The organism is Mycolicibacterium sp. Y3 (genome assembly GCF_051188035.1).
In the GTDB taxonomy this organism is placed as follows: domain Bacteria; phylum Actinomycetota; class Actinomycetes; order Mycobacteriales; family Mycobacteriaceae; genus Mycobacterium; species Mycobacterium fluoranthenivorans.
This window is the reverse complement of the sequence record NZ_JAVQLT010000001.1, coordinates 4,470,536-4,583,719: the sequence shown is the minus strand read 5'-3', so window position 1 is coordinate 4,583,719 and position 113,184 is coordinate 4,470,536. Positions and strand designations below refer to the sequence as shown.

Here is a 113,184-nt window from a genome sequence, read left to right as displayed (position 1 = left end):
CGACGAAGATCACGTCTCGCGAGCCGGTCGTCGGTGGCGACCGTCCGGAGCTCACCGAGGCCAGTGTCGTGGTCGCCGGTGGCCGCGGTGTCGGTAGCGAGGAGAACTTCAAGGTCGTCGAGGATCTCGCCGATTCGCTCGGCGCCGCCGTCGGTGCCTCGCGCGCCGCGGTGGACTCGGGCTACTACCCGGGCCAGTTCCAGGTCGGTCAGACCGGTAAGACCGTGTCGCCGCAGCTCTACATCGCGCTCGGCATCTCCGGTGCCATCCAGCACCGGGCCGGTATGCAGACGTCCAAGACGATCATCGCGGTCAACAAGGACGAAGAGGCGCCGATCTTCGAGATCACCGATCTCGGCATCGTCGGCGACCTGTTCAAGGTGACCCCGCAGCTCACCGAGGCCGTCAAGGCTCGCAAGGGCTAGTTCGTCGGCTACTTCGTCGGCACTGCCGAAACTGCCCCGAAACCTCGGTTTCGGGGCAGTTTTGCTGGGGGCACCTCCCTTTGGGGGATTGCGAACGGTGTTCACGTGGCGTGCACAGACACGTCACGCCTGCGATGCCACCTCGAGACCCGGCTGGGCGACGGTGCTGACTATGAGCACCGCATCTGTACTCATACCGGCCGATGACACCGATCAGATGACCGCTGGGGGTTCTCGGGCCGCCGCGGCCCACGGACCGCGCTACACCCTGTTGCTGTCCACCGACGCCGACGATATCGACGCCGCGCAGCGTCTCCGCCATGAGGTGTTCACCTCCGAACCCGGCTTCACCCTCACCTCGGCGAGCCCCGGCTTCGAGGAGGGCCGCGACGCCGACCGCTTCGACCAGTTCTGCGATCACCTGCTGGTGCGCGAGGACGGTTCCGGCGACCTGGTCGGCTGCTACCGGATGCTGCCGCCACCCGGCGCCATCGCGGCGGGCAGCCTCTACACCGCCACCGAATTCGACGTCCGGGCGCTGGACCCGCTGCGTCCGTCGCTGGTGGAGATGGGGCGTGCGGTGGTGCGCGCCGATCACCGCAACGGTGGTGTGGTGCTGCTGATGTGGGCCGGCATCCTGGCCTACCTGGACCGCTGCGGCTACGACTACGTCACCGGCTGCGTGTCGGTGCCCACCCATGTGGACGGCGAGGTGCCGGGCAGCCAGCTGCGCGGCGTCCGGGACTTCGTCCTGCGCCGCCACGGCGCGCCGGAGGAGTTCACCGTGCGTCCGTACCGCCCGGTGGTCATCGAAGGCCGTAGCCTCGACGAGATCGAGCCGCCCGCCCGGGTCGGTGTGCCCGCCCTCATGCGCGGCTACCTGCGCCTGGGCGCCGAGGTATGCGGTGAACCCGCGCACGACCCCGACTTCGGCGTCGGTGACTTCCCGGCGCTGCTGGACAAGCGCAAAGCCGACGTGCGGTACCTGAAGCGTCTGCGATCTGTGTCGCAGGCCACTGGGTCGGGAGAAGCGATGGGTGACGCACAATGAGCCACTCGTGGCTCCCGCAGGCCTCCTGCGACGCCAGTTGTATGCACGCCGGGTCCGCGCCGGTGGGCCCCCGGCCGATGGTCTGGCTGCGGACCACGTTCCGGGTGACCGCGGCCCTGCTGCTGATCCTGGCGGTGCCCTTGCTGGCGGTGCCCCTACCCGGCCGTTCCCACGTCCAGCGGGCCTACTGCCGGCTGATGCTGCGCTGTATCGGGGTGCGAATCACCGTGTCCGGTGGGCCGATCCGTAACCTGCGCGGTGTTCTGGTGGTCAGTGGGCACGTGTCCTGGGTGGATATCTTCGCGATCGGCGCGGTGATGCCGGGCTCGTTCGTGGCGCGGGCCGATCTCATCGACTGGCCCGCACTCGGTGTGCTGGCCCGGATCATGAAGGTCATCCCCATCGAGCGGGAGAGCCTGCGCCGGCTACCGGCCGTGGTCAGCGCGGTCGCCGCCCGGTTGCGCAACGGGCAGACCGTCGTCGCGTTCCCGGAGGGCACCACCTGGTGCGGCCTGGGTTACGGCGAGTTCCGGCCGGCCATGTTCCAAGCGGCGGTGGACGCCGCGCGACCCGTGCAGCCGCTTCGGCTGACCTACCACCACCGCGACGGCAGCCCGTCCACGGTGCCGGCCTATATCGGCGACGACACGCTGCTGGCGTCGATCCGGCGCCTGGTCACCGCCCGGCGCACGGTGGTGCACGTGCGGGTGGAATCGCTGCAGCTGCCGGGCGAGAGCCGGCGCGACCTTGCGGCACGCTGTGAGGCCGCGGTGCGCGGTGACATGGGCCGCCGTGCGCATGGGCACGCCTTGGTGGCCTGACCTGCGGAGGCAGGGGCCACTGCGGGGGCGGTTATCCTGGACAGGCTATGACCGCCGTCTACCTCGATCACGCCGCCACCACCCCGATGTACCCCGCTGCCATCGAGGCGATGACCGCCGTGCTCGCGACGGTCGGTAACGCCTCCTCGCTGCACACGGCGGGGCGTGCGGCACGGCGCCGGATGGAGGAGGCGCGCGAAGCGCTGGCCGGTGTGCTCGGCGCCCGGCCGTCGGAGGTCATCTTCACCGCAGGCGGCACCGAGAGCGACAACCTCGCGATCAAGGGCATCTACTGGGCCCGCCGCGCGGCCGAGCCGCAGCGGCGCCGGATCGTCACGACGCCGGTGGAGCACCACGCCGTGCTCGACGCCGTCGAATGGCTGGTGGAACACGAAGGTGCCGAGGTGACGTGGCTACCGGTCACCGCCGACGGTTCGGTGTCACCCGAGGCGTTGCGCGCCGTGCTCGCCGAGCACGACGATATCGCGCTGATCACGGCGATGTGGGCCAACAACGAGGTGGGCACCATCCTCCCGGTCGCCGAATTGGCCGCTATCGCAGCGGAATTCGATATACCGATGCACAGTGACGCGATTCAGGCCGTCGGGCACGTTCCGGTCGATTTCGCGGCCAGTGGACTGTCGGCGCTGTCGATCGCCGCGCACAAGTTCGGGGGACCGACCGGGGTGGGGGCGCTGCTGTTGCGCCGCGATACCGCGTGCGTGCCCTTGCTGCACGGCGGCGGACAGGAGCGCGATGTCCGTTCGGGCACACCGGATGTGGCCGGTGTGGTCGCGATGGCGACCGCGGCGAAGGTGGCGGTCGACGGTCTCGAGGTCAGCAGCGCCCGCGTTCGGGCGCTGCGTGACCGGCTGATCGACGGGGTGCGCACCACCATCGAGGATGTGGATGTCAACGGTGCGCTCGGGGACGGCCGGCTGCCCGGTAACGCGCACTTCACGTTTCGCGGTTGTGAGGGTGATTCGCTGCTGATGTTGTTGGATGCCAAGGGAATCGAGTGCTCGACCGGCTCGGCGTGCACGGCCGGGGTGGCCCAGCCTTCGCATGTGCTGCTGGCGATGGGCGCCGATCCGGCCACCGCTCGCGGGTCACTGCGACTGTCGCTGGGACACACCAGCACCGACGCCGATGTCGACGCCGCCCTGGACGCGCTGCCCGCCGCGGTACAGCGGGCGCGGGCGGCGGCGCTGGCCAGTGCGGGGGTGCTGTGATGCGCGTCCTGGTCGCGATGAGCGGCGGAGTGGACTCCTCGGTGGCGGCGGCCCGGATGGTCGACGCCGGTCATGACGTCGTCGGGGTCCATCTGGCGCTGTCCAGCACGCCGGGCACCCTGCGCACGGGATCGCGCGGGTGCTGTTCGAAGGAGGACGCCGGGGATGCGCGTCGCGTCGCCGACATCCTCGACATTCCGTTCTATGTCTGGGATTTCGCCGACCGTTTCAAAGAGGACGTGATCGACGATTTCGTCGACTCCTACGCACGCGGTGAGACCCCGAACCCGTGCGTGCGATGCAACGAGAAGATCAAGTTCTCCGCGCTGTCGGCCCGGGCACTGGCGCTGGGCTTCGACGCGGTGGCCAGCGGGCACTACGCCCGGCTGTCCGACGGCCGGCTCCGGCGCGCGGTGGACGCCGACAAGGATCAGTCCTACGTACTGGCTGTGCTGACGGCCGATCAGCTGCGTCACGCGCTGTTTCCGATCGGGGACACCCCCAAGCCGCAGATCCGCGAGGAGGCCGCCCGGCGCGGGCTGGCGGTGGCCGACAAGCCGGACAGCCACGACATCTGTTTCATCCCGTCCGGTGACACCCAGGCGTTTCTCGGAGCCAAGATCGGCATCCGGCCCGGCGCCGTCGTCGACGCCGGCGGCGCGGTGCTCGCCGAGCATGACGGTGTGCACGGTTTCACCATCGGTCAGCGCAAGGGCCTGGGTATCGCCGGGCCGGGTCCCGACGGGGCACCCCGCTACGTCACCGGGATCGACGCCGCGAGCGGCACCGTGCGGGTGGGTCCGGCCACCGACCTCGACATCTCCACACTGCGCGGCGAGAAGCCGGTGTTCACCTCCGGCACGGCGTTCGTCGGGCCGGTCGAATGCGTGCTGCAGGTGCGTGCCCATGGCGGTCTGGTCGACGCCGTCGTCGAGGTGCGCGACGGTGCGCTGCACGCCGACCTGCGGACCCCGTTGCGCGGTGTGGCCGCCGGTCAGACGATGGTGCTCTACCGGCCCGATCCGGCCGGGGACGAGGTCCTCGGCAGCGCGACCATCGCGCGCTGACGCTCAGCGAGGCCCGCATTCCCGCAGGTTAAGCCATCGAATACTGTTGGCCGCGTGAGTATTTTCGGCACTGCGACCGGCATCGGATCCTGGCCCGGCACGTCCGCGCGCGAGGCGGCCGAGGTGATCGTCGGCGAACTGCACGCGCTGCCGCACCTCGCCGAACTCCCCGGCCGCGGAATCGGTGCCGATCTGATCGGTCGGGCGGGCGCCCTGCTGGTCGATATCGGTATCGACACCGCCCCCCGCGCCTACCGCATCGCCCCTGGTCGCAGTGCCGTGCAGCGCCGCGCGGCGAGCCTGCTCGACGAGGATGTCGACGCGCTGGAAGAGGCCTGGGAGAAGGCCGGACTACGCGGCGTCCAGGGACGCACGGTCAAGGTGCAGGTGCCCGGGCCGATCACCCTGGCTGCTCAGTTGGAGCTGTCGAACGGGCACCGCGCGATCACTGACGCCGGTGCAGTGCGCGATCTGGCCGCATCCCTGGCCGAGGGGGTCGCCGTGCACCGTGCCACCGTGGCCCGGCGCATCGGGGCCGAGGTGGTGGTCCAGTTCGACGAGCCGACGCTGCCCGCGGCGTTGGCCGGCCGGCTCACCGGGGTGACGAGCCTGTCCTCGGTGCATCCCGTCGACGCGCCGGTGGCGGGCGGGTTGCTCGACGAATGTGCCCGACGCGTCGGGGGTGCCGTCGTCGTGCATTGCTGTGCTCCCGACCTGCCGTGGAAGCTCTTGCGGGACAGTGCCATCGATGCCGTGTCCGTCGATGTCGCGGTGCTGGGCGCGGCCGATCTGGATGGGGTCGGGGAGTTCGTGGAATCCGACCGCACGGTACTGCTTGGCGTCGTCTCGTCCACCGCGCCGACCACGCGGCCCACAGCCGATCAGGTGGCGGCCGCCGCGGCGAAGGTCACCGACCGGTTGGGGTTTCCGCGCGCGGTATTGCGCGACCGGATCGGCATCACACCGGCGTGCGGCCTGGCCGGCGCCACCGTGGACTGGGCGCGGACCGCGATCTCGCTGGCGCAGAAGGCCGCGGACGGACTGCATCAGGATCCCGACGCGATCTAGCCCGCAAACATCGGTTCGCAGTATGGTGAGGTTCGAACGCGGGGGAGACTGTGGATCGAGCGAAGCGGGCCGTAGCAGCGAGCGCTACCGCGCTCGCCGCCTTGGTGCTGGTCGGCGGGCCGACAGCGACCGTCGCGGCGGCCGCGCCGGGCGATTCCAGTCATTCGCACGGCGGCCAGCACGGCAACCGTGGCGGCGATCATCGCGGTGAGCGTGGGCCCCGCAGCGATTCCGGTGACGGTCGGGCCGGTGCCGACAACCGCAAGAGCAGTGTCGCCTACACGACCGGCGACAGCGAGACCGCCCGTCGCACCGATACCGCCACCGTGAGCCGCGCGCCGCAGACCGCGGCGAGTACCGGCGATTCGGAGTCGTCGACTGCGACACCGACCCTGTCCATCGCCGGGGCGCGGACCTCCTCCGGTTCGGATATGCCCCCCGCGGCCCCGGTTTTCGTCGCCCCGAAGGTGACCTTCGGGGATGGCCGTACCCCCGTGGACGGCGCGCGCCAACCGGTCGTGTCGGTGCCGCAGCCCGGGGTCGCGATCGCCCTGCCGCCGGTGGTGGTGGCGGTACCCGCGTCGCTCGGCATTGCGCCCGCGTCGGCGCCGCCGAGTGCGCCGCTGGACCTGTCCGCGTTGCACGGCTGGGACTCCGCCCGGCCCGGGCAGCCGATGACGTCGTGGTTCGGCCTCGCCGGGCTGCTGTTGATCCCGCTCGCCGGTGCGGCACTCGGTTACCGGCAGGCCCGCGCCGCCAAAGCGGCGTCCACCCTGGCCATTCGCTGACGGGTTCGGGCAAAACCCGCATGAGTCGATACCACCGGTACTGGATACCGTAGGTTGTACCCATGGAGAACCCGCCCGATCTGCCCGGCGTGCAGCACCGCTACCTCGATCTCGGCGACGGCGTGACGATTCACGTCGCCGAAGCCGGTCCCGAAGACGGACCGCCGGTGATGCTGGTGCACGGATTCCCGCAGAACTGGTGGGAATGGCGACGCCATATCGCGCCGCTCGCCGCCGACGGCTACCGGGTGTTGTGCCCCGATCTGCGGGGGGCCGGGTGGAGCTCGACTCCGCCGGGGGATCACTACTTCAAGAACGACCTCGCCGATGACCTGGCCGGTGTCGTCGATCGCCTCGGTGTCGGTCCGGTCCGCCTGGTCGCCCACGACTGGGGCGGTCCGGTCGCGACCATCTTCATGCTGCGCCATCCGGAGAAGGTGGCGTCATTTATGGGCATCAACACCGCGGTGCCCTGGCTCAAACGAGACCTCACGGCCTTGGTCAACATCTGGCGGATGTGGTACCAGGTTCCGATGATGCTGCCGGTCGTCGGCCCGCGCGTGATCGCCGACCCGAAGATGCGGTTCTTCCGGCTGCTGGGTTCGTGGGTGGGCGGCGACTTCGAAACCCCGCAGGAGGACATGGATTTCTACCGGGCGTGCCTGTCGCGGCCGGCGTACGCCCTGGCCGGCTCGAAGTGGTACCGCACCTTCCAGACCCGGGAGGCGGCGCGGTGGATGCGCGGCGAATTCGACCGATACCACGTGACGGTGCCGGTGCGCTGGCTGCACGGCACCGAGGATTCGGTGCTTACCCCGGAACTGCTGCGGGTGCTGCCCGAACACTGCTCGAACTTCGACCTCGAATTGGTGCCCGGCGCGGGACACTGGATCATCGAGGAACGCCCGGAACTTGTACTCGACCGGTTGCGCACCTTCCTGACCCTGGGCGCCGACGCGGGTAAATCTGCCTGAATGAGGTTGCCGCTCAAGCCTTTTCGTCGAGCTGCCGGATCAACTTCTTGGATGCCACGAGCCTAAAAGAGGCATCGACGAGTTCGCGGACCTCGCCCCAGTCCACCGTGCCCGCCGTCAGATCCAGGCCCAGCCAGCCGAACGGGCCCATATAGGCCGGGAAGAAGAACCGGCTGTCCGCCTCCAGTGCCCGGCGATCGGAATCGTCGACCTTGACCAGGAGTGAATAGGGATAGGCGACCATCCCGTCGGTGCTCTTGAGGTTGCCGCCGAACATCGTGAACATCTTCGGCGCGCAGAACACGGGCCGGCCCCACGAGACCTTCTCGAACGCGGTGGGAAAGCCCAGCGCGATCTCGCGGATCTCGGCCAGTCCGAAGTCGTCATCTCTGAACATCACGGGGTGCGGCACGGGAAGCAGTCTATTCCGCGGGCAATTGAGTTAGGCTTACCTAACTTATGCAGATGAGGAGGGTGATATGCCCACATCGTGGCTCGACACCGTGGTGCGCCAGACTCGGCGCGTCAGCGATATGCCCTATCCGCACTGGGTCTCGATCTTCCTGAACAACCCGGTCCGGCGTGTCATCGGTCGGCCCGGCGCCGTCATCGACGGGCTGATGCTCGGCGGTGACGAGCGGGTGCTGGAGATCGGGCCCGGCCCGGGCTACTACAGCACCGAGATCGCCAAGCGGGTGCCGCACGGGCACCTGCATCTGTTCGATGTGCAACCGCAGATGCTGGACAAGGCACGCCGCGCGATCGAGGGCGCGGGCTGCCGCAACGTCGAATCCCACTCCGGCGATGCCGGCGCCGGGTTGCCGTTCCCGGAGGACACCTTCGATGTGGCGTTCCTGGCGGCGGTGCTCGGTGAGGTGCCCGACAAGGAGATCTGCGTCCGTGGGTTGGCGCGGGTGCTGCGCCCGGGTGGGCTGCTGGTGTTCGTCGAAGGATTCGGGGACCCGGACCGCCAGAGCGTGCAGAGTCTGCGTGAACTGGTCGAGCCGCACGGTTTCGTGCTGCAGGGATGGGAAGGCACCACCTGGCGCGATGTGGTGCGGTTCCGGCTCTGGCCGCCCCTCTGAGCCTGCCAAGACCTGTCGGCGGGCTCGACTAGCCTCTTGGGCGTGAGCTCATCCGACTCTGAGGTACGCGGCCGTTGGCAGGAACTGGCCGAGGAGGTGCGGGGGCATCAGTTCCGGTACTACGTCAAAGACGCGCCCATCGTCTCCGACGCCGAGTTCGACACGCTGCTGCGCGAACTGGAGGCCCTGGAGGAGGCGCATCCGGAGTTGCGTACCCCCGACTCGCCGACCCAGCTGGTCGGCGGTGCCGGCTTCGCCACCGACTTCGCCTCCGCCGACCATCTGGAACGGATGTTGTCGCTGGACAACGTGTTCGACAGCGACGAACTGTCGGCATGGGCGGCCCGGATCAGCGCCGAGACCGGTGAGACCACCGAGTATCTCTGCGAACTGAAGATCGACGGTGTCGCGCTCGCGCTGGTCTACCGCGACGGCAGGCTGGTGCGTGCGGCCACCCGGGGTGACGGCCGCACCGGTGAAGACGTCACCCTCAACGCACGCACCATCGAGGACATCCCCGAACGGCTCATCGACTCCGCGGAGTTCCCGCTGCCCGCCGTCCTCGAGGTGCGTGGTGAGGTGTTCTTCCGGCTCACCGATTTCGAGGACCTCAATGCCGGTCTGGTGGCCGAGGGCAAGCCGCCGTTCGCCAACCCGCGAAACAGCGCAGCCGGGTCGCTGCGCCAGAAGAACCCGGCCGTCACCGCCCGGCGCCGGCTGCGGATGATCTGCCACGGGCTGGGCCTCGTGGACGGCACGACGTTCGCCTCATTGCACGACGCCTACCGCGCGCTCGGTCAGTGGGGGCTGCCCGTCTCGACGCACACCACCCGCGTGCAGGGCATCGCCGCGGTCGCCGAGCGGATCTCCTACTGGGGTGAGCACCGGCATGACGTCGAACACGAAATCGACGGCGTGGTGGTCAAAGTCGACCAGGTGGCGTTGCAACGCCGGCTCGGTGCGACATCGCGCGCACCCCGCTGGGCGGTGGCCTACAAGTATCCGCCCGAAGAGGTCACCACCAAACTGCTCGACATCAGGGTCAATGTCGGCCGCACCGGCCGGGTCACCCCGTTCGCCTACATGGAGCCGGTCAAGGTCGCCGGATCCACCGTCGGACTGGCCACCCTGCACAACGCCTCCGAGGTGAAGCGCAAGGGCGTGCTGATCGGCGACACCGTGGTGATCCGCAAGGCCGGTGACGTCATCCCCGAGGTGCTGGCGCCGGTGGTCGATCTGCGCGACGGTACCGAACGCGAATTCGTCATGCCCACAACATGTCCCGAGTGCGGCACCCCCCTGGCGCCGGCCAAGGAGGGCGACGCCGACATCCGGTGCCCCAACACGCGCAGTTGCCCGGCCCAGTTGCGCGAGCGCGTGTTCCACGTCGCGGGCCGCGGTGCCTTCGATATCGAAGGGCTCGGGTACGAAGCGGCGGTGGCGCTGTTGGCTGCCGGCGTGATCGATGACGAGGGCGACCTGTTCACCCTGACGGCCGACGATCTGTTGCGCACCGATCTGTTCACCACCAAGGCCGGCGAACTGTCCGCTAACGGCAAACGGCTGCTGGCCAATCTGGGTAAGGCCAAATCCCAGCCGCTGTGGCGTGTCCTGGTGGCGCTGTCCATCCGCCATGTGGGGCCGACGGCGGCGCGCGCGTTGGCCGGTGAGTTCGGCAGCCTCGACGCGGTGATGGCGGCGTCCGAGGAGCAGCTCGCCGCGGTCGAGGGTGTCGGTCCGACCATCGCCGCCGCCGTGATCGAGTGGTTCACCGTGGACTGGCACCGGGCCATCGTCGACAAGTGGCGTGCCGCAGGGGTGCGGATGGCCGATGAACGCGACGCGGGCATCGAACGGACCCTGGAAGGCCTGTCCATCGTCGTCACCGGGTCGCTGACCGGGTTCTCGCGCGACGAGGCCAAGGAGGCCATCCTGGTGCGTGGCGGCAAGGCGGCCGGCTCGGTGTCGAAGAAGACGGCTTATGTGGTGGCCGGGGACGCCCCGGGGTCCAAGTACGACAAGGCCATCGAACTCGGGGTGCCGGTCCTCGACGAGGACGGCTTTCGCGCACTGCTGGAGAACGGCCCGGCGCCGGCGGACTAACGCAGGATGGTGGCCACGATGCCGGCCAGGTAGCCCAGCCGCGCGACCTCCGACGGCCGGAAGGCGGGCCCGCCCGGGCGGCCCAACAGGACCGCGGTGCCGTGATCGCCCAGTGGGGCGGCGGCCAGGGTGGTGTCGATATCGCGCCAGACCTGAGGCACCCACGGCGCGCTGCCGTCGAGGACCGCGGCATGCTCGATCGGCAGCCAGGGCGCGGTCTGCGCAAGCGTTTCGGGTGCCCCCGGGCTGCCGACGATGGTCTCCAGCCCGTCTTCGGTCAGCCGCACGACGCTGCACCAGCCCACGCGCAACACCTTCGGGGCCTCGTCGGCGAGCATCTGCAGCTTGTCGCCCGCCGCGGCGATGTGGTCGATCAGCTCGAGTTCGCGGTGCGCCTCCAGCAGCCCGGTATGCGGCCGGATGCTGTCGACGTAGACACCCTGGATGTGTTCGGCGGCCGTGATCAGCGAATCGGGCATCGCACCGACCGGCAGGTCGACGACCAGATCGTCGATGGCGTAGCCCGCTCCGCGCTCGACCACGTCGAGGGACAGGATGTCGGCGCCCACCGAACCGAGCGCGACGGCCAGCGAGCCGAGGCTGCCCGGTCGGTCCTCCAGCTGGACCCGCAGCAGATATGACGGCACGCGTGACACCTTGTCACAGCGGCAGGTGCGCGGCGAACCGGCGGGCTGGCAGCGCAAGCGACCGGGGGATGACCCGGCGGGCAGGAGCGCAGCGACCGGGGGATTAAAAGGGGTGGAGCGCAGCGACTAGGCTTTCCAGTCGTGTCACAGATCTCCCGGGACGAGGTAGCCCACCTTGCGCGGCTGGCCCGGCTCGCCCTCACCGATGGCGAGTTGGACAGTTTCGCCGGTCAGCTCGACGCCATCCTGGCCCACGTCGGCCAGATCCAGTCCGTCGACGTCACGGGCGTCGAAGCCACGGACAATCCGCTTTCGCGGCGGCCCGGACAGGCGGAGTCGGGTGGCTACGCCAATGTGACGAGGCCGGATGAGGTCGTGCCGAGCCTCACCCAGGACCAGGCCCTTGCCGCCGCCCCGCGCGCCGAGGACGGTCGCTTCGCGGTGCCCCGCATCCTGGAAGAAGAAGAATGACCGAGTTGATCCGCGAGAACGCCGCCACGCTGGGCGCCAAGATCGCCGCGGGGGAGGTCACCTCGACCGAGGTCACCACCGCGCACCTGGACCAGATCGCCGCGACCGATGAGCGCTATCACGCGTTCCTGCACGTCGGCGCCGAGCAGGCACTGGCCGCGGCCGCCGAGGTCGACCGCCAGGTCGCCGCCGGTGAAGCGCTGCCGTCGCCGCTGGCCGGGGTGCCCCTGGCCCTCAAAGACGTCTTCACCACGATCGATGCGCCGACCACCGCCGGATCCAAGATCCTGGAGGGCTGGCGGTCCCCGTTCGACGCGACGGTCACCGCGAAGCTGCGGGCGGCCGGTATCCCGATTCTGGGCAAGACCAACATGGACGAGTTCGCGATGGGCAGCTCGACCGAGAACTCCGCGTACGGCCCCACCCGCAACCCATGGGATGTCGAGCGGGTGCCCGGCGGCTCCGGCGGCGGTAGCGCCGCCGCGCTCGCGGCGTTCCAGGCCCCGCTGGCCATCGGCACCGACACCGGTGGCTCGATCCGCCAGCCGGCCGCTCTCACCTCGACCGTCGGCGTCAAGCCGACGTACGGGACCGTCAGCCGGTACGGACTGATCGCCTGCGCGTCATCGCTGGACCAGGGCGGGCCGTGCGCCCGCACGGTGCTCGACACCGCGCTGCTGCACCAGGTGATCGCCGGCCACGACCCGCGCGACTCCACGTCGATCGACGTCCCGGTGCCCGATGTGGTGGGCGCCGCCAAGGCCGGCGCTCAAGGCGATCTGAAGGGTGTGCGGGTCGGCGTCGTCAAGCAGCTGCGTGGCGAGGGCTATCAGGCCGGCGTGCTGGCGTCGTTCCACGCCGCCGTCGAGCAGCTCACCGCCCTCGGCGCGGAGGTCATCGAGGTCGACTGCCCGAACTTCGACCACGCGATGGCGGCCTACTACCTGATCCTGCCCTCGGAGGTGTCGAGCAACCTGGCGCGCTTCGATGCCATGCGCTACGGCCTGCGGGTCGGCGACGACGGCACCCACAGCGCCGAAGAGGTCATGGCGCTGACTCGGGCCGCAGGGTTCGGGCCGGAGGTCAAGCGCCGCATCATGATCGGCACCTACGCACTGTCGGCGGGCTATTACGACGCCTATTACAACCAGGCCCAGAAGGTCCGCACGCTGATCGCCCGCGATCTGGACCGGGCCTACGAAAAGGTCGACGTCCTGGCCACCCCGGCCACTCCCTCGACGGCATTCCGCCTCGGGGAGAAGGTCGACGACCCGCTGGCCATGTACCTGTTCGACCTGTGCACCCTGCCGCTCAACCTGGCCGGGCACTGTGGCATGTCGGTGCCGTCGGGATTGTCGGCCGACGACGGGCTCCCGGTCGGACTGCAGATCATGGCCCCCGCCATGGCCGATGACCGGCTCTACCGGGTGGGTGCGGCCTATGAGGCGGCCCGGGGATCGCTGCCGACCGCGCTGTAAACGGGTTAGATAGGCGGCATGCGTATTGGCGTGCTGACTGGTGGTGGTGACTGTCCGGGGCTGAACGCCGTGATCAGGGCGGTGGTGCGGACCTGCGACCAGCGTTACGGATCCACGGTGGTCGGCTTCCTGGACGGATGGCGCGGCCTGCTGGAGGACCGACGGATCCAGCTGGCCAACGATGACCGCAACGACCGGCTGCTGGGCAAGGGCGGCACCATGCTGGGCACCGCACGGGTCAATCCCGACAAACTGCGGGCCGGTCTGGACCAGATCAAGCAGACGCTGGAGGACAACGGCATCGACGTGCTCATCCCGATCGGCGGGGAGGGCACACTGACCGCGGCGCACTGGCTGTCCGAGGAGAACGTGCCCGTGGTCGGGGTCCCGAAGACCATCGACAACGACATCGACTGCACCGACGTCACGTTCGGGCACGACACCGCGCTGCAGGTGGCCACGGACGCCATCGATCGGCTGCACAGCACGGCGGAGTCGCACCAGCGGGTCATGCTCGTCGAGGTGATGGGCCGGCACGCCGGCTGGATCGCGGTGAACGCGGGCTTGGCCACCGGTGCACACATGACTCTGATCCCCGAGCAACCCTTCGATGTCGAGGAAGTATGCCGGCTGGTCAAGAAGCGGTTCCAGCACGGCTCCTCGCACTTCATCTGCGTCGTCGCCGAGGGCGCCAAACCCGCCGAGGGCACCATGCAGCTCCGGCAGGGCGGCCTCGACGAGTTCGGCCACGAGCGATTCACCGGTGTGGCCCAGCAGCTGGCTCTTGAGGTGGAGAAGCGCATCAAGAAGGAGGTGCGCGTCACGGTGCTCGGCCACGTGCAGCGCGGCGGCACCCCGACGGCCTATGACCGGGTGCTGGCCACCCGGTTCGGCGTCAACGCCGCCGACGCCGCCCATGCCGGCGAGTTCGGCATGATGGTGTCGCTGCGCGGGCAGGACATCGGGCGGGTGCCCCTGGCGGACGCGGTGCAACAGCTCAAGCTGGTGCCGCAGAGCCGCTATGACGACGCTGCGGAATTCTTCGGCTGAGCTGCCCCCATTAGGATCGACGGCATGTCTGTCGATACCGCCGAACTCCTGGACTACGACGAGGTCATCGCCGCTTTCGATCCCGTCATGGGGATGGAGGTGCACGTCGAGCTGTCGACCGCGACGAAGATGTTCTGCGGTTGTGCCAACCAGTTCGGCGGCGAGCCCAACACGCAGGTGTGCCCGGTGTGCCTGGGTCTGCCCGGCGCACTGCCGGTGCTCAACGGATCGGCGGTGGAGTCGGCGATCCGGATCGGGCTGGCGCTGAACTGCGAGATCGCGCCGTGGGGCCGGTTCGCGCGGAAGAACTACTTCTACCCGGATCAGCCGAAGAACTACCAGATCTCGCAGTACGACGAACCGATCGCCGTCGACGGGTACCTGGACGTCCCGCTGGACGACGGCACCACCTTCCGGGTCCAGATCGAGCGTGCGCACATGGAGGAGGACACCGGCAAGCTGACCCACCTGGGCAGCGACACCGGCCGGATCTCCGGGGCGACCACCTCGCTGGCCGATTTCAACCGCGCCGGGGTGCCGCTGATCGAGATCGTCACCCGGCCGATCGAGGGCACCGGAGAACGCGCACCGGAGATCGCCCGCGCGTATGTCACGGCGTTGCGCGATCTGCTGCGCGCACTGGACGTCTCCGATGTGCGGATGGACCAGGGTTCGCTGCGCTGCGATGCCAACCTGTCGCTGAAACCGAAGGGCGCCAGTGAATTCGGTACCCGCACCGAGACCAAGAACGTGAACTCGCTCAAGAGTGTCGAGGTGGCGGTGCGCTACGAGATGCGCCGCCAGGCCGCGGTGCTGAGTGCCGGGGGCACCGTCACCCAGGAGACCCGGCACTTCCACGAATCCGGCCACACCACACCCGGGCGCAGCAAGGAGACCGCGCAGGACTACCGCTATTTCCCGGAGCCGGACCTGGAGCCGATCGCGCCCACTGCTGAATTGGTGGAGCGGCTGCGCACCACCATCCCGGAGCTTCCGTGGTTGGCGCGCAAGCGGATTCAGCAGGAGTGGGGCGTCTCCGACGAGGTGATGCGCGACCTGGTGAACAACGGTGCCATCGATATGGTGGCCGCCACCGTCGCGCACGGCGCCTCCAGCGAGGCCGCACGTGCGTGGTGGGGCAACTTCCTGGTGCAGAAGGCCAACGAGATCGGGGTGGCCGTATCCGATTTGGCCATCACGCCCAAGCAGGTGGCCGCGGTGGTCGAACTGGTCGACGGCGGCAAGTTGTCGAACAAGCTGGCCCGCCAGGTGGTTGAGGGTGTACTCGCCGGCGAGGGCGAACCCGAGCAGGTCATGAATGATCGCGGACTTGTTGTGGTGCGCGATGATTCACTGATCCAGGCCGCGGTCGACGAGGCCCTGGCCGCCAATCCCGATGTCGCCGACAAGATTCGGGCCGGCAAAGTGGCTGCGGCAGGCGCAATAGTCGGCGCGGTGATGAAGGCCACCAAGGGCCAGGCCGACGCCGCGCGGGTGCGCGAACTGGTGATCGCCGCGTGTAGTTAGGTCAGCCCGCCGCCATCACGTCTTGTCGGCGTTGCTGCGCGGGAAGCCGCCACCCGACGGGAACAGCGGGAACACCACGTCGTCGAGCTTCTCGGCGTCACCTGAGGTCTTGTTGATCGTGCCGCCCCAGACGTTGCCGTCCGGGGACACCGCGAGCCCCCAGGCGTGGCCGTGCTGATCCTGGCGCACCACCTCGGGCTCACCGGTCACCGCTCCGGTGTCGGGGGCCATCCGCACGGCGACGGTCTGTTTGGTGTTCACCAGATTCACCAGGACGGCGCCGTCGAGGGCGGCGCAGCCGGCCACCCCGGGCTTGTCCGGCCAGGACCACACCGTGGACACCTTGGAGTCCTTGGTGATCTTCTGCAGGCGGTCGCCGGTCGGGGTGCGATCGGTGATGTAGAGCGACCCGTCGGCCGGATCGGTGCACATCGAACCGGCCGCGCCAATCCCGGACAGGGCGGTCGTCGGCGGGGCCTGGTCGACGGTGGTGGGTTGCTCGATGCGCAGGATCTTGCCCGCCAGCGAGGCCGGGTCGTTGGCCAGCGCCGGGTTCCCGGCGTCGCCGGTCTGAACCACCAGCGTCGTCGGGCTGGTGAAGATCAGTGATCCCGCGTTGCCGGTGGTGCCCTTGGGGATTCCGGTCAGCAGCGGCTTGGGCACATCGCCGTCGGCGATGCGGATGACCCGGTTGTCGGTCGGGGTGCTGACGTAGGCGTACATCAGCCGGTCCTGTGAATAGGTGGGCGACAGCACGATGTCGAGCAGGCCGCCGTCGCCGGACGGGTCGACGGGGATGACGACCTTGACCTTCGGTTCGGCCTTGGTCGACACGGTCTTGACCGCGCCCGTCGTGCGTTCGGCCACCAGCGCGGACTGGCTGTCGGGAAGCATGATGAGGCCGCTGGTGCTCTCCAGGCAGCCCTGCATCACACCGGGGGCGGGGCACTCTTTGGGAAACGGTGCACCCGGCAGCGGCGGGGGAGGCGGCGGCGACGACGAGGGCGGGGCCTCCATCTGTGGCTCGGTGGTGAACGGCTGCGACTGCGCATCGTCGAACCGGGCGCATCCGACCGCTGCCACCATCACCGTGCACAGCACCGCAGCGCCTCGAAGCGCCGTCAGCGTAGGCCCGCCCTGTCTCATGCAGGCCAGACTACGGATGGATGCGCCGAACGCGCCAAGAAGGTGTCGGTCGCAACCCTGTGTCACGAGTGTGTATCGGTGTGGATACGTGCGCGTTTGTGTCGCGCCAATACCGAGTTACGGCGTGTCTTGCATTTACCCTGGCAACCGTGACCGCTGAACCTCATGGCATGACCGACTGGCAACGGCCGGCGTCGGCCCGGCTGGTCGACCCTGAAGACGACTTGCCCTCGTCGACGTACGGGGGCGATTTCGAGACTACGGCCATCCCGCGGTACGACACCGAGGGTTCCGCCAAACCGGAGCAGTCCGGTTATTCGCTGCTCGGCGAACCCGAACCCCTGCCCTATGTGTCCCCGGCGGCGCCGAACCCCTACGCGGCCGCACCGGCGGTGCCGACCGAGATCGGGCCGCACGACGCTGACCAGCGCATCCGCGCGGCGGGTCGGCGCGGTACCACCGACCTGGGCCTGTTCCTGCTGCGTGCCGGGCTGGGCGTGCTGCTCGTCATACACGGACTGCAGAAGGCGTTCGGTTGGTGGGGCGGCGCGGGCCTGAGCGGTTTCGAAGGTTCGCTCAACGAGCTGGGCTATCAGCACGCCGGCCTGATCACCTATGTCGCCGCGGGCGCGCAGGTCGGCGCGGGCGTGCTGCTGGTGCTCGGGCTGTTCACCCCGCTGGCCGCCGCGGCCGCGCTGGCGTACCTGATCAACGCGCTCCTGGCCGCCATCGCCGCGGCACCCGACCACAGTTTCGTCAGCTTCGTCGTACCGTCGGGCCATGAGCACCAGGTCACTCTCGTGCTGGTGGCGGCGGCGCTGACGCTGACCGGTCCGGGACGCTACGGGCTGGATGCCGGTAGGGGCTGGGCCCGTCGGCCGTTCGTCGGCTCGTTCCTGGCGCTGCTGCTGGGGATCGGTGTGGGCGTCGGCTTCTGGGTCCTGCTCAACGGCGCCAATCCGATCGCGTAGTTACTCGTAGGGGTTGGGCACCCGGCCACCGCTGGCCGCGGTGAGCAACGGCAACGTCGAGAAGGTCACCGCGGGCAGGACGAGCTCACTGCCGTCGGTGAGACGTGCGCGCGCCCAGGAACTCCTGGTGAACCGCAGGCCGTCGATCTCTTCCCAGCGCACCGTGCGGCTGCCCAGTAGCGTGCGCACCCGCACGTGGTCCCGGTCGGCCACCGTGCGGTATCGGAAGACGGCCGCCGCCAACAGGATCGGCAGGATCAACAGCACGGCGGCATAGCCCGGCCACGCGAAGATCAGGGCGAGCAGACCCAGGGTGAAGAAGCCCACCCCGAAATAGGCCATCGGGGAGATGCGGATGACGACGTCGGTCTGCGCACGAGCGGAACTCACCACGCCATCTTTGCACCGTGCCCGCATCGCGAATCCGGGCGTCGGGGACCGGTCAGGGCAATTTGACCTTTGACCAGTGCGCGGGCTACCGTCACTTGTTATGCAGAAGTCCGAGATTTCCGTAGTACTTGGTTGGCGCGTTGATGCCGCGCTGGCCCTCACTCGGGCATAGCACACAGCATCGACGCGCCAACCCTCGTACAGCGGACTCCGCTGACGGGGGTTTTTTCTTGCCCAAGTACCAGAACCGACAGATAACCAACCCGACGAAGAGGACATCGTGAGCGCTCCCACCACGCGGCCCCCCGAGCCCGCCCAGCGCGCAAACTCACCCGTGGCTGCGGCCAATCCCGTGACGCAGCCGAAACATGTTGCGCCCGTTGAACTCACCGGCGCGCAGTCGGTGGTGCGTTCGCTGGAAGAGATCGGCGTCGAGGTGATATTCGGTATCCCCGGCGGAGCGGTGCTGCCGGTCTACGACCCGCTGTACGACTCGATGAAGCTGCGCCATGTCCTGGTGCGGCACGAGCAGGGCGCCGGGCATGCCGCCAGCGGCTACGCCCACGCCACCGGCAAGGTCGGTGTGATGATGGCCACCTCGGGTCCCGGTGCCACCAACCTGGTCACCCCGCTGGCCGACGCCCAGATGGACTCCATCCCGGTGGTCGCGATCACCGGACAGGTCGGCCGCGCCCTGATCGGCACCGACGCCTTCCAGGAAGCCGATATCACCGGCATGACCATGCCGATCACCAAGCACAACTTCCTGGTGCGCGACGGCGACGACATCCCGCGGGTGATCGCCGAGGCCTTCCACATCGCCCAGTCGGGGCGACCCGGCGCGGTGCTCGTCGACATCCCCAAGGACATCCTGCAGGGCCAGTGCACCTTCTCCTGGCCGCCGGTGATGGACCTGCCCGGCTACAAGCCGAACACCAAGCCGCACAGCCGCCAGGTGCGCGAGGCCGCCAAGCTGATCGCCGAGGCCCGCAAACCGGTGCTCTACGTCGGTGGCGGCGTCATCCGCGGTGAGGCGACCGCCGAACTGATGGATCTGGCGGAACTGACCGGCATCCCGGTGGTCACCACCCTGATGGCCCGCGGTGCGTTCCCGGACAGCCACCCGCAGCACATGGGTATGCCGGGCATGCACGGCTCCGTCTCCGCGGTCGCCGCGCTGCAGAAGAGCGATCTGCTGATCGCACTGGGCACCCGCTTCGACGACCGGGTCACCGGCAAGCTGGACTCGTTCGCCCCGGATGCCCTGGTCATCCACGCCGATATCGACCCCGCCGAGATCGGCAAGAACCGGCACGCCGACGTGCCGATCGTGGGCGATGTCCGCAACGTCATCACCGATCTGCTGGAGGTGCTGCGCCGCGACGGCACCAACGCGGCGTCGCTGAAGCTGGACAACTGGTGGGAATACCTGTCCAGCATCAAGTCGACCTACCCGCTGAGCTACGGCCCGCAGAGCGACGGCAGCCTGAGCCCCGAGTTCGTCATCGAGAAGCTGGGTCAGATCGCCGGACCCGACGCGCTCTACGTCGCCGGCGTCGGCCAGCACCAGATGTGGGCCGCCCAGTTCGTCAAGTACGAGAACCCCAAGACGTGGCTGAACTCCGGCGGTCTGGGCACCATGGGCTTCGCGGTCCCGGCGGCCATGGGCGCCAAGTTCGGCCGGCCCGAGGCCGAGGTGTGGGCCATCGACGGCGACGGCTGCTTCCAGATGACCAATCAGGAACTGGCCACCTGTGCCATCGAGGGTGCGCCGATCAAGGTCGCGCTGATCAACAACGGCAACCTGGGCATGGTGCGGCAGTGGCAGACGCTGTTCTACGAGAAGCGGTACAGCCAGACGGATCTGTCGACGCACAGCCGCCGGATCCCGGATTTCCTGAAGCTGGCCGAGGCGCTGGGTTGCGTCGGATTGCGTTGCGAGCGTGAAGAAGACGTCGAAGATGTGATCAACCAGGCCCGTGCCATCAACGACCGGCCGGTGGTCATCGACTTCGTCGTCGGCAAGGACGCCCAGGTGTGGCCGATGGTCGCCGCCGGGACGAGCAACGACGAGATCCAGGCCGCCCGCGGAATCCGGCCGCTGTTCGACTCCGAAGAAGGGCACGCGTGATGAGCGCTTGCGCGAAGAACCGAGGAATCTGATGACCATCTCCACCCACACCCTGTCGGTGCTCGTCGAGGACAAACCCGGCGTCCTGGCGCGCGTCGCCTCGCTGTTCTCCCGGCGCGGATTCAACATCCAGTCCCTGGCGGTCGGCGCCACCGAGCAGAAGCACCTGTCCCGGATGACCATCGTCGTCCAGGTCGAGGACTTCCCGCTCGAACAGGTCACCAAGCAGCTCAACAAGCTGATCAACGTGATCAAGATCGTCGAACAGGACGAGGCTCAGTCGGTCTCGCGCGAGCTCGCGCTGATCAAGGTGCGCACCGATGCGACCACCCGCAGCCAGGTGATTGAAGCGGTCAACCTGTTCCGTGCCAAGGTGGTGGATGTGTCCACCGAGTCGCTGACCATCGAGGCCACCGGGACGCCGGAGAAGCTCGAGGCGTTTCTGCGGGTGCTCGAGCCGTACGGTATTCGGGAAATCGTGCAGTCCGGCATCGTCTCGCTGTCGCGCGGACCGCGCGGGATCGGCACCGCCAAATAGCTTCCATCGACACAGCTTCAACACGACCGAAAACAAGAGAAGGAAAAGTAAGTGGCAATCGAACTGTTCTACGACGACGACGCGGATCTGTCGATCATCCAGGGCCGCAAGGTCGCGGTGATCGGCTACGGCAGCCAGGGCCACGCCCATTCACTGTCACTGCGTGACTCGGGTGTGCAGGTCAAGGTCGGCCTGAAAGAGGGCTCGAAGTCCCGCGTCAAGGTCGAGGAGCAGGGCCTGGAGGTCGACACGCCGGCCGAGGTCGCCAAGTGGGCCGACGTGATCATGCTGCTGGCGCCCGACACGGCGCAGGCCGAGATCTTCAAGAACGACATCGAGCCGAACCTGGAGGACGGCAACGCGCTGTTCTTCGGCCACGGCCTGAACATCCACTTCGGTCTGATCAAGCCGCCGGCCAACGTCACCGTCGGCATGGTCGCCCCCAAGGGCCCCGGCCACCTGGTGCGCCGGCAGTTTGTCGACGGCAAGGGCGTGCCCGCCCTGATCGCCGTCGACCAGGACCCCAAGGGTGAGGGCCAGGCGCTGGCGCTGTCCTACGCGTCGGCCATCGGTGGCGGGCGTGCCGGTGTCATCAAGACCACCTTCAAGGAAGAGACCGAGACCGACCTGTTCGGTGAGCAGGCCGTGCTGTGCGGTGGCACCGAGGAGCTCATCAAGACCGGGTTCGAGGTCATGGTGGAGGCCGGTTACGCCCCCGAGATGGCGTACTTCGAGGTGCTGCACGAGCTCAAGCTCATCGTCGACCTGATCTACGAAGGCGGCATCGCCCGGATGAACTACTCGGTGAGCGACACCGCCGAGTTCGGTGGCTACCTGTCGGGCCCGCGGGTCATCGACGCCGACACCAAGAAGCGTATGCAGGACATCCTCAAGGACATCCAGGACGGCACCTTCGTCAAGCGTCTGGTCGCCAACGTCGAGAACGGCAACACCGAGCTCGAGGCCCTGCGCAAGGCCAACGCCGAGCACCCGATCGAGGTCACCGGCAAGAAGCTGCGCGACCTGATGAGCTGGGTCGACCGGCCGATCACCGAGACCGCGTAGGCTCTCCCAGCCCAACGGCCAGTTATTGCACGACGAACTCGAAAGAGCGTGCAATAACTGGCCTTTCGGCGTTCATGGGGTGGCTTCGTGGCCGTCGCGGCCCTTGGTGCGACGGTCCTCTTTCATCTCCGCCTCGTACACGTGACGCTTGCCGTCCATAAGGTCGTCACGGACCCTCTTCTCGTGTGCACGCAGGCGCGACCAGTAGTCGTCATCGAATTCCTCGACCACCTGGAATGTCCAGCGGCCCCGGATGACGTTGCGGCCGACCATATCCTGCGACAATCGGTCGGCGACCGCGCCGTGCCCGGCTTCGCGCAGGTCGTCGCACGCCTGCCCGAGCAGCAGGTCGGCGTGACCCATCAGCTGGTGAAACGAGTACAGGTGACCCCGCGCCCGTTCCACGTACTCGAGGGCCTCGGACACCTTGCCGACGGCCGCCACCGTCGCATCATCCACACCCGGTGGCCGGGCGTGCGCATCGTCGAGAGTGCTCACCGCAGGGGTATACCCACAACCTCCGGGCGGCTCACGGGGCCAGGGCCGGCAATTCCGCGATGCCGAACTCACGTCTGAGCACCGTGGCGGCCGCGTAGTACCCGGCCATCCCGTGCACACCGCCGCCGGGCGGGGTGGCCGAGGAACACAGATACGCCTTCGGGATGGGCGTGCTCCACGGATTCAGCCGCGGCGTCGGGCCGGCCAGTGCGCTGATCATGTTGTTGCCGCCCACCCCGATATCGCCGCCGACCAGATTCGCGTTGTGGTGGGCCAAGCGGGACGCCGGCACGCTGCGCGTCGCGACGACGATATCGCGGAAACCCGGGGCGAACCGCTCGAAGATCCCGGTCACCGCCTCGGCCATATCGCGCGACGAGCCATGCGGCACATGTGCATACGTCCACAGTGGACGCCGGCCCGCGGGGTCGATGCGACCCGGGTCGGCCACATGCGGCAGCGCGGCCAGCACCATCGGCCACTCGGCATGCCGGCCCGCCGCGATCTCCGCCTCGGCCAACGCCATCCGTTCCCGGCTGCCGCCGAGGTGAAGTGTCGGCGCCTGCGCCAGACGCTCGTCGCGCCAAGGGATTTCACCGGAGAGCACGAAATCGACCTTGGCCACTCCCGGCCCGTACCGGTAGCGCTGCAGGGCCCGGGTGTAACCGGAGGGCAGGGTGTCACCGTAGAGGGACAGCAATGCGGTGGGGGCGGTGTCGTAGAGCACCACACCGGCAGGCGGCGTGGTCACCTCCTCGCCGAGCACGAGTTCACCGCCGTGGGCGTGCAGGTCGGCCAGCAGCGCATCGACGATGGCCTGTGAGCCGCCGACCGGAATCGGCCAGCCCACCGCATGTCCGAGGGTGCCCAGCATCAGGCCTGCGCCGCTGGACACCAGCGACGGCATCGGGGCGATGGTATGGGCGGCGACACCGCTGAACAGGGCCCGGGCGTCGTCGCCGCGCAGCGTGCTCCACAACCGGCTGCCCTGGGCAAGCAGGCGAGGAGCCACCTTCGCCGCGGCGGAAAGCGGTGGCACCGAACGTTTGTTGCCGAGGATCAGCCGCACCACGGCATCGCTGTCGTCGACCAGCGGTCCCAGCAGCCGCCGCCACGACGGCCCGTGCTCGAGTTCGGCGCAGGTGCGGCCGATATCGCGATACCCGATCGCCGCGGGGCGGTCGGGCAGCGGGCTGGCGTAGGAGATCTCGGGCACCGCCAGCCGCACACCGCGTGCGGTGAGGTCGTAGTCGGCGAAGAACGGTGACGCCAGCGCCAGCGGATGCACCGCCGAACAGATGTCGTGGGTGATGCCGGGGAACTCGGCGTCGGGCAGGGTGCGCGCGCCGCCGCCGGCGGTCGGCTGGGCTTCGATCACTCGCACCGCGAGCCCGGCCCGGGCCAGGATCACGGCGGCGGACAGGCCGTTGGGTCCGGAGCCGACGACGGTGACGTCCATGGCACCAGAATGCCCGGTGTTTCGTCGATATTGCAGCCCACTATCCTTACCGCGTGAGTCTTCCCGTTGTACTGATCGCCGACAAGCTCGCCGAATCGACCGTTGCCGCCCTGGGTGACCAGGTAGAGGTCCGTTGGGTGGACGGCCCGGACCGCCCGAAGCTGCTGGCCGCGGTCACGGATGCCGACGCGCTGCTGGTGCGTTCGGCCACCACCGTCGACGCCGAGGTGCTGGCCGCCGCACCCAAGCTCAAGATCGTCGCCCGTGCCGGTGTCGGCCTGGACAACGTCGACGTCGACGCCGCCACCGCGCGCGGGGTGCTGGTCGTCAACGCGCCCACCTCCAACATCCACAGCGCCGCCGAGCATGCGCTGGCCCTGCTGCTCTCGGCCGCGCGCCAGATCCCGGCCGCCGATGCCACGCTGCGTGAGCACACCTGGAAGCGGTCGAAGTTCTCCGGCACCGAGATCTTCGGTAAGACTGTCGGCGTGGTGGGGCTGGGCCGTATCGGTCAGCTCGTCGCGCAGCGGCTGGCCGCCTTCGGCGCCCACATCACCGCGTACGACCCCTATGTCTCCCAGGCCCGTGCCGCGCAGCTGGGCATCGAACTGCTGCCGCTCGACGATCTGCTGGCGCGCGCCGATTTCATCTCGGTGCACCTGCCCAAGACCAAGGAAACCGCCGGCCTGCTCGGCAAGGAGAATCTGGCCAAGACCAAGCCCGGGGTCATCATCGTCAACGCCGCCCGTGGTGGCCTGATCGACGAGCAGGCCCTGGCCGACGCGATCACCAGTGGTCACGTGCGCGCCGCCGGGCTCGACGTGTTCGCCACCGAACCGTGCACCGACAGTCCGCTGTTCGAACTGCCCCAGGTGGTCGTCACCCCACACCTCGGCGCCTCGACCGAAGAGGCCCAGGACCGGGCCGGCACCGATGTGGCGGCCAGCGTGAAACTGGCCCTGGCCGGCGAGTTCGTGCCCGATGCCGTCAACGTCGGCGGTGGTGTGGTCGGCGAAGAGGTGGCGCCGTGGCTGGACCTGGTGCGCAAGCTCGGGTTGCTGGTCGGCTCGCTGTCCGATGGCGCGCCGGTATCGCTGGCCGTCCAGGTGCAAGGCGAGCTGGCCTCCGAGGATGTCGAGATCCTTCGCCTCTCGGCACTGCGCGGCCTGTTCTCGGCCGTCGTCGACGAGCAGGTGACGTTCGTCAACGCCCCCGCGCTGGCCGCCGAGCGCGGTGTGACCGCCGAGATCTCCACCGCGACCGAGAGCCCCAACCACCGCAGCGTCGTGGACGTGCGTGCGGTCTACGCCGACGGCAGCGCACTCAACGTGGCCGGCACTCTGTCGGGCCCGCAGCAGGTACAGAAACTCGTCCAGATCAACGGCCGCAACTTCGACCTGCGTGCCGAGGGTTTCAACCTGGTCGTCAACTACAGCGATCAGCCCGGTGCGCTCGGCAAGATCGGCACCGAACTCGGCGGGGCGGATGTCAACATCCTGGCCGCCCAGCTGAGCCAGGACGCCGGCGGTGAGAGCGCGACCATCATCCTGCGCCTGGATACCGATGTCCCCGAAAACGTGCGCGCCGCAATCGCCAAGGCGGTCGGCGCCACCACACTGGAAGTGGTTGACCTGTCGTGAAACTAGCTGTCATCGCCGGCGACGGTATCGGTCCCGAGGTCATCGCCGAGGCGCTCCAGGTGCTCGACACGGTGTTGCCGGGGGTGGAGCGCACCGAGTACGACCTGGGCGCACGGCGCTACCACGCGACCGGTGAGCTGCTCACCGAAGAGACGATCGAGGAACTGCGCGGCTACGACGCGATCCTGCTCGGTGCGATCGGTGATCCGTCGGTGCCCAGCGGCGTGCTGGAGCGCGGGCTGCTGCTCAAACTGCGTTTCGCGCTGGATCATCACGTCAACCTGCGTCCGGGCCGGTTGTACCCGGGTGTCACCAGCCCGCTGTCCGGTGTGACGGGTATCGACTTCGTCGTCGTGCGCGAAGGTACCGAGGGGCCCTACACCGGTAACGGCGGCGCGCTGCGTGTCGGTACCCCGCACGAGGTGGCCACCGAGGTGAGTGTGAACACCGCGTTCGGCGTCGAGCGTGTGGTGCGGGATGCGTTCGCGCGGGCCCAGTCCCGGCGCAAGCACCTGACGCTGGTGCACAAGACCAATGTGCTGACCTTCGCGGGCAGCCTGTGGTCGCGGGTGGTCGCCGAGGTCGGTGCGGAGTTCCCGGATGTCGAGGTCGCCTATCAGCACATCGACGCGGCCACCATCCACATGGTCACCGACCCGGGCCGGTTCGACGTGATCGTCACGGACAACCTGTTCGGCGACATCATCACCGACCTGTCGGCCGCGGTATGCGGCGGCATCGGACTGGCCGCCAGCGGCAACATCGACGCCACCCGCACCAACCCGTCGATGTTCGAACCGGTGCACGGCAGCGCACCCGATATCGCGGGCCAGGGCATCGCCGATCCGACTGCGGCCGTCATGAGTGTCGCCCTGCTGCTGGCCCATGTCGGCGAGGACGCCGCCGCCGCGCGGGTCGACAAGGCCGTCGCCGAGCATCTGGCCACCCGTGGGGACGAGAAGCTGTCCACCGCAGCAGTCGGCGAGCGGATCCGCGCGCTGCTCTAGCGGGTTTTGTAAGGTCCCCGTCATGGAGCAGGCCGGCTGATGGCCGACGTCGCAACGCTGCGCCGGCAGTGCTGGTTGTTCGCGGTCGGTTCCAGCTTATTCGCGGTCGGCACGGCACCCGGATTCACGGCGGTCGCCGGCGCCGGTGCGACGAATGTCCTGTGCTTCGCCGGATCGTGGTTCTTCACCACGGCCGCGTGGATGCAGCTGCGGCTTTCCGAACGCGGGACCGCGTGGTGGTCCTCGGCCATCCAGTTCGCCGGCACCATTCTGTTCAACGTCAGCACCGGCGCCTCGGTGTGGGCGCACACGGTGCACGGCGAGCGGCGCTATGTGTGGGCCCCGGATGCCACCGGGTCGCTGGCCTTCCTGATCTCGGGTGTGCTCGGGGTGATCGTGGTCGGCCTATGGGCGCCCAGATCGGTTGACTGGCAAGCCGAATGGATCAACCTGGTGGGCTGCGTCGCGTTCGGTGTGTCCGCAGTGGCGGCTTTCGTCACCAAGGCCGGGACGACCGAGGACATCGGGCTGGCCAACCTCGGCACTTTCGCCGGGGCACTCTGCTTCCTGGCTGCGGCGCTGCTGATCCTGCCGGGCCGGCGCGGGCTCAGACCGCCGCCAGCGCATCCGCCGTCGACAGCGCCTGGGCCACACCGGAGATGATGGACGCCAGCCGGATCGCCTCGAAGATGACGGTGCGGTCGACGCCGGCATCACGCAGCACGGTTTCATGCGCGGCCAGGCAGTGCCCACATCCGTTGATCGCCGAGACGGCCAGCGACCACAGCTCGAAATCCTCTTTGGCGACGCCCGGATTGGCGATGATGTTCATCCGCAGCCCGGCCCGCAGGTCGTCGTAACGCCCGTCGAGTTGGCCCTTCGTGCGGTAGAACACGTTGTTCATCCCCATGATCGCCGCGGCACCCAGCGCGGCGTGGTAGGCCTCGCCGGACAGGATGTCCAAGGCGTCCTCGGAGACCTCCCGAAGCAGGCGCTGCGATTTCGAGGCTGCGGCCGTCGCCACCAGTGCGCCCCACAGCTGCTGCTCGGACAGTTCGGTGCTGCGCGCGATACTGCCGAGGTTGAGCTTGAGGTCCTTGGCGTATTCGGGCAGCGCCTCTTTGATGTTGTCGAGCGACATGATCAGACCGCCTCTGCCAGCAGTTCGCCGGCATCGATGGTGGGATCGCCCTTGCGCCAGTTGCAGGCGCACAGTTCATCGGACTGCAGAGCATCGAGAACCCGCAGGACCTCGTCGACATTGCGCCCGACCGAACCCGCTGTCACAGAGACGAACTGGACCTCGTTGTTCGGGTCGACGATGAAGGTGGCGCGGTCGGCGACACCCTCGGAGTTGAGTACACCGGTGGCGGTGGCCAGTTCGCGCTTGAGGTCCGACACCATCGGGAAGGGCAGGGTCTTGAGGTCCTCGTGCTGGGCGCGCCACTGGAAGTGCACGAACTCGTTGTCCACCGAGACGCCGAGCACCTGGGCGTCTCGGTCTTCGAACTCGTCGTTGAGCTTGCCGAACGCCGCGATCTCGGTCGGGCAGACGAAGGTGAAATCCTTGGGCCAGAAGAACACGATTCGCCACTTGCCGGCATGGTCGGCGCTGGTGACCTTGGTGAAATAATCGTCGGGCTTCTTGGCGTCGACCTTGGAGAGGTCACCTCCGATGACGGCGGTGAGGTCATAAGCCGGGAACTGATCACCGATCGTGAGCAACGTCATCTGAACGTCCATCCCTTCCAAACTGGAATAATTCCAATATCTGCTGGACTCGATTCTGCGCGATCCGCCGCGGCTCGACAACATCTACCCTCGTGATTGTCGACACATGCGCGGCTTGAAAAGCAATGTGTGAATGCCTGTTTCGGTACCCCGATGACTTTCTCCGACGCGCCGGGTCTGACCATCATGGGACTGATTCAGATCGAACTCTTCGCCAGCCTCGACCTCGTCGGCCAGGCGCCGGGCGGCCCCGACGAGGATCCGGTGGGATTCGCCTTCGGTGGCTGGCAGGCCCCGCTGCTCGATGACGTCACCGGCGCACAGGTGGCTGCCGCATACGAAGGCACCGACGCCTTGTTGCTCGGAAGGCGGACCTATGACATCTTCGCGGCCTACTGGCCGCACCAGGACGGCGACTTCGCCGATCTGTTCAATCGCATCCCGAAGTACGTAGCCTCCCGCGGCAAGCCGAACCTCGCCTGGCCCGGGTCGACACAGCTCGGCCCGGATCTCGCCGGCGCGGTGCGCGAGATCCGGGACCGGCACGAGCACATCAGCGTCGTCGGCAGCCTGAATCTGGTGCAGACGCTGCTGCGCGAGAAGCTCTTCGACCGGCTCGATCTCTGGGTGCACCCGATCCTGCTCGGCTCCGGCAAGAAGATCTTCGACGGCGGTGCGGTGCCCTCGAACGTCACGCTGCTCGAACCGCCGGTGGCCGGTGCCAAGGGCACGGTGTATCTGCGCTACGGCCTGGCCGACGGCATACCCGCGACCGGGGATATGAGCGGTTAGTTCGGCGGGGGATCGGCGGGCACGAGCGGGATCGCGGCGACCGGGAACAGCGCGCAGACGGCGAAGGCCGCCGGATAGCCGAACACACCGATCAGTGCGCCGAACAACGGTGCGGCGGCGGCGGACGCCAGGTGCTGGCTGGTGTTCTGGGTGCCCAGTGCGCGGCCACTCCAGAACGGGCCGGCGATCTCCGCGATGGCCGTGAAGGCCAACCCGTTGTCGGACACCGTGATCACCGAGGCGATCACCACCAGTGCGACGCTGATGGGGGAGTGCAGCCAGTCGGTGACCGCGAGCAGTGCCATGGACGCCGCGGCGCCGGCGGCGATGGTGCGGATGGGTTTCAGCCGTGACCCGGCCACATCCGACCACCGGCCGGCGGCGATCCGGCCCGCGGCCCCCAGCACCTGAGCCGATGTCACCAGCAGACCGGCCGAGGCCGCCGACCAGCCGCGCGTGGTCATCAGCCACACCAAGGTGAACGTCCAGACCACCGACTGCGGCACCACCAGGAGTACGGACACGGCGTGGATACGCCAGAGCATCGACGATCCGCGATAGGGATTGGCCAGATGCTCGTCGAGGGCCTCGGCGCGCGGCGGCCGGGGCGGGTCGATGACCCCCACCAGACACATGCCGGCCGCCAACGCGCACACCACGGCTGGGAACAGCAATGCCGTTGCCACGCCTTGTGATTCGGCCAGTCGCGGGATCACCAGTGCCCCCAGTCCGACGCCGAGCGGGGTGGCGGTCTGCCGGATGCCCATCACCAGGCCGCGTTGTTCGGGCGGAAACCAGCCGACCACCAGCCGGCCACTGGCCGAATTGCTACTGGCCGCGGCCATTCCGCCGATCAACAGAAACGCGCCGACGGCGACAAGTGACTGCACCGAGGCCGCGGCGAAGGCCGCCCCTGCGGTCAGGGCCGAGCCCAGGCTCAACACCAGTCGTTCGCCGAACCGGTCGACGACATAGCCCCACAGGATCAACGTCGTCACCATGCCCAGGCTGGGCATCGCCGACAGCGTGCCCGCCCGCGCGAGATCGAGACCGCGTTCGGCGTGCAGTGTCGGGATGAGGAACGCGGCACCGTTGATGAAGACGTTGGCGCATGTGGTTGCGGTGAGCGCGATCACCAGCATGGACCAACGACGGACGGTGCCTATCGTCGTGGAGGGCATGCGGCCATGGTGCCACGCGCTTCCCAAAATATTGAATAATTTTCTCATTATATGGAACACGCGACACGTGTCCTAGCCTGGCGTGGTGAACCTGTGCAGTGTGACCGCCGTATTGCTGGCATTCGGGATCGTCGCCGCCACCCCGGCGGCCGCGGCGACCGACTCAGACTGGTCCGGGCTGGACGCGCGCCACTACGACGCCCCGATTCCGGCGCCCGGCAACCTGATCACGTCGGTGCCGCTGAATCCCGCGCTGAGCGTCCCGGGGGCGGCGCACGCATATCGGATTCTGTATTCCACAGTGAACCAACATGATTCGCCCGCCGTCAGTACAGCCGCGGTGTTCGTGCCGCGCGGCGAGGCGCCCGACGGTGGCTGGCCCGTGATTGCGTGGGCGCACGGCACGGTCGGGTTGGGCGATGACTGCGCGCCGTCCGTGCAACCCCGCAGCGAGCGTGACGACGAATACCTTTCGCACTGGCTCGAGCAGGGTTACGTGGTGGTCGGGTCGGACTACGCCGGGCTCGGCACGCCCGGCCTGATGAGCTATCTCAACAGCGTGGCCACCGCACACGGCGTCGTCGACTCGGTGATCGCCAGCCACCAGCTGGATCTGCCGCTGTCGCCGAAATGGGCCATCGTCGGCCAGTCCCAGGGTGGCGGGGCGGCGGTCAACAGTGCCCGCTGGGCCACCCAGTTCACCCGTGGCACCGGCCTGGACTACCGCGGCGTGGTCGCCACCGGGACACCGTTCAACGTCGAGAGCATCGTCGCCCAGGCGGGACCGCAGATGGCACTGCCACCGAACCTGGGGCCGGCCGCCAACAGCTACACCGCCTACATCCTGGCGGGCCTGCGTGACGCCCGGCCGGACCTGGACATCGACAGCGTGCTGACCCCGGCCGGGCGCGATGCGGTGCACAAGGCGCAATCTCTCTGCAAGGGTCAGCTGGATCAGGCCTTGGCGGGTATGACGCCGCCCGCCTTCTTCGATGCGCCGCTGGCGACCCTGCCCGGTGTCGCCGACGCGCTGGACGCCTATATGGGAACGCCCACCAGCGGCTATGACCGGCCGATCTTCCTCGGAGTGGGCCTGCAGGACAAGGACGTACCGCCCGCGCTGTCCATCCAGCTCGATGACCGGCTGCGGGCGCAGGGCCAGGACGTCACGCTCAAGATCTACCCGGACGCCGACCATTCGGGCACCGTGCTGGCATCGATGGCGGACTCCACCCCGTTTCTGCAGGCCCAGCTCGCTCACTAGGCTGGACCAATGCGTCTTGGTCGAATCGCCAGTCCCGATGGTGTCGCCTTCGTTGTGATCGAAGGCGACCCCAACTCCGATGCGGTGTGCCGCGAAATAGCCGAGCAGTACCTGTCCCGCAACCCCACCTTCACCGGCCGCAGCTGGCCGTTGGCCGATGTCCGGCTGCTGGCGCCGATCCTGGCCAGCAAGGTGGTCTGCATGGGCAAGAACTACGCCGCCCATGCCCGCGAGATGGGGGGCGAACCGCCGGAGGATCCGGTCATCTTCCTCAAGCCGAACACCGCCATCATCGGGCCGAACGTGCCCATCCAGCTGCCCGCCGACGCCCATCCGGTGCACCACGAGGGTGAGCTCGTGGCGGTCATCGAACGGCCGTGCAAGGACGTACCCGCCGCCAAGGCCGCCGAGTACATCCTCGGCTACACCATCGCCAACGACGTCTCCGCGCGCGATCAGCAGGCCAAGGACGGCCAGTGGATGCGGGCCAAGGGGCACGACACCTTCTGTCCGGTGGGACCGTGGATCGAGACGGCGGTCGACCCGTCGGGGCTGGACCTGCGCACCGAGGTCAACGGAAAGGTGCGCCAGGACAGCAATACCGCGCTGCTGCTGCACGATGTCGGGGAGATCATCGAGTGGGTGTCGGCGGTGATGACACTGCTGCCAGGCGATCTGATCCTGACCGGGACACCGGAGGGTGTCGGCCCCATCGAGGATGGGGACACCGTCAGCATCACCGTCGAGGGTATCGGTACCCTCACCAATCCCGTTGTGCGCAAGCAGAAGTAGAGGCCCATGTCGATTCCGTCCGTACGCGTCCGCTTCTGCCCCTCGCCCACCGGCACCCCACACGTCGGGCTGGTACGCACCGCGCTGTTCAACTGGGCCTACGCCCGGCACACCGGGGGCACCTTCGTATTCCGCATCGAAGACACCGATGCCGCCCGTGACAGCCAGGAGAGTTACGAGGCGATCCTGGATGCGTTGCGCTGGCTGGGCCTGGACTGGGACGAGGGCCCCGAGGTGGGCGGCCCGCACGAGCCCTACCGTCAGTCCCAGCGCGCCGAGATCTATCGCGACGTGATCGCCAAACTCCAGGCTGCCGGCGAGGTGTACGAGGCGTACTCCACTCCCGAGGAGGTGGAGGCGCGCCACCTCGCGGCGGGCCGCAATCCCAAGCTGGGCTATGACAACTTCGACCGCGACCTGACCGATGAGCAGCGTGCCGCGTTCGCGGCGCAGGGCCGTAACCCCGTGCTGCGGTTGCGGATGCCCGACGAAGACCTCACCTGGAACGACCTGGTGCGCGGTCCGGTCAGTTTTCCGGCCGGCTCGGTGCCCGATTTCGCGATCACCCGGGCCACCGGAGATCCGCTGTACACCTTGGTCAATCCGGTCGACGACGCCTTGATGAAGATCACCCACGTGCTGCGCGGCGAGGACATCATGCCCTCGACGCCCCGTCAGATCGCGCTGTACCAGGCGCTGATCCGAATCGGCATCGCCGAGCGGGTTCCCGAGTTCGCGCACTTGCCAAGCGTTCTCGGCGACGGCAACAAGAAGCTGTCCAAGCGCGACCCGCAGTCGAACCTGTTCCTGCACCGGGACCGCGGGTTCCTGCCGGAGGGGTTGCTCAACTACCTGGCGTTGCTGGGCTGGGGCATCGCCGACGATCACGATGTGTTCAGCCTGGCGGAGATGGTGGCCGCGTTCGACGTCGCCAACGTCAACTCCAACCCGGCCCGGTTCGACCAGAAGAAGGCCGACAGCATCAACGCCGAGCACATCCGGCTGCTCACGCCGGAGGATTTCACCGCGCGGCTGAGCGCCTACCTGGCCGCGCACGGTCACTCCACCGGCCTCGACGAGGCGGGTTTCGCGGAAGCGGCGGCGCTGGTGCAGACGCGGATCGTGGTGCTCGGCGATGCCTGGGACCTGTTGAAGTTCTTCGACGATGACTCCTACGCCCTGGACGAGAAGGCGGCCGCCAAGGAACTCGGGCCGGATGCCGCGCCGGTGCTGGACGCGGCTCTGACGGCCCTGACGGCCGTGGGGGAGTGGACCACGCCGAACATCGAGGCGGCACTGAAGACGGCGCTTCTGGAGGGTCTTGAGCTCAAGCCGAGGAAGGCCTTCGGCCCGATCCGGGTGGCGATCACCGGTGCGACGGTCAGCCCGCCGCTGTTCGAGTCGATGGAACTACTCGGTGCCGAGCGCAGTCTGGCCAGGTTGCGGGCGGTACGGGGTGGGGTGTGAAAACCGGCCCGGAATCTTTGGTAGTCTGCTCGTCGGCCCGGAAAGTGAAAGCGGGATGACCCCCGCCGAGTGATCCGGTCCAATATGCCCGTGACCAGCGGTGATGGGCATATATTGGGGTATGGTGTAATTGGCAACACTAGGGATTCTGATTCCCTCATTCTAGGTTCGAGTCCTGGTACCCCAGCCAATCCGGCGATTAGGTCAGCACAAGCTCCTCGGCTATGCTTTCTCACCGGATTAAGTTCTAGCCCCCGTCGTCTAGCGGCCTAGGACGCCGCCCTCTCACGGCGGTAGCGTGGGTTCGAATCCCATCGGGGGTACCACCAGAGGTCCCGGGACTCATACGAGAGTCCCGGGACCTTTTTCGTCAGAGGAACCCGATGCTCTTGCGCCCGGGGCCCACCGACGGTTCCGGATCACTCGCGAGCGTCTTGCTGAGCAACTCGTGATAGATGTCACGGAAATCGGTCGTGGTCTTCAGGTCCCCGTCGGCCAGATCGGTCAGGCTGGGCTCGTCGCCGTAGAAGCCGCCCTTGACCCGGGGGCCGGCGATGAACACCGGGCCGGAAGTGCCGTGGTCGGTGCCCTGGGACGCGTTGGCCTCGACGCGCCTGCCGAACTCCGAATACACCATCACCACCACATTGCGGCCGCGCTCGCTGCGCCGCATCTGCTTCAGGAAGGGCGCCAGCGCCGAGTCGAGGGCCGTCAGCAGGTGCTGATGGTCATCGCGCTCGTTGGCATGGGTGTCGAAACCCCCGAGCGTCACCATGTACACCTGGGTCGGCACGCCGGAGTGCACACACGTGGCCACCAGATCGAGATCCTCGGCCAACTGCTTGCCGGCATCATCGATGGCGTCCGGGGACGGGCTGTCGGTGAAGCTGCTGAACGTCGAATCCGTTGTGGCGCAGTCCCGATAGTTCGCCCGCACCGCCGCCATCGAGGGGGTGTCGTGGGAGTCCGCGGAGCTCAAGGCGCTCAGGGTGCCGGCGACATCGGTGGGGATTCGCGGAATTTTCACCGAAAGTCCTGTGGCGACGTGCTTCTCGCCGATGGCCAGCGGCGGCAGCACCGATCCGACGTTGACCGCCCGCAGCGGGTCGTCGCCCCCTGCGTCGAGCCAGCGCCCGATCCAGCCCGTCGACACGGGTGCGTCCGGCGAGGCGGTCTGCCAGATGTCCATGGAGCGGAAGTGGCTGCGGTCCTGTTTCGGATACCCGGCCCCGCGCACGATCGCGAGCTCCTTGCTGTCCCAGATGTCCTTGAGGCCGGATAACGCCGGGTTCAGGTGCAGGTGCCCGTCCAGGTCGAGTGTCTCGTGCGGTGCGAAGGAGAGGTCGCGGCGGGCGTCGTGATAGGCGTTGTCGTTGACGGGAATCACGGTGTTGATCCCGTCGTTGCCGCCGTAGAGCGTGACGATCACCAGGATGCCGCTGTCCTTGGCGAGTGGGCGCTGCTGTCCCTGATCGAGCAGGTGCGGCAGCGTGACGGCGGTCCCGGCGAGCAGGCCGGCGGCGCCCACACTGGCGATCAGGAAGTTGCGGCGATTGAGCTCGGGCATCGGTATCTCGCTAGGACGTCAGGTATTCGGGCGTGTTGACGGCAGCGGCGACCAGCCGGACCGGGTTGTCGTGCAGCGGTTTCAGGGCGGCGGCGGTGCTGTCGGACCAGGCGCCGATGCCCAGCAGATAGCCGGCTGCGTCGACGCGGTCGGTCGGAGCGGCCTCTTGGACCACCGAGATGTCACCCATCGGGACGAACTTGTCGGCGGCCCACACCCGGGCGGCGGTACTGGTGCTCGACAGCCACACCTGGCCCCGTGGCCAGCCGCCGACATCGTAAGGAAAGAACGGTCGCTGGCCCATGACGGTGAGGACGACGTTGGTGCCCGCGACGGCGTCGGGACTGCCCAACGGCACGGCCAGCGAGCGCAGCATTCCGACGAGCCACTCGATCGGTTGGGTGACCATACTTCCGGCGCTCGCCGTGAACGCGGGGTCGAGGAAGACGGCTTTGGTGAGCGCCTTCAGATCCCGGTTCGGTCCGTAGGCCCCCACCAGGCGGTCCAGCACGTCGGGCGGAGCGGGAGTATCGGAGGCCAGCAGACGCCAGAGCTTTCCCGCCACGAAGCCGGGTGAGCCCGGCTGGCTGAGCACGATGTCGCAGAAAGCGGTGTCGTCGTGGTTTCCGGTGACGCCGAACACCGTTTTCGCGGCGGTGTCGTGGTTTTCCGGTGCGATGACGGTCTGTGCACCCGGGATGACATAGCGGCCGGTGAGGGCGCGGGCACCCTCCTTCACATCCGCCTCGGTATAGCCGTTGTTGTGGCCGAGCGTGAACAGCTCCATGAACTCCCGCGACAAGTTCTCGTTCGGCGCGGCCTTGGTGTTGCGCACGGCGTCGAGCCACAGCGCCATCGCCGCGTCGATGAGCATCGCGTAGGCCAGCTCACGGAAGTCGCCGAGTTTGAGGGTGCGCAGCTTCTGGTTCTGCGCCGCCATGAGTTCGGCGGCGAGCACCTTCTCGGCCGAGGTGGCGAAGTGGTTGTGCCAGACCAGGGTCAACTTCTCGTGGATGGGCTCCTGCACGGCGGCCATCCGCCGGGTCCACCAGGCGCCCAGATCCAGCATCTGGCCGGACAGCACCTTGATGAACTCGGTGCGCACCGGTAGGGGTGCGCTGTCGGGCGGGATCGGTGGTGTGACCGGCGCCGGTATGGGGGTGGCCAGTGCACCCGGATCGGAGTCCGGGTCCATGTTCAGGGCCTTGTCCAGATAGACCGACCAGTCCTGTCCGACGACGGCGTCGATCTGGGGACCGGACGCGCCGAAACCGGCCCGGCGCAGCATGCGTGCCGTGGCGAGCCATTGGGGTGACTGCGAAGCCGTGGTACCTCCTCGGGCCGAACTCGGCGGCCGTCTCTCAAGGAAGGATAGAGCCAATCACGCGTTTGCTAAAGTCGCGGCCCAACTGTGCAGGTTCACAGCTTTTTTGGAGCGAACGGTGTTTGCCCGATTCGGCAGTGCCCGGTGGTTCACAGCCGCCGGGTCAGCGCCTCGGAGGCGGCCAACAGATCGGCAGCCCAACGGGCTCCCGGGCGGCGACCCATCCGATCGATCGGCCCCGACACCGACACCGCGGCGATCACCGCGCCGCGGCCGTCGCGCACCGGTGCCGAGACACTGGCGACCCCGGGTTCGCGTTCGGCCGCACTCTGCGCCCAGCCGCGCTTGCGGACTTCGGCAAGGGTGCGCTCGGTGAATATCGCCGACGGCAGCACCGCCTGCTGGGTCGCCGTATCGCTGAAGGCGAGCAGCACTTTGGCGCCGGATCCGGCGGTCATCGGCAACCGGGTGCCGATCGGCACGGTGTCCCGCAGCCCGGCCGGCGGCTCCAGCGCGGCCACGCACACCCGTGCGGTGCCCTCGCGTCGATACAGTTGCACGCTCTCGCCGGTGATCTCGCGCAGGCGAGGCAGCACCGCGGCGCCCGCGGCCACCAAGGGGTCGTTGACATGTCCGGCGAGTTCGGTCAGGGCCGGGCCGAGTCGCCACCGGCCTTCCGGGTCGCGGGCCAGCAGACGATGTACTTCGAGGCCGGCGGCCAGACGGTGTGCGGTGGCTCGCGGCAACCCGGTCCGCTCGCACAGTTCGGCAAGGCCGCAGGGTGATTCGGCCACCGTGTGCAGCACGCCCACCGCTTTGTCGAGGACGCCGATGCCGCTATCCTGTCTCATAGGGAGATACTAGCGTTCCGTATCGTGAGATAGCCAGCCCGTCACGGCAGGACGCCCCAACACGAATCGAGACTGTCATGGAGCAGACCACGAAGCCGAAGACCCTGGCCGAAAAGGTGTGGGACGACCACGTTGTGGTGCCCGGCCCCGGCGAGGGAGCGGCCAAGGAACCCGACCTCATCTACATCGATCTGCATCTGGTGCACGAAGTCACCAGCCCGCAGGCGTTCGACGGTCTGCGGCTCGCGGGGCGCCCGGTGCGCCGGCCGGATCTGACGATCGCCACCGAGGACCACAACGTACCGACCATCGACATCGACAAGCCGATCGCCGATCCGGTGTCACGCACCCAGGTGGAGACGCTGCGGCGCAACTGCGAGGAGTTCGGTATCCGGTTGCACCCGATGGGCGATGTCGAACAGGGCATCGTGCACATCATCGGTCCGCAGCTGGGTCTGACACAGCCCGGTATGACGGTGGTGTGCGGTGACAGTCATACCTCCACCCACGGTGCGTTCGGTGCGATCGCCATGGGCATCGGCACATCGGAGGTCGAGCATGTGCTGGCCACCCAGACGCTTCCGCTCAAACCTTTCAAGACCATGGCGGTCAACGTCGACGGTGTGTTGCCCCCCGGCGTGAGCGCGAAAGACATCATCCTGGCGGTCATCGCGAAGATCGGTACCGGTGGCGGACAGGGGCATGTCATCGAATACCGGGGTAGCGCCATCGAATCGCTGTCGATGGAGGGCCGGATGACGATCTGCAACATGAGTATCGAAGCCGGTGCGCGGGCGGGCATGGTCGCACCCGACGAGACCACCTACGAGTTCCTCAAGGGTCGTCCGCACGCCCCGACCGGTGCCGACTGGGATGCCGCGGTGGCGGCCTGGAGTCGGTTACACACCGACGAGGGCGCCGAATTCGACACCGAGGTGTACCTGGATGCCTCGACGCTCAGCCCGTTCGTCACCTGGGGTACCAACCCCGGGCAGGGCGTTCCGCTGTCGGCCACCGTGCCGGACCCCGAGCTGATGTCGGGTGACGATGAGCGTCAGGCCGCGGAAAAGGCATTGGAATACATGGGCCTTCGGGCGGGTACCCCGATGCGCGAGGTGGCCGTGGACACCGTGTTCGTCGGATCGTGCACCAACGGGCGCATCGAGGATCTGCGGGTGGTGGCCGAGATCCTGGACGGCCGCCGGGTCGCCGACGGGGTGCGCATGCTCGTCGTCCCGGGATCCATGCGGGTGCGCGCACAAGCCGAATCCGAAGGCCTGGGGGCGATCTTCACCGCCGCCGGCGCCGAGTGGCGGCAGGCGGGCTGTTCGATGTGTCTGGGCATGAATCCCGATCAGCTCGCGCCGGGGGAGCGTTGCGCATCCACCTCCAACCGAAATTTCGAAGGCCGTCAAGGTAAGGGCGGGCGCACCCATCTGGTGTCGCCGGCCGTCGCCGCCGCCACCGCCGTTCGCGGCACCCTGTCCTCACCCGCCGATCTGCCTGCCGCGCAGAGCCGCTAGAAGGAGATTTCGTCATGCACGCTTTCACCACTCATACGGGAATCGGCGTTCCGCTGCGGCGGTCCAATGTGGACACCGATCAGATCATTCCGGCGGTATATCTGAAGCGGGTCACCCGAACGGGTTTCGAGGACGGTTTGTTCGCCGCCTGGCGCAATGATCCGTCCTTCATCCTGAACCTGGCGCCCTTCGACAAGGGTTCGGTATTGGTGGCCGGCCCCGATTTCGGCACCGGCTCGTCACGGGAACACGCGGTCTGGGCGCTGATGGATTACGGGTTCCGGGTCGTGATCTCGCCCCGATTCGCCGATATCTTCCGCGGCAATGCGGGCAAGGCGGGTCTGTTGGCGGCCGAAGTCACACACGATGACGTCGAACTCCTGTGGAAACTGATCGAGCAGAATCCCGGGCTGGAAATCACTGTGAATCTTCAAGATCGGAATATCACCGCCGGAACGGTCCTGCTGCCGTTCAAGATTGACGACTACACGGCCTGGCGGCTACTCGAGGGACTCGACGATATAGGCCTTACGCTGCGGAAACAGGCTGAAATCTCGGCCTTCGAGCAGGGCCGTCCGAGTTTCAAACCGACCACTCTGCCGGTCTGAAATCGGGCCTCCCGGGGGCCCAAATCCCGCCCGGCAACCACATTCTCGGACGCCCGTACCACCGCTCAAGTGGGGCAACCGAATCCAGAAATTTTTCACAGCTATGCCTGAAACTGCGCGTGGCTCTTGGAAATCTGCAGCATGTGGGTTTACCGTGTCCTCTAGTCGGTCCAGAGTGGACCACTGACTTCGGAGGGTTTGCATGAACAAAGCAGAGCTCATCGACGCACTCACAGCCAAGTTGGACACCGATCGTCGACAGGCTACTGCGGCGGTTGAGAACATCGTCGACACGATTGTGCGGGCTGTGCACAAGGGTGAGAGCGTCACCATCACAGGCTTCGGCGTTTTCGAACAGCGTCGGCGCGCCGCACGCGTGGCGCGTAACCCGCGCACCGGCGAGACCGTCAAGGTGAAGCCGACCTCGGTTCCGGCCTTCCGTCCGGGTGCGCAGTTCAAGGCGGTTGTCGCTGGCGCGCAGAAGCTCCCGGCCGACGGCCCGGCCGTGAAGCGCGGTGTGGCTGCGGCTCCCGCCAAGCGGACTGCGGCCAAGAAGGCTGCTCCGGCTGCCAAGAAGGCTCCGGCCAAGAAGGCCGCTCCGGTCAAGAAGGCCGTGGCGACCAAGGCTGCTCCGGCTGCCAAGAAGGCTCCGGCCAAGAAGGCTGCCCCGGTCAAGAAGGCCGTGGCGACCAAGGCTGCTCCGGCTGCCAAGAAGGCTCCGGCCAAGAAGGCCGCTCCGGTGAAGAAGGCCGTCGCGGTGAAGAAGGCTGCTCCGGTGAAGAAGGCCGCTCCGGTCAAGAAGGCCGCTCCGGTCAAGAAGGTCGTCGCCAAGGCTCCGGCCAAGAAGGCTCCGGCCAAGAAGGCTGCTCCGGTCAAGCGCGGCCGCAAGTAGCGAGAACTTCTCTCAACACGACAACGCCGTGGATCCTCGCGATCCACGGCGTTTTCGCGTCCGTGTGTCTAGTCTGAGACCTCAGTCATCGCTGGCGAGCGGGCTGCTGATATGGTCGGCGGCCACCAAGCGTTCGTCGGCCAGGGACAGGACCCAGGTGCTGCCTTTGCGATTCCGTGATTTGTCCGGTTTGACGCCATCGCGCTCGCACCACCATGCGATCAGGTCCGGGATCACCTTGCCCTGGGTGCAGATCACCGGAATGCCGCCGGCAGCGGAGGACTCGTTGGCGATCTCCAGCACGCGGGAGCGGCCGGGGCCGCGGCGGTCGCTGTAGGCCTCCTCGGTGAGTGTCGGCTCGTCGTCGACCGGCACACCGAGTTCCTCGGCCAGGGGAGTGAGTGTCTGATGACAACGGGTCCGCGGCGCGGCGAAAAGGCGATCGCCGCCGAAGGCAAGCAACTGTCCCACCAGGGATTCGGCCTGTGCGCGACCGTGCTTGTCCAGCGGGCGCTCCCGGTCGTCGCCCTTGTACCGGGACCGCCGGCCCGCCCGCCCGTGCCGGACGATCAGCACCGTGCTGGTGTGCGCCGGCACTTTGGTGAAGCGTCGCAGCACCTTCCGGTCATGGGGGTAGTGCAGGCGTTCCAGTGCCTCGGCGGCCGGAAGCCAGAGCAGTTGATCGACCTCATCATTGGGGATGAATTCCCCGTCGAGGGTGCGCGCCGCCCAGTACTGCACCTTCTTGGTGTCCTCGACCACCGGGTAGGTCACCGCGGCGAGCCGCCGGCCGAGTTGACAGGCGTACCCGGTCTCTTCGAGGATCTCCCGCACGGCGGTCACCGGTTCCGTCTCACCCGGGTCGACCTTGCCCTTGGGCAGTGACCAGTCGTCGTAGCGGGGCCGGTGCACGACGGCGACCTCGACCGAGGGCACACCGTCGGTGCGCACACCGCTTTCCCGCCACAGCACCGCGCCCGCCGCGTAGATCGTCGTCGGGCGGGTCACCGTGTTCTGCACATCAACTCCTGTGGTTCGTGCGGCGACCGGCGCGAGAGGAATCCGTCAGGGATGTCGATGACGTTCCATCATCGACACCTGATGGTCGCGCACGGTCTGACCTTCGAGTGGCATTGCCGTCCAGTGACCGTCGGCACGCAGTTCCCAGCATCGGGTGGCCGGATCCATTGCGGACTCGAAGATGTCATCGAGCTGCGCGGTGAGCCGGGGATCCTTCACCTGGGCCATGACCTCGACACGGCGGTCGAGATTACGATGCATCATGTCGGCGCTGCCGATCCAGAACTCGTTGATGGCATTGAAGTGAATAATTCGCGAGTGCTCCAGGAACCGCCCCAGGATCGACCGGACGACGATGTTCTCGGAGAAGCCGGGAACGCCCGGCTTGAGCGCGCAGATTCCACGCACCACGACCTCCACGTGCACACCGGCCTGCGAGGCGCGGTACAGCGCATCGATCACCTGCTCGTCGACGAGTGCGTTGGCCTTCATGCGAATTCGGCCCCGGGCGCCGTCCCGGGTCGCGGCGATCTCTCGCTCGATCCGCTCGATGATGCCTCTGCGCACGCCGAACGGCGCGACCAACAGGTTGCGGTAGGACTCCTTGCGTGAGTACCCGGTCAGCGAGTTGAACAGATCCGTCAGATCGGCGCCGACCTCGGGGGAGGCGGTGAGCAGGCCGACATCCTCGTACAGCCGCGCGGTTTTCGGGTTGTAGTTGCCGGTACCGATATGGCAATACCGCCTTATTGCCGAGCCCTCGCGCCGTACCACCAGCGCCGTCTTGCAATGGGTCTTGAGCCCGATCAGGCCGTACACCACGTGCACACCGGCCTGTTCCAGCTTCCTGGCCCACTTGATGTTGGCCTGCTCGTCGAAGCGCGCCTTGATCTCGACGAGCGCCACCACCTGCTTGCCGGCCTCGGCGGCATCGATGAGCGCGTTGACGATCGGCGAATCGCCGGAGGTGCGGTACAGCGTCTGCTTGATGGCGAGCACATTGGGATCAGCGGCCGCCTGTTCGATGAACCGCTGCACAGTGGTGGAGAACGAATCGTAAGGATGATGCACCAGGACGTCGCCGTCGCGCAGCGTGGAGAAGATGCTCTTGGGCGTCTCCCGCTCGCCGAAAGCCGGTGGTGTGGCGGGCACGAACGGGCGGTCCTTCAGGTCGGGCCGGTCCACGCCGTAGATCTGCCACAGCGAGGACAGATCCAGCAGACCGGACACCTGGATCACATCGCCGGGATGGACGTCGAGTTCGCGTAGCAGCAGTTCGAGCATGTTCTCGGTCATGTCGTCGGCCACCTCGAGGCGCACCGGTGAGCCGAATCGACGCCGGGCCAGTTCCCGCTCGAGGGCTTGCAGCAGATCCTCGTCGCGGTCCTCGGCCACCTCGAAGTCGGCATTGCGGGTGATCCGGAAGGCGTGGTGCTCGACGATGTCCAGCCCGGGGAACAGCACCGGGAGGAACGCCGCGATGAGTGATTCCAGCGGCAGGAAGCGGACCGGCCCGGCCGTGCCGTCGTCCAATTCCCGGGCGGGCAGTTCGACGAAGCGGTCGACGTTGTCGGGCACCTTGATTCGCGCGAAGTGCTGGGTGCCGTCATCGGGCTGGCGCACCGTGATCGCGAGATTGAGACTCAGACCGCTCACGAACGGGAAGGGATGTGCGGGGTCGACGGCCAGTGGAGTGAGGACCGGGAAGACCTGTTCGTGGAAGTAGGTCGACAACCGGTCGCGCTCGTGCTCGTCGAGATCGTTCCAGGTGACGATGATGATGCCCTGCTCGGCGAGTCCGCGCCGCACCGACTCGAGGAAGACGTGGGCGTGTCTGCTGGCGAGCTGCTGGGTACGTTCCCCGATTCGGCGCAACTGCTCACGAGGGGACAGGCCGTCGGCGGAGCGCACCGACAATCCCATCTCGTCGCGGCGCTTGAGGCCCGCGACCCGAACCATATAGAACTCATCGAGATTCGAAGAGAAGATGGCGAGGAACTTGGCGCGCTCCAACAGCGGTAGCGAGCTGTCGGCGGCCAGCGCCAGCACCCGGGCGTTGAAATCCAGCCAGCTCAGTTCGCGGTTGAGGTAGCGATCCTCGGGCAGGGCGTCCGCGGGCGAATCCGCGGTCGCCGCGGGCGGCGCGTCGGGGGTGTTCTCGGGTGACGTCCACTCGGCGTCGGCGGGTCGCGTGTCGGCTTCGGTCATGTACCGATCATTGCGCATCGCCACGGCGCATTCCAGTGCGGCGCGACTAACAGTCGGTGCCCGTACACGCCAGCTTGCCGATCACCCGGCTGGTGGCCGGGCCGACGCCGAGGCGCAACGCCGCGGCGAGATCATCGGGGGTGTCGATATCGCAGCGTAGGCCCGGCCAATCGCCGGTGAGTTCGACCGCACCCGAATCTGCGTGGCGGCGTGCGGAATCCGTGCCGAACCGCGGGTCGAGCGGTGCGCCGAAGGCGAACAGTGCGGAGGTGCCGGTGCCGTGGCGATCGCCGACGAAGCTGCGCCGGTGCGCTGCCGCCGCGGTGATGGCATCGCTCAGCTCGTCGGTGCGCAGTGCCGGCAGGTCACCCTGAAGGATCATCATCGCCTTTGTCGCACTGGACCTTTCGGCGGCTGCCAGGGCATTGTTGAGCGGGTCGAGATGGCCGTCGGGGGTGGGATCGGCGAGTGCCTGGGCGCCGAGTTCGACGGCGGCGGCGGCCGCCGCCGGGTCCGGTGTCACCACCGTGATCGAACTCACCGCGGGCACCGCTGCCGCCGACGAGATGGTGTCGGCCAGCATGGCGAGCACCAGACGCTCACGCGCCGCCGCCGACAGCACCGGCGCCAGCCGGGTCTTGGCGGCGTTGAGCCGCTTGACCGCGATCACCAGGCCCACCTGTGTCCCCACCCCCGCCATCCTGCCAGCCGGCCGGCGCACGGGGGTGATCGCGCTAGGGTGAAGCGTGGTCGAAGCCGCGGTGATGGGTGCCGGTGCATGGGGAACAGCGCTGGCGAAGGTGCTTGCCGATGCCGGTAACGGCGTGACGTTGTGGACGCGCCGTCCCGAGCTCGCCGAGGAGATCAACGCGACCCACCGCAATCCGTTCTACCTCGGGGACACGTTGCTGCCGGAGAGCATCCGGGCCACCTGCGATCCGGCCGAGGCGCTCGACGGTGCCTGCACGGTGCTGCTGGGGGTGCCGTCGCAGACGCTGCGGGCCAATCTCGAGCACTGGAAGCACCTGATCGGTGCCGACGCCACGCTGGTGAGCCTGGCCAAGGGCATCGAGTTGGACACGCTCATGCGGATGAGTCAGGTGGTGGTGCAGGTCACCGGTGCCGACCCGGCGCGGGTCGCGGTGGTGTCCGGGCCCAACTTGGCCAAAGAGGTCGCCGACGGGCAACCGGCGGCCACGGTGGTCGCCTGCAGCGACTCCGGCCGGGCGGTGGCCCTGCAACGTGCCCTGTCCACGCCGTACTTCCGGCCGTATACCAATGCCGATGTGGTGGGCGCCGAGATCGGCGGCGCCTGTAAGAACGTCATCGCGCTGGCCTGCGGCATGGCCGCGGGTGTCGGGCTGGGGGAGAACACCTCGGCCGCGATCATCACCCGGGGTCTGGCCGAGATCATGCGGCTGGGAATCGCGTTGGGCGCCAAAGGCGCCACCCTGGCCGGGCTGGCCGGTGTCGGTGACCTGGTCGCCACGTGCACATCGCCGCGGTCGCGCAATCGCACCTTCGGGGAGCGTCTCGGGCTGGGCGGTTCGATGGAATCCGCGCTGGCGGCCGCCGAAGGGCACGTCGCCGAGGGGGTGACCTCGTGCCGGTCGGTGCTCGCACTCGCGTCCAGCTATGACGTGGAGATGCCGCTCACCGATGCCGTCCACCAGGTCTGCCACCGCGGGTTGTCCGTCACCGACGCCGTCATGCTGCTGCTCGGGCGCAGCACCAAACCGGAGTAGGCCGGCATGGGCGGGACATACGGGGATTCCACCCGAACGGTCAAAGTCGTTGGCGGCCATGCGAGTCCGGGTGCTCCGATCGCACCCGCGCCGGTTCCGGCCTCGGCCTACCACCTGGCGGCCGACGAATCCGGGGATCTGGACACCTATGGTCGGGTGTCGAATCCGACCTGGCGTCAACTGGAATCGGCGTTGGCGGAGTTGGAAGGCGCGTCCGCCGCGCTGACCTACGGCTCCGGGATGGGTGCCATCACCTCGGTGCTGCGGGTGCTGACCGGGCCGCAGACCACGCTCGTGGTGCCGGCCGACGGCTACTATCAGGTCCGCCGGTACGCGGCCGAATACCTTGCCCGGCAAGGGGTCAACGTTGTCGAAGCGACCGCGGCGCAGATGTGCGATGCGGCCGAAGGGGCCGATGTGGTGCTGGCCGAGACACCGGTGAACCCCACGCTGGATGTGGTCGATCTGCACCGCCTGGCCACCATCTGCCGGGGCCGCCGGAGCACTCTGGTGGTGGACAACACCGCCGCGACACCGTTGGGTCTGCAACCGCTGTCGCTGGGCGCGGACCTCGTGGTCGCCAGCGCCACCAAGGCGCTGTCGGGGCACAGCGACCTCTTGGCGGGGTACGTGGCCGGATGCAACGACGAGCTGATGGCCCGGATCGAGCGGGATCGGCTGCTGTCCGGGCCGGTGCTCGGGCCGTTCGAGGCGTGGTTGGTGTTGCGCAGTCTGGGCACCGCGGGTCTGCGGATCGAACGGCAGTGCCGCAACGCCGCGGCGGTGGCCCTGATGCTGCGCGATCACCCCGCCGTCCGGTCGGTGCGCTATCCCGGCCTGCCCGGTGACCCCTCGCATCGGGTCGCGGCCGAACAGATGAAGCGCTTCGGCGGTCTGGTGGCCGTCGAACTCGAGGACGCGGCGGCCGTCCACGCCCTGGTCGAGCGCAGCTCGCTGTTGGTGGCGGCGACGAGCTTCGGCGGCATCCACACCTGCGTGGACCGCCGGGCCCGCTGGGGTGACCCGGTCGGCGAGGGCTTCGCGCGGCTGTCGCTGGGTATCGAGGACACCGACGACATCGTCGCCGATATCGAGAGCGCGCTGGGCTGAAACTCCCCGCCGCGGCGCCAGCCGGTAACGTCTCCTGATTGTGAGTGCCCGTATCCGCGTCGCCGTCGTTTACGGCGGACGCAGCTCTGAGCACGCGATCTCGTGTGTGTCGGCCGGCAGTATCCTGCGCAACCTCGACCCGGAACGGTTCGAGGTGGTCGCCGTCGGGATCACGCCCGAGGGATCCTGGGTGCTCACCGACGGCCGCCCGGAGACCCTGGCCATCACCGACGGCACGCTGCCCGAGGTGACCGGAGCCTCCGGAACCGCCCTGGCGCTGCCCGCCGATCCGCTCCGCCGGGGTGAGCTGCTGTCCCTGGACGAGTCCGCCGGTGACCTGCTGGCCGCCGTCGACGTCGTCTTCCCGGTGCTGCACGGTCCCTACGGCGAGGACGGCACCATCCAGGGGCTGCTGGAACTGGCGGGGGTGCCCTATGTCGGCGCCGGGGTCCTGGCGAGTGCGGCCGGTATGGACAAGGAGTTCACCAAGAAGCTGCTGGCCGCCGAAGGCCTGCCGATCGGTGACCAGGTGGTGCTGCGCGCACACCACGCCACGCTGGAGCTGGAGGACCGGGAACGACTGGGCCTGCCGGTGTTCGTGAAGCCGGCGCGCGGCGGGTCGTCCATCGGCGTCAGCCGCGTGACGGCGTGGGACCAGCTTCCCGCGGCCATCGCCCACGCACGCACGCATGACCCCAAGGTGATCGTCGAGGCCGCGGTGCCCGGCCGCGAGCTCGAATGCGGGGTGCTGGAGTTCCCCGACGGCCACCTGGAGGCCAGCACGGTGGGCGAGATCCGGGTGGCCGGTGTGCGTGGCCGTGAGGACGGCTTCTACGACTTCGCCACGAAGTACCTGGAGGACGCCGCGGAACTCGACGTGCCGGCCAAGGTCGACGACACCGTCGCCGAAGAGATCCGGCAGCTGTCGATGCGGGCCTTCCGCGCCATCGACTGCCAGGGCCTGGCCCGGGTCGACTTCTTCCTCACCGAGCAGGGGCCCGTGATCAACGAGATCAACACGATGCCCGGGTTCACCACCATCTCGATGTACCCGCGGATGTGGGCGGCCAGCGGCGTGGACTATCCCACCCTGTTGGCGACGATGGTCGAGACGGCCGTCGCCCGCGGTACCGGCCTGCGCTAGCGCGGCGGGGCGCTGTTGAGCCTCAGGCCGGCGGGCCACTGTTGAGCCTCAGGCCGGCGGGCCGGGATTCAGCGGCTGCGCCGGCATCACCTGCGCGATCGTGCGTGACATCAGCTGGATCGGCGTGGGTCCCGACCCCTGCGGCAGCGTCAGCGCCACGTAGGTCCCGCGGTCGACCGCGAACCAGGTGCTCGAGCCGTCACCTTTGACCTCGAACCAACTCACCTCGTCGACCACCTGCAGCGGCGCCCCCACCACGAAATCGGCGGGCCGGTCCAGTCCGCAGCGCAGGATCACCGGTTCGGTGTTCGCGGACTCCTGCTGCCAGGCGGCGGCACCCGCGGGCACCGGCTCGACGGCCACGGCGCGGTGGTAGTCACCGAGTTGGTCGGGCAGGCTCGCGAGCAGCGCCGCGCACTGCGGTCCGTCGGCGGCCGGGGCCGGGGCGGCGGCGATCGCCACCGGACGGGGAGCCGGATCGGTCTGGCGGATGGCGGCGAGGCTGAGCAGCACGACCACTGCGGCCAGCGCGACACCGGCCGCCGCGATGATCAGGCCCCGGGGCGGACCGTCCTGGATATCGGGATCGGGCACCCCGCAACTCTATGGGGCGGCCCCGTCGGCGATCGGGCAGGTCAGGGTGCGGGTGATACCGGTCACCTGCTGCACCTGTGCGGCAACACCGTCATGCAGTTCGGCCATGGTGGCGGCGCCGATCCTGGCGACCACGTCGTACGGCCCGGTGACGTACTCGGCGGAGAGCACCCCGGGCAATCCGGCAAGTTGTTTGGCGACGACCTCGGCACGGCCCACCTCGGTTTGAATCAGCATGAAAGCCTCCACCACCGGGTGTCCCCTCCATTCCAGTACATAGACTCGGCGTCGCAGGGACCAAACGTACCGCAGGTCGCGTGACTGTTCAGGGTGGAGACAGGTGAGATGACGGACAGGGAGCCCACCCTGGCGCAGGTCGGGGAGTTCACCGTCATCGACCGGATCGTGGCGGGACGTGCGCAACCGCCGTCGGTGGCCCTGGGCCCCGGCGACGACGCGGCGATCGTGCTGGCCGGCGACGGCCGCACCGTGGTGTCGACCGACATGCTGGTGCAGGACCGGCACTTTCGGCTGGACTGGTCCACGCCGTACGACATCGGCCGCAAGGCGATCGCCCAGAATGCCGCCGATGCCGAGGCGATGGGCGCCACCCCGACGGCGTTCGTGGTGGCATTGGGGGCCCCCAAGGAGACGCCGGCCGCGGCGGCGGTCGCCATGAGCGACGGGATGTGGGCCGAGGCCGCGAAGTTCGGCGCCGGGATCGTCGGCGGCGATCTGGTGAGTGCACCGCTGTGGGTCGTCTCGGTGACCGTCCTGGGTGACCTCGGTGGTCGCGAACCCGTACGCCGGGATACCGCACGGCCCGGTGACATCGTGGCGGTCATCGGCGAGCTCGGCCGCTCGGCGGCCGGGTATGCGTTGTGGCTCAAGGGAATCTGCGAGCCGGCCGAATTGCGCCGGCGGCATCTGGTGCCGGAGCCGCCGTACGGGCAGGGTGCGGCTGCCGCGCGGGCCGGCGCCAGCGCGATGACCGACGTGTCCGACGGGCTGGCCGCTGATCTGGGGCATATCGCGGCGGCCTCCGGGGTGCGCATCGACCTGTCCGGGCAGGCGCTGCGAGCCGACCACGACGCGCTGGCCCCGGTGGCCGCCGGCACCGGCGACGACGCGTGGGACTGGGTGCTCGGCGGCGGTGAGGACCATGCGCTGGTGGCCACCTTCGCCGGGGCGCCGCCACCTGGCTGGCGCACGATCGGGCGTGTGCTCGACGGCGCCGCCGGCGTGGACCTCGACGGTGAGCCGTGGCGTGGAAGCGCGGGCTGGCAGTCGTTCTGAACGCGAGACACGCTAGTTTGGGCGTTCGTGACACCACGCCCTCTGACCGAACTCGTCGAACCGGGATGGGCGCGCGCGCTCGAGCCGGTGGCCCCGCAGATCACGGCACTCGGGGAATTCCTGCGTGAGGAACTGGCCGCCGGACACCGTTATCTGCCGGCCGGCGAGAACGTCTTGCGGGCGTTCACCTTTCCCTTCGAGGCCGTGCGGGTGCTCATCGTCGGCCAGGATCCTTACCCGACGCCGGGGCATGCCGTGGGTCTGAGCTTCTCGGTGGCACCCGATGTCCGCCCGGTACCGCGCAGTCTGGGCAACATCTTCAACGAGTACAGCACCGACCTGGGGCACCCGGTACCCGCGACCGGTGATCTCACCCCGTGGGCGCAGCGGGGCGTGATGCTGCTCAACAGGGTGCTCACGGTGCGGCCGGGCAGTCCGGCCTCACACCGCGGAAAGGGCTGGGAGGCGGTCACCGAACGGGCGATCCGGGCCCTGGTGGCCCGGCCGCAGCCGCTCGTCGCGGTGTTGTGGGGACGCGATGCCGCCACCCTCAAGCCGATGCTGGCCGAGGGTGACTGTGCGGTGATCGAGTCGGTGCACCCGTCGCCGCTGTCGGCGTCCCGCGGATTCTTCGGCTCCCGGCCGTTCAGCAGGACCAACGAGCTGCTGACCGGGCTGGGTGCCGATCCCATCGATTGGCGTCTGCCGTGAGGCCAGGGCGAGCGAAGCGACGGGGTATTTTGCCAGGGCGAGCGAAGCGACGGGGTATGAGGCAGGCACGCAAATAGGCCGGCGGACCGAAGTCCACCGGCCTATCGACGCGGAGTGCGGCCTAGATCAGCCGCGGGCGACCTTGCCCGCCTTGAGGCAGGAGGTGCACACGTTCAGGCGCTGCTTGTTGCCACCCGGACGGGCGACGGCACGCACGGTCTGGATGTTCGGATCCCAGCGACGGTTGGTCCGACGATGCGAGTGCGACACCGACTTGCCGAAGCCGGGGCCCTTCGCGCAGATATCGCACACGGCAGCCATATCGAGAACTCCTTGTATCAGTACTTGGGGGGTCTGGATGCTGCGCCGCCAAAGCGTCGCGAGTCGACCCGACAACCTGACCAGGATACCGGCCGGGGTGACGGATCGCCAAAACGTTCCACAACCTGTGCAGCAGCGCGCCGGATTGTCGGGTGCGGTGGCTAGGCTGGCGCGGTCTGAACGTGCGTCAGTGGAGGTGAGGTGGCCGAGATTTCGGGAGTTCGGCTCGACGCGGCCGGCCTGCGGGATTGGGCGCACCACGCCGTCGGGCACCTGATCACCCATACCGACGAGATCAACGGCCTCAACGTCTTCCCGGTGGCGGATTCCGACACCGGGACGAACATGCTGTTCACCATGCGGGCCGCGGTGGTCTGGGCCGACGACCGGATCGGCCAGGACATAGTCACCGGGGCCACCGGAGTCGCCGGTGTGGCCGCAGCACTGTCCGACGGCGCCCTGCACGGGGCCCGCGGCAACTCCGGGGTGATCCTCTCGCAGATTCTGCGAGGCCTCGCCGAGGTCACCGCCGGGCTCGGCCTCGCCGAGATCGACGGACCGGGGTTGGCCGAGGCGCTGCGCCGCGCCGAGGGGTTGGTCGTCGCCTCGATGGGCCAGGAGGTGCCCGGCACCATCGTGTCGGTGTTGCAGGCCGCCGCGGGCGCCGCCGAGGACGCGGCCGCGTCGGGCGCCGAGGTGGGCGTGGTCGTGGCATCGGCCGCCGACGCGGCGGCGATCGCACTGGAGAAGACCCCCGACCAACTCGACGTGCTGGCCGAGGCGGGCGTCGTGGATGCCGGCGGCCGGGGTCTGCTGGTGCTGCTGGATGCCATGACCATGACCCTCACCGGCACCGCGCCACGGCGGCAGCGGTACGAACCGGCGACCCCGCCCGTCGAGGTCTCCGCCGGGTCGGCCACTCCCCGGTTCGAGGTGATGTATCTGCTCAGCGGATGCGGCCAGGGCGATGTCGACAGACTGCGCGGTGCACTGGACGAGCTGGGGGATTCGGTGGCCATCGCCGCGGCCGCCTCCAGCGGGGCCGCCGGCAGCCATTCGGTGCACGTGCACACCGACGATGCCGGGGCGGCCGTGGAGGCGGGGCTGGCGGCCGGCGTGCTCAGCCGGATCCAGATCGCCGCGCTGACCGGGGCCCACCCGAATGCGCACCGGAGCCGGGACCGCGCGGTGCTCGCGGTGGTCGACGGTGACGGCGCCGACGAACTGTTCGCCGGTGAGGGCGCCCGGGTGTTACGGCCCGACGACGGCGCGCCGATCAGCGCCCAGCGGTTGCTCCGGGCGCTCGTCGAGGCCGATGCCGAACAGGTGATGTTGTTGCCCAACGGCTTTGTCGCCGCTGAGGAACTCGTCGCCGGCTGCACCGCGGCCACCGGCTGGGGTATCGACGTGGTGCCGGTGCCGGCCGCATCGATGGTGCAGGGTCTGGCCGCGTTGGCGGTGCACGACGCGGGCCGCCAGACCGTCGATGACGGATACGCCATGGCGCGGGCCGCGGCGGGCGCCAGGCACGGTGCGGTGCGGGTGGCCACGGAGTCGGCGCTGACGTGGGCGGGTGCGTGCAAACCCGGCGACGGTCTCGGCATCACCGGTGACGAGGTGCTCATCGTCGCCCACGATATCGGCTCGGCTGCAACGGGTTTGGTTGATCTGCTGCTGGCGTCCGGCGGCGAACTGGTGACCGTCCTGATCGGTGCGGGGATCGACGACGCGGTGGGTGAGCAGTTGCGCAGGCATGTGCACGAGCGACATCTCGGTGCCGAGGTGATCAGTTACCGCACCGACCACCATGGGGACGCACTGCTGATCGGGGTGGAGTAACGGTGGTCGCACTGGGCGAACGGCTGGTCAACGTGCTGGGGGCCAAGGCCGCCGACAAGCTGGAGGAGGCGTTCGGACTCCGCACCGTCAACGACCTGTTACGTCATTTCCCGCGTAAGTACAGCGACGGCATGTCGGTCAGCGGGGAGGGTGAGGAACTCGAGCTTACCGAGGGCGACCATGTCACCCTCGTCGACGTCATCACCGACGCGGTGGCCAAACCGATGCGGCGCCAGCCGGGTAAGCGGCAGCGGATGTACCTGCGGGTGACACTGGGCAACCGCCGTCCCGAGGTGACCGCGACCTTCTTCAATGCCGATTACCTGATCAAGGATCTGGTGCCGGGCACCCGGCTGATGATGTCGGGGGAGGTCAAATTCTTCCGCCAGACAGTGCAGTTGGACCATCCGGCCTTCCTGGTCCTCGACTCGCCGAGCGGGCGCACCATCGGCACCAAGTCGCTGAAGTCGATCGCCGACGCCTCCGCGGGGGATGACCTGCTGGCGGCCTTCGAGCGTGACTTCTTCCCGATCTATCCCGCAACGGCGAAAGTGCAGAGCTGGGATGTCTACGGGTGCGTGCGCCAGGTGCTCGACGTGCTCGATCCGGTCCCCGAAGTCCTCCCGGAAGCGATTGTGCGGCAATGGGATCTGATCTCCGAGGACCAGGCGTTGCGGGCGATTCACCTGGCGGAGAACGCGGTCGAACGCACGCGGGCCCAGGAACGGCTGGCGATCGACGAGGCCGTCGGCCTGCAATGGGCGCTGGTGTCCCGGCGCTACAGCGAGCTCGGTGAGACCGGTCCGGCCGCCCCGAAGCGAGATGACGGGTTGGCCGGGGCGCTCTTGCGGCAGTTGCCGTTCGAGCTGACCGGCGGCCAGCGTGAGGTGCTCGAGGTCATCTCCGCCGACCTCGCCGAGGCCCGCCCGATGAACCGGATGCTCCAAGGTGAGGTCGGCTCCGGTAAGACCATCGTGTCGGTGCTGGCGATGTTGCAGGTGGTCGACGCGGGTTACCAGTGCGCGCTGCTGGCCCCCACCGAAGTCCTTGCGGTGCAGCACGCCCGCTCGGTGCGGTCGGTGCTCGGACCGCTGGCGACGGCCGGCGAACTCGGCGCCCCCGAGGGTGCCACCCGGGTCGCGCTGCTGACCGGGTCGATGTCGCCGCAGCAGAAGCGTCAGGTCCGCGATGAGATCGCCACCGGCGCGGCGGGCATCGTGATCGGCACCCACGCCCTCATCCAGGAGTCGGTGGAGTTCCATCAGCTCGGCATGGTGGTCGTCGACGAACAGCACAGGTTTGGTGTCGAACAGCGAGACCGACTGCGGGCCAAGGCAACCGGTGGGATCACTCCGCATCTGCTGGTCATGACGGCCACGCCGATCCCGCGCACCATCGCACTGACCGTGTTCGGCGACCTGGAAACCTCGGTGTTGCGTGAGCTGCCCCGCGGCCGTCAGCCGATCACCACCAACGCGGTGTTCACCACCGACAAACCCGCCTGGCTGGATCGGGTGTGGGCGCGCATCGTGGAGGAGGTGGCCGCCGGCCGGCAGGCCTACGTGGTGGCCTCCCGCATCGACGAGTCCGACAAATCGGAGAACGAGCAGGGGCCGCCGCCCATCACCGTGCTGCAACTGCTGGAGTTCCTGCGCAACGGCCCGCTGTCTGCACTGCGGCTGGGGCTGATGCACGGCCGGCTGCCCGCCGACGAGAAGGACGCGGTGATGAGTGCGTTCCGGGCGGGCCAGATCGACGTGCTGGTCTGCACCACCGTCATCGAGGTCGGGGTGGATGTGCCCAATGCCACCGTCATGGTGGTGATGGACGCCGAGCGATTCGGGATCAGCCAATTGCACCAGCTGCGCGGACGGATCGGCCGCGGCGAGCATCCGAGCCTGTGCCTGTTGGTGTCCAGGACGAAGGAATCGACCAAGGCCGCCGACCGGCTGCGTGCGGTGGCCGGCACGCTCGACGGTTTCGCCCTTGCCGATCTGGATCTGCAGGAGCGCCGTGAGGGAGATGTGCTGGGCTACAGCCAGTCCGGCAGGCGAATGACCCTGCGGTTTCTGTCCCTGGCCGACCACCAGCACATCATCGAGGCGGCCCGGGAGTTCTGTCAGGCTGCCTACCAGGACAATCCGCGCCAACCCGGGCTCGACGTCCTGGCCGCGCAGTTCACCGACACCGAACGAGTGCAGTACCTGGACATGTCGTGAGACGGCTGTGGCCGCTGGCGGCCGGGGTGGTGCTCGCGGTCATCGTCGCGGTGCAGGTGCTCACCCAGACCGACGCGGGCAGGCTCGCGCATGCCGATATCCCCACCGTCGCAGCGGGTGTGGACATCCTGTCGGGGATCCCCGAGATCCCGGCGCGGGTCCGGGGTAACGACTATCGCCGCGCGGCGTTCGGCGATGCCTGGGATGACCTCAACGACGCTCCGGGTGGGCACAACGGGTGCGATACCCGCAATGACATCCTCAACCGCGACCTGGTCGACAAGACCTACGTGGCGATCAAGCGCTGCCCCCAGGCGGTGGCCACCGGCACGCTGCACGACCCGTACACCGACAACGCGATCGCGTTCGTGCGCGGCAATCAGGTCGGTGCGGCGGTGCAGATCGACCACATCGTGCCGTTGGCGCTGGCCTGGGATCTGGGTGCGCGGAACTGGACGGATGCGCTGCGGCTGCGCTTCGCCAACGACCCGGCCAATCTGATCGCCGTTGAGGGGCAGGCCAATCAGGACAAGAGCGATGCCGAACCCGCGCGCTGGATGCCGGCCAATCATGCGTTCTGGTGTCAGTACGCGGTGCAGTTCGCCGCCGTGCTGCGCGGCTATGGACTACCGGTCGACATGCCCTCGGCTGCGGTGCTGCGGGATGCGGCTGCCACCTGCCCGAAGATCTGAGCCAGTGCGCCAGTCGCGCCCACTCCCGTGTTCTGCTGTCAGTACGTGGTTCAGTTCAACGCCATGCCGCGTGGCACTACATGCGTAACGCGCCGGCGATCACGGCGGCCTGCTCGATCACCGCGCTCTGCCACGGCTGCAACAGGTGCGCGGGTGAGGAGTCGAAGCTCTGTGCAAACGGATCCGGTACCCCGCTCTCGTGCCCGGTGAGCGCTTCGAGCACCGCCAGTCCGCAGAACGGCACGTGCACCGGCGAGTAACCGCCCTCGTGCGAGAAGACGATCTTGCCGCCGCACACGGTGCCGGCCAACTCGACCAGCAGCGCGGCGATGTTCTTGAAGCCACCGGAGGTGACCGTCATGCAGCCCAGCGGATCGACGGGGCTGGGGTCGAATCCGCTCGATACGAAGATGATCTCGGGTTCGAACGCCGTGATGGCTGGGATGGCGACACGCTCGATTGCGCCGATGTACGCCCCGTTGCCGGAGCCGGCCGGCAGCGGCACGTTGATGTTGGTGCCGTTGCCGGTATCGGTGACCGATCCGGTGTCCTGCGGGAAGAGCCGATCCTGGTGCAGCGAGATCGTGAGGACGGCGTCGTCGTCCCAGTAGATGGATTCGGCACCGTTGCCGTGGTGCACGTCATAGTCGACGATGGCCGCTCGCCGCACACCGAGGTGGTGGCGTACGTATTCGATTGCGACGCAGACATTGGAGAACAAGCAGTAGCCCATACCCATGTCCCGGCGGGCATGGTGTCCGGGGGGACGGACCAGCGCGTAGGCGTTGTCCACCGCCCCGGTGAGCACAGCTTCGGCGGCGGCGATGGTGCCGCCGGCGGCCAGCCGGGCGATGTCGTAGGACCCCGGTCCGAATGGGGTGTACCCGTCCCCGCCGTCACCACCGCGGTCGGCACTGTCGCGTTCGACGCGGTCCACGTAGCCGGAGTCGTGCACCCTCAGCAGGTCCGCGCGCGATGCCAGCCGCGGCTTGATCCGGACCAATTCGTCGATCATTCCCGAGACTTCCACCAGTCCAGCCATTCTGGACTTAGATTCGGCGCTCTCGAACGTCATGTGCGGCTGGTTGAAGCCACCGGCGGGCGCGATCCCGACATGGGTGCCGGTGTCGTGCCAGGCGTAGCGCTCGTGCCAGATGTAGCCGGTCCTGCGTTGTGCGGTCATTGTTCCTGAACCATTTCCGGGGCGTGGAGTGAGTCGAAAAGCCGGTCGACCCTGAGCTTTTCGTCAGGTGAGGAGGGCAGTAGGTAGGACACGCCGACATAGACGGCGAAGTTGACGGCCAGCGCGGCGATACCCGAGGTCAGGCCGCCGAGAGGCGGGATGGCGATCGGATACATCAGTTGCAGTGCGCAGGCGGTCGCGAAGCCCAGCACCATGGCCGAGCAGGCCGCCACCGCGTTGCCGCGCCGCCAGAAGATGCCGAGCAGCACCGTCGGCGCCAACTGCACGATGCCTTGATAGGAGATCTGGGCCAGGACCACCATGCCGGAGGACAGCGCGTCGGTGGTGGCCGCCGCCACCGCACCGGCCACCAACGTCAGGATGCCGACGGCGATCTTGCCGGTGCGGGCATCCTCGACACGAGCGCCGCGGGTGACGCCCACGATGTCGTTGGCCACCTGGGCGCCGAGCGCCTGCAGGTTCGCCCCGACATTGCCCATGGTCGCAGCCAGCACGCACAGCCCAGCCAAGGTGAGAATCACCGGTCCACCCACTGCAGCGGCGAGAAACCACACCTCGTCACGCGCATCGGAGACCCCGGGCAGCGTGGAGGCAGCCATGGCCAGCAGGCACAGCGAGGAGCCGAAGATCAGCAGCAGCGGTGAGGCCAGCACGGCAGCTCGCTTGATGGTGCGGGTGCTGTTGGAGGCGAATAGCCGCACGAAGATGTCCGGCCAGCACCAGCCTCCGAGGGTGCCCGTGGCGATCAGGGCGAACAGGTACAGCGGTCCGTCGTCGCTGCCCGGGCCCGGCAGCGTGAAGAACGCGGGTGGCACCTCAGCGAAACCGTGGCCGTTGGTCACCAGCCAGGTGAGCAGGCCGACGATGAGCGCCGTGCCGACCAGGTAGGCGAGGATGCCCTGCACCAGGTCGCCGGTGACCAGGCCGCGCGCGCCGAGCCGCACCGTCCACCATTGCCGCAGCATCAGTACGGCGATGCCGATCAGGGTGGCCGCGGCCGCGGGCACCGCACCGAAGGACAGGTAGCTGAACACCAGCGTCAGCGACTGCATGCCGAGCACGATCCATGGGAACGACGCGATGACACCGATGACCGCGGCGACGACCCGCACCGTGGTGGATCCATAGCGAAGCCCCAGCAAGTCGGCCTGGGTGCGTAGGTCGAACTGCTTGCCCCACCGGTGAACCGGCTTGGCCAACAGGAACATCAGCACCACGGCCAGGATCGAGTAGGAGACGAAATAGAAGCCGATGGCACCCGCGCTGGCCGCATAGCCCGCGAAGGCGATGAAGATGGTGCCGGGCAGCCAGGTGTTGACGAACGCCATGGCCGAGAAGACCGGGCCGAAAGATCTTCCCGCGGTGGCATATTCGCTGAAGCTGGTGCTGCCTTTGGTCCGTTCGAGCACCACGAACAGAATCCCGAGGAAGGCGATGACGCCGCCGTACCCGATGAGGATGTTCATGTCAGTCCTCGCCGGCGGAGCTGTCCAGGACGTACATGATCGGCAGGGAGATCACCGCGATGAGGGAGGTGATCAGGAAGTACCACACCGCGCCGTGCCCGAGGACCCAAGTCAGGGGTGGGAACTGCAGCAGCACGAAATCGAGGGTGGCGATCGCGATGATGATCTTCGCTCGCCGGGTCTTCGGGGGGCGCACGGCGCCGTGGGACATCATGTCTGCCTCCTTGTGCCGGAACGTTCCGGCATTCGTTGAGACTGGTGGCCCGAGGCGCCGGTGTCAAGTGCAGCGCTCGAAATCGTCGCCTGGCTACCATGAGGTCATGACTGCACGGCGGGTGACGATCATCGAGGTCGCCCGCCACGTCGGCCTCTCGAAGACAACGGTGTCCGACGCGCTGCACGGCGGCGGACGGGTTTCCGCCGCCACCGCGGCACGCGTCGCCGCGGCCGCCCGCGAGCTCGGCTACGTCACCAATCGCGCCGCCCGGCAATTGCGCGGCAGCAGGCTCGGCGCGTTCGGTATCTACATTCCGCCGATCGCGCGGAACTTCCACTTCTACATGGAGTTCGCGTTCGGGGCCGCCCACGGTTCGGCCGAACACGACGCCGATCTGACGTTGTTCGCCCGCGAGGCCGAGGTCGGGCCACGGCATTTCCAGGTAGACGGGGTGCTGGCCGTCGACCCGTTGCCCGGTGATCCCATGCTCGAGCGCTTGGCCGATGCCGGCATCCCCATGGTGACGGCGGGGCGGCCACCCACATCCCTGGCCGATGCGGTCGTGGCGGTCATCGAAGCCCCACACGGCGAACTCACCCGTATCGTGCTCGACCATTTGCACGAAAGTGGCTTCCAGCGGCCGGCTTTCGTGGGTTCGAATCGGCAGTTCTATTCCTCGTGGGCCGACGATGTGCGGCAAAGCTACCTGGACTGGTGCGTGGCCCGCGCGGTGGAACCGTCGGCGTTCGATTGCTCGCTCGACGCCAACGCGGAAGAGTTGAGCGCCGCCGTGCGCTCGGCCGTCACCCCCGCCGGCGTGGACGCGCTGGTATGCGCTCCGCAGGGCTTCGCGGGGCGGGCGATCGGCATCCTCGAGTCAGGCGGCACGCCGGTCGGTCCGGGATTCGGGTTGGCGTCGTTGAGCGCCGATCCGGCAACGGAATTGGGGAATCCGCGGATCACAGCGGTGGACCTCGCGCCGTGGACTTTCGGCCGCGACGCGGTCAATCTGCTGGCCGCCGTGGTCGCCGGAGAACCTCGGCCCTACCTCAACCGGTTCGAGGACGTCGCTGTCCGCAAAGCCGGTGAAGCGGTCGGGCGGTCCCGGGAGCCATCGGGGGAAGCGTTGTAGGGGTGGGGGCAGAACCGGCCGTTTGTGGGTACCGCGCGGCGACTACCCGCTACCTGAAGTGGGGCGAATGACGTTGAATCGCAACGTCACCGACTACCACGCCGAGATCGAGCAGGCGGCCTTCGAGCCGAACAACCTTGTGCCCGGCACCGGGTTTGAGTCCGGACAAGATGCTGCTGGCCCGTGGTTTGTCCTACGGCCATGCGCACCGATACCGACCCGGTGTATGCGCCGAACTCGACGGGTGGGCCCGGGGTAGATCCCACCCGCACCGCCCTAGGCCTTAAGCGCGGAGGACGACGACAGGGGCCAGGCCGGCACGACGGTGTGCGACGTTCTCGGCGATGATGCTCGGGAGCGATTGGCGCAACGTCGACCCCGATCTGGGCAAGAAGGTCGAGGAGGGCTGTCGACGGACGCGTTAACGCCCCACCTTGGACGTCGGCGATGGACTGGGCGTCGGCGGCTCCTCGCCCAGGCCGAGGCACTCGTACGAGTTCTGTCCGGTGCACGGGATACCGTCCACCTCGGGCAGCGGATCGGGTCCCGAGCCGAAGGTGATCTGCGGTGAGTTCGGCACCACATGCGGCATGCACACCCCGGTGTACAAATCCTCGACCTCACCGCCCGGACACATTGCCGACGGTGCCGCGGCGGCCACCGGCAACGCCACCGCCACGATCGCCAGGGCGAGGCTCGCGGCCCCTGCGCGCACCGAAAAACCCACCGGCGCAGGTAACTCCACCGAGATGTCCGCGCGATGAACGCTAGGTGCCGGTGTAGGTGGCCGGATCCGGGCGATACCGGGTGCCGTCGTCGAGCGAGCTCAGCGTCGCCATGTGCGTCGTGGTCAACTCGAAGTCGAACACGTCGACGTTCTCCGCGATGCGCTCGGGTGAGGACGACCGGGGAATCACCACGTTGCCCAGTTGCAGGCTCCACCGGATCAGCACCTGTGCCGGGGTCTTGCCGTACTCTGCGGCGATCGCGGTGATGGTCGGGTTGCTCAGCAGCTTGCCCACCCCGAGCGGACTGTAGGCCTCGGTGACGATATTGCGTTCGGCGTTGACCGCACGCAGCGCCGCCTGATTGAGCAGCGGGTGCAGCTCGATCTGGTTGACCACCGGGCTGTTGTAGGTGAGATCGATGATCGTGGCGAGTTCCTCTGCACCGAAATTGCACACACCGATCGACTTGACCAGCTTGTCGGCGCCCTGCAGGCGCATCAGCGCACCCCAGCTGTCGACGTACTTGCTGGTGTCCCCGGCCGGCCAGTGGATCAGGTACAGATCGAGGTAATCCAGACCGAGACGCTCCAGGCTGGCCTTGGCGGCATCCTGCCCGGACTGGAACCCTTGGTCGGCCGTCGCCAGTTTGGTGGTGACGAAGATCTCGGCACGCGGGATGCCGGATGCGGCGATGGCGCGCCCGACTCCCGCTTCGTTGCCATAGGCGGCAGCGGTATCGATAAGGCGCACACCGATTTCCAGTGCCGCCGCGACGGCGCGCTCGGCTTCGGTGTCGGAGAGCTCACCGACACCGATACCCAGCGCCGGAATGGTGTTGTCATCGCTGAGCCCAACATTGGGCACAGCAGCTACCGAGGTCATGTCTACCTACCCTGTGAAATTGAACGTGCGTGGATCGGGACCCAGCCGTGTGCCGTCGTCGAGCGTGGCGATGGATGCGATGTCGTGGCTGCTCAGTTCGAAATCGAACACGTCGAAATTACTCGCAATCCGGTCAGGGTTCACCGACTTCGGGATCACGATATTACCCAGCTGGATGTGCCATCTGATGAGCACCTGGGCAGGTGTTTTGCCGTGCGTGTCCGCCACGGTGGTCACCACCGGGTCGCTGAGTAGTCCGCCCTGGCCCAGCGGGCTCCAGGCCTCGGTGGCGATGCCCAGCTCCACGTGCACCTGCCGCAGTTCCTGCTGCGGCAGACGCGGGTGCAATTCGATCTGATTGACGGCGGGGACGATCCCGGTATCGGCGATCAGCGTGCGCAGATGCTCGGGGGCGAAGTTGCTCACCCCGATGGACCGAACCCGGCCCTGCTCGCGCAGGTGTGCCAGCGCCTTGAAGGAATCCACGAACAGGTTGGCCGCCGGAACGGGCCAGTGGATGAGGTACAGGTCCACGTAGTCGACGCCGAGACGCTCGGCACTGACGTCGAAAGCCTTCAGACCCTTGTCGTAACCCTGGTCGGCGTTCCACAGTTTGGTGACCAGGAACACCTCCTCGCGCGGCACCCCGGAGGCCTTGATCGCGTGACCGACCTCGGACTCGTTGCCGTACACGGCCGCGGTGTCGATGTGCCGGTAGCCCGTCGACAGGGCCGCTTCGACGGCGCGTTGCGTCTCTTCCGGCGGCGTCTGCCAGACTCCCAACCCGACGGTTGGTATGGCATTGCCGTCGTTCAGCACGATCGTGGGTTGCGTAGGAGGAGTCATGACGCAAAGTCTGCCAGCATGGCGGAATCCTGGGCGGTTACGTCTGCGGGCCGCCAGCACGGCCGGCCGGATCGGCGTACCGGTGATGGCCAGAATCCCCGACCCGGTGAAACGGCTGCTGCTGGGGCGGCGGGCGATCACCATCGACGGCAACACCCTGGACACGTCGCTGCAGCTGATGCTCGCGGCGCAGCACCTGACCGGGGTGCGTGGGTTGAGCGCCAGTGACGACATTCCCGTTTCGCGCCGGCAGCTGAGCAGGGCGGCCGCGGCGTTCCGGACGCCGGTCGTGGTCCCGGTCCGCGACTTCACGGTTCCCGGGCCGGCTGGTCTGATCCCGGTGCGTCATTACCGGTCCGGTGACGGTGCCGCGCTGCTGGTCTTCTACCACGGCGGCGGCTTCGTCGAGGGTGGCATCGACACGCACGACGCGCTGTGCCGACGCCTCTGTCACGACGCCGGCGTGCACGTGTTGTCCGTGGACTACCGGCTTGCGCCCGAGCACAAGGCGCCCGCCGCGGCCGACGACGCGGACGCCGCCTACCGCTGGTCGCTGGAGCATGCCGGTGAACTCGGTGCCGACCCCGGTCGGGTGGCCGTCGGCGGTGACAGCGCGGGCGGGAATCTCGCCGCGGTTGTCACGCAGTCGGCCCGGGCCGCCGGCGTGCGATTGCCGGTTCTGCAGGTGCTGCTCTATCCGGTCACCGATTTCCAGGGCTCGACGGTGTCCAAGACCCTGTTCGCGGACGGGTTCTTCCTGGCCAAGACGAATATGGACTGGTTCCGGCACCACTACCTGGCCGGGTCGGCGACCGACCCCGGTGATCCGCGGGTGTCGCCGCTGCTGGCCTCCGATCTGTCGGGCCTGTCACCGGCGCTCGTGGCCACCGGCGGGTTCGACCCGCTCCGTGACGAGGGCCGGTCTTACGCGCGGGCGCTGGCCGCCGCCGGGGTCGCGGTCGACTGGCGGGAGTACGGCTCGCTGGTGCACGCCTTCGCCAATTTCTTCCCGCTCGGGGGTGGGAGCGAGGCCGCCGTGGCCGACCTGACATCGGCGCTGCGGGCCCATCTGAGCCGGACCTGAGAACGTCCGCGCGGGGCGCCGGTAGGCTGCACCCCGTGGCGAACAAACCCAAACGTCCGGCCAGCTATGACCTCAAGGCCGCCGACCGCAAGCGCAATCTGCTCATCCAGATCGGATTGACCTCCGTGGTCGTCGTGTTCGCCGTGGCGCTGGTCCTCTACATCGTGATGTCCGGTGACAAGAAGGCCCCCGCCGGTGAGGCCAAATCCGTCCGGGTGACCTCGAGCAAGCTCATCACCAAGGACGGCACCTCCGAACCGAAGGCGGTGCTGTCGCTCTACGAGGACTTCCTGTGCCCGCACTGCGGCGCGTTCGAGAAGCAGTTCGGTCCGACGGTGAGCAAGCTCATCGACACCGGCGCGGTGGCCGCCGACTACTACATGGTCGCGATCCTCGACGCCCCGAGTAACCAGAACTATCCGTCCCGGGCCGGCGGCGCCGCCTACTGCGTGGCCGACGAGTCCATCGACGCGTTCCGCCGCTTCCACGCCGCGATGTACGCGCAGCAGCCGAACGAGACCGCGCAGACGTTCCCGACCAATGCCCAGATCATCGAGACGGCGCGCCAGGCCGGTGCGGCCGGCAAGGTCCCGGACTGCGTCAACAAGAACAAGTACGTCGACATGGTGCAGGGTCTGGCTCAGGCCACCAAGATCAATTCCACGCCGACGGTCCGGATCAACGGCGAGGACTACCAGTTCAGCACTCCCGAAGCGCTGGTCGCCAAGGTCAAGGAGATCGTCGGCAATGTGCCGGGGCTCTGATGACCGCCGCAGCCGCCACTGACGAGCCCGACGTCGAGGTACCCGACGACGGGGTGCGCCCCGCGAGTGCCTGGTGGGTGCTCATCGCCGGCGTCGTCGGATTGGCGGCGGCGCTCACGCTGACGATCGAGAAGATCGAGCTCCTGATCAACCCGGCCTACGTGCCGTCGTGCAGCATCAACCCGGTGCTGTCCTGCGGGTCGGTCATGATCACCCATCAGGCGTCGGTGTTCGGTTTCCCCAATCCGCTGATCGGCATCGGTTCCTTCAGCGTCGTGGTGGTCACCGGTGTGCTCGCGGTGGCGAAAGTGCGGCTCCCGCGCTGGTACTGGATCGGGCTGACGATCGGCAGCGCCTTGGGCGTGGTGTTCGTCCACTGGCTGATCTTCCAGAGCCTGTACCGCATCGGTGCACTGTGCCCGTACTGCATGGTGGTCTGGTCCGTCACCATCCCGCTGTTCGTCGTCGCCGCGTCCATCGCCCTGCGTGGGGAGGCCGCGACCAGCACTGTCGGCCGTCTGCTCTACCAATGGCGCTGGTCGCTGGTGGCGCTCTGGTTCACCTCACTGCTGCTGATGATCCTGGTGAGGTTCTGGAATTACTGGTCAACGCTTCTGTAACACCGGGGTTACGGCGGGAAAGTTAGGGTTCACCTCGTGATTTCCAAACTCTTGGTAGCCAACCGCGGTGAGATCGCCATCCGCGCATTTCGTGCGGCATACGAACTCGGTATCGCCACCGTCGCGGTGTACGCGTACGAGGACCGCAATTCGCCACACCGCCTGAAGGCCGACGAGTCGTATCAGATCGGTGAGGTCGGGCATCCGGTGCGGGCCTACCTGACCGTCGACGAGATCATCCGGGTCGCCAAACACGCCGGGGCGGATGCGGTGTATCCCGGCTACGGCTTCCTCTCGGAGAACCCGGAACTGGCGGCGGCGTGCGCGCGGGCGGGCATCACGTTCGTCGGTCCTGGTGCGCACGTCCTGGAGCTGACCGGTAACAAAGCCCGTGCCATCGACGCCGCGCGCGAGGCCGGGCTGCCTGTGCTGGCCTCCTCGGCGCCGTCGGCGTCGGTCGAGGAGCTGGTCGCGGCGGCCGCCGAGATGGAATTCCCGTTGTTCGTCAAGGCGGTGTCCGGCGGCGGTGGCCGCGGTATGCGGCGCGTGGTGGATCTCGGCGGGCTGGCCGAGGCGATCGAGGCGGCCTCGCGAGAGGCCGAATCCGCGTTCGGTGATCCCAACGTGTACCTGGAACAGGCAGTGCTCAACCCGCGCCATATCGAGGTGCAGATCCTGGCCGACGCCACGGGCGAGGTCATCCACCTGTTCGAACGGGACTGCAGTGTGCAGCGCCGTCACCAGAAGGTCATCGAGCTCGCCCCCGCGCCGAACTTCAGCCAGGAACTGCGGGACCGGATCTGTTCGGACGCAGTCGCTTTCGCCCGCGGCATCGGGTATTTCTGTGCGGGCACGGTGGAGTTCCTGCTCGACGAGCGTGGCCATCACGTGTTCATCGAGTGCAATCCGCGGATCCAGGTGGAGCACACGGTGACCGAGGAGATCACCGATGTGGACCTGGTGTCCTCCCAGTTGCGCATCGCCGCGGGGGAGACGCTGGCGCAGCTGGGCCTGGCGCAGGACACCCTGACCATCCGCGGGGCGGCCATGCAGTGCCGTATCACCACCGAGGACCCCGCCAACGGGTTCCGCCCGGACACCGGCCGGATCACCGGGTACCGCTCCCCGGGCGGTGCGGGCATCCGACTCGATGGCGGCACGAACCTGGGTGCCGAGATCGGCGCGCACTTCGATTCCATGCTGGTGAAGCTCACCTGCCGCGGCCGGGATTTCGGCGTGGCGGCGGCCCGCGCCAAACGTGCGTTGGCGGAGTTCCGGATTCGCGGGGTGTCGACCAATATCCCGTTCCTGCAGGCCGTGGTCGACGATCCCGATTTCCGCGAGGGACGGGTGACGACCTCGTTCATCGACGACCGGCCGCAGTTGCTGACGGCCCACATTCCCGCCGATCGCGGTACCAAGATGCTCAACTACCTGGCCGAGGTGACGGTCAACTCACCCAATCGGGACCGTGAGCGGGTCTACCCGCAGGACAAGCTGCCCGATGTCGACGTCACGTCGGGCCAGCCGCCGGCAGGGAGCAAGCAGCGGTTGGTGGAGCTGGGTCCGCAGGGGTTCGCCGACTGGCTGCGTGATTCGCCGGCTGTCGGCGTCACCGACACGACGTTCCGCGATGCGCATCAGTCGCTGTTGGCCACCCGCGTGCGTACCACCGGATTGTTGGCCGTCGCGCCGTACATGGCGCATATGACGCCGGAGTTGTTGTCCGTCGAATGCTGGGGTGGGGCGACTTACGATGTCGCGCTGCGGTTCTTGAAGGAGGACCCGTGGGAGCGGCTGGCCGCCCTGCGGGAGGCGATCCCGAACATCTGTCTGCAGATGCTGCTGCGGGGCCGCAACACGGTGGGCTACACGCCGTACCCGGAGATCGTGACCAACGCGTTCGTCCAGGAGGCCACCGACACCGGGGTCGACATCTTCCGCATCTTCGATGCGCTGAACAACGTCGAATCGATGCGGCCCGCCATCGACGCGGTACGCGAAACCGGTTCGGCGATAGCCGAAGTCGCCATGTCCTACACCGGCGACCTGTCCAATCCGGCCGAGCAGCTCTACACCCTGGACTACTGGCTGCGCCTGGCCGAAGAGATCGTCGACGCCGGGGCGCATGTGCTGGCCATCAAGGACATGGCCGGCCTGCTGCGCCCGCCCGCGGCGGCGACATTGGTTGCCGCACTGCGGTCGCGGTTCGATCTGCCGGTGCACGTGCACACCCATGACACGCCCGGCGGGCAGCTGGCCACCTACACGGCGGCCTGGCAGGCCGGCGCGTCGGCGGTCGACGGTGCGGCTGCACCGCTGGCGGGCACCACCAGCCAGCCGGCGCTGTCGTCGATCGTGGCGGCCGCGGCGCACACCTCGTTCGACACAGGATTGTCCCTGGACGCCGTCTGCGCCCTGGAGCCGTACTGGGAAGCACTGCGAAAGGTCTACGCGCCTTTTGATGTTGCGGCGTCTGGTCTTGTTTCCCCGACCGGCCGGGTCTACACCCACGAGATCCCCGGCGGCCAGCTGAGCAACCTGCGCCAGCAGGCCATCGCACTGGGGCTCGGTGGCCAGTTCGAGCAGATCGAGGGTGCCTACGCGGGCGCTGACAGGGTGCTCGGCCGGCTGGTGAAGGTCACCCCGTCGAGCAAGGTGGTGGGCGATCTGGCGCTGGCGCTGGTCGGCGCCGGAGTCACCGCCGATGAGTTCGCGGCCGACCCGGCCCGATTCGATATCCCGGACTCGGTGATCGGCTTCCTGCGCGGCGAACTCGGTGATCCGCCGGGAGGCTGGCCGGAACCGTTGCGCACCAAGGCTCTTGAGGGCCGCGCGCCGGCCAAGCCCGAGGTCGCCCTGGCCGTCGAGGACGAGAAGCTGCTGGCGCAGCCCGGGCCGGTACGGCAGGCGACGCTGAATCGGCTGTTGTTCCCTGGCCCGACGCGCGAGTTCGAAGCCCATCGCGAAATATACGGCGACACTTCGGGTTTGAGCGCGAATCAGTTCTTCTACGGTCTGCGCCACGGTGACGAGCACCGCATCCGGATCGAGAAGGGTGTCGAGCTGATCGTCGGCCTGGAGGCCATCTCCGAGCCCGACGAACGGGGTATGCGCACGGTCATGTGCATCATGAACGGGCAGCTGCGCCCGGTGCTGGTACGCGACGAATCGGTGGCCGCCGAAGTTCCGGCCGCCGAGAAGGCCGACAAGACCAATCCCGATCATGTGGCGGCCCCGTTCGCCGGGGTGGTCACCGTCGGTGTCGCGGTCGGGGACGCCGTCGAGGCCGGGCAGACCATCGCCACCATCGAGGCCATGAAGATGGAGGCCGCCATCACCGCGCCCAAGGCCGGCACCGTGGCGCGCGTCGCCGTCAGTGCCACGGCACAGGTCGAAGGCGGCGACCTACTGGTGGTGGTGGGGGGAGCGACCTGACCCGGATCGTCGCCGGAGCCTATGGCGGGCGCCGCATCTCGGTGCCCGCCAAAGGGACCCGGCCCACCACCGACCGGGTCCGCGAGTCCCTGTTCAACGTGCTGGCGGCGCGGATGGACTTCGACGGTGCGCAGGTGCTCGACCTGTACGCGGGCTCGGGGGCGCTCGGGTTGGAAGCGCTCTCGCGTGGGGCGGCCGGGGCGTTGTTCGTCGAATCGGACCGCAAGGCCGCGGCGGTGATCACCGACAACATCGCCGCGCTGCGCGCCGCGGGCACCGTGCGATGCGCGCCGGTGGCCAAAGTGCTCGCCGGTGGCGCCGGTCGGCCGGCGGATCTGGTGTTCGCCGATCCGCCCTACGAGTTGGGGGCCACCGAGGTCGAGGCGGTGCTTGCCGCGCTGCTGCGGCACGGGTGGGTGGCGGCCGGTGCCGTCGCCGTCGTCGAACGTGCCGCCGGCGGTCCCGCACTGAGCTGGCCCGACGGCTGGGAACCCGTCGACGATCGGCGCTACGGCGACACCCGGCTGGAGTTCGGCATCGCGTAGCGTCTTGGGGCATGAGTGGCGCCGTTTGCCCAGGATCCTTCGACCCGGTCACCCTCGGTCATATCGACATCTTCGAGCGGGCGGCCGCCCAGTTCGACGAGGTCGTGGTGGCGGTACTGGTCAACCCGAACAAGAACGGCATGTTCAGCGCCGAGGAGCGCATCGAACTGATCCGGGAGTCCACGGGCCACCTGTCCAATCTGCGGGTGGAGGCCGGCAGGGGCCTGGTGGTCGACTTCGTCAAGGAACGCGGCCTGACGGCCATCGTCAAAGGGCTGCGCACCGGGACCGATTTCGAGTACGAGCTGCAGATGGCGCAGATGAACAAGCACGTCGCCGGGGTGGACACCTTCTTCGTGGCCACCACGCCGCGCTATTCGTTCGTCTCGTCGTCGCTGGCCAAGGAGGTGGCCGCACTCGGCGGTGATGTCAGCGACCTGCTGCCGGAGCCGGTCAACGCCCGGTTGCGCGCCAAGCTGAACAGCTGACCGCGCGACACACCGTACGACAAACCCAGTCACAGGCGTAACACCAGGCACACTGGTCACTAACAACTACGCCTGGAGGGTGTTGCCGTGTACCGAGTCTTTGAGGCGCTTGACGAACTCAGTGCGATCGTGGAAGAAGCACGCGGCGTGCCGATGACGGCCGGTTGCATGGTGCCCCGCGGTGACGTCCTGGAACTGCTCGATGACATCAAGGACGCCATCCCCGGCGAACTCGACGACGCCCAGGACGTGCTCGACGCCCGGGACGCCATGCTCAACGAGGCTCGCGAGCACGCCGATTCGACGGTGTCCTCGGCCAATGCGGAGGCCGACTCCCTGCTCAACCATGCGCGCAGCGAGGCCGACCGGATGATGGCCGAGGCGAAGTCGGCCGCCGACCGGATGGTGCACGAGGCCCGCGCACACGCCGACCGCACGGTGACCGAGGCACGCGAGGAGGCCGCGCGGATCAACGCCGCGGCCAAGCGCGAATACGAGGCCAGCACGGTCCGGGCAAAGTCCGAGGCAGACCGGCTGATCGAGAACGGCAACATCTCCTACGAGAAGGCCGTGCAGGAAGGCATCAAGGAGCAGCAGCGGCTGGTCTCGCAGACCGAGATCGTGCAGACGGCCACCGCCGAGGCCACCCGCCTGGTGGACTCCGCCCATGCCGAGGCGGACCGCCTGCGCGGGGAATGCGATATCTACGTCGACAGCAAGCTCGCCGAGTTCGAGGACTACCTCAACGGCACCCTGCGCTCGGTGAGCCGTGGCCGGCATCAGCTGCGCACCGCCGCCGGCACGCACGACTACGTGACGCGCTCGGCCTAGAGCTGACCGTGCCGGGGCGGCAACGTCCCGGACAGCGTGTAGCGGCCGATGTGCTGCACCTTCCAGCGGGTCGGATCGTGCAGGGTGTGCGTCCGCGCGTCACGCCAGTAGCGGGACAGATTGGCTGTGGCCGAAGCACTTCGGGTACCGCCGAGTTCGAAGAGCGTGCTGGCCGCCTCCAACGACGCACGCGTGGCGGCCACCTTGGCGACCGCCACCGCGATCGACGCCTCGGCCGCGCTGTCGGCGTTCAGATCGGCGGTGGCCCGGTCCACCGCCCGACCGGCCTCGGCCAGCAGTGCCTGCGCGCCTCGGACCGTCACGGTGAAGTTCCCGGCGACCTGGATCAGCGTCGGATCATCCACGGCCGCCGACTCTTCGGACTCGAAATGCGGCCGCGCCTTGGCGGCCTGGCGGACGCCCTCGGCCAGGGCGGCCGTGGCGATCCCGACATCCAGCGCGGTGTGTAACAGCTGCGCCCGCGCGCCATAGACGCTGGGGCCGGCGAAGATCGGCGTGAACGGAATCACGTGGGCGGCGGGCACCACCACATCGTCGAGGGTGACCGTGCCCGACGCGGTGGTGCGCTGACCCATCCCGTCCCAGTCGTCGACCACCGTCAGCCCGGGCGCGCCGGCCGGGACGAAGGCCACCGCCTTCGGCGTCGACGAGGTGGGAGCCTGCGCGGGATCCTCCGGCACGGAGGCCCGCACGATCACCCAGTCGGCGAAAAGTGCACCGGTGGAGTAGAACTTGCGGCCCGACAACAGGTAGTCACCGGATGCGGAAGGCACCAGGACCGTGGTGTCGACGTCGATACGACCAGAGCGTTCGGACTGCGCGTTCGCGAAAAGTGCGCCGTCGAGCACCAACGCGTAAAAGAACTCCTGCTGTGCCGGGGTGCCTTGCAGGCGCACCGCTTCCAGGAACGTGTAGTGCGAGTGCGGTATCTGCGCCAGCGACGCGTCGGCGTGCGCCAGCAGCCGGAACACCTCGGCGATCACCGACGCCGGTGCGTCGATCCCGCCGAACGCGACCGGCACCGACAAGGCGAGCAGCCCGGCATCTTTGAGGGCCTGCACCTGCTCGTGGGGGAGTTCGCGTCCCGCGTCGCGCACCCCGGCCCCCTCGGCGAACGCCTCCGACAGCGCCGCGGCCACCACCAGTGCGTGGTCGGCATCGAGGATGCGGGTGACGGCCCGGGTCACCGTGCCGAGCCCACGAACGGGATGGACACGCTCGGCGCCTCCGAGGCGCCCGCGTTGAAGAGGCCGCGCTGCCGCAGGAGCGGCACCACACCCTCACCGAACCAGAACAGTTCCTCCAGGTGCGGGTAGCCGGAGAAGATGAACTCGTCGATGCCGATCTCGGCGTATTCGGCGATCCGGTCGGCCACCTCGGTGTGGCTGCCGACCAGCGCCGTGCCCGCCCCGCCGCGCACCAGGCCCACGCCCGACCACAGGTTCGGCGCGATCTCCAGGCTGCGGGCATCGCTCCACGTGCCGTCGGCCCGGTTGGCGGCGTGCAGGGCCAGCATCCGGCGCTGGCCTTCGGACTGGCTGCGGGCCAGGCCGGCCTGCGCGGCGCGCACGGTGTCCTCGTCGAGGGCGGCGACCAGCTTGTCGGCCTGTGCCCAGGCCTCTTCGGAGGTGTCGCGCGAGATGGTGTGTAGCCGGATCCCGAAGCGCAGCGTGCGGCCCTGCGCGGCGGCCTCCGCACGGATCCAGGCGATCTTCTCGGCGACCGCGGCCGGCGGTTCACCCCAGGTGAGGTACACATCGGAATGCCGGGCGGCCACCGGGCCGGCCGCTTTCGAGCTGCCCCCGAAGTACAACGGCGGCACCGGATTCGGCGGTACCGCCAGCGCGGCCTCTTCGATATCGAGGTATTCACCCTTGTGCGTGACGGTCTCGCCGGCCCACAGGCGGCGCACGACGTCGAGGAACTCATCGCAGCGCCGGTAGCGGGCGTCCTTGTCGAGGTGGTCGCCGAAGGCGCGCTGCTCGTGCGCCTCGCCCCCGACGACGACGTTGAGCAGGATGCGGCCCGGCGCGTGCCGGGCGAACGTGGCGGCCATCTGAGCCGACAGCGTGGGGCTAACCAGACCGGGACGGAACGCCACCAGGAATGACAGCGACGTGGTCTCGCGCGCCAGCAGCGCCGCGGTGATGAACGCGTCCTCGCACCACGCGCCGGTGGGGATGAGGGCTCCGGTGAAGCCGAAGCGCTCGGCGCTGCGCACGATCGAGGCGAGGTAGTCGATGGTGGCCTCGCGATCGCCTCCGGCGGCACCGGCCGGCGTGCCGTGGCCCCCGCCGACGATCAGGCGGCTGTCGCCGTAGGTGGGCAGGAACCAGTGCAGCTTCACAGTCACGGGTCGAGTATCGGCGGCCGCGGCCCGGGAAAACGCCACCACCTGTGCGCGATGCGCGACGCAACCGATCTCACCGGCCACAGCGGCGCCGGTGAATAAAAATCTCGATGATCGAGGATCGGCCCCGATGGGCGCCCAGCCACACCAAAGTAGGATCAGCGGCATGGCCGCCTCGAATCCGCTCGTCATCGACATCTCGCGGTTGGGGCGCCGTCCCGGCTCGATGATCACGGTGGCCGAGACGGTGCCCTCGCCGTCCCGGATCGGTTTGGACCTCATCCGCATCGAGGCGGGCGCACCCATCGAGCTGGATCTCACGCTGCAATCGGTGTCCGAGGGTGTCCTCGTCACCGGCACGGTGTCGGCGCCCACCACCGGTGAGTGCGTGCGCTGCCTGGAACCGGTGACCGGTCATGTGGCCATCGACCTCACCGAACTGTTCGCCTATCCCGGCAGCACCACCGAGAAGACCACCGAGGAAGACGAGGTCGGTCACGTCGTCGACGACCGGGTGGATCTGGAGCAGCCCATAGTGGACGCGGTCGGGTTGGCGTTGCCGTTCTCCCCGATGTGCCAGGACGACTGCGCCGGATTGTGCCCGGACTGCGGTGTCGCGCTGGCCTCGGCCGAGCCCGGTCACCGGCACGACAAGATCGATCCGCGTTGGGCCAAGCTGGCCGCGCTGAAAGACGATATTTCCGGTCCCGGAGCGGATGCGTGACCGTCGACCGCGCCCCTTTACTCCGCTCGCTCGGCGTCGCCCTTTCCGACGATCTGCTCACCATCGCCCTGACCCACCGCAGTTACTCCTATGAGAACGGCGGTCTGCCCACCAACGAGCGCCTGGAGTTCCTCGGCGACGCCGTGCTCGGGCTGACCATCACCGAGGAGCTCTACCACCGGCACCCCGACCGGGCCGAGGGTGACCTGGCCAAGCTGCGCGCCAGCATCGTCAACACCCAGGCGCTGGCCGATGTCGGGCGGGGACTGGGCGAGCAGGGGCTGGGGGCCTACCTGTTGCTGGGCAAGGGCGAGGAGAGTTCGGGCGGCGCGGACAAGTCCAGCATCCTGGCCGACGGGGTCGAATCCCTTTTGGGCGCAATCTATATCGAGCACGGCAACGTGACGGCCCGGGAAGCCATCTTGCGGTTGTTCGGTGAGTTGCTCGACACCGCACCGACACTCGGGGCCGGCCTGGACTGGAAGAGCAGCCTTCAGGAACTGACGGTCGCCCGCGGTATGGGTGCGCCGTCGTATGCCGTCACCTCCGAGGGCCCCGACCATGACAAGGAGTTCACCGCAGTCGTCGTGGTCGCCGCCGTCGAGCACGGCAAGGGCGTGGGCCGTACCAAGAAAGAGGCCGAACTCAAGGCCGCCGCGGCCGCGTGGAATGCACTCAAGGATGCCTGAGCTTCCCGAAGTCGAGGTGGTACGGCGCGGGCTCGACGCCCATATCGTCGGCCGCAGGATCGCCGAGGTTCAGGTACTGCATCCGCGGGCGGCGCGCCGCCATGAAGGTGGCTCCGCCGACCTGGCGGCCCGGCTGCGCGGTACCACGATCGCGGGCACCGGTCGGCGCGGAAAGTACCTGTGGCTGACCCTCGACAGCGGTGATGCGTTGGTGGTCCATCTGGGGATGAGCGGGCAGATGCTGTTGGGTCCGGTTCCTAACCCCGGGCACCTGCGCATCGCCTCGGTGCTCGACGACGGCACCGAGTTGAGCTTCGTCGACCAGCGCACGTTCGGCGGCTGGATGGTGACGGAATTGGTGAGTGACGATGGCGGAGCCGATGGGGTGCCGCTACCCGTCGCGCATATCGCGCGCGACCCGCTGGATCCCGCCTTCGACCGCGACGGTGTGGTGACGGTGTTGCGGCGCAAGCATTCCGAGATCAAACGGCAGCTGCTGGATCAGACCGTGGTGTCCGGCATCGGCAACATCTACGCCGACGAGGCGTTGTGGCGCGCCCGGATCTATGGCGGCCGGCTGGCATCGGGGCTGCCGCGCAAGCAGCTGGCCGAGGTGCTCGACGCCGCCGCCGAGGTGATGACGGCCGCACTGGCCCAGGGCGGCACCTCATTCGACTCGCTGTACGTGAACGTCAACGGCGAGTCGGGGTATTTCGACCGATCCCTGGATGCCTACGGGCGGGTGGACCTCCCGTGCCGGCGCTGCGGCGCGGTGATGCGGCGGGAGAAGTTCATGAACCGGTCGTCGTTCTACTGCCCGAAATGCCAACCGCCGCCCCGAGTGCGGCGGTCGGCTCTCTGATTCACTGCTTGCGGTTGAACTCCGTGGCGGCGGACATGCAGACTTTCCACTGGCCGGATTCCTTGCGGAAATAGGCGGTGTCGAAGGGGCCGCCGGTGTTCATCCGGGCCGACGCCACATCGCCTTTCACCTTGATATCGGTGGCGGTCACGTCGGCCTTCGGTGCGGTGCTGGGAGCCTCGATACCCTGCAGGATCTCGCCGAGCTGGCTGAGCGCGCCGAACATCCCGGCCTCGGCCTTGCAGAAATACTGCGCGATATCGGAGAACTTGCCCGTGCTGCCCGCGGCGTTGAAATCCTTGACCAATTGCTGGATTTCGGATTCGTCCTTGGACGCCTGCGTGACGCCGCCCGAGCGGAAGACCACGATGCCGCCGATGACGAGCGCGATGACCACGACCACGGCGGCGACGGCGCCGCCGATCAACCAGCCGCGTCTGCGCTTGGGCGGCGGTGCCGGATACGGGTACGGATACTGATATGGGTAGCCGTATCCCGCTTGAGGCGGCACGCCGTATCCGGTTTGAGGCGGATAGCCATACGGCGGGGGCGCGTCGTACGCCGGGTAGGGCACGGCGGGGGCCTGCTGGGGATTCCAGCCCTGCGGATCCCAGCCCTGGGGGCCGGGCCCCTGCGGCCCCGGCTGTTGGGGCGGGTAGTACGTCACGGTCATCGCTCCTGGAGGTGTTGCACTTCACCCTAACGCGGGGTGGGGTCCGCAGCGGGGAACCGCACGTAGCGGGTAGGAATGACGTCATGACAGAACTGTGGGTGGAGCGCACCGGGGTGCGCCGCTACACCGGTCGCAGCTCCCGCGGCGCGGAGGTACTCGTCGGGTCCGAGGACGTCGAGGGTGTGTTCACCCCCGGCGAGCTGATGAAGATCGCGCTCGCCGCATGCAGCGGCATGAGCAGTGATCAGCCACTGCGGCGCCGGCTCGGCGACGACTACGCCGCCACGTTGCGGGTATCGGGGGCCGCGGACCGCGACCAGGAGCGTTACCCGCTGCTCGAGGAGACGCTCGAGGTCGACCTGTCCGGGTTGTCCGAGGACGAGGTCAAACGCCTGCTCGTGGTGGTGGAACGCGCCATCGACCAGGTGTGTACCGTCGGGCGCACCCTCAAGTCGGGCACCGAGGTGAAGTTCGAGGTCGGCGATGAGCCGCTTGCCCGAAGAGCATCGGGGTCCGGTGGACGCCGGCCCTGACGTCCGGCTGAATGCCTGGGTGCACGGTCATGTGCAGGGCGTCGGCTTCCGGTGGTGGACCCGGTCCCGGGCCCTGGAACTGGGCCTGACCGGTTTCGCGTCCAACCGCCCCGACGGCAGGGTGTACGTGGTGGCGCAGGGGCCGCGTCCGGCGTGTGAACGGTTGCTGGAGTTGCTGCGCGGCGGCGGCACGCCGGGGACGGTGGACACCGTGGTCGCGGACTGGGCCGACGCGGGCGAACAGATCCCGGGCTTCACCGAGCGTTAATCCCCTCGACGGTAGGGTTATCCGTCATGCATTTGAAGAGTCTCACGCTGAAGGGCTTCAAGTCCTTCGCTGCGGCGACGACTCTGCGCTTCGAGCCGGGGATCACCTGCGTCGTCGGGCCCAACGGGTCGGGTAAATCCAACGTCGTCGACGCCCTGACCTGGGTGATGGGCGAGCAGGGCGCCAAGACGCTGCGCGGCGGCAAGATGGAGGACGTCATCTTCGCCGGCACGTCCTCGCGGGCGCCGCTGGGCCGCGCCGAGGTCACGCTGACCATCGACAACTCCGACAACGCCCTGCCCATCGAGTACTCCGAGGTGTCGATCACCCGCCGGATGTTCCGCGACGGAGCGGGTGAGTACGAGATCAACGGCAGTAGTTGCCGGCTGATGGATGTGCAGGAACTGCTCAGCGACTCCGGCATCGGCCGTGAGATGCACGTCATCGTGGGGCAGGGCAAGCTCTCCGAGATCCTGGAATCGCGTCCCGAAGACCGTCGCGCCTTCATCGAAGAGGCCGCCGGGGTGCTCAAGCACCGCAAGCGCAAAGAGAAGGCGGTCCGCAAGCTCGACTCGATGCAGGCCAATCTGGCCCGGCTCACCGACCTCACCACCGAACTGCGCCGCCAGCTCAAGCCGCTGGGCCGCCAAGCCGAGATGGCGCGACGCGCCCAGACCATCCAGGCCGATCTGCGGGACGCCAGGCTGCGGCTGGCCGCCGACGATCTGCTCACCCGACAGACCGAGTTCAACGACACCAACCAGGCCGAGACCACGCTGCGCCGCGAGCACGACGCGGTGAACACCAGGCTGGAGGCGGCCACCCTGGAGCTGACCGCCCATGAGTCGGCCGTGGCCGAACTGTCCGAGCGGGCCGACGCGGCGCAGCAGACCTGGTTTCGGCTGTCCGCGCTGGCCGAGCGGGTGAGCGCCACGGTGCGTATCGCCTCCGAACGCACCCAGTTGCTCGACTCCGCGCCGGAGGCGACTCCCGGCCGGGACCCGGAGGCCCTGGAGGCCGAGGCCGATCTGGTCGCCGAGGAGGAACGCCAGCTGCTGGAGGAGCTCGAGGAATCGCGGTACGCACTCGAGGCGGCCCGTGCCGAGCTGGCCGAGCGCGAACGCGTGGCCGCCGAGGCCGAACGGGCGCAGCGCGCCGCGGCCCGCGCCGAGGCCGACCGCCGGGAAGGGCTGGCTCGGCTGTCCGGGCAGGTCGAGACGATGCGGGCCCGCGTCGAATCGACCGATGACGGTATCGCCCGGCTGACCGCGCGTATCGAGGAGGCGGCCGCCCGGGTCGAACACGCCCAGGCCGAGTTCGAGCTGGTCCAGGCCAAGGTGGGTGAACTCGACGAGGGCGAGGTCGGCCTGGACGACCAGCACGACCGGTCGGTGACGGCGCTGCGGCTGGCCGATGAGCGGGTCGCGGAGCTGCAGGCGGCCGAGCGGGGCGCCGAACGTCAGATGGTGTCGCTGCAAGCCCGTATCGACGCGCTGTCGGTCGGCCTGGCCCGTAAGGACGGCGCGGCATGGCTCGCTGAGAATCACAGTGACGGTGGTCTTTTCGGCACCGTGGCCAAGTTGATCCGGGTACGTCCCGGGTTCGAGGTGCCGATCGCGACGGTGCTCGGCTCCGCCGCCGACGCGCTGGCGGCGGAGAACCACGGTGCCGCACGTGCGGCGGTCGCCGCCCTCAAGGAGGCCGACGGCGGCCGGGCCGCGATCGTGCTGGGGGACTGGCCGGTTCGGCCGCGGACCGACACCGGCGCGTTGAACCACGGCGCGCAGTGGGCCATCGACCTGGTGGAGGTCCCGGACCGGCTGCGCGGCGCGATCACTGCGATGCTCGCCGATGTGGCGGTACTGGACGACCTCTCGGCTGCCCTGGATCTCGTTGCCGCGCAGCCGCATCTGCGGGCCGTCACCCTCGACGGCGACCTGGTCGGGGCGGGCTGGGTCAGCGGCGGGTCCGACCGCAAGGTGTCCACGCTGGAGATCGCCTCGGAGATCGACAAGGCCCGCGCCGAACTGACCACCGTGGAGCGGCAGAGCGGCGAGCTGACGGCGGCACTGGCCGGGGCGAAGCAGGAACAGCAGGCCCGCCAGGACGCCGCCGAGCAGGCGCTGGCCGCACTGAACGAATCCGATGCCGCCATCTCGGCGATCTACGAACAGCTCGGCCGGCTGGGCCAGGAGTCCCGCAACGCCGACGCCGAGTGGCAGCGCCTGATCAAACAGCGCGACGAGTTGGAAGCCACCCGGGACGCGACGGTCGAGGAACTCACCGAGCTCGAAACCCGGCTGCACAACGCCCAGCAGGAACCGATGTTCGAGGTCGAGCAGGTGGACCGGCAGGAGCACACCGTGGCCGCCGATGCCGCGCGCGCCACCGAGGTCGAGGCCCGGCTGGCGGTACGCACAGCCGAGGAAAGGGCGAATGCCGTTCGTGGCCGGGCGGATTCACTGCGCCGGTCCGCGGCTGCCGAGCGGGAGTCACGGGCGCGTGCGCTGCGGGCCAGGGAGGCGCGCGAGTACGCGGCGACCGTGGCGGCCGCGGTGGCCGAGTCGGGTCGCCTCGTCGCCGCCCGGCTGGGGGCCGCGGTGACCGCGGCCTCCCGGGTCCGGGACGAGCTGGCCACCGAACGTCAGATGCGCGCCGAGGCGCTGAGCCGGGCCCGCGCCGAGGTCACCGAGCTCGGTGCCCGGATCACCGCGCTCACCGATTCGCTGCACCGCGACGAGGTCGCCAAAGCGCAAGCGGCCCTTCGGATCGAGCAGCTGGAGCAGCAGGCGCTGGAACAGTTCGGGCTGGCGGCCGCCGACCTGATCGCCGAATACGGCCCGCAGGTGCCGCTACCGCCGACCGAACTGGAGATGGCCGAATACGAGCAGGCCAAGGAACGGGGTGAGCAGGTCACCGCGCCGGCGCCGATGCCGTTCGACCGGCCCACCCAGGAACGCCGGGCGAAGAAAGCCGAGCGTGAGCTGTCCGAGCTGGGCCGGGTCAACCCGCTGGCGTTGGAGGAGTTCGCCGCGCTGGAGGAGCGCTACAACTTCCTGTCCACGCAGCTGGAGGACGTCAAGGCGGCCCGCAAGGACCTACTGGATGTCATCGAGGACGTCGATGCGCGGATCCTGACGGTGTTCGCCGAGGCCTACGCGGATGTGGAACGCGAGTTCACCCAGGTGTTCGCCTCGCTGTTCCCCGGCGGGGAGGGCCGCCTGCTGCTGACCAATCCGGAGGACATGCTCACCACCGGTATCGAGGTCGAGGCGCGCCCGCCGGGCAAGAAGGTCAAGCGACTGTCGCTGCTGTCCGGTGGCGAGAAGTCGCTGACGGCGGTGGCCATGCTGGTGGCCATCTTCCGGGCCAGGCCGTCACCGTTCTACATCATGGACGAGGTCGAGGCGGCGCTGGACGACGTGAACCTCCGCCGGCTGCTGGGCCTGTTCGAGCAGCTGCGGGAGAAGTCCCAGCTGATCGTCATCACCCACCAGAAGCCGACCATGGAGATCGCCGACGCACTCTACGGCGTGACGATGCAGGGCGACGGCATCACCCAGGTGATCTCGCAGCGGATGCGCGGCCAGGAACTGGTCACCACGCCGTAGCGCTCACGCCGATATCGCGCAGCACCGAAAGATCGGCCGCGCCGCAGCCGTGCAGGCAGATGCGCAGCTCCGCGATGAAACGCTGCAGCCAATCCTGCACGGCCGCAGCGGATTCGATCGCCGGCACCAGGAGCGGCCGGGCAATGGCCACCACGTCGGCGCCCAGCGCGATGGCCTTGGCGGCGTCCATGCCGGTGCGGATGCCGCCGGAGGCGACCAGCGGCATACCCGGCAGCGTGCGGCGCACCTCCACGAGAGCCTGAGCGGTGGGGATACCCCATTCGGCCAGCTCCGGATCGTTGATCCGGCCGTAGCGGACGAACTGTTCCACCCGGGCCCACGAGGTGCCGCCGGCGCCGGCCACGTCGACGGCGGCGATCGGGATGCCTTCCAGTTGCGCCGCCGCGGCGGCGCCGATCCCGTGGCCGACCTCCTTGAGCAGTACCGGATACCCGATGGACGCGGCGAGTTCGCGCAACCGATCCACCGACCCGGTGAAATCGGTGTCGCCATTGCGTTGGACCGCTTCTTGCAGCGGGTTGGTGTGCACGGCAAGGGCATTCGCGCCGACCTGGCCCAGGGCGTCGGTCAGCTCGGGTAGCACCGCAGGGGTCAGCTGGGCCAGCCCGATATTGCCGACCAGCAGCACGTCGGGGGCCACGTCGCGGACCCGGAACGTCGGCGCCAGATCGTCGCCGAGCATGATCCGCTGCGAACCGAGCATCATGCCGATCCCCAGCGCCTGCGCGGCCGCGGCCAGGTGGCGGTTGATGGTCCCGGACAGCTCGGAGCCGCCCGTCATCGAACCGATCAACACCGGTGCCCGCAGTCCGACGCCGAGGAAATCAGTGCTCAGGTCGATCTCGGCGAGGCTGGTCTGGGTGAGCGCGTTGTAGGGCAGTCGGTAGCGCTCCAGGCCCGTTCGCACCGTCTGGTATTCGACAGGCTCGGACAGACACACGTCGATATGGCGGCGTTTGCGTATCTGAATGCCGTCACCTGGGCCGGACGAGAAGCCGGGGCCGATCGTCATGAGGCCGCCCTGAGACAATGGCGGCGTGTCAGATGCTCTGTGGATCGCACTTGCGGTCATCGCCGTTCTGGTTGTCGCTGCGCTGGTTGTCGGGCTGGTGCGCTACCGGCGCCGGCAGATCACCCTATCGAAGCAGGACACCGCCACCCCGATCGATCGCTCCGGCGGGTACACCGCTGCCTCCGGGATCACCTTTGCCGAGGCGCCTCAGACCTCGACGGGGACCGGCTCGCCGGGGGTGGGCGATGACGCCGCGGTACCCCGCGACGCACCGAAACGCACCATCTCCAATGTGCAGCTGCCCGAGCCGCCGGTCGAGGTGGCCGAACCTGCACCCGTCGCCGAACCCGAGCCCGAGCCCGCGCCGGTCGTCGAGGAGATCGCCCCCGCCCCGGTTGATGGCGGCGTCATCGCGCCGACCTCGGTGGATGGCGGCGCCATTGCGCCGACCGAAGGCCGCCTGGAGCGGCTGCGCGGGCGGCTGGCGAAATCGCAGAACACGCTCGGGCGCGGTGTGCTCGGCCTGCTCGGCGGCGGCGACCTCGACGAGGAGTCGTGGGAGGAGATCGAGGACACCCTGCTGATCGCCGACCTCGGCCCGGTGGTCACCACCTCCGTGGTCGCGGCGCTGCGCGAGAAGATGGCCAGCTCCGGGGCCCGCACCGAGGCCGACGCCCGCGCCGTGCTCAAGGAGGTGTTGGTCGCCGCGCTGCGGCCCGAGCTGGACCGCTCGATCCGGGCCCTGCCGCATGCGGACAAGCCGGCGGTGTTGCTGGTCGTCGGGGTCAACGGCACCGGCAAGACCACCACGGTGGGCAAGCTGGCCCGTGTGCTGGTCGCTGACGGCCGCCGCGTCGTGCTGGGCGCGGCCGACACCTTCCGGGCGGCCGCGGCCGACCAGCTGCAGAGCTGGGCGGTGCGGGTGGGCGCCGAAGTGGTCCGCGGAGCCGAGGGGGCGGACCCGGCCTCGGTGGCCTTCGACGCCGTAGACAAGGGCATCGCGACCGGCGCCGACGTCGTCGTAGTCGACACCGCGGGACGCCTGCACACCAAGACCGGTCTGATGGACGAGCTCGGCAAGGTCAAACGCGTGGTCGAGAAACGCGCCAAGGTGGACGAGGTGCTGCTCGTGCTGGACGCGACGATCGGCCAGAACAGCCTCCCGCAGGCCAAGGTTTTCGCCGAGGTCGTCGACATCACCGGTGTGGTGCTGACCAAACTCGACGGAACCGCGAAGGGCGGCATCGTGTTCCGTGTGCAGCAGGAACTCGGTGTTCCGGTCAAGCTCGTCGGTCTCGGCGAAGGCCCTGACGATCTGGCCCCATTCGAGCCGTCGGCGTTCGTCGACGCACTCCTGGTGTAGGTCATCAGCCGGTAAACCTGCAGCGCGTAACACCGGAGAAACGAAACCGGTCGATCCGTTCACGTGCACGAAACGCCAGCGCGTCGTCGGCGAAACAACTACTCGCCAGAGTTCCCTACCAGGTCAACGGTGCCTAACCGTGGCATGTCGAAGGAGGATGCTGGGAGTGGACGGATTTCCGATGATGGGTATACCGGACACCGGTGATACCGCATGGATGCTGGCCAGTGCCGCACTCGTGTTGCTGATGACGCCAGGTCTGGCGTTCTTCTACGGCGGCATGGTGCGAGCCAAGGGCGTGCTCAACATGATCATGATGAGCATCAGCTCCATGGGCGTGGTGACGGTGTTGTGGGTGCTGTACGGCTACTCGCTGGCCTTCGGCAACGACAAGTTCAACCTGTTCGGAGATCCCACTCAGTACTGGGGACTCAAGAGCCTGATCGGCGGCACCTACCTGCAGCTGCACCCGGAGGACGCGGCGGTCTCCATCCCGTTGGCCGGCACCATCCCTCAGACGGTGTTCGTGGCTTTCCAGGCGATGTTCGCCATCATCACCGTCGCCCTGATCTCGGGTGCGGTGGCCGACCGCCTCAAGTTCGGCGGGTGGTTGCTGTTCTCGGGGCTGTGGGCCACGTTCGTCTACTTCCCGGTGGCGCACTGGGTCTTCGCCTTCGACGGAGTCACCGCTGAGCACGGTGGCTGGATCGCCAACAAGCTCAAGGCGATCGACTTCGCCGGTGGTACCGCGGTCCACATCAACGCCGGTACGGCAGGTCTGGTGCTGGCGATCATCCTGGGCAAGCGTCTCGGCTGGCCCGGAAGCCCGATGCGGCCGCACAACCTGCCCTTCGTGATGCTGGGCGCCGGCCTGCTGTGGTTCGGCTGGTACGGGTTCAACGCCGGCTCGGCGGTGGGCTCCAACGGTATCGCCGGTGCGACGTTCATCACCACGACCGTGGCCACCGCGGCGGCCATGCTCGGCTGGCTGGTCACCGAGCGTATTCGCGACGGTAAGGCCACCTCGCTGGGTGCGGCCTCGGGCATCGTGGCCGGTCTGGTCGCCATCACCCCGTCCTGCTCCTCGGTGAACGTCGTTGGCGCACTGGCCATCGGTGTGATCGCCGGTGTGGTGTGCGCCCTGGCCGTCGGCCTGAAATTCAAGTTGGGCTTCGACGATTCGCTCGACGTCGTGGGTGTCCACCTGGTGGGCGGCATCATCGGTACGCTCATGGTGGGCCTGGTCGCCGCGCCGGAGGCACCCGCGGCCGTCGCCGGCCTGTTCTACGGCGGAGGCTTCGATCAGCTGATCAAGCAGGCCATCGGGGCCGGCGCGGTTCTTGCGTATTCGGCCATCGGTACGGCTATCTTGGCGTTGATCGTGAAATACACCATTGGCCTGCGTCTGGACAAGGAAGAGGAGGCCTCCGGCATCGACGAGTCCGAGCACGCTGAAAGCGGTTACGACTTCGTCGCTGTCGGAACCGGTTCCGTTCTTGGTCGCCACGGCGCGGAGGGATGAGGAAAATGAAGCTGATTACTGCGATCGTCAAACCGTTCACCCTGGAAGACGTGAAGACCGGTCTCGAGCAGACGGGCATCCTCGGGATGACCGTCAGTGAGGTCCAGGGTTACGGGCGTCAGAAGGGCCACACCGAGGTCTACCGCGGCGCGGAGTATTCCGTGGATTTCGTGCCGAAGGTGCGAGTCGAGGTCGTGGTCGATGACTCCGCCGTCGACAAGGTGGTGGACGTCATCGTTCAGGCCGCCCGCACCGGCAAGATCGGTGACGGCAAGGTGTGGGTCAGCCCCGTGGACACCGTCGTGCGGGTGCGCACCGGTGAGCGGGGAGCCGACGCCCTCTGACCGCACGCTGAGCTGAGGGGGTCTCTCCCGGCCAATTGCAGTAATTGACCGTTTGTTAGGTATGGCCGGGGGAGGACCGAATGACAGAGCAGACACCAGATCCCGCTGCCGGAGCGTCCCGATGGGAGGCGCCGGCAGCGGGATCGCTGCGTCCGGCAACGGATCTGGCCAAGGCGTCCGAACAACTGCTGACCGCCGGTGGGCGCCAGCTCGATTCGGCTGCGCTGCGGGCCGCCCTGCTTGATCTCAACGAATTCTGGCTCACCACCAAGGCCACCGAGATCGGCATCACGGCCACGAGTGGTTTCGCGATCGTCGCGACCGGCGGCCTCGGCCGCGGTGAGCTGTTGCCCTACTCGGATCTGGATCTGACGCTGCTGCATGACAACATGCCCGCCGAGATCGTCAGCCAGCTCGCCGACCTGCTGTGGTACCCGTTGTGGGATGCCAACATTCGTATCGACCACAGTGTGCGCACCGTGCCGGAGGCGCTCAATGTGGCCGCCGAGGATGTGACCGCCGGACTGGCGATGCTCGATGCTCGGCATATCGCCGGCGATCAAGAGCTGTCCACCCTGCTGATCGGCGGGGCGCGACGGCAGTGGCGCACCGGTATCGCCCCTCGATTCGAGGAGTTGGTCGAACACGCCCAGGCCCGCTGGCAGCGCAGCGGGCAGATCGCGCACCGTGCCGAACCGGATCTCAAGAACGGCCGCGGCGGCCTACGTGACGTCCAGTTGCTCAACGCGCTGGCGATCGCGCAGCTCGCCGACGTGTATCCCAGCCGGATGCTGGCCTCGCCCACCGGCACTTTGGGTGGCGCGCATCTGGCGCTGCTGAATGTGCGCACCGAGCTGCACCGCATCTCGCGACGCGGTCGGGACCAGGTGCTGGCCCAGTATGCCGATGAGATCGGTGCCTCGCTGCGCATCGGGGACCGCTTCGATCTGGCCCGGATGCTCTCCGACGCGGCCCGCACCGTCAGCTACTACGTGGACGCCGGTATCCGCACGGCAGGGAATGCCCTGCCGCGGCGCGGGTTCGCCGCGTTGCGTCGACCGGCCCGCCGGCCGCTCGACGAAGGAGTGATCGAATTCGCCGGCGAGGTGATCCTGGCCCGCGACGCGCGACCGGAACGCGATCCCGGGCTCATCCTGCGGGTCGCGGCCGCCTCCGCCACCACCGGACTGCCCATCGCCGCCTCCACGTTGAGCCGGTTGGCCGGCGCCGCACCGGAACTGCGTACACCGTGGCCGCGTGCGGCGCTGAAGGACCTACTGGTCATGCTGTCGGCCGGCCCCGCCGCGGTGGCCACCGCGGAGGCGTTGGACCGCACCGGTCTGTGGGGCCGGTTGTTCCCCGAATGGGGTGCGGTGCGCGACCTGCCGCCCCGCGATGTGGTGCACATCTGGACCGTCGATCGTCATCTGGTCGAAACCGTCTCACGGGCAAGTGCTTTCACCACCCGCGTGGCTCGGCCGGATCTGCTGGTGCTGGGCGCCCTGCTGCACGATATTGGCAAGGGACGCGGCGGCGACCACAGTGTCATCGGGGCCGAGCTGGCCACCCAGGTGGGCACCCGGTTGGGGTTGTGGCCCTCGGATATCGAGGTGCTGTCCAAGATGGTGCGGTATCACCTGCTGCTCCCCGATACCGCCACCCGCCGCGATCTGCAGGACCCCAAGACCATCGATCACGTGGTGAACGCCCTCGGCGGTGACCCCGTGCTACTGGAGTTGCTTCAGGCGCTGGCCGAAGCCGATTCGCTGGCCACCGGCCCGGGTGTATGGGGAGACTGGAAGGCTTCGCTGATCGGCGATCTGGTGCGGCGGTGCCGGCTGGTGATGGCCGGTGAGTCGCTGCCGCAGCCCGACCCCATCGATCCGCGTTATCTCTCACTGGCATCGGATGCGGGTGTGCATGTCGACCTCGTCCCGGGCGACGGTGCGCATATTTACAACGTCACGATGATCGCGCCCGATCGCCGCGGACTGCTGTCCAAGGCGGCCGGGGTCTTGGCGCTCAACTCGCTGCGCGTGCACTCGGCGTCGGTCAACAGTCACGACGGCATGGCGATCAACACGTTTGTGGTGTCACCGCATTTCGGGTCGCCACCGGCGGCCGGACTGTTGCGTCAGCAGTTCATCCTGGCGCTCGACGACGAACTGGATGTCATCGAATCGCTGGAACACCGTGATCGGGATGCGGCGAGCAACACCAGGGCGGGGGAGGTCGTGTCCGCCGTCCCGGTGAACCAGGTCAGTGCTCCGCCGCGGATCTTGTGGTCGGAGGGTTCGGGCCCGAACGAGTTCATCGCGCAGGTGCGTGCCGCTGACCGGCCAGGCCTGCTGGCCCGCCTGACCGCGGTGATCGAGCGCGACGGGCTGGATATCGCCTGGGCCAAGGTCACCACCCTGGGCTCGGCGGTGGTGGACGTCTTCTGTATCACGGTTCCGGTACTGACCGAGGAGACGGCTGCACTCCGCCGCGAACTCGAGCGCGACCTGTACGGGGTACTCCCCGCTCCACCGAAGCCGGTGTCCGAGGCCAGCTAACCCGTATGTCGGAGATCGGCCCGGGCGAAGCAGCTCTCGGCCAGCGCATCCAGTGACAACGGCAGCACGCGGGCCAGTGCCGCGATGGTGCTGAACGCCGGGGTGGCCAGCCGGCCGGTTTCGATCTTGCGCAGTGTCTCCGGGGAAATGGCCGCGGCTTCGGCGACTTCGGCGAGGGTGCGGTTGCCCCGCGCCTGACGGAGTTGTTCGCCCAGGCGCTTGCCGGCGGCGAGTTGTTCTGCGGTCAGCGGGAGGCGCACCATGCGGTCAGCCTACCTCGGACTCGGTATGAAAATACCGATCGCTCGGGTACGGTGGTATTTTCATACCGCTCAGGAGGCATGGCTTTGGTGGAGTTGAAGACGGCACACGAGATCGCGGCGATGGACGTCACCGGGACCTTCATCGCCGAGCTGCTCGATGACCTCGCCGGCCGCGCACGGCCGGGGGTGAACCTGCTCGAGCTCGAGGAGCGAGCCCGGGTGCTGATCGCCGAGCGCGGCGCCCAGTCGTGCTACTGGGATTACGCACCGTCGTTCGGGCGCGGGCCGTTCCGCAATGTCATCTGCCTGTCGGTCAATGATGCGGTGCTGCACGGGCTTCCCCATGACTACGTGCTCGCCGACGCCGACCTGCTGACCATGGACATCGCGGTCTCCATCGACGGGTGGGTGGCAGATTCGGCTCGCAGCATCATCATCGGCACCCCGCGAGCCGAAGATCGGCGCTTGATCACGGCCACCGAGGAGGCGCTGGAGGCGGGTATCGCGCAGGCGCTGCCCGGGAACCGACTGGGGGACATCTCCGCCGCGATCGGCGAGGTGGCTGCCGACTACGGATATCTGGTGAACACCGAGTTCGGTGGACACGGCCTGGGGCGGACCATGCACGAGGATCCGCACGTCCCGAACATCGGACGCCGCGGGCGCGGTCTCACCCTGCGTCCCGGGCTGACGCTGGCACTGGAGCCCTGGTTCGCGGCAGGCACCGACCGGATCGTCTTCGACCCAGACGGGTGGACGCTGCGGTCCGCGGACGGTTCCCGCACGGCGCACAGTGAGCACACCATCGCCGTCACCGACGGCGCTCCGCTGGTGCTCACCTCGCGGCACTAGCACTGTCTCTCGGTCGGCGCAACGTCGAATCATGTTGTGCGGGTGGATCTGTGGATGGTTTCTGGGGCTGTGGATAACGTCTGATCTTGTCGGTGGTTCGTACTAGTGTTCGAGTCATGGAGGGTGTGGTCGATCTGGAGGCGGTGCTCGACAAGTTGTCGGGCGCGGTGTTCGACGATGCCTCGGTGGCCGAGTTGCTGGATGTTCAGACCGTGTTGGAGCGGGTGTATCGGCGGGTTCCGGCGATTCAGCATCGGGTGATGGCGGCGGTGAAGGCCCAAGCCAGTCCGGCTGATGTGGGTGCGCGGAGTTGGCGGGATGCGTTGGGGATCCGGTTGCGGCTCTCCCCGCAGGAGGCTGGGCGCCGCCTGGCCGAGGGGGAACTGCTGGCCCCACGGCGGTCGGTGACCGGGGAGCCGTTGGCGCCGGTGTATCCGGGCACTTCGGCTGCGCAGGCGCGCGGGGAGATCACCGGCGAGCATGTCCGCATCATCACCACGACGATGAAAAAGATTCCGTTCGCCGTGGATGAGCCGACCCGCGCCGATGCCGAGGCCCGGCTGGCCGGGTATGCGAGCGCCCATGATCCGGATACGTTGCGCGCGCTGGCCAAGCATCTGCTGGCCGTGCTGGACCCGGACGGGCCTGAACCGAATGAGGATGAGGATGCTGAGCGGGGTGTGGAGCGCCGGACGTTTGTGCTGGGCCCGCAGGACGAGGACGGCAACAGTGAATTCCACGGCACGGTAACTGCGCAGGGGCGGGCGTATCTGGAACCGGTGCTGGGCAAGCTCGCCGGACCGGGCATGTGCAATCCCGCCGATGAGTCCCCGTGCATCAAGGGCGCCCCGTCGCAGGAGACGATCGACGCCGATACCCGCACCCGCGGGCAGCGTCAGCATGACGCGTTGATCACCGTCGCCCGCCATGCGTTGGCTTCGGGTGAGTGGGGTGAGCACAACGGGTTGCCGGTGACGGTGGTGGTGAGCACCACTCTCACCGAGCTGGAAGCCGCGGCCGGGCACGCGGTCACCGCGGCCGGCAGCCGGGTGCCGATGCGTGATCTGATCCGGATGGCCGGGCATGCCCGGCACTATCTGAGCATCTTCGACGAGCACACCGCGGTGCCGTTGTATCTAGGTCGGACCAAGCGGATCGCCTCACCGGGGCAGCGTCTGGTGCTCACCTACCGCGACCGCGGCTGCACCTTCCCTGGATGCCGGGTCCCGGCCTATGGCTGCCAAACCCATCACGCGGTGCAGGATTTCGCCCAGGGCGGCAGCACCGATATCGACCAACTCGTGCTGGCCTGCGGCCCGCACAACCGCCTCGTCAAAGACGGCAGCTGGACCACCGTCATCACCACCACCGGCCACGTCGAATGGATCCCACCACCACTACTGGACACCGGCCAAGCCCGCACCAACCTCTACCACCACCCCGAACGAATCCTGGACGGGTAGCCGAGTCAGCCGGCGGTGACGGTCACCCAGGTGTTGTTCACCGCGGCCGTCCCGGTGAACGCGTCCACCTGATCGGGGTCGTGAAGCGCATTGACGTTCGCCCCGGGCAGGGTGCTTGCGTGCCGCCAACCGGTGTCCTGATGACCCCAGCCGTGCGGCACCGCGACGGCGCCGGGCCGGATGTCCTCGCTGATGTCCAGCGGCACATCGATTTCCCCGACGGCCGAGGCGACCCGGACGGTGTCACCCTGGGCAAGTCCGCGGGCCAGCGCGTCATCAGGGTGCATCAGGACGGTGCACTTGTTGTTCCCGCCGGTCATCGTCGGCACGTTGTGTAGCCACGAGTTGTTGCTGCGCAGCTGACGACGGCCGATGAGCTGCAGATCGTACGTGCGCTCGGCACGGTCGGCGGGCTCGCGCAGGTACGCCGCAGCGCCCTGCACGAACTCTGCCGGCGCCAGCGCGACCTTGCGGTCGCGGGTGGCGATGACCTCACGCAGGCGTGGCTGCAGGGGACCCAGGTCCAGTCCACCCTGGCTGGACCGCAGGTCATTCATGGTGATCCCGTTGCGGCCCCGCCGCAGCCGACCGTACGGTCCGGTCGCCAGCACCAGTGTGGCGACCCGCATCGGGTTGATCGCGTCGATCAGCCGGCCGCGCAGTGCCGCGGGCATCCGCCGCAGCGGGGTGGGCAGCAACTCCAGTGCCAGCCTGGTGAGAATCTCCCAGTCCTCCTTGGCGCCTGCCGGCGGGGCGAAGGATCGGTGCTGATACCGGACGTTGTTGCGCACACTGAAAACGGTGGTCAGCAGACTGACGTCCGCGCGTTCCAGCGGCGACACCGGCGGCAGGATGAAATCGGCGTGCCGGCTGGTCTCGGTGACGTACATATCCACTGCCACATAGAGATCCAGTGTCGACATGGCCTCGTCGAGGCGGCCGTTCTGCGGGATGGACGACACCGGGTTACCGGCGTAGGTGATCATCGCCCGGATCTGGCCGTCACCCGGGGTGAGTATCTCGTCGGCCATGGCCACCGCGGGCAATTCGGAACGGAACGACTTGTACCGTCCGGACCGGTCGGTGAACTTCCCGTGCTTGATGGGCAGGCGCTTGGCCAGGCGGGGAGCGTCGACGACCGGTGTGGAGAACATCGTCCCGCCCGGCCGGTCCAGATTGCCGGTCACCGTGTTGATCGCCATGACCAGCCAGCTCACCAGGGTGCCGGTCTCCTGCTGGCAGATACCGATCCGGGCATAGATCGCCGCCGATTCCGCCGCGGCATGCTCACGCGCGAGGGTGCGGATGGTGTCGGCGTCCACCCCGGCCCGCTCGGCGACGGCCTCCGGGGTGGCCGAGGCGACCAGCCGCCCGAGCTCGGCCCAGCCGGTCGCCTGTTCGGCGATCAGGGCGGTATCGCAAAGGTTTTCACTGACAAGGACATTCAGCATGCCCAGCAACAGGAACACATCCCCGCCCGGGCGCACCGCGACATGCTGATCGGCCAACCGGGCGGTTTCGGTCCGGCGCGGGTCGATCACGACGACCTTCCCGCCGCGGTCGCGCACCGCTTTGATCCGCCGTTTGGCTCCGGGCATGATCGACAACGAACCGTTGGACACCGCCGGGTTCGCACCGAGGACCACCAGCCGGTGCGTGCGGTCGATATCGGTGATCGGCATCAGCACGTTGGAACCGAACACCCGCCAGGCCGCGTACTCGTGTGGCATCTGGTCGATCGAGGAGGCCGTGAAGAAATTCGGCGTCCGCAGGGCCATCCGCAGCAGCATCCCGTAACCGGCACCGGAGCTGTGTGCGGCCGGGTTGCCCAGGTACATGCCCACCGACCGGGGCCCGTGGAGCCGGCGGACCCGGCGCAGCCGGGCACCGATCTCGGCGAACGCCTCGTCCCAGCCGATCGGCTCGAACCCGTCGCCGACCCGCCGCATCGGGGTGCGCAGCCGGTCCGGATCGTCGTGCAGACCGCCCATCGCCGTGGCCTTCGGGCAGATGTAGCCCTTGGACAGCACGTCGTCGGGATTGCCCTCGATGCGGCTGACCTTCCCGTCGGTCACCGTCACGTGGATCCCGCAGTGCGCCTCACACAGGGTGCACTGACTGAGATGAGTGGTGCTCCTGGCCTCGTGCGACGAGTTGCGGACCTCGGGCAGGGGGACGTCGATCGCTGTCATGGGGCCTCCGGCGACTTGGTCAGCGTGCGCTCGCAGACTAGCGCGGGCACCCCGGCCTGCGGGCGCAGTCCGCGTGAGTTCCTCGCCCACGCGCCCGACCGTTAGGCTTACCAGGTGTTTGAATCGCTGTCTGACCGGTTGACCGGTGCACTTGCTGGCCTGCGCTCGCGGGGTCGGCTGACCGACGCCGATATCGACGCGACCGCGCGCGAGATCCGGCTGGCCCTGCTCGAGGCTGACGTCTCGCTGCCCGTGGTGCGCGCGTTCGTCGGGCGCATCAAGGACCGCGCCAAGGGCGCGGAGGTCTCCGGCGCCCTCAACCCGGCCCAACAGGTCGTCAAGATCGTCAACGAGGAGCTCGTCGGCATCCTCGGTGGCCAGACCCGCCAGATCGCCTTCGCCAAGACCCCGCCGACCGTCATCATGCTGGCCGGTTTGCAGGGTTCCGGTAAGACCACGCTGGCCGGCAAGCTCGCCAAGTGGCTGAAGGCCAAGGGGCACACCCCGCTGCTGGTGGCCTGCGACCTGCAGCGCCCCGGCGCGGTCCACCAGCTGCAGATCGTCGGTGAGCGCGCCGGTGTCTCGGTGTTCGCGCCGCATCCCGGTGTGTCACCGGACGGGGTCTCGATCGACCAGATGACCACCGGCGACCCGGTGGCGGTGGCGGCCGCGGGCCTGGCCGAGGCCAAGGCCAAGCACTTCGACGTCGTCATCGTCGACACCGCCGGCCGCCTCGGCATCGACGAGGAACTGATGGCCCAGGCCGCCGCCATTCGCGACGCCGTGCAGCCCGACGAGACGCTGTTCGTCCTGGACGCCATGATCGGTCAGGACGCCGTCAGCACCGCCGAGGCCTTCGGGTCCGGCGTCGGCTTCACCGGCGTGGTGCTGACCAAGCTCGACGGCGACGCCCGCGGTGGTGCGGCACTGTCGGTCCGGGAGATCACCGGTGTGCCGATCCTGTTCGCCTCGGCGGGGGAGAAGCTCGAAGACTTCGACGTCTTCCACCCGGACCGGATGGCCAGCCGCATCCTCGGCATGGGTGACGTGCTCACCCTCATCGAGCAGGCCGAGCAGGTCTTCGACCAGCAGAAGGCCGAGGATGCCGCCGCCAAGATCAGCTCGGGTGAGCTGACGCTGGAGGACTTCCTCGAGCAGATGCTGGCCATCCGCAAGATGGGTCCGATCGGCAACCTGCTGGGCATGCTGCCCGGCGCCGGCCAGATGAAGGACGCGCTCGCCGCCGTCGACGACAGCCAGCTGGACCGGGTACAGGCCATCATCCGCGGTATGACACCGGCGGAGCGGTCCGATCCGAAGATCATCAACGCGTCCCGCCGCCTGCGCATCGCCAATGGCTCCGGTGTCAGCGTCTCCGAGGTCAATCAACTCGTGGATCGGTTCTTCGAGGCCCGCAAGATGATGTCGCAGATGGCCGGGCAGATGGGAATGCCGTTCGGTCGCAAGAACTCTCCGCGCAAGGCGGCCAAGGGCAAGAACAAGCAGGCGGGCAAGAAGAAGGGTCGCGGCCCGACGCCGCCGAAGGTCGCCAATCCGCTCGGCGTGGGCGGTCTGCCCGCGGGCTTCCCGGATCTGTCGAATATGCCCAAGGGTCTCGACGAACTGCCGCCGGGTCTGGCCGACTTCGATCTGTCCAAGCTGAAGTTCCCGGGCCAGAAGTAGCCCATGGTGCTGCACGTTCGCGGCCGGGGTCTGCCCGACGGCGAAGAGGTGCAGTGGTGGATCCACCAGGGGGTGTTGTCGGCGGAACCGATCGCCGGCGCCCACACCGTTTTCGGGGCTGACGGGGCCGGCGGCTGGATCATCCCGGGGCTGGTCGACGCCCATTGCCACGTCGGGCTCAAGCCCGGTGGCGCCACCACGTTCGATGAGGCCGTCGCACAGGCCGAGGCCGAGCGCGACGCCGGCGCGCTGCTGCTGCGCGATGCCGGATCCCCGGTGGACACCCGTGCTTTCGACGACCGGGAGGACCTGCCGCGGATCATCCGTGCCGGCCGACACCTGGCCCGGCCGAAGCGCTATATGCCGGGCCTGCCCATCGATATCGAGGATGAGTCGCAGCTGCCCGCCGCCGTCGCCGAACAAGCCCGTTGGGGCGACGGCTGGGTGAAGTTGGTCGGCGACTGGATCGACCGTGGGATCGGTGATCTGGCCCCGCTGTGGTCCGACGACATCCTCGTCGAAGCCATCGCGGCCGCGCACGCCAACGGAGCCCGTGTCACCGCGCACGTGTTCGGCGAGGACGCATTGCCCGGCCTGATCAACGCCGGCATCGACTGCATCGAGCACGGCACCGGCATCACCGAGGACACCATCGACCTGATGCTGAAGCACGGTACGGCGCTGGTACCCACCTTGATCAACATCGAGAACTTTCCCGGGATCGCCGATGCGGCAGGCAAATACCCGTCCTACGCCGCCCATATGCGCGAGCTGTACGCGTCATGCCATCAGCGCGTCGGCGCCGCCCACGAGGCCGGGGTGCCGATCTTCGCCGGTACCGACGCCGGTGGAATGATCGCGCACGGCCGGATCGGTGACGAGATCGCGGCACTGCGGACCGTGGGCTTGAGTGCCACCGACGCTTTGGGCGCGGCCTGCTGGGATGCCCGCGCCTGGCTGGGCCGGCCGGCGCTGGAGCACGGCGCATCCGCGGACCTGTTGTGCTTCACCGAGGATCCCCGGCTGGCCGGTGTCGGGCATCCGGATGTGGTGATCCTGCGTGGGCGGGTCTACTAGTAGACGTCGCGCACGTAACGATGTGACTTCACGAGGTCGTTGACGTAGGTATGTGCGGCGTCGGCGTCCATGCCGCCGCCACGTGCCACGACCTCGTGCAGGGTGGCGTCGACATCCTTGGCCATCCGGTCGGCGTCGCCGCACACGTAGACATACGCGCCGTCGGTCAGCCAGCTGAAGAATTCCTCGGCATTCTCCGACATCCGTTGCTGCACATAGACTTTGGCATCCTGATCGCGGGAGAACGCCAGGTCGAGCCGGGTCAGGGCGCCCGAGTCCAGGAAGCCCTCCAGTTCCGCGCCGTACAGATAGTCGGTGGCCCGGCGGCGGTCGCCGAAGAACAGCCACGCGCGGCCTGTCGCGCCGGTGGCCTCGCGTTCCTGCAGGAAGGCGCGGAACGGGGCGATACCGGTGCCGGGCCCGATCATGATGATCGGCACGTCGGGGGCGGGCAGCCGGAAGTTGTGGTTGGGGCGCAGGTGGACGCGGACGCGGTCGGCGCGATCGGCCAGGAAGGTCGATGCGACGCCGCTGTGATCACGGTCGGCACCGGGATAGCGCACCGAGGCCACCGTCAGGTGGATGCGCTCGGGATGGACCAGCGGGCTGGAGGCAATCGAGTAGTCGCGGAATCCCAAGGGGCGCAGAGTATCCAAGACGTCCTCGGTCTTGAGGCCGCCGCGCTTGATGAGGTCGAGGACATCCTCCCCGTAGGCGGCCGGACCGGCCACATCCTGCAGCGCGCGCGACGGCGTGCGGATCTCCAGCCGCTCGGTCAGCAGCACACCGAGCGGTTCGTCGTGGTCGGGCACCATGTGATCGGGTCCCACGCCGAGCTCGGCCAGGATGAGTGCGACCAGTGCCGGGTCGTTGGTGGCATGCACCGCCAGGGAATCGCCGGCCTGGTAGGCGAGGCCCGACCCGGCGAGATCGACCTCGTAGTGGCGCACCTCCTTGTCGGATTCGGCGGCGGTGAGCAACCTGTTCACGACCAGCGCCGCCTCGAACTCCTCGTGGCGTTCCCGGGCGGCGGCCGGCGCCGCGACGGCCTCCGTGGGTGCGGTGGCGCCGCGCTCGGCGGTCAGGATCTTCACCACATCGGCGGTCCACGCCTTGGCCGGCTGTTCGTAGAAACCGTCCACATCCACCCGGTCGACGATTCGGGTCGCCCCCAGCTGCTCCAGCTTCGCGTCGAGCAGTTTTCCTGCGTTGCAGAAGAATTCGTACGAGCTGTCGCCGAGCGCCAGAACCGAGAAGCTCAGATTCTCCAACCGCTCGGTGCTGGATTCGAGCGCCTCCCAGAAGAGCGTCGCGCTATCGGGGAATTCGCCCTCGCCGAAGGTCGACACGACCGCGAGGAAATGGGTGGCCGACTGCAGTTCGGAGACCTCGACCTGGTTCAGTTCGATCGCCTCGGCCTGGATGCCCAGCGGGGCGACCGATTCGGCGAAGGTCATCGCGGCATCCTCGGCATTGCCCATGTCCGTGCCGAAGGCGACGATCATCGATATCTCTGCAGTGCCGGTCAACTCGGTTCCCCTCGATGTGCGTTCGCAAAATTAGGGTCACCTTACTTGATATGCGGTGCTACGCGGTGGCCACCCTACGAGGACCGGCTGAAACCCCAGTCGAGCAGATCGATCGCCTGTCCGTACAGATCCCCGTTGCCGTACATCTGGACCACCACCAGCCGGCGGTCACCCCGCTGGGCGGCGCCGACGTAGGTGTGCTGGGCCAGGTTGGTGTATCCGGTCTTGCCGCCCAGGTCGCCCGGATAGCGACTCAGCAGCTCATTCTGGTTGGTGAGCACGCGACCGGGGAACTGCGCCGAGGGCTCCCGCATGATTTGTGCGATGAGCGGATAGGTCAGGGCGGCGCGGAAGATCACCGCGAGATCGTGCGGTGTGGTCACCGTCTCCCAACCGGGACCGTCCAGCCCGGAAGGGGAGGACGCCTTGGTGTGCCGGGCGCCGAGCTGTTGTGCCTTGGCATTCATCCGCGCCACCGCCACCTTTTGACCGCCCAGCATATCGGCCAGCATGTTCGCCGCATCGTTGCCGGACACCATCAGCAGCGCTTCCAGCAGTTGGCGTGTGGTGTAGGCCTGGCCGGGTTTCAGTCCGACGCAGGAACATTCGACCTTGGTGTGGGACGCGTTGGCGCGTGCGAAATTGTCCGGCCGCAGATTGTCCAGTACGACGGTGGCCAGCAGCACCTTGATGGTGCTCGCCGGGGCGTAGCTGCCGTAGGGATCCTGGGCGGCCAGCACGGCCCCGGTGTCCAGGTCGGCGAGCAGCCAGGCCTTGGCCGGGCCGTTGGCGAACGCCTGCACGCCGGCGAGTTCGGCGTCCGGGGCCGCATAGGCGACCCCAGCGCTCAGGGCTGTGGTCACGGTGAGCAGCGTCGCCGTCAGGAGTCTTCGCACGCGCGTCGAGATTACGGCGCACAGGACTCGCTCAGCGCGCGGTGAGGTTGCCGTTCTGCATCATCTACAGCGCGCCGACGGAGCTGCCGTGACCTTGGGCGAATCCCCAGTCCAGCAGCGCGGACGCCTGATCCCAGTACGTCGGTCCGCCCTCATGGATCAGCCCGTGCATCAACACCACCACCAGACGCCGGCCGTCCCGCTGCGCCGCGCCGACGAAGGTCTTTCGGGCCAGATCGGTGAATCCGGTCTTGCCGCCCAGCATGCCGGGATAGCGGGCCAGCATCTCATCCTGGTTGACCAGCACCCGGTCACCGGTCCTGCTCGGGAACAGCGCGGTGGGCGCAGCGGTGATCTCGGCGAACACCGGATGTGCCAGCGCGGCGCGGAAGATCGCCGCCAGGTCGTGCGGCGTGGTCCAGACGTCGATTCCCGGGCCGTCGAGTCCGGACGGGCTGCCGGCGGTGGTCCCGGTCGCGCCGACGGACACCGCTTTGGCGTTCATCTTGGCGATCGCGGCATCGCGGCCACCGAGCATGGTGGCCAGGGTGTTGGCGGCGTCGTTGCCCGACACCAGCAGGAGCGCCTCGAGCAGCTGGCGTGTGGTGTAGGTCACGCCGGGTGCCACCCCGGCGCAGTTGCATTCGACCTTGGTGTCGGCGTCATTGGCGACGACGGTCGCGTCGAGCGGAAGGTCGTCGAGGACTGTCAGGGCCAGCAGGACCTTGATGGTGCTCGCCGGGGCGTACCGGCCGAATTCGTTGCGGGCGGCCAGCACCTCGCCGCTGTCGATATCCGCGACCAGCCAGGCCTCCGCCGGTCCGTCCGGCGCGGGCGCGGCGCCGACGGGTATCTCCAGATCCGCCGAGGCCGGCGGCGGCCCCGAGGTCACGACGAGCGCCAGGCAGGTGAGCAGCACGGTCAGGAATGGCCCCATGGGTGCATCAGCCTAGCGCGGAGCGCCCACTGTGATCCGGGTCGCGGGTTTGAAGCCGTTCCAGGCGGGTACCCGTGCTCGCGGGCGACGTATCGCGCTAGCACCATGCTCGGTCGCCCCTGAAAAGGAAGAGGTGGTTCACGCCATGTGCGGCATCGCGGGCGAGATCGCTCGCGGACGGGCAGCAGATATCGGAGCCATCGCATCGATGGCTGACACCATGGTCCCGCGCGGACCCGACAGCGGCGGAGTCTGGGCCAAGGACGGGGTGGCCTTCGGGCACCGGCGCCTGGCGATCATCGACCTGTCCAGCCATGGTCACCAGCCGATGCACGACCCCGAGCTGCACCTGACCGTGGCCTTCAACGGCTGCATCTACAACTACCCGCAACTTCGCGATGATCTGATCGCGAAGGGCTACCGCTTCTTCTCGCACAGCGACACGGAGGTGGTGCTCAAGGGCTTCCATGCGTGGGGCGAGGGTGTGGTCGACCGCTTGTACGGGATGTTCGCCTTCGCGGTCACCGACACCGACACCGGCGCGGTGGTGCTGGCGCGGGACCGGCTCGGGTTGAAGCCGCTGTACTGGGCCGACATCCCCGGGGCGACCGGCGCCTTCCGGTTCGCGTCCACGTTGCCCGCGCTGGTGGCCGCAGGCGGAGTGGACACCTCGATCGATCCGGTTGCGCTGCACCACTATCTGAGCTTCCACTCGGTGGTCCCCGCCCCGCACACGATCCTGCGCGGTGTCCACAAGCTCGCCCCGGGCACCGTCATGCGGATCGATCCGGAGGGCCGACGGGTGGAACGGACCTATTGGTCCCCGGTCTTCGAGCGCGTGCCGGAGCGCGCGTCCTGGTCGGAGAACGACTGGGAAGAGGCCGTGCTGGCCTCGCTGCGCACCGCGGTGGAGCGGCGCCTGGTGGCCGACGTGCCGGTGGGTTGCCTGCTGTCCGGCGGACTGGATTCCAGCCTCATCGTCGGGCTGCTGGCCGAGGCGGGACAGCATGGGCTGCAGACCTTCTCGATCGGCTTCGAGGCCGCGGGCGGCGAAGAGGGCGACGAGTTCAAATACTCCGATGTCATCGCCCGGCACTTCGGGACCGACCATCATCAGATCCGCATAGACACCGCGCGGATGCTGCCCGCACTGTCGGGGGCGATCGGGGCGATGAGCGAGCCGATGATGAGCCACGACTGTGTGGCCTTCTATCTGCTCTCCCAAGAGGTCAGCAAGCACGTCAAGGTGGTGCAGTCGGGCCAGGGTGCCGACGAGATCTTCGCCGGCTACCACTGGTACCCGCCGATGGCGCACGCCGGCGACAGTGACATCGACGGCGCCCTGCAGCGATACCGCACCGCCTTCTTCGACCGCGACCACTCGGGCGTGAACGCGCTGCTGCAACCCCAGTGGCGGCTGGACACGGACGTGGCAGGCGATTTCGTGCGCTCGCAGTTCGCCGCCCCCGGTGCGGCCACCGCGACCGACCGGGCACTGCGGCTGGACACCACCGTGATGCTGGTCGACGACCCGGTCAAGCGGGTGGACAACATGACCATGGCGTGGGGACTGGAGGGTCGGGTGCCGTTCCTCGACCACGAACTCGTCGAACTGGCCGCGACCTGCCCGCCGAGCCTGAAGACCGCCCATGACGGCAAGGGCGTGCTGAAAGAGGCTGCGCGCCGGGTCATCCCGGATGCCGTCATCGACCGGCCCAAGGGTTACTTCCCGGTGCCGGCGCTCAAACACCTGGCAGGGCCCTACCTGGACCTGGTGCGCGACGCGTTGCACAGCGACGCCGCCCGCTCCCGCGGATTGTTCGACGCCGCGGCCGTCGGCGACCTGCTTTCCGACCCGAACGGAAACCTCACTCCGCTGCGCGGTAATCCGTTGTGGCAGATCGGATTGCTGGAGATGTGGCTTGCCGAGCACATCGATGGAGGCCGCAGTTGACCATGTCGGAGACACGGGATGACGTCGGAGTGGTGCAGGACCTCGGCTGGGGCCGGCTGGTCTTCGGCCAGACGTTCGACGACCCTGCGGAGTTCGGCACCGCGTTGCGGGCCGAGGCCAGCGGCCGCCGCGATATCGGCATGTACCTCGATGCCCCGCACGTCTTCGTGGCCCTGCACCCGCAGGAGTTCTTCATCGACCCCAGCTTCACCTACCGGCTCACATTCGACGACCGCGGCGAATTCTGGCCGGGTGAGGTGCCCGGGGTCGTGGTGCGCCCCGTGCAATCGCCGGCCGACTGCGCCGCGATCAACGAGATCTACCTGCGCTGCCGGATGGTGCCCGCCGATATCGACCTGATGTGGAACAACGTCGAGCATGAACGGCACATGGTCTATCTGGTGGCCACCGACGAACACACCGGCGCACTGATCGGCACCGTGACCGGTATCGACCATCGGCAACTGTTCGGGGACGCCGAGAACGGCTCAAGCCTGTGGTGCCTGGCGGTGGACCCGTCGGTGTCGCGGCCCGGTGTCGGGGGCCTGCTGGTGCGCTCACTGGTGGAGGAGTTCATCCGGCGGGGCCGCGCCCAGATGGACCTGTCGGTGCTGCACGACAACGAGGGCGCGATCGCGCTGTACGAACGGATGGGATTCCACCGGATTCCCACGCTGGGCATCAAACGCAAGAACGCCATCAACGAGAAACTCTTCGCCCCGGTGCAGGAGGAGGAGGGCCTCGCCGAGTTGAACCCGTACGCCCGCATCATCGCCGATGAGGCCATCATGCGGGGGATCCACGTGGAGGTGCTCGACGGCAAGGGCGGCTACCTGCGGCTGACCCACGGCGGAACCAGTGTCGTCACCCGAGAGTCGTTGTCGGAGTTGACCAATGCGGTGGCGATGAGTCGCTGCGACGACAAACGCGTGGCGCGCCGAGTGGTGTCCGAGGCGGGTATCCGGGTGCCGCGGGGCCGGACCGCGACCTTCGACGACGAGGACTACGCCTTCCTGCGCGAGGTGGGGTCGGTCGTGGTCAAGCCCGCACGCGGCGAGCAGGGGGCCGGTATCACCGTCGGGGTCACCAAACCCGACGAGCTGGACCGGGCCTTGAGCTGGGCCGCCAAGCACTGCCCCGACGTGCTCATCGAAGAGCGTTGCGAGGGTGAGGATCTGCGACTGTTGGTGATCAACGGCAAGGTGATCGCGGCGGCAGTCCGGCGCCCACCGGAGGTGTTGGGCAGCGGTAAACACACCGTGCGGCAGCTGATCGAGGCGCAGAGCCGCCGGCGGTCGGCGGCCACCCACGGCGAATCCGTGATCCCGATCGACGAGGTCACCGCCGACACCGTGCGGGAGGCGGGCTGGGAGCTCGACGACGTGCTGCCCGTCAACGAACGGCTGACCGTGCGGCGCACCGCGAACCTGCACACCGGCGGCACCATCTGTGATGTCACCGACGAGGTGAACCCCACGTTGGCCAGGGTGGCCATCGACGCCGCCGACGCGATCGGCATTCCCGTCACCGGTATCGACCTGATGGTGCCGGCGGTCGACGGTGAGGAATATGTGTTCATCGAAGCCAACGAGCGCCCCGGGTTGGCCAATCATGAACCGCGCCCAACGGCAAAGGCCTTCGTGGATCTACTCTTTCCTCGTACCGCGGCCACACCGTGGGCCTGGCAGCCCGAACCGGTCGATCAGGGCTAGGCCGCCGGGGTTGCCTGATGCGACCCCGATTCGAGGATGGGAAGAGGAGACATGGAGTCCGAACGTGCCGCGATGCCGGAGGCGACCCGCGCGTGGATGATCGACACACTGCTCGGTCTGTTGCAGACGCCGAGCCCATCGGGACGCACCGACGCCGTCATGCAGCTGATCGGCGATGTCCTCGACGACCTCGGGGTGCCGTTCACCCTGACCCGTCGCGGCGCGCTCACCGCGGAACTGCCCGGCGAGTCGAAGACCACCGACCGGGCGGTCGTCGTGCACGCCGACACCATCGGCTGCATGGTGCGGGATCTGAAGGACAACGGCCGGCTCGAGCTCATCCCGGTGGGAACGTTCTCGGCGCGCTTTGCCACCGGTGCGCGGGTGCGCATCTTCACCGACGATCCCGAGGAATTCTTCACCGGAACCGTGATGCCGCTCAAGGCGTCCGGGCACGCTTTCGGCGACGAGATCGACACCCAGCCCACGGACTGGCCGGGCGTTGAGGTCCGGATCGACCGCAAGGTCGCCACCCGCGACGACCTGAAGCGCCTCGGGTTCAACGTCGGTGACTTCGTCGCATTGATCGCCGCGCCCGAGCTCACCGCCGACGGTTTCATCGTCTCGCGACACCTGGACGGTAAGGCCGGCGTCGCCGTCGCGCTGGCCCTGGCCAAGACCGTCGCCGAGGGTGGCATCGTGCTGCCGCACAAGACGACGATCATGGTCACCATCACCGAGGAGGTCGGCCACGGGGCCAGCCACGGGTTGGACCCGGACGTCGCGGAACTGGTGTCGGTCGACAACGCGGTCTGCGCGCCGGGCCAGCACTCCATCGAAGACGGCGTGACCATCCCGATGGCCGACCTGCACGGGCCGTTCGACTACCACCTCACCCGCAAGCTCTGCCGGCTGGCCGACGAGCGCCGGATTCCCTACGCGCGCGACGTGTTCCGCTTCTACCGTTCCGACGCCGCGGCAGCCATCGAGGCCGGGGCCAACACCCGGGCCGCGCTGGTCGGTTTCGGGCTGGACGGCAGCCACGGCTGGGAGCGCACCCACATCGACTCGCTCGAAGCCGTCTACAACCTGCTGTATGCGTGGCTGCAGACTCCGCTGACATTCGCCAAGTGGGACGCCAAACCGTCGGGCAAGCTGCGCGATTTCCCGTCGTCGAAACAGCCCGCGCCCACCGAGCAGTGGGTGCCGCTCTCGCGCGGTGACCATGCCGAACCGGGGGAGTGGTCCGGCGAACACTGGCCGCCGGCCGAAGGGCCGCAAGCCTGACCTGTCCGGGCCACCGCGGTGGTTCAATCGAGGCGTGCTGAGCATCGAAGAGATCTCCGACCGTCTGGAAATCCAGGATCTGCTGGTGGCGTACTCGACGGCCATCGACAACCGCCGGTTCGACGACCTGGATCACGTGTTCACCGAGGACGCCTATATCGACTACCGCGCCATGGGCGGGGTGGACGGCCGGTTCCCCGAGGTGAAGGCGTGGCTGGCTCAGGTGCTGCCGAACTTCCCGGCGTACGCGCACATGCTGGGGAACTTCGATATCCGCCTCACCGGCGACACCGCCAGTTCGCGGACGCTGTGCTTCAACCCCATGGTGCTCGGAGCCGCCCCGGCGGCGACATCGGCATCCGGCGGCGATTCGCCACAGGTCCTCTTCTGTGGGCTCTGGTACGAGGACGAGTTCGTGCGCACCGCCGACGGCTGGCGGATGACGCGGCGCGTCGAGGTGAAGTGCTTCGACCGGGTGGTCTGACGGGGATTTGGGCTGGCTGTCGCCGTTCTGGCACAATGGTCGGCTGTCCGCGTGCGACACGTTAGATGCGCCGCACCCCGGTCACACACGCAAAGGCAAAACCGGATCCCGGCAACCCGCCCGGATCGCTGAATTGCCAGCGTGGCAATCACAGGAGAAACGCTTCACCATGGCTGTCAAGATCAAACTCGCCCGCTTCGGCAAGATCCGCAACCCCCAGTACCGCATCGCCGTCGCCGACGCGCGCAACCGCCGCGACGGACGCGCCATCGAGGTCATCGGCAAGTACCACCCCAAGGAAGAGCCGAGCCTCATCCAGGTCGATTCCGAGCGCGTGCAGTACTGGCTGAGCGTCGGCGCACAGCCCACCGAGCCCGTCCTGGCGCTGCTGAAGGTCACCGGTGACTGGCAGAAGTTCAAGGGCCTGCCGGGCGCCGAGGGCACCCTGAAGGTCAAGGAGCCCAAGCCGTCCAAGCTGGATCTGTTCAACGCGGCCCTGGCCGCCGCGGACAACGAGCCCACCGGTGAGGCCACCCAGCTGAAGAAGAAGAAGGCGCCCTCCAAGAAGGAGGAAGCCGCCGAGGCCGCTCCGGCCGAAGCCGCCGCCGAGGCCACCGAGACTGAAGCCCCCGCCGCCGAATGAGCTCTGTAGTCGTCGACGCCGTCGAGCACCTCGTTCGCGGGATCGTCGACAACCCCGATGACGTGCGCGTCGACCTGGTGACCAACCGGCGCGGCCGCACCGTCGAGGTCCATGTGCACCCCGAGGACCTGGGCAAGGTCATCGGCCGTGGTGGTCGCACGGCCACCGCGCTGCGCACCCTGGTCGCCGGCATCGGCGGCCGGGGCATCCGCGTCGACGTGGTCGACACCGACCAGTAGCGATGGATCTCGTCGTCGGTCGGGTCGTGAAGGCCCACGGCATCAGCGGCGAGGTCGTCGTCGATGTCCGCACCGACGATCCGGACGCCCGGTTCACCCCGGGCGCCCGGTTACGCGGTTTCAAGCGTGGCGGTGCGCAGCGCGAATTCGTCATCGAGGCGGTGCGCGAGCACGGCAACCGGCTGCTGGTGCGGCTGGCCGGAGTCAACGACCGCAATGGCGCCGACGACGTCCGCGGCACGGTGTTCCTGGTGGACACCGACGATCTACCCCCCATCACCGATCCCGACGAGTTCTACGACCACGAACTCGAGGGGCTGGCCGTGCGGACCGTCGGCGGTGCCGCGGTCGGCACCGTCGCCGAGGTGTTGCACACCGCGGCCGGCGAGTTGCTGTCGGTCACGACCCCGGAGGGCGCCGAGATCCTGGTGCCGTTCGTCGGAGCCATCGTCACGTCGGTGTCGCGGGACGACCAGCTCATCGAGATCGATCCGCCCGACGGATTGCTCAATCTCGAAGATCTGTAATCGCCATGCGGATCGACGTCATCACGATCTTCCCCGCCTATCTGGAACCGTTGCGCCAGGCGCTGCCCGGCAGGGCCATCGACGCGGGCATCTACGACGTCGGTGTGCATGATCTGCGCCGGTGGACTCACGATGTGCACCGCTCGGTGGACGATGCCCCGTACGGCGGCGGCCCGGGGATGGTCATGAAGGCGCCCGTCTGGGGTGAGGCGCTCGACGAGATCTGTTCGCCGGAAACACTTCTGGTGATCCCGACGCCGGCAGGGCGGCCGTTCACCCAGGCCGTCGCGCAACGCTGGAGTGCCGAATCGCATCTGGTGTTCGCCTGCGGCCGCTACGAGGGGATCGACCAGCGGGTGGCCGATGACGCCGCCCGCCGGATGCGCGTCGAAGAGGTCTCCATCGGCGACTATGTGCTGGCCGGCGGTGAAGCCGCGGTACTGGTCATGGTGGAGGCCGTGGTGCGGCTGCTCCCCGAGGTGCTCGGCAATCCGCAGTCCCACCTTGAGGATTCGCATTCTGACGGCTTGCTCGAGGGGCCCAGTTACACCCGGCCGGCGGTCTGGCGCGACCTGGAGGTGCCGCCGGTGCTGCTCTCGGGCGATCACGCCAAGATCGCGGCGTGGCGGCACGAGCAGGCGCTGGCGCGCACCCGTGACCGTAGGCCGGACCTGCTCGACGAGGTCTAGATATGCCCGCCGGGGAAGATCGTGGCCACCGCCTGGGTGATGGTCTGGCGCGCCTTGGTGGCGTCGGCGGCCTGCATCGAACTGATCGCCATCACGTAGCGCCGGTCCGGGCCGATCACACCGGTGGACAGGTGCATCCAGTCGGCGCCGATGCAGCACATCCACCCTTGTTTCACCGCAACGGGTTCCGCGGGTAGTCCCTCCGGGATCCCGAAGCGCTGCGGGTACACCCCGCCGGGCACCATACCGTCGGGGGCGGTGGGTGTGGATTCGGCGAGATTGGACAGGATGATGCTGGCGTCGGCCAGCGGCAGTCCACCGGTGCCTGCCAGCAGCATGTCGTAGTAGCGCACCAGATCGGTCACCGTGCTGGTGGTGTTGTACCAGCGGCCGTTACCCGGCGGTCGCGTCGCCGACAGCCCGTAGCGCGCGACGACCCGGTTGATGATCGCGCTGCCACCACTGCGATTCCAGAAGACCTCGGCGGCGCTGTCATCCGACGAGCGCAACATGACATCGAGCATCCGGCGGTCGTCGGGGCTGAGCGTGGTCTGGCCCTTGGACTCTTGCAGCAGCAGATCGTCGGCGATGAACAGCTTCACCACCGAGGCGATCGCCACGGTATCGGCTGCGCCGTTGGTGACCAGCTGGCCGGTATTGCGGTCGAGGATGGCCACGGTGATATCGGCGCCGGATCTGGCGGCTTCCGCAGTGGCCTGTCGGATACGCATGTCCAGCCCGTCGAATGCGGCGGTCGGCTGGTCGGGCGGCGTCTCGGGCAGCGGGGCGGAGTTGCCCAAAGGCGCGATGACGGTCAGCTGGGGTGATTCGGGGGGCGGGGGCGGGGTCCCGTAGACCTTGGCCTCGCAGGCCGATACCAGCGCGCCGGTACAGAGCACGATCGCGGTCACCGTCATGAACTTCGACGGCCGCGCGCGCATAGCTCTCCTCCTTGACGTGGCTAGTCAGTAACCGGATGAACCGCTGGGTAAACCGAGGTTCTTCGGCCCGAGCTCGGACCCCTGGATGCCGGTCGTGACGTTTACGTAGCCTAACGGCTGGGTGCCGTTGCCGCGCAGCTACCGACTCCGGGCGTTTCGTGCCCGTATACGGCGATTTCGTCGTATGCGTGCCGTCTGGCACAATTGAGCAGTTGTCTGCGCACGGCCTCGCCTGTGAAGCGTGAAGCCTGCTGCGTGACGCAGAACCCGATACACCCGAAATACCTCGGCTCGACCGCGCCCGGCGTGGTGTGACACGAGCCGCTAACAGCAAGGAAGTGTCACCGATGAACACGCTGGACTTCATCGATCAGGCGTCGCTGCGCGAGGATATCCCGGCCTTTGGCCCCGGCGACACGATCAATGTGCACGTCAAGGTCATCGAGGGCTCCAAGGAGCGCATCCAGGTCTTCAAGGGCGCCGTGATCCGGCGCCAGGGCGGCGGCGCCCGGGAGACCTTCACCGTGCGCAAGGAGAGCTACGGCGTCGGCGTCGAGCGGACCTTCCCGGTGCACTCGCCCAACATCGACCACATCGATGTCGTGACCCGTGGTGACGTGCGTCGCGCCAAGCTGTACTACCTGCGCGAACTGCGCGGCAAGAAGGCGAAGATCAAGGAGAAGCGCTGACGCGCCCTGCCAGGGTTCGCGTCATGACGCTGATTACCCTGATGCCGTGACCGACGACAAAAAAGAAGGCACGGCGGAAGACTCCGTCGAGGATGTAACCGAAGACGGCGACGAGCCCAAGCGCAAGGGCGGTGCCCTGCGTGAGGGCGTCATCCTGGTCACCATCGCGCTGGTCATGTACTACGTGGTGCTCACCTTCGTGGCGCGCCCGTACCTGATCCCGTCCGAATCGATGGAGCCCACCCTGCACGGGTGCGCGGGCTGTGTCGGGGACCGGATCATGGTCGACAAGCTGACCTACGACTTCTCCAAGCCCGAGCCCGGCGATGTGATCGTCTTCAAAGGCCCGTCGAACTGGAATATCGGCTACAAGTCGATCCGGTCGGACAATCCGGTGATCCGCTTCGCGCAGAACGCGCTGTCCTTCGTCGGTTTCGTGCCCCCGGATGAGAACGACTTGGTCAAACGGGTCATCGCGGTCGGCGGCCAAACCGTCGAATGCCGGGCGGCCACCGGGCTGACCGTCGACGGGAAGAAGCTCAACGAGCCCTACCTGGACCCGACGACGATGATGGCCGACACCAACGTCTACCCCTGCCTGGGCAACGAGTTCGGCCCGGTCAAGGTGCCCGACGGCCGGCTGTGGGTGATGGGGGACAACCGGACCCATTCGGCCGACTCGCGCGCCCACTGCAGCAATCTGCCTGCCGATGCGCAGAAGGGCCTGTTGTGCACGGGCGACCCGGTCGCAGGCACGGTGCCCGTCGACAACGTCATCGGTAAGGCCCGGTTCATCGCGTGGCCGCCGTCGCGTTGGGGTGGCGTGCACAGCGTGAACCCGCAGACGGCTCCCGCCTCCTAGGAGCTGCGGCGTTGCCGGCGAGCTGGCCCCCGAGGACCGTGATCCGCAGATCCGGCCTGCGCACCCTGGAGTCCGCGCTGTACCGCAGCGGACTCGGCCCGGTGGCGGGTGTGGACGAGGTGGGGCGCGGTGCCTGTGCCGGTCCACTGGTGGTGGCCGCGTGCGTGCTCGGTCCGAACCGGCTTTCCAGTTTGGACGCCCTCGACGATTCGAAGAGGCTGACCGAGGCCGAACGGGAGCGGCTGTTCCCGTTGATCCGCCGGTACGCCGTGGCCTATCACGTGGTGATCATCGGATCGACCGAGGTGGATCGACGCGGGGTGCACTTCGCCAATATCGAGGGGATGCGCCGCGCGGTCGCCGGCCTACCGATGCGTCCCGGTTACGTGCTCTCCGACGGCTTCCGGGTACCCGGCCTGGCGGTTCCGTCGCTGCCGGTGATCGGCGGTGACGCGGCCGCCGCCTGTATCGCCGCGGCGAGCGTGCTGGCTAAGGTCAGCCGCGACCGGATGATGGTCGCCATGGAGGCCGAGCACCCCGGATACGGTTTCGCCGAACACAAGGGCTACAGCACGGCGGCCCATACCGAGGCGTTGGAGCGACTGGGCCCGTGCCGCCAGCACCGGTTCTCGTTCGCCAACATCGCACGCGTTGCGGGATCGGTCGAGGCGACGCGTCCGCGGTTGGATACCGAAGCGCAGTGCGGAATGATGGACCCCAACCTAGACGAAGGACAGCAGAGCAGATGAGTGCCGAGGATCTCGAGAAGTACGAAACCGAGATGGAGCTCTCGCTGTATCGCGAGTACAAGGACATCGTCGGCCAGTTCAGCTACGTGGTGGAGACCGAGCGCCGGTTCTATCTGGCCAACAGTGTGGAGCTGGTGCCGCGGAACGCCGACGGTGAGGTCTACTTCGAACTGCGGCTCGCCGATGCCTGGGTGTGGGACATGTACCGCCCGGCGCGCTTCGTCAAGCAGGTCAGGGTGATCACCTTCAAGGATGTGAACATCGAAGAGGTGGAGAAGCCCGAACTGCGGCTGCCCGACTAGGTCCGCAGGTGTTCGCCGAAGAAGGTGAACACCCGCGTCCAGGCATCCGAGGTGGCGGCCTCGTTGTAACCGAACCCGGCGACCCGCAGCAGCGGCTGTGCGGGCAGTTGGTTGGCGAAGCTGTGCCCGGCTTCCGGGTAGACCTTGATATCGGCGGTGATGTGGTGGGCGTTCACGGTTCGCCTGAGCTTCTCCGGCGCCCCGATGCCCAGCACATCGCGGCGGCCGAAGCTCGCCACGATGGGGCAGGCACCGGACAGCGTGCGGTCCAGGTTGCGTGGCAAGGGTACGCCGTAGAACGGGGCTGAGGCACCGAATCCCTTGGGGGAGAGGATGAGTGCGAACTGCCCACCCATGCAGAAGCCCGCGATGCCGACCGCGCCGGTGCACTCCGGCAGGGACAGCAGATGGTCGCGCGCGGCCAGGATGTCATCGAGCGAGCGCCCACGTTGGGTCAGCAGTTCCCGCATGACGCGGGTGATACAGCGGGCTCGGCCGCCCCGTGCGTACAGGTTCGGGGTCAGGGCCAGATAGCCGGCGTCGGCGATCCTCTGGGACACCGCCTCGTTGTCCGGCCGGTATCCGAAGGCGTCATGCACGACCACCACCCCCGGCCACGGGCCGGGCCCCGTCGGGGTGCTCAGCAATGCGTCGATGGGACCGGCAGGGGTATCGAGCGTGATCGAGGGCACCGCACCAACGTAACGTGACCGGGGTGACTGACGCACCTGAGGCGCTCCGGCCGTTGGCCGGTGTGCGCATCATCGAGATCTCCAGTTTCGTCGCCGTACCCCTGGCCGGAATGACGCTGGCCCAGTTGGGCGCCGAGGTGATCCGGGTGGACCCGGTGGGCGGGGCCGCCGATTACCGGCGCTGGCCGGTGACCGATGCCGGTGAGAGCATCTACTGGGCCGGGTTGAACAAGGGCAAGCGGTCGGTCGCGGTGGACATGCGCTCGGAGCAGGGACAGGACCTGGTGGTTCGGCTGATCGCCGAGGCCGGTGTGCTGATCACCAATGTGGCTGGGCGGCAGTGGCATTCGTACGACACGCTGGCGGCGGTGCGGTCCGACCTGATCCATGTGGAGATCTCCGGTCGTGCCGACGGCGGCACCGGGGTGGACTACACCGTCAATGCCGGGCTGGGATTTCCGCTGGTGACCGGGCCCGAAGGCCTCGACGTTCCGGTCAATCACGTCCTGCCGGCCTGGGATGTGGCCTGCGGTCTGTACACCGCGCTGGCCGTCACCACCGCGTTGCGGCACCGCGATGCCACCGGGCAGGGCCAGCGGGTGTCGATCCCGCTGGAGAACGTCGCCCTGGCCACCGCGGGCAACTTGAGCTTCCTGACGGAGGTGATGATCAACGGCACGGATCGGCCCCGGATCGGCAACTCGATCTACGGCCAGTACGGACAACAGTTCACCAGCGCCGACGGCGCCGCATTCATGATCGTCGCGTTGACCGGGCGGCATTTCCGGGACCTGGCCGAGGTCACCGGTAACACCAAAGCGGTTGCGGCACTCGGGGAATCGCTCGGTGCCGATTTCACCGACGAAGGCCTGCGCTACCAGCATCGTGAGGCGCTGACCGGGCTGTTCACCCCGTGGTTCAGCGCGCACACCGCCGAGGAGATCAGCGCCGCGCTGTTGGGCACCTCGATCCTGTGGGAGCGCTACCGCAGCTTCGCCGACGCCGCCGCCGCCCCGTCGGTGACCGACAACCCGCTGTTCACCACCCTGGACCAGCCCCGCATCGGTAGCTACCTGGCGCCGGGGCTGCCGGTGGCCATCGACGGCAGCTACCCGCCCGCGGTGCCGTCACCCGCGCTCGGTGACCACACCGCGCAGGTGCTGGCCGACACGCTGGGGCTCGAGGCAGACGAGGTCGCCCGCCTGACCGAAGCCGGCACGGTGGCATGAGCGCACTTGCGGCACTGCTCGACCTCACGGAGGCAGGTCATGACGCGTGGACGGGCGTGGCCAGCGGGCCCGAGGGTAAGCGGGCCTTCGGCGGACTGATCGCCGCCCAGAGCCTGGCCGCCGCCTGCCACACCCTCGACGCGGCATTCCAGCCCACCAACATGCACCTGCAGTTCCTGCGCGGCGGGGATGCCGGCGCGGTGCTCGACCTGCGGGTGGATCGGATGTACGACGGGCGCACCGCTGCCGCCCGCCGCGTCGAGAGTCGCCAGGGCGGTCGGCTGCTCACCGCCGCGACGGTGTCGTTCACCGTGCCGCTGGCCGGCCCCGAACACGGGGTACGCACCGTGCTGCCCGCGCACCCGGACACTTTGGCGCCGACCGGCCCGCCCGGTCCGGCTCCGTCGTTGCCGTTGGAGGAACTCGACATCCGGATCGAGGACGTCGGCTCCGGAGCGGATTTCGTCCGGCGGATGTGGTGGCGAGTGACCGCGCCGCTGCCCGATGTGCCGTTGCTGCACACGCTGATCGCCGTGTACATCACCGATCTGTACGGGGTCGACCCGGCCTCGCAGGTGCACGGCCATTCCATGAGCGACCGCACGCACCGCACCGGTACCACCGATTCGTCGATCTGGCTGCATCAGTCGGTCCGGGCCGACGAGTGGAATCTGCTGGAGTCGTCCTCACCGGCGGCGGCGCGGGGGCGCAGCGTCATCACCGCCAGCCTGGTGCGCGCCGACGGCGTCATCGCCGCGACCCTGGTCCAGGAAGGGCTGCTCGCCGACCGAGACGCTTAGCCGTGCTCTTGTAGCGCATTTCGCGGGTCGACCCATTCGACCACGTCACCTGCATCCCGCCGGTGGATGAAGTAGTCGAACGTGCCGTACCCCGGTGCGCGGTCTCGCGCCAGCCGTGGGGGCAGGGGCAGGCGGTAGAGGCCGGCGCCGCGCGCATCGGTGTCGACCAACTGCGCGCCGGACACGCCGACGAGTTGCTCGAAGGTGAGGTACCGCAACGCGATTGACCGTTGATCGGCGTTCCGGAGGCCGGCGACGGCCTCGATGGTCATCTCGCGGCCGACGATCCGCTGATAGACCGATTCGTGGAATTCGGTGCCGTGCAGATAGTAGATACCCGATCCGTCAGACCATTCGATGGCCGGGCGGCCGGTATCGTCGTGCAGCACACCGGCACTGCCGTCGGCATAGCGGACCGTGGGCATCGGCACCAGAAGCACTTCCCGGTGAATCGGGACGATCCAGCCCAGATCGAGGTCCCGGGCGCGGCGCATCGACTGCGAGAACCGGGCCCACCTGCTCACGGACACCACGCTGATCGGTGGCAGCCACCGGGCATCGGGCATGGCAGCAACGAAGCGGCTGTAGAGGATGTCCCGCAGATCGTTCGGCACGATGGCCCCGGGGGCAGCGCCGGTGTCGTCATTGCCCGACCAGCGGGCGATCCGGGACCATCGCTTGTCCGGCCCGATCAAGGACGCGATCCGCAGGGCCCGGTCCAATTGCGGGATGACCGAGTACTTGGTGCCCAGGTACACATCCCGCGAGATACAGAACTCCGTCACCAGATCCAGGGCCGCATCGGCATCGAACGAGCCGATGCCGGGGGAACGCCTGGTGGGGAGGTCGAGATCGACGTAGGACGCCATGTCGAAAGTCATGGGCGCAACGTAGCGCGGAGGTCCGACAAGTCCCGGGACACGTGAGCCGGTCCGCGCAAAGTCTGCGCGTTGTCGTAGCGAATCCATAGGATCGAGCAATGAAGCCGATTGCCCTCCTCCTGTTCAGTGCGTCTGCCGTTTTCGCCACAGTCACGGCCCCGACCGCAGCCGCGGCCGACCCGTGTTCGGCGAGCGGTCTGGCCAGCACCGCCAGCGGCGTGCTCGCGCAAGCGGGGAGCTACCTCGATGCGCACCCCGGCGCCAACGATGTCCTGACCGCCGCAGGCAATCAGGACACCGGTGATGCGTCCGCGGCGATCAGGGGCTATTTCACCGGACACACCGGCGAGTTCCTGGACCTGCAGAACATCGCTCGCCCGCTGACCTCGCTGCGCAGCCAGTGCGGTGTCTCGGTGTCGCCGGGCAAGCTGGCGGCGCTCTTCGACGCGCTGGCCTGAAACCGAGTACCCGCCTACTCAGCTTCTTAGAAGGGGGTCACCCTAACGTGGTCGGGATGACCACGTGGGTGATCTCGATCGACATGGCAGCGGACGGCCCATTGGGTGAACAGCACGACACGGTGCTCTCTTCGGTGTTGCCGTTCCTGGAGTCCTTACCGCGACGAGCTGCCAGCCGTGCCGGCAATGTGTTGGCCTCGGAACTGCTGAGCTCCACAGGTATCCGTGAAACGAACAGATACCTGCTGCTGGTGGACGTGGACAAACCGTCACCACGGTCACTGCGCATGCTGGCCGAGGAGCTGACCACGGTGCTGCCGGCCGGGACGAACGTCTCGGTGCTGGGTGAGTTCGACTCCGTCGCCCGGGCGTCGAAATCGCAGTTACTCGCTTGGTAGAAGGCCGGTTTCGGCTGCCGCCTGTGGATGAATCGGTGACTGTGGATAACTAGCCGTTTTCGGTGCCGGCGTGGGTGGTGTTGTCGGTCGTGCGGTTGATCCTCATACCCATGGAGACATGGAGTCGCGCCGAGATCGGTGCGTTGGGGGAGCGGTTGGCGGTGGAGCATCTGGAGGCCTTGGGTTTGCGGGTGCTGGAACGTAATTGGCGGTGCCGGTACGGCGAGCTGGATGTGATCGCGGCGGAGGGTTCCACGGTGGTGTTCGTGGAGGTCAAGACCCGGACCAGTGATGCTTTCGGTGGGGTGGCGCAGGCGGTGACGCCGGCCAAGGTGCGGCGGTTGCGGCGGTTGGCCGGGGTGTGGCTGGCGCAGCAGCGGGGCAGTTGGGCCGGCGTGCGCATCGATGTGGTCGGGGTGCGGATCGGGCGGACTCGGGTG

The 113,184-nt window shown here is 68.2% G+C and carries 111 protein-coding genes, 2 tRNA genes and 1 pseudogene (2 of these 114 only partly in view); 78 read left to right on the top strand and 36 right to left on the bottom strand.

Going from position 1 to position 113,184, the window contains the following annotated elements; genetic code table 11:
* The 8 genes from QN239_RS22415 to QN239_RS22380 all read left to right on the top strand — a co-directional run.
* A protein-coding gene (locus tag QN239_RS22415) for an electron transfer flavoprotein subunit alpha/FixB family protein (RefSeq protein WP_499013687.1) crosses the window boundary here: on the top strand, positions 1-425 show its end. The gene continues 532 nt to the left of window position 1, outside the view; the window shows 425 of its 957 coding nt (coding positions 533-957); the start codon falls outside the window, past its left edge; it ends in the stop codon at positions 423-425.
* Positions 426-597: 172 nt separating this feature from the next.
* On the top strand, positions 598-1,476 hold the full coding sequence (locus QN239_RS22410; RefSeq protein WP_499013686.1) for a GNAT family N-acetyltransferase: 879 nt from the start codon (positions 598-600) through the stop codon (positions 1,474-1,476).
* Complete coding sequence (locus QN239_RS22405; RefSeq protein ID WP_499013685.1) at positions 1,473-2,297, top strand: lysophospholipid acyltransferase family protein; 825 nt, start codon at positions 1,473-1,475, stop codon at positions 2,295-2,297. Before QN239_RS22410 ends, QN239_RS22405 begins: the two co-directional genes overlap by 4 nt.
* A 47-nt stretch (positions 2,298-2,344) precedes the next feature.
* The gene (locus tag QN239_RS22400) at positions 2,345-3,529 is read left to right on the top strand and encodes a cysteine desulfurase family protein (RefSeq protein ID WP_499013683.1); all 1,185 of its coding nucleotides are present in this window, start codon (positions 2,345-2,347) and stop codon (positions 3,527-3,529) included.
* Positions 3,529-4,596 carry a tRNA 2-thiouridine(34) synthase MnmA gene (mnmA, locus tag QN239_RS22395; protein ID WP_499013680.1) on the top strand — a complete coding sequence of 356 codons (1,068 nt, stop codon included), beginning with the start codon at positions 3,529-3,531 and terminating at the stop codon, positions 4,594-4,596. The genes QN239_RS22400 and mnmA overlap by 1 nt, the downstream gene beginning before the upstream one ends.
* A 54-nt stretch (positions 4,597-4,650) precedes the next feature.
* Positions 4,651-5,664: a uroporphyrinogen decarboxylase/cobalamine-independent methonine synthase family protein gene (locus QN239_RS22390; protein ID WP_499013677.1), complete on the top strand. Its 1,014-nt coding sequence runs from the start codon at positions 4,651-4,653 to the stop codon at positions 5,662-5,664.
* A gap of 50 nt (positions 5,665-5,714) precedes the next feature.
* Positions 5,715-6,452 carry a hypothetical protein gene (locus tag QN239_RS22385; protein ID WP_499013674.1) on the top strand — a complete coding sequence of 246 codons (738 nt, stop codon included), beginning with the start codon at positions 5,715-5,717 and terminating at the stop codon, positions 6,450-6,452.
* 62 nt (positions 6,453-6,514) lie between these two features.
* Positions 6,515-7,426: an alpha/beta fold hydrolase gene (locus QN239_RS22380; protein WP_499013671.1), complete on the top strand. Its 912-nt coding sequence runs from the start codon at positions 6,515-6,517 to the stop codon at positions 7,424-7,426.
* Between the two features lie 13 nt (positions 7,427-7,439).
* Here QN239_RS22380 and QN239_RS22375 read toward each other — a convergent pair whose 3' ends face one another.
* Complete coding sequence (locus tag QN239_RS22375) at positions 7,440-7,838, bottom strand: MmcQ/YjbR family DNA-binding protein (RefSeq protein ID WP_499013669.1); 399 nt, start codon at positions 7,836-7,838, stop codon at positions 7,440-7,442.
* A 67-nt stretch (positions 7,839-7,905) separates the two neighbouring features.
* Between QN239_RS22375 and QN239_RS22370 the strand changes: the two genes are divergently transcribed.
* Together QN239_RS22370 and ligA are read left to right on the top strand one after the other, a co-directional pair.
* Entirely contained in the window at positions 7,906-8,511 is a 606-nt protein-coding gene (locus QN239_RS22370) for a class I SAM-dependent methyltransferase (RefSeq protein ID WP_499013666.1), read from the top strand.
* A 42-nt stretch (positions 8,512-8,553) separates the two neighbouring features.
* Entirely contained in the window at positions 8,554-10,614 is a 2,061-nt protein-coding gene (gene ligA, locus QN239_RS22365) for an NAD-dependent DNA ligase LigA (RefSeq protein ID WP_499013664.1), read from the top strand.
* On the opposite strand, the gene QN239_RS22360 is transcribed toward ligA, so the two are convergent.
* Complete coding sequence (locus QN239_RS22360; protein ID WP_499013662.1) at positions 10,611-11,270, bottom strand: ACT domain-containing protein; 660 nt, start codon at positions 11,268-11,270, stop codon at positions 10,611-10,613. The genes ligA and QN239_RS22360 overlap by 4 nt on opposite strands.
* A 132-nt stretch (positions 11,271-11,402) precedes the next feature.
* Here QN239_RS22360 and gatC point away from each other — a divergent pair, with 132 nt between their 5' ends.
* Genes gatC through gatB form a run of 4 tightly spaced genes read left to right on the top strand, consistent with a single transcriptional unit; the run spans position 11,403 to position 15,787 of the window.
* On the top strand, positions 11,403-11,732 hold the full coding sequence (gene gatC, locus QN239_RS22355; RefSeq protein ID WP_499013660.1) for an Asp-tRNA(Asn)/Glu-tRNA(Gln) amidotransferase subunit GatC: 330 nt from the start codon (positions 11,403-11,405) through the stop codon (positions 11,730-11,732).
* Positions 11,729-13,210, top strand: a complete 1,482-nt coding sequence (gatA, locus tag QN239_RS22350; RefSeq protein WP_499013658.1) for an Asp-tRNA(Asn)/Glu-tRNA(Gln) amidotransferase subunit GatA — start codon at positions 11,729-11,731, stop codon at positions 13,208-13,210. The genes gatC and gatA overlap by 4 nt, the downstream gene beginning before the upstream one ends.
* 18 nt (positions 13,211-13,228) lie before the next feature.
* A complete protein-coding gene (locus tag QN239_RS22345) occupies positions 13,229-14,260 on the top strand; it encodes an ATP-dependent 6-phosphofructokinase (RefSeq protein ID WP_167158290.1) in 1,032 nt (343 codons plus the stop codon).
* A 24-nt stretch (positions 14,261-14,284) separates the two neighbouring features.
* Positions 14,285-15,787, top strand: coding sequence for an Asp-tRNA(Asn)/Glu-tRNA(Gln) amidotransferase subunit GatB (gatB, locus tag QN239_RS22340; protein WP_499013657.1), 1,503 nt, complete (start codon positions 14,285-14,287; stop codon positions 15,785-15,787).
* Positions 15,788-15,802: 15 nt separating this feature from the next.
* Here gatB and QN239_RS22335 read toward each other — a convergent pair whose 3' ends face one another.
* The gene (locus QN239_RS22335; protein ID WP_499013655.1) at positions 15,803-16,933 is read right to left on the bottom strand and encodes a PQQ-dependent sugar dehydrogenase; all 1,131 of its coding nucleotides are present in this window, start codon (positions 16,931-16,933) and stop codon (positions 15,803-15,805) included.
* 149 nt (positions 16,934-17,082) lie between these two features.
* On the opposite strand from QN239_RS22335, the gene QN239_RS22330 reads away from it, so the two are divergent.
* The gene (locus QN239_RS22330) at positions 17,083-17,904 is read left to right on the top strand and encodes a DoxX family protein (protein WP_499013652.1); all 822 of its coding nucleotides are present in this window, start codon (positions 17,083-17,085) and stop codon (positions 17,902-17,904) included.
* Here the strand turns inward: QN239_RS22330 and QN239_RS22325 are convergent, their stop codons facing one another.
* Positions 17,905-18,321 (bottom strand): PH domain-containing protein, encoded by a 417-nt coding sequence (locus tag QN239_RS22325; RefSeq protein ID WP_499013650.1) that lies wholly within the window; start codon positions 18,319-18,321, stop codon positions 17,905-17,907. It lies immediately after the preceding gene.
* Between the two features lie 253 nt (positions 18,322-18,574).
* Here QN239_RS22325 and QN239_RS22320 point away from each other — a divergent pair, with 253 nt between their 5' ends.
* The 3 genes from QN239_RS22320 to ilvC are packed head-to-tail and all read left to right on the top strand — an operon-like array spanning position 18,575 to position 22,028.
* A complete protein-coding gene (locus QN239_RS22320) occupies positions 18,575-20,425 on the top strand; it encodes an acetolactate synthase large subunit (protein WP_090356987.1) in 1,851 nt (616 codons plus the stop codon).
* A gap of 31 nt (positions 20,426-20,456) precedes the next feature.
* Positions 20,457-20,963: an acetolactate synthase small subunit gene (gene ilvN / locus QN239_RS22315; protein WP_090356986.1), complete on the top strand. Its 507-nt coding sequence runs from the start codon at positions 20,457-20,459 to the stop codon at positions 20,961-20,963.
* Positions 20,964-21,014: 51 nt separating this feature from the next.
* Complete coding sequence (gene ilvC, locus QN239_RS22310; protein ID WP_187098912.1) at positions 21,015-22,028, top strand: ketol-acid reductoisomerase; 1,014 nt, start codon at positions 21,015-21,017, stop codon at positions 22,026-22,028.
* 72 nt (positions 22,029-22,100) lie between these two features.
* Here ilvC and QN239_RS22305 read toward each other — a convergent pair whose 3' ends face one another.
* Both QN239_RS22305 and QN239_RS22300 read right to left on the bottom strand, forming a co-directional pair.
* Entirely contained in the window at positions 22,101-22,526 is a 426-nt protein-coding gene (locus QN239_RS22305) for a hypothetical protein (RefSeq protein ID WP_499013646.1), read from the bottom strand.
* Between the two features lie 31 nt (positions 22,527-22,557).
* A complete protein-coding gene (locus QN239_RS22300) occupies positions 22,558-23,985 on the bottom strand; it encodes a phytoene desaturase family protein (protein WP_499013644.1) in 1,428 nt (475 codons plus the stop codon).
* Between the two features lie 53 nt (positions 23,986-24,038).
* Between QN239_RS22300 and serA the strand changes: the two genes are divergently transcribed.
* From serA to QN239_RS22285, 3 genes are read left to right on the top strand one after another with little or no spacing between them, the layout of a single operon-like run.
* On the top strand, positions 24,039-25,625 hold the full coding sequence (gene serA / locus QN239_RS22295) for a phosphoglycerate dehydrogenase (protein WP_499013642.1): 1,587 nt from the start codon (positions 24,039-24,041) through the stop codon (positions 25,623-25,625).
* A complete protein-coding gene (locus tag QN239_RS22290; protein ID WP_090356977.1) occupies positions 25,622-26,632 on the top strand; it encodes a 3-isopropylmalate dehydrogenase in 1,011 nt (336 codons plus the stop codon). The genes serA and QN239_RS22290 overlap by 4 nt, the downstream gene beginning before the upstream one ends.
* A gap of 39 nt (positions 26,633-26,671) precedes the next feature.
* Positions 26,672-27,295, top strand: a complete 624-nt coding sequence (locus tag QN239_RS22285; protein ID WP_499013640.1) for a hypothetical protein — start codon at positions 26,672-26,674, stop codon at positions 27,293-27,295.
* Here QN239_RS22285 and ahpD read toward each other — a convergent pair.
* Positions 27,240-27,773 (bottom strand): alkyl hydroperoxide reductase AhpD, encoded by a 534-nt coding sequence (ahpD, locus tag QN239_RS22280; protein WP_499013636.1) that lies wholly within the window; start codon positions 27,771-27,773, stop codon positions 27,240-27,242. The two genes, QN239_RS22285 and ahpD, sit on opposite strands and share 56 nt — an antisense overlap.
* A gap of 2 nt (positions 27,774-27,775) precedes the next feature.
* Positions 27,776-28,363, bottom strand: a complete 588-nt coding sequence (locus tag QN239_RS22275) for a peroxiredoxin (RefSeq protein ID WP_499013632.1) — start codon at positions 28,361-28,363, stop codon at positions 27,776-27,778.
* Between the two features lie 186 nt (positions 28,364-28,549).
* On the opposite strand from QN239_RS22275, the gene QN239_RS22270 reads away from it, so the two are divergent.
* Positions 28,550-29,155, top strand: coding sequence for a dihydrofolate reductase family protein (locus tag QN239_RS22270; RefSeq protein ID WP_499016927.1), 606 nt, complete (start codon positions 28,550-28,552; stop codon positions 29,153-29,155).
* Here the strand turns inward: QN239_RS22270 and QN239_RS22265 are convergent.
* On the bottom strand, positions 29,152-30,336 hold the full coding sequence (locus QN239_RS22265) for an MFS transporter (RefSeq protein WP_499013629.1): 1,185 nt from the start codon (positions 30,334-30,336) through the stop codon (positions 29,152-29,154). The genes QN239_RS22270 and QN239_RS22265 overlap by 4 nt on opposite strands.
* Positions 30,337-30,436: 100 nt before the next feature.
* Between QN239_RS22265 and QN239_RS22260 the strand changes: the two genes are divergently transcribed.
* The 5 genes from QN239_RS22260 (at position 30,437) to QN239_RS22240 (ending at position 34,185) form a co-directional block, all read left to right on the top strand.
* On the top strand, positions 30,437-31,600 hold the full coding sequence (locus QN239_RS22260; protein ID WP_499013627.1) for an alpha/beta hydrolase family protein: 1,164 nt from the start codon (positions 30,437-30,439) through the stop codon (positions 31,598-31,600).
* Between the two features lie 9 nt (positions 31,601-31,609).
* Positions 31,610-32,392 carry a fumarylacetoacetate hydrolase family protein gene (locus QN239_RS22255; RefSeq protein WP_499013625.1) on the top strand — a complete coding sequence of 261 codons (783 nt, stop codon included), beginning with the start codon at positions 31,610-31,612 and terminating at the stop codon, positions 32,390-32,392.
* A 6-nt stretch (positions 32,393-32,398) separates the two neighbouring features.
* Positions 32,399-33,859: a glutamate--tRNA ligase gene (gene gltX, locus QN239_RS22250; RefSeq protein ID WP_499013622.1), complete on the top strand. Its 1,461-nt coding sequence runs from the start codon at positions 32,399-32,401 to the stop codon at positions 33,857-33,859.
* Positions 33,860-33,974: 115 nt separating this feature from the next.
* Positions 33,975-34,049 (top strand) — tRNA-Gln (locus QN239_RS22245).
* 60 nt (positions 34,050-34,109) lie between these two features.
* A tRNA-Glu gene (locus tag QN239_RS22240) sits at positions 34,110-34,185 on the top strand.
* Between the two features lie 44 nt (positions 34,186-34,229).
* Here the strand turns inward: QN239_RS22240 and QN239_RS22235 are convergent.
* The 3 genes from QN239_RS22235 to QN239_RS22225 all read right to left on the bottom strand — a co-directional run bounded on the left by QN239_RS22235 (position 34,230) and on the right by QN239_RS22225 (position 37,601).
* Entirely contained in the window at positions 34,230-35,426 is a 1,197-nt protein-coding gene (locus QN239_RS22235; protein ID WP_499013620.1) for a DUF1501 domain-containing protein, read from the bottom strand.
* Between the two features lie 10 nt (positions 35,427-35,436).
* A complete protein-coding gene (locus tag QN239_RS22230; RefSeq protein ID WP_499013617.1) occupies positions 35,437-36,714 on the bottom strand; it encodes a DUF1800 domain-containing protein in 1,278 nt (425 codons plus the stop codon).
* Positions 36,715-36,899: 185 nt separating this feature from the next.
* Positions 36,900-37,601, bottom strand: a complete 702-nt coding sequence (locus QN239_RS22225; RefSeq protein WP_499013615.1) for an IclR family transcriptional regulator — start codon at positions 37,599-37,601, stop codon at positions 36,900-36,902.
* A gap of 77 nt (positions 37,602-37,678) precedes the next feature.
* Here QN239_RS22225 and leuC point away from each other — a divergent pair, with 77 nt between their 5' ends.
* The 3 genes from leuC to QN239_RS22210 all read left to right on the top strand — a co-directional run bounded on the left by leuC (position 37,679) and on the right by QN239_RS22210 (position 40,624).
* The gene (gene leuC, locus QN239_RS22220) at positions 37,679-39,124 is read left to right on the top strand and encodes a 3-isopropylmalate dehydratase large subunit (RefSeq protein ID WP_167158333.1); all 1,446 of its coding nucleotides are present in this window, start codon (positions 37,679-37,681) and stop codon (positions 39,122-39,124) included.
* Between the two features lie 14 nt (positions 39,125-39,138).
* Positions 39,139-39,732 (top strand): 3-isopropylmalate dehydratase small subunit, encoded by a 594-nt coding sequence (gene leuD, locus QN239_RS22215; protein WP_090356958.1) that lies wholly within the window; start codon positions 39,139-39,141, stop codon positions 39,730-39,732.
* A gap of 202 nt (positions 39,733-39,934) precedes the next feature.
* On the top strand, positions 39,935-40,624 hold the full coding sequence (locus QN239_RS22210; protein ID WP_167158335.1) for an HU family DNA-binding protein: 690 nt from the start codon (positions 39,935-39,937) through the stop codon (positions 40,622-40,624).
* 81 nt (positions 40,625-40,705) lie between these two features.
* On the opposite strand, the gene mutT1 is transcribed toward QN239_RS22210, so the two are convergent.
* Genes mutT1 through cofC form a run of 3 tightly spaced genes read right to left on the bottom strand, consistent with a single transcriptional unit; the run spans position 40,706 to position 44,552 of the window.
* Complete coding sequence (mutT1, locus tag QN239_RS22205) at positions 40,706-41,644, bottom strand: 8-oxo-(d)GTP phosphatase MutT1 (protein WP_499013611.1); 939 nt, start codon at positions 41,642-41,644, stop codon at positions 40,706-40,708.
* A 45-nt stretch (positions 41,645-41,689) separates the two neighbouring features.
* Positions 41,690-43,852: an RNA degradosome polyphosphate kinase gene (locus QN239_RS22200; RefSeq protein WP_499013608.1), complete on the bottom strand. Its 2,163-nt coding sequence runs from the start codon at positions 43,850-43,852 to the stop codon at positions 41,690-41,692.
* A 46-nt stretch (positions 43,853-43,898) separates the two neighbouring features.
* Entirely contained in the window at positions 43,899-44,552 is a 654-nt protein-coding gene (gene cofC / locus QN239_RS22195; RefSeq protein ID WP_499013606.1) for a 2-phospho-L-lactate guanylyltransferase, read from the bottom strand.
* A 46-nt stretch (positions 44,553-44,598) separates the two neighbouring features.
* Here cofC and QN239_RS22190 point away from each other — a divergent pair, with 46 nt between their 5' ends.
* Genes QN239_RS22190 through QN239_RS22180 form a run of 3 tightly spaced genes read left to right on the top strand, consistent with a single transcriptional unit; the run spans position 44,599 to position 47,851 of the window.
* Positions 44,599-45,597 carry an NAD(P)H-dependent glycerol-3-phosphate dehydrogenase gene (locus QN239_RS22190; RefSeq protein ID WP_499013604.1) on the top strand — a complete coding sequence of 333 codons (999 nt, stop codon included), beginning with the start codon at positions 44,599-44,601 and terminating at the stop codon, positions 45,595-45,597.
* A 6-nt stretch (positions 45,598-45,603) separates the two neighbouring features.
* A complete protein-coding gene (locus QN239_RS22185; protein ID WP_499013602.1) occupies positions 45,604-46,707 on the top strand; it encodes a cystathionine gamma-lyase in 1,104 nt (367 codons plus the stop codon).
* 40 nt (positions 46,708-46,747) lie between these two features.
* Positions 46,748-47,851: a D-alanine--D-alanine ligase family protein gene (locus QN239_RS22180; RefSeq protein WP_499013599.1), complete on the top strand. Its 1,104-nt coding sequence runs from the start codon at positions 46,748-46,750 to the stop codon at positions 47,849-47,851.
* A gap of 48 nt (positions 47,852-47,899) precedes the next feature.
* Here QN239_RS22180 and QN239_RS22175 read toward each other — a convergent pair whose 3' ends face one another.
* Entirely contained in the window at positions 47,900-48,445 is a 546-nt protein-coding gene (locus QN239_RS22175; protein WP_499013598.1) for a DUF3515 domain-containing protein, read from the bottom strand.
* Between the two features lie 9 nt (positions 48,446-48,454).
* Positions 48,455-48,697 (bottom strand): Lrp/AsnC family transcriptional regulator, encoded by a 243-nt coding sequence (locus tag QN239_RS22170; RefSeq protein WP_187098927.1) that lies wholly within the window; start codon positions 48,695-48,697, stop codon positions 48,455-48,457.
* A gap of 93 nt (positions 48,698-48,790) precedes the next feature.
* Between QN239_RS22170 and QN239_RS22165 the strand changes: the two genes are divergently transcribed.
* A complete protein-coding gene (locus QN239_RS22165) occupies positions 48,791-49,741 on the top strand; it encodes a thiamine-phosphate kinase (RefSeq protein ID WP_499013597.1) in 951 nt (316 codons plus the stop codon).
* 27 nt (positions 49,742-49,768) lie between these two features.
* A complete protein-coding gene (locus QN239_RS22160) occupies positions 49,769-50,452 on the top strand; it encodes a uracil-DNA glycosylase (protein ID WP_499013596.1) in 684 nt (227 codons plus the stop codon).
* Positions 50,453-50,578: 126 nt separating this feature from the next.
* Here the strand turns inward: QN239_RS22160 and rpmB are convergent, their stop codons facing one another.
* Entirely contained in the window at positions 50,579-50,773 is a 195-nt protein-coding gene (gene rpmB / locus QN239_RS22155; RefSeq protein ID WP_090356937.1) for a 50S ribosomal protein L28, read from the bottom strand.
* 210 nt (positions 50,774-50,983) lie between these two features.
* Between rpmB and QN239_RS22150 the strand changes: the two genes are divergently transcribed.
* Genes QN239_RS22150 through QN239_RS22140 form a run of 3 tightly spaced genes read left to right on the top strand, consistent with a single transcriptional unit; the run spans position 50,984 to position 55,523 of the window.
* Positions 50,984-52,612 (top strand): fatty acid kinase ATP-binding subunit FakA, encoded by a 1,629-nt coding sequence (locus QN239_RS22150; RefSeq protein ID WP_499016925.1) that lies wholly within the window; start codon positions 50,984-50,986, stop codon positions 52,610-52,612.
* Positions 52,613-52,614: 2 nt separating this feature from the next.
* Positions 52,615-54,831, top strand: a complete 2,217-nt coding sequence (gene recG / locus QN239_RS22145) for an ATP-dependent DNA helicase RecG (RefSeq protein ID WP_499013593.1) — start codon at positions 52,615-52,617, stop codon at positions 54,829-54,831.
* Positions 54,828-55,523 (top strand): HNH endonuclease family protein, encoded by a 696-nt coding sequence (locus tag QN239_RS22140; protein ID WP_499013590.1) that lies wholly within the window; start codon positions 54,828-54,830, stop codon positions 55,521-55,523. The genes recG and QN239_RS22140 overlap by 4 nt, the downstream gene beginning before the upstream one ends.
* A gap of 76 nt (positions 55,524-55,599) precedes the next feature.
* Here QN239_RS22140 and QN239_RS22135 read toward each other — a convergent pair whose 3' ends face one another.
* Genes QN239_RS22135 through QN239_RS22125 form a run of 3 tightly spaced genes read right to left on the bottom strand, consistent with a single transcriptional unit; the run spans position 55,600 to position 58,407 of the window.
* Positions 55,600-56,706 (bottom strand): histone deacetylase-like amidohydrolase, encoded by a 1,107-nt coding sequence (locus QN239_RS22135; RefSeq protein ID WP_499013588.1) that lies wholly within the window; start codon positions 56,704-56,706, stop codon positions 55,600-55,602.
* Positions 56,703-58,193: a sodium:solute symporter family protein gene (locus QN239_RS22130; RefSeq protein ID WP_499013585.1), complete on the bottom strand. Its 1,491-nt coding sequence runs from the start codon at positions 58,191-58,193 to the stop codon at positions 56,703-56,705. Before QN239_RS22130 ends, QN239_RS22135 begins: the two co-directional genes overlap by 4 nt.
* A 1-nt stretch (position 58,194) precedes the next feature.
* Positions 58,195-58,407, bottom strand: a complete 213-nt coding sequence (locus QN239_RS22125; RefSeq protein WP_499013584.1) for a hypothetical protein — start codon at positions 58,405-58,407, stop codon at positions 58,195-58,197.
* 106 nt (positions 58,408-58,513) lie between these two features.
* Between QN239_RS22125 and QN239_RS22120 the strand changes: the two genes are divergently transcribed.
* On the top strand, positions 58,514-59,542 hold the full coding sequence (locus QN239_RS22120) for a substrate-binding domain-containing protein (protein WP_499013581.1): 1,029 nt from the start codon (positions 58,514-58,516) through the stop codon (positions 59,540-59,542).
* 19 nt (positions 59,543-59,561) lie between these two features.
* Positions 59,562-59,967: pseudogene (locus QN239_RS22115) on the top strand (catalase); the annotation flags it as partial.
* On the opposite strand, the gene QN239_RS22110 reads toward QN239_RS22115, so the two are convergent.
* From QN239_RS22110 to QN239_RS22100, 3 genes are read right to left on the bottom strand one after another with little or no spacing between them, the layout of a single operon-like run.
* Positions 59,964-60,269 (bottom strand): intersectin-EH binding protein Ibp1, encoded by a 306-nt coding sequence (locus QN239_RS22110; protein ID WP_499013577.1) that lies wholly within the window; start codon positions 60,267-60,269, stop codon positions 59,964-59,966. The pseudogene QN239_RS22115 and the gene QN239_RS22110 overlap by 4 nt on opposite strands.
* Positions 60,270-60,309: 40 nt before the next feature.
* The gene (locus QN239_RS22105) at positions 60,310-61,152 is read right to left on the bottom strand and encodes an aldo/keto reductase (protein WP_499013576.1); all 843 of its coding nucleotides are present in this window, start codon (positions 61,150-61,152) and stop codon (positions 60,310-60,312) included.
* A 6-nt stretch (positions 61,153-61,158) separates the two neighbouring features.
* Positions 61,159-61,998 carry an aldo/keto reductase gene (locus QN239_RS22100; protein ID WP_499013573.1) on the bottom strand — a complete coding sequence of 280 codons (840 nt, stop codon included), beginning with the start codon at positions 61,996-61,998 and terminating at the stop codon, positions 61,159-61,161.
* On the opposite strand from QN239_RS22100, the gene QN239_RS22095 reads away from it, so the two are divergent.
* From QN239_RS22095 to sepIVA, 7 genes are all read left to right on the top strand, one after another.
* Positions 61,997-63,082, top strand: coding sequence for an alpha/beta hydrolase (locus QN239_RS22095; RefSeq protein ID WP_499013570.1), 1,086 nt, complete (start codon positions 61,997-61,999; stop codon positions 63,080-63,082). The two genes, QN239_RS22100 and QN239_RS22095, sit on opposite strands and share 2 nt — an antisense overlap.
* A gap of 35 nt (positions 63,083-63,117) precedes the next feature.
* Positions 63,118-63,846 (top strand): DsbA family protein, encoded by a 729-nt coding sequence (locus QN239_RS22090; protein ID WP_499013567.1) that lies wholly within the window; start codon positions 63,118-63,120, stop codon positions 63,844-63,846.
* A complete protein-coding gene (locus QN239_RS22085) occupies positions 63,846-64,466 on the top strand; it encodes a vitamin K epoxide reductase family protein (RefSeq protein WP_499013564.1) in 621 nt (206 codons plus the stop codon). The genes QN239_RS22090 and QN239_RS22085 overlap by 1 nt, the downstream gene beginning before the upstream one ends.
* 36 nt (positions 64,467-64,502) lie before the next feature.
* A complete protein-coding gene (locus QN239_RS22080) occupies positions 64,503-67,904 on the top strand; it encodes a pyruvate carboxylase (protein WP_499013562.1) in 3,402 nt (1,133 codons plus the stop codon).
* Positions 67,901-68,449 carry a 16S rRNA (guanine(966)-N(2))-methyltransferase RsmD gene (gene rsmD, locus QN239_RS22075; RefSeq protein WP_499016923.1) on the top strand — a complete coding sequence of 183 codons (549 nt, stop codon included), beginning with the start codon at positions 67,901-67,903 and terminating at the stop codon, positions 68,447-68,449. The genes QN239_RS22080 and rsmD overlap by 4 nt, the downstream gene beginning before the upstream one ends.
* 11 nt (positions 68,450-68,460) lie before the next feature.
* Positions 68,461-68,937: a pantetheine-phosphate adenylyltransferase gene (gene coaD, locus QN239_RS22070; protein WP_499013561.1), complete on the top strand. Its 477-nt coding sequence runs from the start codon at positions 68,461-68,463 to the stop codon at positions 68,935-68,937.
* An 87-nt stretch (positions 68,938-69,024) separates the two neighbouring features.
* Positions 69,025-69,768 carry a cell division protein SepIVA gene (gene sepIVA, locus QN239_RS22065; protein ID WP_499013559.1) on the top strand — a complete coding sequence of 248 codons (744 nt, stop codon included), beginning with the start codon at positions 69,025-69,027 and terminating at the stop codon, positions 69,766-69,768.
* On the opposite strand, the gene QN239_RS22060 is transcribed toward sepIVA, so the two are convergent.
* Both QN239_RS22060 and QN239_RS22055 read right to left on the bottom strand, forming a co-directional pair.
* On the bottom strand, positions 69,765-70,976 hold the full coding sequence (locus tag QN239_RS22060) for an SfnB family sulfur acquisition oxidoreductase (RefSeq protein WP_499013556.1): 1,212 nt from the start codon (positions 70,974-70,976) through the stop codon (positions 69,765-69,767). The two genes, sepIVA and QN239_RS22060, sit on opposite strands and share 4 nt — an antisense overlap.
* Positions 70,973-72,142, bottom strand: a complete 1,170-nt coding sequence (locus QN239_RS22055) for an LLM class flavin-dependent oxidoreductase (RefSeq protein ID WP_499013554.1) — start codon at positions 72,140-72,142, stop codon at positions 70,973-70,975. The genes QN239_RS22060 and QN239_RS22055 overlap by 4 nt, the downstream gene beginning before the upstream one ends.
* 163 nt (positions 72,143-72,305) lie before the next feature.
* On the opposite strand from QN239_RS22055, the gene QN239_RS22050 reads away from it, so the two are divergent.
* Genes QN239_RS22050 through mutM form a run of 3 tightly spaced genes read left to right on the top strand, consistent with a single transcriptional unit; the run spans position 72,306 to position 74,414 of the window.
* Positions 72,306-72,863, top strand: a complete 558-nt coding sequence (locus QN239_RS22050; protein ID WP_499013552.1) for a YceD family protein — start codon at positions 72,306-72,308, stop codon at positions 72,861-72,863.
* A complete protein-coding gene (gene rnc / locus QN239_RS22045) occupies positions 72,860-73,552 on the top strand; it encodes a ribonuclease III (protein ID WP_499013551.1) in 693 nt (230 codons plus the stop codon). Before QN239_RS22050 ends, rnc begins: the two co-directional genes overlap by 4 nt.
* Complete coding sequence (gene mutM, locus QN239_RS22040; protein ID WP_499013547.1) at positions 73,545-74,414, top strand: bifunctional DNA-formamidopyrimidine glycosylase/DNA-(apurinic or apyrimidinic site) lyase; 870 nt, start codon at positions 73,545-73,547, stop codon at positions 74,412-74,414. Before rnc ends, mutM begins: the two co-directional genes overlap by 8 nt.
* A 1-nt stretch (position 74,415) precedes the next feature.
* Here the strand turns inward: mutM and QN239_RS22035 are convergent, their stop codons facing one another.
* On the bottom strand, positions 74,416-75,081 hold the full coding sequence (locus QN239_RS22035) for an Rv0361 family membrane protein (RefSeq protein ID WP_499013544.1): 666 nt from the start codon (positions 75,079-75,081) through the stop codon (positions 74,416-74,418).
* Between the two features lie 89 nt (positions 75,082-75,170).
* Between QN239_RS22035 and QN239_RS22030 the strand changes: the two genes are divergently transcribed.
* The 3 genes from QN239_RS22030 to smc are packed head-to-tail and all read left to right on the top strand — an operon-like array spanning position 75,171 to position 79,499.
* Positions 75,171-75,620 (top strand): OsmC family protein, encoded by a 450-nt coding sequence (locus tag QN239_RS22030; RefSeq protein WP_499013541.1) that lies wholly within the window; start codon positions 75,171-75,173, stop codon positions 75,618-75,620.
* Positions 75,604-75,888, top strand: coding sequence for an acylphosphatase (locus QN239_RS22025; protein ID WP_170847213.1), 285 nt, complete (start codon positions 75,604-75,606; stop codon positions 75,886-75,888). The genes QN239_RS22030 and QN239_RS22025 overlap by 17 nt, the downstream gene beginning before the upstream one ends.
* A 26-nt stretch (positions 75,889-75,914) precedes the next feature.
* Entirely contained in the window at positions 75,915-79,499 is a 3,585-nt protein-coding gene (gene smc, locus QN239_RS22020) for a chromosome segregation protein SMC (protein WP_499013538.1), read from the top strand.
* Here the strand turns inward: smc and fni are convergent.
* A complete protein-coding gene (fni, locus tag QN239_RS22015; RefSeq protein ID WP_499013536.1) occupies positions 79,486-80,532 on the bottom strand; it encodes a type 2 isopentenyl-diphosphate Delta-isomerase in 1,047 nt (348 codons plus the stop codon). The two genes, smc and fni, sit on opposite strands and share 14 nt — an antisense overlap.
* A 25-nt stretch (positions 80,533-80,557) precedes the next feature.
* Between fni and ftsY the strand changes: the two genes are divergently transcribed.
* The 4 genes from ftsY (at position 80,558) to QN239_RS21995 (ending at position 86,316) form a co-directional block, all read left to right on the top strand.
* A complete protein-coding gene (gene ftsY, locus QN239_RS22010) occupies positions 80,558-81,895 on the top strand; it encodes a signal recognition particle-docking protein FtsY (RefSeq protein WP_499013534.1) in 1,338 nt (445 codons plus the stop codon).
* Between the two features lie 184 nt (positions 81,896-82,079).
* On the top strand, positions 82,080-83,417 hold the full coding sequence (locus tag QN239_RS22005) for an ammonium transporter (RefSeq protein WP_499016922.1): 1,338 nt from the start codon (positions 82,080-82,082) through the stop codon (positions 83,415-83,417).
* Between the two features lie 5 nt (positions 83,418-83,422).
* Positions 83,423-83,761: a P-II family nitrogen regulator gene (locus QN239_RS22000; protein ID WP_003881099.1), complete on the top strand. Its 339-nt coding sequence runs from the start codon at positions 83,423-83,425 to the stop codon at positions 83,759-83,761.
* Between the two features lie 80 nt (positions 83,762-83,841).
* Positions 83,842-86,316 carry a [protein-PII] uridylyltransferase gene (locus tag QN239_RS21995; RefSeq protein WP_499013531.1) on the top strand — a complete coding sequence of 825 codons (2,475 nt, stop codon included), beginning with the start codon at positions 83,842-83,844 and terminating at the stop codon, positions 86,314-86,316.
* Here QN239_RS21995 and QN239_RS21990 read toward each other — a convergent pair.
* On the bottom strand, positions 86,313-86,579 hold the full coding sequence (locus tag QN239_RS21990; RefSeq protein WP_090356887.1) for a helix-turn-helix domain-containing protein: 267 nt from the start codon (positions 86,577-86,579) through the stop codon (positions 86,313-86,315). The two genes, QN239_RS21995 and QN239_RS21990, sit on opposite strands and share 4 nt — an antisense overlap.
* An 84-nt stretch (positions 86,580-86,663) precedes the next feature.
* Between QN239_RS21990 and map the strand changes: the two genes are divergently transcribed.
* A complete protein-coding gene (map, locus tag QN239_RS21985) occupies positions 86,664-87,431 on the top strand; it encodes a type I methionyl aminopeptidase (RefSeq protein WP_499016920.1) in 768 nt (255 codons plus the stop codon).
* Positions 87,432-87,547: 116 nt separating this feature from the next.
* Complete coding sequence (locus QN239_RS21980; protein ID WP_499013528.1) at positions 87,548-88,894, top strand: HNH endonuclease signature motif containing protein; 1,347 nt, start codon at positions 87,548-87,550, stop codon at positions 88,892-88,894.
* Positions 88,895-88,899: 5 nt separating this feature from the next.
* Here the strand turns inward: QN239_RS21980 and QN239_RS21975 are convergent, their stop codons facing one another.
* Entirely contained in the window at positions 88,900-91,086 is a 2,187-nt protein-coding gene (locus QN239_RS21975; protein ID WP_499013525.1) for a molybdopterin-dependent oxidoreductase, read from the bottom strand.
* A gap of 114 nt (positions 91,087-91,200) precedes the next feature.
* Between QN239_RS21975 and ffh the strand changes: the two genes are divergently transcribed.
* Positions 91,201-92,769: a signal recognition particle protein gene (gene ffh / locus QN239_RS21970; protein ID WP_499013523.1), complete on the top strand. Its 1,569-nt coding sequence runs from the start codon at positions 91,201-91,203 to the stop codon at positions 92,767-92,769.
* Between the two features lie 3 nt (positions 92,770-92,772).
* Complete coding sequence (locus tag QN239_RS21965; protein ID WP_499013520.1) at positions 92,773-93,846, top strand: amidohydrolase family protein; 1,074 nt, start codon at positions 92,773-92,775, stop codon at positions 93,844-93,846.
* Here QN239_RS21965 and QN239_RS21960 read toward each other — a convergent pair.
* The 3 genes from QN239_RS21960 to QN239_RS21950 all read right to left on the bottom strand — a co-directional run bounded on the left by QN239_RS21960 (position 93,843) and on the right by QN239_RS21950 (position 97,208).
* Positions 93,843-95,375 (bottom strand): diflavin oxidoreductase, encoded by a 1,533-nt coding sequence (locus QN239_RS21960; protein WP_499013519.1) that lies wholly within the window; start codon positions 95,373-95,375, stop codon positions 93,843-93,845. The two genes, QN239_RS21965 and QN239_RS21960, sit on opposite strands and share 4 nt — an antisense overlap.
* A gap of 74 nt (positions 95,376-95,449) precedes the next feature.
* Positions 95,450-96,271 (bottom strand): D-alanyl-D-alanine carboxypeptidase family protein, encoded by an 822-nt coding sequence (locus tag QN239_RS21955; RefSeq protein WP_499013516.1) that lies wholly within the window; start codon positions 96,269-96,271, stop codon positions 95,450-95,452.
* A 64-nt stretch (positions 96,272-96,335) separates the two neighbouring features.
* Complete coding sequence (locus QN239_RS21950) at positions 96,336-97,208, bottom strand: D-alanyl-D-alanine carboxypeptidase family protein (RefSeq protein WP_499013514.1); 873 nt, start codon at positions 97,206-97,208, stop codon at positions 96,336-96,338.
* A 145-nt stretch (positions 97,209-97,353) separates the two neighbouring features.
* Here QN239_RS21950 and QN239_RS21945 point away from each other — a divergent pair, with 145 nt between their 5' ends.
* The 8 genes from QN239_RS21945 to trmD all read left to right on the top strand — a co-directional run bounded on the left by QN239_RS21945 (position 97,354) and on the right by trmD (position 104,743).
* A complete protein-coding gene (locus QN239_RS21945; protein ID WP_499013511.1) occupies positions 97,354-99,162 on the top strand; it encodes an N-acetylglutaminylglutamine amidotransferase in 1,809 nt (602 codons plus the stop codon).
* Positions 99,163-99,164: 2 nt separating this feature from the next.
* On the top strand, positions 99,165-100,874 hold the full coding sequence (gene ngg / locus QN239_RS21940; protein WP_499013508.1) for an N-acetylglutaminylglutamine synthetase: 1,710 nt from the start codon (positions 99,165-99,167) through the stop codon (positions 100,872-100,874).
* A gap of 51 nt (positions 100,875-100,925) precedes the next feature.
* Positions 100,926-102,161: an osmoprotectant NAGGN system M42 family peptidase gene (locus tag QN239_RS21935; protein ID WP_499013505.1), complete on the top strand. Its 1,236-nt coding sequence runs from the start codon at positions 100,926-100,928 to the stop codon at positions 102,159-102,161.
* Positions 102,162-102,195: 34 nt separating this feature from the next.
* Positions 102,196-102,645, top strand: a complete 450-nt coding sequence (locus QN239_RS21930; protein WP_499013502.1) for a nuclear transport factor 2 family protein — start codon at positions 102,196-102,198, stop codon at positions 102,643-102,645.
* Between the two features lie 169 nt (positions 102,646-102,814).
* Positions 102,815-103,288: a 30S ribosomal protein S16 gene (gene rpsP, locus QN239_RS21925; RefSeq protein ID WP_499013500.1), complete on the top strand. Its 474-nt coding sequence runs from the start codon at positions 102,815-102,817 to the stop codon at positions 103,286-103,288.
* A complete protein-coding gene (locus QN239_RS21920) occupies positions 103,285-103,527 on the top strand; it encodes an RNA-binding protein (RefSeq protein WP_090356861.1) in 243 nt (80 codons plus the stop codon). The genes rpsP and QN239_RS21920 overlap by 4 nt, the downstream gene beginning before the upstream one ends.
* Positions 103,528-103,529: 2 nt before the next feature.
* A complete protein-coding gene (gene rimM, locus QN239_RS21915) occupies positions 103,530-104,054 on the top strand; it encodes a ribosome maturation factor RimM (protein ID WP_499013497.1) in 525 nt (174 codons plus the stop codon).
* A 5-nt stretch (positions 104,055-104,059) separates the two neighbouring features.
* Positions 104,060-104,743: a tRNA (guanosine(37)-N1)-methyltransferase TrmD gene (gene trmD, locus QN239_RS21910; RefSeq protein ID WP_499013494.1), complete on the top strand. Its 684-nt coding sequence runs from the start codon at positions 104,060-104,062 to the stop codon at positions 104,741-104,743.
* Here the strand turns inward: trmD and QN239_RS21905 are convergent.
* A complete protein-coding gene (locus tag QN239_RS21905) occupies positions 104,740-105,684 on the bottom strand; it encodes a serine hydrolase (protein ID WP_499013492.1) in 945 nt (314 codons plus the stop codon). The genes trmD and QN239_RS21905 overlap by 4 nt on opposite strands.
* A gap of 347 nt (positions 105,685-106,031) precedes the next feature.
* Between QN239_RS21905 and rplS the strand changes: the two genes are divergently transcribed.
* Genes rplS through QN239_RS21885 form a run of 4 tightly spaced genes read left to right on the top strand, consistent with a single transcriptional unit; the run spans position 106,032 to position 108,286 of the window.
* Positions 106,032-106,373, top strand: coding sequence for a 50S ribosomal protein L19 (rplS, locus tag QN239_RS21900; protein ID WP_090356852.1), 342 nt, complete (start codon positions 106,032-106,034; stop codon positions 106,371-106,373).
* 46 nt (positions 106,374-106,419) lie between these two features.
* On the top strand, positions 106,420-107,235 hold the full coding sequence (gene lepB / locus QN239_RS21895; protein WP_090356850.1) for a signal peptidase I: 816 nt from the start codon (positions 106,420-106,422) through the stop codon (positions 107,233-107,235).
* Positions 107,236-107,246: 11 nt separating this feature from the next.
* On the top strand, positions 107,247-107,984 hold the full coding sequence (locus QN239_RS21890) for a ribonuclease HII (protein ID WP_499013489.1): 738 nt from the start codon (positions 107,247-107,249) through the stop codon (positions 107,982-107,984).
* Positions 107,981-108,286, top strand: coding sequence for a DUF2469 domain-containing protein (locus QN239_RS21885; RefSeq protein WP_024450376.1), 306 nt, complete (start codon positions 107,981-107,983; stop codon positions 108,284-108,286). The genes QN239_RS21890 and QN239_RS21885 overlap by 4 nt, the downstream gene beginning before the upstream one ends.
* Here QN239_RS21885 and QN239_RS21880 read toward each other — a convergent pair.
* Positions 108,283-108,978, bottom strand: coding sequence for a dienelactone hydrolase family protein (locus QN239_RS21880; RefSeq protein ID WP_499013486.1), 696 nt, complete (start codon positions 108,976-108,978; stop codon positions 108,283-108,285). The genes QN239_RS21885 and QN239_RS21880 overlap by 4 nt on opposite strands.
* A gap of 23 nt (positions 108,979-109,001) precedes the next feature.
* Between QN239_RS21880 and QN239_RS21875 the strand changes: the two genes are divergently transcribed.
* Both QN239_RS21875 and QN239_RS21870 read left to right on the top strand, forming a co-directional pair.
* Positions 109,002-110,207 (top strand): CoA transferase, encoded by a 1,206-nt coding sequence (locus QN239_RS21875; RefSeq protein ID WP_499013483.1) that lies wholly within the window; start codon positions 109,002-109,004, stop codon positions 110,205-110,207.
* Positions 110,204-111,007: an acyl-CoA thioesterase gene (locus QN239_RS21870; protein WP_499013482.1), complete on the top strand. Its 804-nt coding sequence runs from the start codon at positions 110,204-110,206 to the stop codon at positions 111,005-111,007. The genes QN239_RS21875 and QN239_RS21870 overlap by 4 nt, the downstream gene beginning before the upstream one ends.
* On the opposite strand, the gene QN239_RS21865 is transcribed toward QN239_RS21870, so the two are convergent.
* Positions 111,004-111,888, bottom strand: a complete 885-nt coding sequence (locus QN239_RS21865; protein ID WP_499013479.1) for a DUF6745 domain-containing protein — start codon at positions 111,886-111,888, stop codon at positions 111,004-111,006. The genes QN239_RS21870 and QN239_RS21865 overlap by 4 nt on opposite strands.
* A gap of 98 nt (positions 111,889-111,986) precedes the next feature.
* Here QN239_RS21865 and QN239_RS21860 point away from each other — a divergent pair, with 98 nt between their 5' ends.
* The 3 genes from QN239_RS21860 to QN239_RS21850 all read left to right on the top strand — a co-directional run.
* Positions 111,987-112,346, top strand: coding sequence for a heme-binding protein (locus QN239_RS21860; RefSeq protein ID WP_499013478.1), 360 nt, complete (start codon positions 111,987-111,989; stop codon positions 112,344-112,346).
* Between the two features lie 56 nt (positions 112,347-112,402).
* Complete coding sequence (locus QN239_RS21855; RefSeq protein WP_499013476.1) at positions 112,403-112,744, top strand: hypothetical protein; 342 nt, start codon at positions 112,403-112,405, stop codon at positions 112,742-112,744.
* Between the two features lie 110 nt (positions 112,745-112,854).
* Positions 112,855-113,184, top strand: partial view of a YraN family protein gene (locus QN239_RS21850; RefSeq protein WP_499013473.1) — the 5' portion only. 33 nt of this gene lie beyond the right edge of the window; the window shows 330 of its 363 coding nt (coding positions 1-330); its start codon is at positions 112,855-112,857; the stop codon falls past the right edge of the window.

Excerpts from the sequence above, each read along its gene's own strand:
- QN239_RS22100 (WP_499013573.1), bottom strand. The coding sequence starts at position 61,998 with ATGACTCCTCCTACGCAACCCACGATCGTGCTGAACGACGGCAATGCC.
- cofC (WP_499013606.1), bottom strand. The coding sequence starts at position 44,552 with ATGGCGGGGGTGGGGACACAGGTGGGCCTGGTGATCGCGGTCAAGCGG.
- fni (WP_499013536.1), bottom strand. The coding sequence starts at position 80,532 with ATGACGATCGGCCCCGGCTTCTCGTCCGGCCCAGGTGACGGCATTCAG.
- QN239_RS22275 (WP_499013632.1), bottom strand. The coding sequence starts at position 28,363 with ATGACGTTGCTCACGATCGGTGATCAGTTCCCGGCTTATGACCTCACC.
- mnmA (WP_499013680.1), top strand. The coding sequence starts at position 3,529 with ATGCGCGTCCTGGTCGCGATGAGCGGCGGAGTGGACTCCTCGGTGGCG.
- rpmB (WP_090356937.1), bottom strand. The coding sequence starts at position 50,773 with ATGGCTGCCGTGTGCGATATCTGCGCGAAGGGCCCCGGCTTCGGCAAG.
- trmD (WP_499013494.1), top strand. The coding sequence starts at position 104,060 with ATGCGGATCGACGTCATCACGATCTTCCCCGCCTATCTGGAACCGTTG.
- QN239_RS22255 (WP_499013625.1), top strand. The coding sequence starts at position 31,610 with ATGCGTCTTGGTCGAATCGCCAGTCCCGATGGTGTCGCCTTCGTTGTG.
- leuC (WP_167158333.1), top strand. The coding sequence starts at position 37,679 with ATGGAGCAGACCACGAAGCCGAAGACCCTGGCCGAAAAGGTGTGGGAC.
- QN239_RS22265 (WP_499013629.1), bottom strand. The coding sequence starts at position 30,336 with ATGCCCTCCACGACGATAGGCACCGTCCGTCGTTGGTCCATGCTGGTG.
- QN239_RS22005 (WP_499016922.1), top strand. The coding sequence starts at position 82,080 with ATGGGTATACCGGACACCGGTGATACCGCATGGATGCTGGCCAGTGCC.
- QN239_RS22030 (WP_499013541.1), top strand. The coding sequence starts at position 75,171 with ATGACAGAACTGTGGGTGGAGCGCACCGGGGTGCGCCGCTACACCGGT.
- QN239_RS22225 (WP_499013615.1), bottom strand. The coding sequence starts at position 37,601 with ATGAGACAGGATAGCGGCATCGGCGTCCTCGACAAAGCGGTGGGCGTG.
- QN239_RS21945 (WP_499013511.1), top strand. The coding sequence starts at position 97,354 with ATGTGCGGCATCGCGGGCGAGATCGCTCGCGGACGGGCAGCAGATATC.
- QN239_RS22400 (WP_499013683.1), top strand. The coding sequence starts at position 2,345 with ATGACCGCCGTCTACCTCGATCACGCCGCCACCACCCCGATGTACCCC.
- rimM (WP_499013497.1), top strand. The coding sequence starts at position 103,530 with ATGGATCTCGTCGTCGGTCGGGTCGTGAAGGCCCACGGCATCAGCGGC.
- QN239_RS21905 (WP_499013492.1), bottom strand. The coding sequence starts at position 105,684 with ATGCGCGCGCGGCCGTCGAAGTTCATGACGGTGACCGCGATCGTGCTC.
- QN239_RS21860 (WP_499013478.1), top strand. The coding sequence starts at position 111,987 with ATGAAGCCGATTGCCCTCCTCCTGTTCAGTGCGTCTGCCGTTTTCGCC.
- QN239_RS22135 (WP_499013588.1), bottom strand. The coding sequence starts at position 56,706 with ATGACCGCACAACGCAGGACCGGCTACATCTGGCACGAGCGCTACGCC.
- QN239_RS22230 (WP_499013617.1), bottom strand. The coding sequence starts at position 36,714 with ATGCTGCGCCGGGCCGGTTTCGGCGCGTCCGGTCCCCAGATCGACGCC.
- gatB (WP_499013657.1), top strand. The coding sequence starts at position 14,285 with ATGTCTGTCGATACCGCCGAACTCCTGGACTACGACGAGGTCATCGCC.
- ngg (WP_499013508.1), top strand. The coding sequence starts at position 99,165 with ATGTCGGAGACACGGGATGACGTCGGAGTGGTGCAGGACCTCGGCTGG.
- QN239_RS22000 (WP_003881099.1), top strand. The coding sequence starts at position 83,423 with ATGAAGCTGATTACTGCGATCGTCAAACCGTTCACCCTGGAAGACGTG.
- rpsP (WP_499013500.1), top strand. The coding sequence starts at position 102,815 with ATGGCTGTCAAGATCAAACTCGCCCGCTTCGGCAAGATCCGCAACCCC.
- QN239_RS21995 (WP_499013531.1), top strand. The coding sequence starts at position 83,842 with ATGACAGAGCAGACACCAGATCCCGCTGCCGGAGCGTCCCGATGGGAG.
- rplS (WP_090356852.1), top strand. The coding sequence starts at position 106,032 with ATGAACACGCTGGACTTCATCGATCAGGCGTCGCTGCGCGAGGATATC.
- leuD (WP_090356958.1), top strand. The coding sequence starts at position 39,139 with ATGCACGCTTTCACCACTCATACGGGAATCGGCGTTCCGCTGCGGCGG.
- QN239_RS21865 (WP_499013479.1), bottom strand. The coding sequence starts at position 111,888 with ATGACTTTCGACATGGCGTCCTACGTCGATCTCGACCTCCCCACCAGG.
- ahpD (WP_499013636.1), bottom strand. The coding sequence starts at position 27,773 with ATGTCGCTCGACAACATCAAAGAGGCGCTGCCCGAATACGCCAAGGAC.
- QN239_RS22345 (WP_167158290.1), top strand. The coding sequence starts at position 13,229 with ATGCGTATTGGCGTGCTGACTGGTGGTGGTGACTGTCCGGGGCTGAAC.
- gltX (WP_499013622.1), top strand. The coding sequence starts at position 32,399 with ATGTCGATTCCGTCCGTACGCGTCCGCTTCTGCCCCTCGCCCACCGGC.
- QN239_RS21950 (WP_499013514.1), bottom strand. The coding sequence starts at position 97,208 with ATGGGGCCATTCCTGACCGTGCTGCTCACCTGCCTGGCGCTCGTCGTG.
- QN239_RS22210 (WP_167158335.1), top strand. The coding sequence starts at position 39,935 with ATGAACAAAGCAGAGCTCATCGACGCACTCACAGCCAAGTTGGACACC.
- QN239_RS22370 (WP_499013666.1), top strand. The coding sequence starts at position 7,906 with ATGCCCACATCGTGGCTCGACACCGTGGTGCGCCAGACTCGGCGCGTC.
- QN239_RS21885 (WP_024450376.1), top strand. The coding sequence starts at position 107,981 with ATGAGTGCCGAGGATCTCGAGAAGTACGAAACCGAGATGGAGCTCTCG.
- QN239_RS21870 (WP_499013482.1), top strand. The coding sequence starts at position 110,204 with ATGAGCGCACTTGCGGCACTGCTCGACCTCACGGAGGCAGGTCATGAC.
- QN239_RS22130 (WP_499013585.1), bottom strand. The coding sequence starts at position 58,193 with ATGAACATCCTCATCGGGTACGGCGGCGTCATCGCCTTCCTCGGGATT.
- gatA (WP_499013658.1), top strand. The coding sequence starts at position 11,729 with ATGACCGAGTTGATCCGCGAGAACGCCGCCACGCTGGGCGCCAAGATC.
- QN239_RS21990 (WP_090356887.1), bottom strand. The coding sequence starts at position 86,579 with ATGGTGCGCCTCCCGCTGACCGCAGAACAACTCGCCGCCGGCAAGCGC.
- QN239_RS22120 (WP_499013581.1), top strand. The coding sequence starts at position 58,514 with ATGACTGCACGGCGGGTGACGATCATCGAGGTCGCCCGCCACGTCGGC.
- QN239_RS21980 (WP_499013528.1), top strand. The coding sequence starts at position 87,548 with ATGGAGGGTGTGGTCGATCTGGAGGCGGTGCTCGACAAGTTGTCGGGC.
- QN239_RS22105 (WP_499013576.1), bottom strand. The coding sequence starts at position 61,152 with ATGACCTCGGTAGCTGCTGTGCCCAATGTTGGGCTCAGCGATGACAAC.
- QN239_RS21935 (WP_499013505.1), top strand. The coding sequence starts at position 100,926 with ATGGAGTCCGAACGTGCCGCGATGCCGGAGGCGACCCGCGCGTGGATG.
- QN239_RS21920 (WP_090356861.1), top strand. The coding sequence starts at position 103,285 with ATGAGCTCTGTAGTCGTCGACGCCGTCGAGCACCTCGTTCGCGGGATC.
- QN239_RS22405 (WP_499013685.1), top strand. The coding sequence starts at position 1,473 with ATGAGCCACTCGTGGCTCCCGCAGGCCTCCTGCGACGCCAGTTGTATG.
- QN239_RS22125 (WP_499013584.1), bottom strand. The coding sequence starts at position 58,407 with ATGATGTCCCACGGCGCCGTGCGCCCCCCGAAGACCCGGCGAGCGAAG.
- QN239_RS22325 (WP_499013650.1), bottom strand. The coding sequence starts at position 18,321 with ATGCGGGCACGGTGCAAAGATGGCGTGGTGAGTTCCGCTCGTGCGCAG.
- QN239_RS22300 (WP_499013644.1), bottom strand. The coding sequence starts at position 23,985 with ATGGACGTCACCGTCGTCGGCTCCGGACCCAACGGCCTGTCCGCCGCC.
- smc (WP_499013538.1), top strand. The coding sequence starts at position 75,915 with ATGCATTTGAAGAGTCTCACGCTGAAGGGCTTCAAGTCCTTCGCTGCG.
- QN239_RS22270 (WP_499016927.1), top strand. The coding sequence starts at position 28,550 with ATGGGACTGATTCAGATCGAACTCTTCGCCAGCCTCGACCTCGTCGGC.
- QN239_RS22050 (WP_499013552.1), top strand. The coding sequence starts at position 72,306 with ATGGCCGCCTCGAATCCGCTCGTCATCGACATCTCGCGGTTGGGGCGC.
- QN239_RS22085 (WP_499013564.1), top strand. The coding sequence starts at position 63,846 with ATGACCGCCGCAGCCGCCACTGACGAGCCCGACGTCGAGGTACCCGAC.
- mutM (WP_499013547.1), top strand. The coding sequence starts at position 73,545 with ATGCCTGAGCTTCCCGAAGTCGAGGTGGTACGGCGCGGGCTCGACGCC.
- QN239_RS22185 (WP_499013602.1), top strand. The coding sequence starts at position 45,604 with ATGGGCGGGACATACGGGGATTCCACCCGAACGGTCAAAGTCGTTGGC.
- QN239_RS21975 (WP_499013525.1), bottom strand. The coding sequence starts at position 91,086 with ATGACAGCGATCGACGTCCCCCTGCCCGAGGTCCGCAACTCGTCGCAC.
- QN239_RS22285 (WP_499013640.1), top strand. The coding sequence starts at position 26,672 with ATGGCCGACGTCGCAACGCTGCGCCGGCAGTGCTGGTTGTTCGCGGTC.
- QN239_RS22410 (WP_499013686.1), top strand. The coding sequence starts at position 598 with ATGAGCACCGCATCTGTACTCATACCGGCCGATGACACCGATCAGATG.
- ilvN (WP_090356986.1), top strand. The coding sequence starts at position 20,457 with ATGACCATCTCCACCCACACCCTGTCGGTGCTCGTCGAGGACAAACCC.
- QN239_RS22200 (WP_499013608.1), bottom strand. The coding sequence starts at position 43,852 with ATGACCGAAGCCGACACGCGACCCGCCGACGCCGAGTGGACGTCACCC.
- QN239_RS22165 (WP_499013597.1), top strand. The coding sequence starts at position 48,791 with ATGACGGACAGGGAGCCCACCCTGGCGCAGGTCGGGGAGTTCACCGTC.
- QN239_RS21855 (WP_499013476.1), top strand. The coding sequence starts at position 112,403 with ATGACCACGTGGGTGATCTCGATCGACATGGCAGCGGACGGCCCATTG.
- QN239_RS22380 (WP_499013671.1), top strand. The coding sequence starts at position 6,515 with ATGGAGAACCCGCCCGATCTGCCCGGCGTGCAGCACCGCTACCTCGAT.
- QN239_RS22235 (WP_499013620.1), bottom strand. The coding sequence starts at position 35,426 with ATGCCCGAGCTCAATCGCCGCAACTTCCTGATCGCCAGTGTGGGCGCC.
- QN239_RS21965 (WP_499013520.1), top strand. The coding sequence starts at position 92,773 with ATGGTGCTGCACGTTCGCGGCCGGGGTCTGCCCGACGGCGAAGAGGTG.
- QN239_RS22095 (WP_499013570.1), top strand. The coding sequence starts at position 61,997 with ATGACGCAAAGTCTGCCAGCATGGCGGAATCCTGGGCGGTTACGTCTG.
- coaD (WP_499013561.1), top strand. The coding sequence starts at position 68,461 with ATGAGTGGCGCCGTTTGCCCAGGATCCTTCGACCCGGTCACCCTCGGT.
- QN239_RS22335 (WP_499013655.1), bottom strand. The coding sequence starts at position 16,933 with ATGAGACAGGGCGGGCCTACGCTGACGGCGCTTCGAGGCGCTGCGGTG.